At 37.9% G+C, this 115,343-nt stretch carries 125 protein-coding genes, 7 tRNA genes, 2 rRNA genes and 1 other RNA gene (2 of these 135 only partly in view); 112 read left to right on the top strand and 23 right to left on the bottom strand.

Translation table 4 applies throughout. From position 1 onward, the window contains the following. On the top strand, positions 1–268 hold the final stretch of the coding sequence (locus tag MHM_RS02540) for a M17 family metallopeptidase (RefSeq protein WP_015511883.1). Its footprint begins 1,079 nt before the window's first position; only the last 268 of its 1,347 coding nucleotides appear in the window; the start codon falls outside the window, past its left edge; it ends in the stop codon at positions 266–268. A gap of 129 nt (positions 269–397) precedes the next feature. Here MHM_RS02540 and rrf read toward each other — a convergent pair. From rrf to MHM_RS02510, 6 genes are all read right to left on the bottom strand, one after another. Continuing rightward, positions 398–507 (bottom strand): 5S ribosomal RNA (rrf, locus tag MHM_RS02535). Between the two features lie 53 nt (positions 508–560). Further along, positions 561–3,490 (bottom strand): 23S ribosomal RNA (locus MHM_RS02530). A 205-nt stretch (positions 3,491–3,695) separates the two neighbouring features. Then, on the bottom strand, positions 3,696–4,658 hold the full coding sequence (gene ruvB, locus MHM_RS02525) for a Holliday junction branch migration DNA helicase RuvB (RefSeq protein WP_015511882.1): 963 nt from the start codon (positions 4,656–4,658) through the stop codon (positions 3,696–3,698). Beyond that, entirely contained in the window at positions 4,659–5,300 is a 642-nt protein-coding gene (gene ruvA / locus MHM_RS02520) for a Holliday junction branch migration protein RuvA (protein ID WP_043902163.1), read from the bottom strand. Between the two features lie 1,090 nt (positions 5,301–6,390). After that, positions 6,391–6,993 carry a hypothetical protein gene (locus tag MHM_RS02515; RefSeq protein WP_043902162.1) on the bottom strand — a complete coding sequence of 201 codons (603 nt, stop codon included), beginning with the start codon at positions 6,991–6,993 and terminating at the stop codon, positions 6,391–6,393. A gap of 211 nt (positions 6,994–7,204) precedes the next feature. Further along, positions 7,205–7,825, bottom strand: a complete 621-nt coding sequence (locus MHM_RS02510; protein WP_015511878.1) for a hypothetical protein — start codon at positions 7,823–7,825, stop codon at positions 7,205–7,207. Positions 7,826–7,971: 146 nt separating this feature from the next. Between MHM_RS02510 and MHM_RS02505 the strand changes: the two genes are divergently transcribed. Then, positions 7,972–9,276 carry a hypothetical protein gene (locus tag MHM_RS02505; protein ID WP_043902212.1) on the top strand — a complete coding sequence of 435 codons (1,305 nt, stop codon included), beginning with the start codon at positions 7,972–7,974 and terminating at the stop codon, positions 9,274–9,276. A gap of 304 nt (positions 9,277–9,580) precedes the next feature. Continuing rightward, entirely contained in the window at positions 9,581–10,903 is a 1,323-nt protein-coding gene (locus tag MHM_RS02500) for a hypothetical protein (protein ID WP_187286227.1), read from the top strand. Here MHM_RS02500 and MHM_RS02495 read toward each other — a convergent pair. Genes MHM_RS02495 through MHM_RS02485 form a run of 3 tightly spaced genes read right to left on the bottom strand, consistent with a single transcriptional unit; the run spans position 10,900 to position 12,530 of the window. Next, complete coding sequence (locus MHM_RS02495) at positions 10,900–11,175, bottom strand: hypothetical protein (RefSeq protein WP_015511875.1); 276 nt, start codon at positions 11,173–11,175, stop codon at positions 10,900–10,902. The two genes, MHM_RS02500 and MHM_RS02495, sit on opposite strands and share 4 nt — an antisense overlap. Then, positions 11,175–11,573: a hypothetical protein gene (locus MHM_RS02490; protein ID WP_015511874.1), complete on the bottom strand. Its 399-nt coding sequence runs from the start codon at positions 11,571–11,573 to the stop codon at positions 11,175–11,177. The genes MHM_RS02495 and MHM_RS02490 overlap by 1 nt, the downstream gene beginning before the upstream one ends. Before the next feature lie 57 nt (positions 11,574–11,630). After that, positions 11,631–12,530 (bottom strand): DUF6856 family protein, encoded by a 900-nt coding sequence (locus MHM_RS02485; protein WP_015511873.1) that lies wholly within the window; start codon positions 12,528–12,530, stop codon positions 11,631–11,633. Positions 12,531–12,546: 16 nt separating this feature from the next. Here MHM_RS02485 and MHM_RS02480 point away from each other — a divergent pair, with 16 nt between their 5' ends. After that, the gene (locus MHM_RS02480) at positions 12,547–13,023 is read left to right on the top strand and encodes an inorganic diphosphatase (RefSeq protein ID WP_015511872.1); all 477 of its coding nucleotides are present in this window, start codon (positions 12,547–12,549) and stop codon (positions 13,021–13,023) included. 13 nt (positions 13,024–13,036) lie between these two features. Here MHM_RS02480 and MHM_RS02475 read toward each other — a convergent pair. Further along, positions 13,037–13,113, bottom strand: a tRNA-Arg gene (locus tag MHM_RS02475). 5 nt (positions 13,114–13,118) lie between these two features. Between MHM_RS02475 and MHM_RS02470 the strand changes: the two genes are divergently transcribed. The 9 genes from MHM_RS02470 (at position 13,119) to MHM_RS02430 (ending at position 21,031) form a co-directional block, all read left to right on the top strand. Continuing rightward, positions 13,119–13,880 carry a hypothetical protein gene (locus MHM_RS02470; protein WP_015511871.1) on the top strand — a complete coding sequence of 254 codons (762 nt, stop codon included), beginning with the start codon at positions 13,119–13,121 and terminating at the stop codon, positions 13,878–13,880. A 1-nt stretch (position 13,881) separates the two neighbouring features. Continuing rightward, positions 13,882–14,208 (top strand): thioredoxin family protein, encoded by a 327-nt coding sequence (locus tag MHM_RS02465; protein ID WP_015511870.1) that lies wholly within the window; start codon positions 13,882–13,884, stop codon positions 14,206–14,208. 132 nt (positions 14,209–14,340) lie between these two features. After that, entirely contained in the window at positions 14,341–15,255 is a 915-nt protein-coding gene (locus tag MHM_RS02460; protein ID WP_146222393.1) for a glutamyl-tRNA amidotransferase, read from the top strand. Positions 15,256–15,265: 10 nt separating this feature from the next. Next, positions 15,266–16,552, top strand: coding sequence for a glycine--tRNA ligase (locus MHM_RS02455; protein ID WP_043902161.1), 1,287 nt, complete (start codon positions 15,266–15,268; stop codon positions 16,550–16,552). After that, positions 16,536–18,440, top strand: a complete 1,905-nt coding sequence (locus MHM_RS02845) for a CHC2 zinc finger domain-containing protein (protein ID WP_342661855.1) — start codon at positions 16,536–16,538, stop codon at positions 18,438–18,440. The genes MHM_RS02455 and MHM_RS02845 overlap by 17 nt, the downstream gene beginning before the upstream one ends. A 30-nt stretch (positions 18,441–18,470) precedes the next feature. Continuing rightward, entirely contained in the window at positions 18,471–19,109 is a 639-nt protein-coding gene (locus MHM_RS02445; RefSeq protein ID WP_015511866.1) for a hypothetical protein, read from the top strand. Positions 19,110–19,158: 49 nt separating this feature from the next. Next, the gene (locus tag MHM_RS02440; protein ID WP_187286226.1) at positions 19,159–19,770 is read left to right on the top strand and encodes a hypothetical protein; all 612 of its coding nucleotides are present in this window, start codon (positions 19,159–19,161) and stop codon (positions 19,768–19,770) included. Between the two features lie 15 nt (positions 19,771–19,785). Further along, positions 19,786–20,403, top strand: coding sequence for a hypothetical protein (locus MHM_RS02435; RefSeq protein WP_015511864.1), 618 nt, complete (start codon positions 19,786–19,788; stop codon positions 20,401–20,403). A 7-nt stretch (positions 20,404–20,410) separates the two neighbouring features. Then, complete coding sequence (locus tag MHM_RS02430) at positions 20,411–21,031, top strand: hypothetical protein (protein WP_015511863.1); 621 nt, start codon at positions 20,411–20,413, stop codon at positions 21,029–21,031. 99 nt (positions 21,032–21,130) lie between these two features. On the opposite strand, the gene MHM_RS02425 is transcribed toward MHM_RS02430, so the two are convergent. Continuing rightward, positions 21,131–21,328 (bottom strand): hypothetical protein, encoded by a 198-nt coding sequence (locus MHM_RS02425; RefSeq protein ID WP_043902158.1) that lies wholly within the window; start codon positions 21,326–21,328, stop codon positions 21,131–21,133. 34 nt (positions 21,329–21,362) lie between these two features. Between MHM_RS02425 and MHM_RS02420 the strand changes: the two genes are divergently transcribed. The 8 genes from MHM_RS02420 to MHM_RS02385 all read left to right on the top strand — a co-directional run bounded on the left by MHM_RS02420 (position 21,363) and on the right by MHM_RS02385 (position 26,587). Continuing rightward, the gene (locus MHM_RS02420) at positions 21,363–21,719 is read left to right on the top strand and encodes a hypothetical protein (protein WP_043902157.1); all 357 of its coding nucleotides are present in this window, start codon (positions 21,363–21,365) and stop codon (positions 21,717–21,719) included. A 47-nt stretch (positions 21,720–21,766) separates the two neighbouring features. Beyond that, positions 21,767–22,405, top strand: coding sequence for a hypothetical protein (locus MHM_RS02415; RefSeq protein WP_015511860.1), 639 nt, complete (start codon positions 21,767–21,769; stop codon positions 22,403–22,405). A gap of 247 nt (positions 22,406–22,652) precedes the next feature. Beyond that, on the top strand, positions 22,653–23,330 hold the full coding sequence (locus MHM_RS02410) for a hypothetical protein (protein WP_015511859.1): 678 nt from the start codon (positions 22,653–22,655) through the stop codon (positions 23,328–23,330). Beyond that, positions 23,331–23,978 (top strand): hypothetical protein, encoded by a 648-nt coding sequence (locus MHM_RS02405; protein WP_015511858.1) that lies wholly within the window; start codon positions 23,331–23,333, stop codon positions 23,976–23,978. Positions 23,979–23,992: 14 nt separating this feature from the next. Beyond that, positions 23,993–24,595, top strand: a complete 603-nt coding sequence (locus MHM_RS02400) for a hypothetical protein (protein WP_015511857.1) — start codon at positions 23,993–23,995, stop codon at positions 24,593–24,595. A gap of 26 nt (positions 24,596–24,621) precedes the next feature. After that, entirely contained in the window at positions 24,622–25,269 is a 648-nt protein-coding gene (locus MHM_RS02395) for a hypothetical protein (protein WP_015511856.1), read from the top strand. 10 nt (positions 25,270–25,279) lie between these two features. After that, positions 25,280–25,882, top strand: coding sequence for a hypothetical protein (locus MHM_RS02390; RefSeq protein ID WP_015511855.1), 603 nt, complete (start codon positions 25,280–25,282; stop codon positions 25,880–25,882). Between the two features lie 33 nt (positions 25,883–25,915). Further along, positions 25,916–26,587: a hypothetical protein gene (locus tag MHM_RS02385; RefSeq protein WP_015511854.1), complete on the top strand. Its 672-nt coding sequence runs from the start codon at positions 25,916–25,918 to the stop codon at positions 26,585–26,587. Between the two features lie 241 nt (positions 26,588–26,828). On the opposite strand, the gene MHM_RS03020 is transcribed toward MHM_RS02385, so the two are convergent. Then, a complete protein-coding gene (locus tag MHM_RS03020) occupies positions 26,829–26,996 on the bottom strand; it encodes a hypothetical protein (protein WP_187286225.1) in 168 nt (55 codons plus the stop codon). A gap of 19 nt (positions 26,997–27,015) precedes the next feature. Between MHM_RS03020 and MHM_RS02380 the strand changes: the two genes are divergently transcribed. From MHM_RS02380 to MHM_RS02350, 7 genes are all read left to right on the top strand, one after another. After that, positions 27,016–27,651, top strand: a complete 636-nt coding sequence (locus MHM_RS02380; RefSeq protein ID WP_015511852.1) for a hypothetical protein — start codon at positions 27,016–27,018, stop codon at positions 27,649–27,651. A 119-nt stretch (positions 27,652–27,770) separates the two neighbouring features. Then, entirely contained in the window at positions 27,771–28,640 is an 870-nt protein-coding gene (locus tag MHM_RS02375; RefSeq protein WP_015511850.1) for a hypothetical protein, read from the top strand. A 112-nt stretch (positions 28,641–28,752) separates the two neighbouring features. Continuing rightward, entirely contained in the window at positions 28,753–28,980 is a 228-nt protein-coding gene (locus MHM_RS02370; protein ID WP_015511849.1) for a hypothetical protein, read from the top strand. Positions 28,981–29,068: 88 nt separating this feature from the next. Beyond that, positions 29,069–31,474, top strand: a complete 2,406-nt coding sequence (locus tag MHM_RS02365) for a preprotein translocase subunit SecA (protein WP_015511848.1) — start codon at positions 29,069–29,071, stop codon at positions 31,472–31,474. 40 nt (positions 31,475–31,514) lie between these two features. Beyond that, positions 31,515–32,141: an RNA polymerase sigma factor gene (locus MHM_RS02360; RefSeq protein WP_015511847.1), complete on the top strand. Its 627-nt coding sequence runs from the start codon at positions 31,515–31,517 to the stop codon at positions 32,139–32,141. A 72-nt stretch (positions 32,142–32,213) separates the two neighbouring features. Continuing rightward, entirely contained in the window at positions 32,214–33,941 is a 1,728-nt protein-coding gene (locus MHM_RS02355) for an MIP family Ig-specific serine endopeptidase (protein ID WP_015511846.1), read from the top strand. Between the two features lie 127 nt (positions 33,942–34,068). After that, positions 34,069–34,776, top strand: a complete 708-nt coding sequence (locus MHM_RS02350; RefSeq protein WP_146222391.1) for a hypothetical protein — start codon at positions 34,069–34,071, stop codon at positions 34,774–34,776. 87 nt (positions 34,777–34,863) lie between these two features. Here MHM_RS02350 and MHM_RS02925 read toward each other — a convergent pair whose 3' ends face one another. Continuing rightward, on the bottom strand, positions 34,864–35,172 hold the full coding sequence (locus MHM_RS02925) for a hypothetical protein (protein WP_146222390.1): 309 nt from the start codon (positions 35,170–35,172) through the stop codon (positions 34,864–34,866). A gap of 34 nt (positions 35,173–35,206) precedes the next feature. Between MHM_RS02925 and MHM_RS02920 the strand changes: the two genes are divergently transcribed. The 3 genes from MHM_RS02920 to MHM_RS02335 all read left to right on the top strand — a co-directional run bounded on the left by MHM_RS02920 (position 35,207) and on the right by MHM_RS02335 (position 37,347). Further along, positions 35,207–35,746 carry a hypothetical protein gene (locus MHM_RS02920; RefSeq protein ID WP_146222389.1) on the top strand — a complete coding sequence of 180 codons (540 nt, stop codon included), beginning with the start codon at positions 35,207–35,209 and terminating at the stop codon, positions 35,744–35,746. 72 nt (positions 35,747–35,818) lie between these two features. Then, positions 35,819–36,721: a hypothetical protein gene (locus tag MHM_RS02340; RefSeq protein WP_146222388.1), complete on the top strand. Its 903-nt coding sequence runs from the start codon at positions 35,819–35,821 to the stop codon at positions 36,719–36,721. A gap of 44 nt (positions 36,722–36,765) precedes the next feature. After that, positions 36,766–37,347: a hypothetical protein gene (locus tag MHM_RS02335; RefSeq protein WP_015511841.1), complete on the top strand. Its 582-nt coding sequence runs from the start codon at positions 36,766–36,768 to the stop codon at positions 37,345–37,347. Here MHM_RS02335 and MHM_RS02330 read toward each other — a convergent pair. Next, positions 37,340–37,699 (bottom strand): hypothetical protein, encoded by a 360-nt coding sequence (locus MHM_RS02330; protein WP_043902152.1) that lies wholly within the window; start codon positions 37,697–37,699, stop codon positions 37,340–37,342. The genes MHM_RS02335 and MHM_RS02330 overlap by 8 nt on opposite strands. A 19-nt stretch (positions 37,700–37,718) precedes the next feature. On the opposite strand from MHM_RS02330, the gene MHM_RS02325 reads away from it, so the two are divergent. The 42 genes from MHM_RS02325 to MHM_RS02125 all read left to right on the top strand — a co-directional run bounded on the left by MHM_RS02325 (position 37,719) and on the right by MHM_RS02125 (position 64,689). Next, entirely contained in the window at positions 37,719–38,441 is a 723-nt protein-coding gene (locus MHM_RS02325; protein ID WP_043902151.1) for a hypothetical protein, read from the top strand. A gap of 68 nt (positions 38,442–38,509) precedes the next feature. Continuing rightward, positions 38,510–39,403: a hypothetical protein gene (locus tag MHM_RS02320; protein WP_015511839.1), complete on the top strand. Its 894-nt coding sequence runs from the start codon at positions 38,510–38,512 to the stop codon at positions 39,401–39,403. 377 nt (positions 39,404–39,780) lie between these two features. After that, positions 39,781–40,386, top strand: coding sequence for a hypothetical protein (locus tag MHM_RS02315; RefSeq protein ID WP_043902150.1), 606 nt, complete (start codon positions 39,781–39,783; stop codon positions 40,384–40,386). Positions 40,387–40,395: 9 nt separating this feature from the next. Then, positions 40,396–40,539 (top strand): hypothetical protein, encoded by a 144-nt coding sequence (locus MHM_RS03015; RefSeq protein ID WP_015511836.1) that lies wholly within the window; start codon positions 40,396–40,398, stop codon positions 40,537–40,539. Positions 40,540–40,576: 37 nt separating this feature from the next. After that, positions 40,577–41,341 carry a hypothetical protein gene (locus MHM_RS02310; protein WP_015511835.1) on the top strand — a complete coding sequence of 255 codons (765 nt, stop codon included), beginning with the start codon at positions 40,577–40,579 and terminating at the stop codon, positions 41,339–41,341. A gap of 13 nt (positions 41,342–41,354) precedes the next feature. Continuing rightward, the gene (locus MHM_RS02305; RefSeq protein WP_015511834.1) at positions 41,355–41,960 is read left to right on the top strand and encodes a hypothetical protein; all 606 of its coding nucleotides are present in this window, start codon (positions 41,355–41,357) and stop codon (positions 41,958–41,960) included. Positions 41,961–42,022: 62 nt separating this feature from the next. Beyond that, positions 42,023–42,652 carry a hypothetical protein gene (locus MHM_RS02300; RefSeq protein ID WP_015511833.1) on the top strand — a complete coding sequence of 210 codons (630 nt, stop codon included), beginning with the start codon at positions 42,023–42,025 and terminating at the stop codon, positions 42,650–42,652. Between the two features lie 40 nt (positions 42,653–42,692). After that, the gene (locus MHM_RS02295) at positions 42,693–42,872 is read left to right on the top strand and encodes a hypothetical protein (protein ID WP_015511832.1); all 180 of its coding nucleotides are present in this window, start codon (positions 42,693–42,695) and stop codon (positions 42,870–42,872) included. Then, the gene (locus MHM_RS02290; RefSeq protein WP_187286224.1) at positions 42,808–43,317 is read left to right on the top strand and encodes a hypothetical protein; all 510 of its coding nucleotides are present in this window, start codon (positions 42,808–42,810) and stop codon (positions 43,315–43,317) included. Before MHM_RS02295 ends, MHM_RS02290 begins: the two co-directional genes overlap by 65 nt. Before the next feature lie 57 nt (positions 43,318–43,374). Continuing rightward, positions 43,375–43,827, top strand: coding sequence for a hypothetical protein (locus tag MHM_RS02915; RefSeq protein WP_015511830.1), 453 nt, complete (start codon positions 43,375–43,377; stop codon positions 43,825–43,827). Between the two features lie 255 nt (positions 43,828–44,082). Beyond that, on the top strand, positions 44,083–44,322 hold the full coding sequence (locus MHM_RS02275) for a hypothetical protein (RefSeq protein ID WP_015511829.1): 240 nt from the start codon (positions 44,083–44,085) through the stop codon (positions 44,320–44,322). Between the two features lie 269 nt (positions 44,323–44,591). Then, positions 44,592–45,152, top strand: coding sequence for a hypothetical protein (locus tag MHM_RS02270; RefSeq protein ID WP_146222386.1), 561 nt, complete (start codon positions 44,592–44,594; stop codon positions 45,150–45,152). A gap of 188 nt (positions 45,153–45,340) precedes the next feature. Further along, the gene (locus MHM_RS02265) at positions 45,341–46,117 is read left to right on the top strand and encodes a hypothetical protein (RefSeq protein WP_015511827.1); all 777 of its coding nucleotides are present in this window, start codon (positions 45,341–45,343) and stop codon (positions 46,115–46,117) included. 17 nt (positions 46,118–46,134) lie between these two features. Beyond that, positions 46,135–46,794, top strand: a complete 660-nt coding sequence (locus MHM_RS02260; RefSeq protein WP_015511826.1) for a hypothetical protein — start codon at positions 46,135–46,137, stop codon at positions 46,792–46,794. Between the two features lie 31 nt (positions 46,795–46,825). Continuing rightward, a complete protein-coding gene (locus tag MHM_RS02255) occupies positions 46,826–47,491 on the top strand; it encodes a hypothetical protein (RefSeq protein WP_015511825.1) in 666 nt (221 codons plus the stop codon). A gap of 26 nt (positions 47,492–47,517) precedes the next feature. Continuing rightward, positions 47,518–48,207, top strand: a complete 690-nt coding sequence (locus MHM_RS02250) for a hypothetical protein (RefSeq protein WP_015511824.1) — start codon at positions 47,518–47,520, stop codon at positions 48,205–48,207. 148 nt (positions 48,208–48,355) lie between these two features. Next, positions 48,356–48,862, top strand: coding sequence for a hypothetical protein (locus tag MHM_RS02245; protein WP_015511822.1), 507 nt, complete (start codon positions 48,356–48,358; stop codon positions 48,860–48,862). A gap of 6 nt (positions 48,863–48,868) precedes the next feature. Continuing rightward, complete coding sequence (locus MHM_RS02240) at positions 48,869–49,471, top strand: hypothetical protein (protein WP_015511821.1); 603 nt, start codon at positions 48,869–48,871, stop codon at positions 49,469–49,471. A 9-nt stretch (positions 49,472–49,480) separates the two neighbouring features. After that, positions 49,481–50,110 (top strand): hypothetical protein, encoded by a 630-nt coding sequence (locus tag MHM_RS02235; protein WP_015511820.1) that lies wholly within the window; start codon positions 49,481–49,483, stop codon positions 50,108–50,110. Positions 50,111–50,118: 8 nt separating this feature from the next. Continuing rightward, positions 50,119–50,763, top strand: coding sequence for a hypothetical protein (locus MHM_RS02230; protein WP_015511819.1), 645 nt, complete (start codon positions 50,119–50,121; stop codon positions 50,761–50,763). Positions 50,764–51,214: 451 nt separating this feature from the next. Continuing rightward, positions 51,215–51,754 (top strand): hypothetical protein, encoded by a 540-nt coding sequence (locus tag MHM_RS02225; protein ID WP_015511816.1) that lies wholly within the window; start codon positions 51,215–51,217, stop codon positions 51,752–51,754. Between the two features lie 2 nt (positions 51,755–51,756). Continuing rightward, entirely contained in the window at positions 51,757–52,401 is a 645-nt protein-coding gene (locus tag MHM_RS02220) for a hypothetical protein (RefSeq protein ID WP_015511815.1), read from the top strand. Further along, positions 52,402–53,076 (top strand): hypothetical protein, encoded by a 675-nt coding sequence (locus tag MHM_RS02215; RefSeq protein WP_015511814.1) that lies wholly within the window; start codon positions 52,402–52,404, stop codon positions 53,074–53,076. A gap of 11 nt (positions 53,077–53,087) precedes the next feature. Then, complete coding sequence (locus MHM_RS02210) at positions 53,088–53,753, top strand: hypothetical protein (protein WP_015511813.1); 666 nt, start codon at positions 53,088–53,090, stop codon at positions 53,751–53,753. 166 nt (positions 53,754–53,919) lie between these two features. Next, positions 53,920–54,519, top strand: coding sequence for a hypothetical protein (locus tag MHM_RS02205; RefSeq protein WP_015511812.1), 600 nt, complete (start codon positions 53,920–53,922; stop codon positions 54,517–54,519). 8 nt (positions 54,520–54,527) lie between these two features. After that, positions 54,528–54,722 (top strand): hypothetical protein, encoded by a 195-nt coding sequence (locus MHM_RS02200; protein ID WP_015511811.1) that lies wholly within the window; start codon positions 54,528–54,530, stop codon positions 54,720–54,722. Between the two features lie 33 nt (positions 54,723–54,755). Next, on the top strand, positions 54,756–55,109 hold the full coding sequence (locus tag MHM_RS02195) for a hypothetical protein (RefSeq protein WP_015511810.1): 354 nt from the start codon (positions 54,756–54,758) through the stop codon (positions 55,107–55,109). Between the two features lie 119 nt (positions 55,110–55,228). Continuing rightward, complete coding sequence (locus tag MHM_RS02190; RefSeq protein ID WP_146222385.1) at positions 55,229–55,849, top strand: hypothetical protein; 621 nt, start codon at positions 55,229–55,231, stop codon at positions 55,847–55,849. A 7-nt stretch (positions 55,850–55,856) separates the two neighbouring features. Continuing rightward, entirely contained in the window at positions 55,857–56,525 is a 669-nt protein-coding gene (locus MHM_RS02185; RefSeq protein ID WP_015511808.1) for a hypothetical protein, read from the top strand. Between the two features lie 17 nt (positions 56,526–56,542). Then, the gene (locus tag MHM_RS02180; RefSeq protein WP_015511807.1) at positions 56,543–57,151 is read left to right on the top strand and encodes a hypothetical protein; all 609 of its coding nucleotides are present in this window, start codon (positions 56,543–56,545) and stop codon (positions 57,149–57,151) included. A gap of 2 nt (positions 57,152–57,153) precedes the next feature. After that, the gene (locus MHM_RS03010; protein ID WP_015511806.1) at positions 57,154–57,333 is read left to right on the top strand and encodes a hypothetical protein; all 180 of its coding nucleotides are present in this window, start codon (positions 57,154–57,156) and stop codon (positions 57,331–57,333) included. After that, positions 57,275–57,802 carry a hypothetical protein gene (locus MHM_RS02175; RefSeq protein ID WP_015511805.1) on the top strand — a complete coding sequence of 176 codons (528 nt, stop codon included), beginning with the start codon at positions 57,275–57,277 and terminating at the stop codon, positions 57,800–57,802. Before MHM_RS03010 ends, MHM_RS02175 begins: the two co-directional genes overlap by 59 nt. Before the next feature lie 10 nt (positions 57,803–57,812). Then, complete coding sequence (locus tag MHM_RS02170) at positions 57,813–58,010, top strand: hypothetical protein (protein ID WP_015511804.1); 198 nt, start codon at positions 57,813–57,815, stop codon at positions 58,008–58,010. 107 nt (positions 58,011–58,117) lie between these two features. Further along, on the top strand, positions 58,118–58,444 hold the full coding sequence (locus MHM_RS02165) for a hypothetical protein (protein WP_015511803.1): 327 nt from the start codon (positions 58,118–58,120) through the stop codon (positions 58,442–58,444). 471 nt (positions 58,445–58,915) lie between these two features. Next, positions 58,916–59,578, top strand: coding sequence for a hypothetical protein (locus tag MHM_RS02160; RefSeq protein ID WP_015511801.1), 663 nt, complete (start codon positions 58,916–58,918; stop codon positions 59,576–59,578). 70 nt (positions 59,579–59,648) lie between these two features. Next, positions 59,649–60,242, top strand: a complete 594-nt coding sequence (locus MHM_RS02155; protein ID WP_146222384.1) for a hypothetical protein — start codon at positions 59,649–59,651, stop codon at positions 60,240–60,242. A gap of 26 nt (positions 60,243–60,268) precedes the next feature. Then, entirely contained in the window at positions 60,269–60,601 is a 333-nt protein-coding gene (locus tag MHM_RS02150) for a hypothetical protein (RefSeq protein ID WP_015511799.1), read from the top strand. Positions 60,602–60,938: 337 nt separating this feature from the next. Next, entirely contained in the window at positions 60,939–61,514 is a 576-nt protein-coding gene (locus tag MHM_RS02145) for a hypothetical protein (protein WP_146222383.1), read from the top strand. Between the two features lie 130 nt (positions 61,515–61,644). Further along, positions 61,645–62,139 carry a hypothetical protein gene (locus MHM_RS02140; RefSeq protein ID WP_015511797.1) on the top strand — a complete coding sequence of 165 codons (495 nt, stop codon included), beginning with the start codon at positions 61,645–61,647 and terminating at the stop codon, positions 62,137–62,139. 47 nt (positions 62,140–62,186) lie between these two features. Then, positions 62,187–62,822, top strand: a complete 636-nt coding sequence (locus tag MHM_RS02135; RefSeq protein WP_015511796.1) for a hypothetical protein — start codon at positions 62,187–62,189, stop codon at positions 62,820–62,822. 96 nt (positions 62,823–62,918) lie between these two features. Next, positions 62,919–63,566 carry a hypothetical protein gene (locus MHM_RS02130; protein ID WP_187286223.1) on the top strand — a complete coding sequence of 216 codons (648 nt, stop codon included), beginning with the start codon at positions 62,919–62,921 and terminating at the stop codon, positions 63,564–63,566. Positions 63,567–63,798: 232 nt separating this feature from the next. Continuing rightward, the gene (locus tag MHM_RS02125) at positions 63,799–64,689 is read left to right on the top strand and encodes a hypothetical protein (protein WP_015511793.1); all 891 of its coding nucleotides are present in this window, start codon (positions 63,799–63,801) and stop codon (positions 64,687–64,689) included. A gap of 61 nt (positions 64,690–64,750) precedes the next feature. Here the strand turns inward: MHM_RS02125 and MHM_RS02120 are convergent, their stop codons facing one another. Further along, entirely contained in the window at positions 64,751–66,061 is a 1,311-nt protein-coding gene (locus tag MHM_RS02120) for a lysylphosphatidylglycerol synthase domain-containing protein (RefSeq protein ID WP_015511792.1), read from the bottom strand. 166 nt (positions 66,062–66,227) lie between these two features. Here MHM_RS02120 and MHM_RS02115 point away from each other — a divergent pair, with 166 nt between their 5' ends. From MHM_RS02115 to MHM_RS02060, 12 genes are all read left to right on the top strand, one after another. Beyond that, the gene (locus tag MHM_RS02115; protein ID WP_015511791.1) at positions 66,228–66,446 is read left to right on the top strand and encodes a large ribosomal subunit protein bL35; all 219 of its coding nucleotides are present in this window, start codon (positions 66,228–66,230) and stop codon (positions 66,444–66,446) included. Positions 66,447–66,449: 3 nt separating this feature from the next. Then, complete coding sequence (rplT, locus tag MHM_RS02110; RefSeq protein WP_015511790.1) at positions 66,450–66,815, top strand: 50S ribosomal protein L20; 366 nt, start codon at positions 66,450–66,452, stop codon at positions 66,813–66,815. A 73-nt stretch (positions 66,816–66,888) separates the two neighbouring features. After that, entirely contained in the window at positions 66,889–67,434 is a 546-nt protein-coding gene (locus tag MHM_RS02105) for a dUTPase (RefSeq protein ID WP_015511789.1), read from the top strand. 8 nt (positions 67,435–67,442) lie between these two features. Further along, positions 67,443–67,991, top strand: coding sequence for a translation elongation factor P (locus tag MHM_RS02100; protein WP_015511788.1), 549 nt, complete (start codon positions 67,443–67,445; stop codon positions 67,989–67,991). Continuing rightward, on the top strand, positions 67,945–68,637 hold the full coding sequence (locus MHM_RS02095; protein ID WP_015511787.1) for a hypothetical protein: 693 nt from the start codon (positions 67,945–67,947) through the stop codon (positions 68,635–68,637). Before MHM_RS02100 ends, MHM_RS02095 begins: the two co-directional genes overlap by 47 nt. Positions 68,638–68,688: 51 nt before the next feature. Then, positions 68,689–68,776: transfer RNA gene (locus MHM_RS02090), tRNA-Tyr, on the top strand. 5 nt (positions 68,777–68,781) lie between these two features. Beyond that, positions 68,782–68,856 (top strand) — tRNA-Gln (locus MHM_RS02085). Between the two features lie 2 nt (positions 68,857–68,858). After that, a tRNA-Lys gene (locus tag MHM_RS02080) sits at positions 68,859–68,933 on the top strand. 53 nt (positions 68,934–68,986) lie between these two features. Further along, a tRNA-Lys gene (locus MHM_RS02075) sits at positions 68,987–69,062 on the top strand. A gap of 80 nt (positions 69,063–69,142) precedes the next feature. Continuing rightward, positions 69,143–69,229, top strand: a tRNA-Leu gene (locus tag MHM_RS02070). A 48-nt stretch (positions 69,230–69,277) separates the two neighbouring features. Beyond that, a tRNA-Gly gene (locus tag MHM_RS02065) sits at positions 69,278–69,351 on the top strand. After that, entirely contained in the window at positions 69,330–70,223 is an 894-nt protein-coding gene (locus MHM_RS02060) for a hypothetical protein (protein WP_015511786.1), read from the top strand. Before MHM_RS02065 ends, MHM_RS02060 begins: the two co-directional genes overlap by 22 nt. A gap of 34 nt (positions 70,224–70,257) precedes the next feature. On the opposite strand, the gene ffs is transcribed toward MHM_RS02060, so the two are convergent. After that, positions 70,258–70,342: signal recognition particle sRNA small type (gene ffs, locus MHM_RS02870), an RNA gene on the bottom strand. Between the two features lie 120 nt (positions 70,343–70,462). Here ffs and MHM_RS02055 point away from each other — a divergent pair. Together MHM_RS02055 and MHM_RS02050 are read left to right on the top strand one after the other, a co-directional pair. Further along, positions 70,463–76,648 (top strand): ABC transporter permease, encoded by a 6,186-nt coding sequence (locus tag MHM_RS02055; protein WP_015511785.1) that lies wholly within the window; start codon positions 70,463–70,465, stop codon positions 76,646–76,648. A 386-nt stretch (positions 76,649–77,034) separates the two neighbouring features. Next, a complete protein-coding gene (locus MHM_RS02050; protein ID WP_015511784.1) occupies positions 77,035–78,159 on the top strand; it encodes a hypothetical protein in 1,125 nt (374 codons plus the stop codon). Positions 78,160–78,504: 345 nt separating this feature from the next. Here the strand turns inward: MHM_RS02050 and MHM_RS02045 are convergent, their stop codons facing one another. Continuing rightward, positions 78,505–79,887 carry a hypothetical protein gene (locus tag MHM_RS02045; RefSeq protein ID WP_187286222.1) on the bottom strand — a complete coding sequence of 461 codons (1,383 nt, stop codon included), beginning with the start codon at positions 79,885–79,887 and terminating at the stop codon, positions 78,505–78,507. 272 nt (positions 79,888–80,159) lie between these two features. Between MHM_RS02045 and MHM_RS02040 the strand changes: the two genes are divergently transcribed. Continuing rightward, positions 80,160–81,077: a hypothetical protein gene (locus MHM_RS02040; RefSeq protein WP_015511782.1), complete on the top strand. Its 918-nt coding sequence runs from the start codon at positions 80,160–80,162 to the stop codon at positions 81,075–81,077. A 154-nt stretch (positions 81,078–81,231) separates the two neighbouring features. Here the strand turns inward: MHM_RS02040 and MHM_RS02035 are convergent, their stop codons facing one another. Beyond that, positions 81,232–83,328 (bottom strand): lyase family protein, encoded by a 2,097-nt coding sequence (locus MHM_RS02035; RefSeq protein ID WP_015511781.1) that lies wholly within the window; start codon positions 83,326–83,328, stop codon positions 81,232–81,234. A 97-nt stretch (positions 83,329–83,425) separates the two neighbouring features. Between MHM_RS02035 and dnaK the strand changes: the two genes are divergently transcribed. The 10 genes from dnaK to MHM_RS01980 all read left to right on the top strand — a co-directional run bounded on the left by dnaK (position 83,426) and on the right by MHM_RS01980 (position 102,088). After that, positions 83,426–85,279 (top strand): molecular chaperone DnaK, encoded by a 1,854-nt coding sequence (gene dnaK, locus MHM_RS02030; RefSeq protein WP_015511780.1) that lies wholly within the window; start codon positions 83,426–83,428, stop codon positions 85,277–85,279. Positions 85,280–85,591: 312 nt separating this feature from the next. Beyond that, complete coding sequence (locus MHM_RS02025) at positions 85,592–86,053, top strand: hypothetical protein (protein ID WP_015511779.1); 462 nt, start codon at positions 85,592–85,594, stop codon at positions 86,051–86,053. 4 nt (positions 86,054–86,057) lie between these two features. Next, positions 86,058–87,947, top strand: coding sequence for a hypothetical protein (locus MHM_RS02020; protein WP_015511778.1), 1,890 nt, complete (start codon positions 86,058–86,060; stop codon positions 87,945–87,947). After that, positions 87,947–88,642: a hypothetical protein gene (locus tag MHM_RS02015; protein ID WP_015511777.1), complete on the top strand. Its 696-nt coding sequence runs from the start codon at positions 87,947–87,949 to the stop codon at positions 88,640–88,642. Before MHM_RS02020 ends, MHM_RS02015 begins: the two co-directional genes overlap by 1 nt. Before the next feature lie 166 nt (positions 88,643–88,808). After that, the gene (eno, locus tag MHM_RS02010) at positions 88,809–90,449 is read left to right on the top strand and encodes a phosphopyruvate hydratase (RefSeq protein WP_015511776.1); all 1,641 of its coding nucleotides are present in this window, start codon (positions 88,809–88,811) and stop codon (positions 90,447–90,449) included. A 79-nt stretch (positions 90,450–90,528) separates the two neighbouring features. Further along, positions 90,529–91,509, top strand: coding sequence for an ATP-dependent 6-phosphofructokinase (locus tag MHM_RS02005; protein ID WP_015511775.1), 981 nt, complete (start codon positions 90,529–90,531; stop codon positions 91,507–91,509). A 3-nt stretch (positions 91,510–91,512) separates the two neighbouring features. After that, entirely contained in the window at positions 91,513–93,099 is a 1,587-nt protein-coding gene (pyk, locus tag MHM_RS02000; RefSeq protein WP_015511774.1) for a pyruvate kinase, read from the top strand. Next, positions 93,100–101,076, top strand: coding sequence for a DNA-directed RNA polymerase subunit beta' (rpoC, locus tag MHM_RS02895; RefSeq protein WP_015511773.1), 7,977 nt, complete (start codon positions 93,100–93,102; stop codon positions 101,074–101,076). It begins immediately after the preceding gene. A 5-nt stretch (positions 101,077–101,081) separates the two neighbouring features. Next, complete coding sequence (locus tag MHM_RS01985) at positions 101,082–101,441, top strand: hypothetical protein (RefSeq protein WP_015511772.1); 360 nt, start codon at positions 101,082–101,084, stop codon at positions 101,439–101,441. A gap of 179 nt (positions 101,442–101,620) precedes the next feature. Then, positions 101,621–102,088, top strand: a complete 468-nt coding sequence (locus MHM_RS01980; protein ID WP_245529194.1) for a hypothetical protein — start codon at positions 101,621–101,623, stop codon at positions 102,086–102,088. A 191-nt stretch (positions 102,089–102,279) separates the two neighbouring features. Here MHM_RS01980 and MHM_RS01975 read toward each other — a convergent pair whose 3' ends face one another. From MHM_RS01975 to MHM_RS01955, 5 genes are all read right to left on the bottom strand, one after another. Further along, a complete protein-coding gene (locus MHM_RS01975; protein ID WP_146222381.1) occupies positions 102,280–102,555 on the bottom strand; it encodes a hypothetical protein in 276 nt (91 codons plus the stop codon). Positions 102,556–102,584: 29 nt separating this feature from the next. Then, positions 102,585–102,815, bottom strand: a complete 231-nt coding sequence (locus MHM_RS01970) for a hypothetical protein (RefSeq protein WP_187286221.1) — start codon at positions 102,813–102,815, stop codon at positions 102,585–102,587. A 66-nt stretch (positions 102,816–102,881) separates the two neighbouring features. Then, positions 102,882–103,484, bottom strand: coding sequence for a hypothetical protein (locus MHM_RS01965; RefSeq protein ID WP_015511768.1), 603 nt, complete (start codon positions 103,482–103,484; stop codon positions 102,882–102,884). Positions 103,485–103,570: 86 nt separating this feature from the next. Next, positions 103,571–103,816: a hypothetical protein gene (locus MHM_RS01960; RefSeq protein WP_146222380.1), complete on the bottom strand. Its 246-nt coding sequence runs from the start codon at positions 103,814–103,816 to the stop codon at positions 103,571–103,573. A gap of 67 nt (positions 103,817–103,883) precedes the next feature. Then, on the bottom strand, positions 103,884–104,402 hold the full coding sequence (locus MHM_RS01955; protein WP_245529193.1) for a hypothetical protein: 519 nt from the start codon (positions 104,400–104,402) through the stop codon (positions 103,884–103,886). Between the two features lie 690 nt (positions 104,403–105,092). On the opposite strand from MHM_RS01955, the gene MHM_RS01950 reads away from it, so the two are divergent. The 14 genes from MHM_RS01950 to MHM_RS01900 form a co-directional block, all read left to right on the top strand. Further along, entirely contained in the window at positions 105,093–105,869 is a 777-nt protein-coding gene (locus tag MHM_RS01950) for a hypothetical protein (RefSeq protein WP_043902136.1), read from the top strand. Beyond that, complete coding sequence (locus MHM_RS03090; protein WP_281086568.1) at positions 105,870–105,995, top strand: hypothetical protein; 126 nt, start codon at positions 105,870–105,872, stop codon at positions 105,993–105,995. After that, positions 105,961–106,950: a hypothetical protein gene (locus MHM_RS01945; RefSeq protein WP_015511764.1), complete on the top strand. Its 990-nt coding sequence runs from the start codon at positions 105,961–105,963 to the stop codon at positions 106,948–106,950. The genes MHM_RS03090 and MHM_RS01945 overlap by 35 nt, the downstream gene beginning before the upstream one ends. Positions 106,951–107,216: 266 nt before the next feature. Beyond that, positions 107,217–107,357 carry a hypothetical protein gene (locus MHM_RS03005; protein WP_187286220.1) on the top strand — a complete coding sequence of 47 codons (141 nt, stop codon included), beginning with the start codon at positions 107,217–107,219 and terminating at the stop codon, positions 107,355–107,357. Continuing rightward, positions 107,357–108,289, top strand: coding sequence for a hypothetical protein (locus MHM_RS01935; protein ID WP_043902135.1), 933 nt, complete (start codon positions 107,357–107,359; stop codon positions 108,287–108,289). Before MHM_RS03005 ends, MHM_RS01935 begins: the two co-directional genes overlap by 1 nt. Before the next feature lie 438 nt (positions 108,290–108,727). Then, complete coding sequence (locus MHM_RS01930; protein ID WP_043902134.1) at positions 108,728–109,339, top strand: hypothetical protein; 612 nt, start codon at positions 108,728–108,730, stop codon at positions 109,337–109,339. Between the two features lie 230 nt (positions 109,340–109,569). Continuing rightward, complete coding sequence (locus MHM_RS01925) at positions 109,570–110,397, top strand: hypothetical protein (protein WP_015511758.1); 828 nt, start codon at positions 109,570–109,572, stop codon at positions 110,395–110,397. Positions 110,398–110,445: 48 nt separating this feature from the next. Continuing rightward, positions 110,446–111,531 carry a hypothetical protein gene (locus MHM_RS01920; protein ID WP_015511757.1) on the top strand — a complete coding sequence of 362 codons (1,086 nt, stop codon included), beginning with the start codon at positions 110,446–110,448 and terminating at the stop codon, positions 111,529–111,531. A gap of 86 nt (positions 111,532–111,617) precedes the next feature. Then, on the top strand, positions 111,618–111,758 hold the full coding sequence (locus MHM_RS03000) for a hypothetical protein (RefSeq protein ID WP_187286219.1): 141 nt from the start codon (positions 111,618–111,620) through the stop codon (positions 111,756–111,758). Then, positions 111,751–112,698: a hypothetical protein gene (locus tag MHM_RS01915; RefSeq protein ID WP_043902133.1), complete on the top strand. Its 948-nt coding sequence runs from the start codon at positions 111,751–111,753 to the stop codon at positions 112,696–112,698. Before MHM_RS03000 ends, MHM_RS01915 begins: the two co-directional genes overlap by 8 nt. Before the next feature lie 3 nt (positions 112,699–112,701). Further along, positions 112,702–112,839: a hypothetical protein gene (locus MHM_RS02995; RefSeq protein ID WP_015511755.1), complete on the top strand. Its 138-nt coding sequence runs from the start codon at positions 112,702–112,704 to the stop codon at positions 112,837–112,839. A gap of 56 nt (positions 112,840–112,895) precedes the next feature. Further along, on the top strand, positions 112,896–113,765 hold the full coding sequence (locus MHM_RS01910; protein WP_015511754.1) for a hypothetical protein: 870 nt from the start codon (positions 112,896–112,898) through the stop codon (positions 113,763–113,765). Positions 113,766–113,768: 3 nt separating this feature from the next. Then, positions 113,769–114,836 carry a hypothetical protein gene (locus MHM_RS01905; RefSeq protein ID WP_015511753.1) on the top strand — a complete coding sequence of 356 codons (1,068 nt, stop codon included), beginning with the start codon at positions 113,769–113,771 and terminating at the stop codon, positions 114,834–114,836. A 3-nt stretch (positions 114,837–114,839) separates the two neighbouring features. After that, positions 114,840–115,343, top strand: partial view of a hypothetical protein gene (locus tag MHM_RS01900; RefSeq protein ID WP_015511752.1) — the 5' portion only. Its footprint extends 555 nt past the window's final position; the window shows 504 of its 1,059 coding nt (coding positions 1–504); the start codon lies at positions 114,840–114,842; its stop codon lies beyond the right edge, outside the window.

Below are 115,343 nucleotides of genomic sequence, written 5' to 3'. Positions count from 1 at the left end.
AGGAGACTATATTTGACGATTACCGTTAGACAAAATTTATCTAAAGGAAATGAAAAGTCAAATAGCAGACTTAAAAAATGCAGCTACTACAGGAGCAGCGGGGGCTTCTAGAGCCGCAACCTTCTTAGCTGAATTTCGAGAAAAAAAAGATTACATTCACCTCGATATTGCCAATGTGTCTAACACAGAAGATAAAGCCAAAGTAGCATTAGCCCCTCTATTGAAGACTTTGTATTTTTATACCAAAGACTTTATGACTAAAAAATAAAGAAATTGTACAAATTGTAGGGTTAAACAGTTAGAGGGCCGCCGGGCCCTCTAAAGTTAAGAAAACCTTATTTAGTTATTTAAAAATCTGATAAGTGTATTTTTAAGCACGAGTTTATCTTATAAATTAGTGCAGTCAACTTAAAAAAGCTCTCTTGTAGAGGCTTAATTAAGCCTATAGTGCTTGACTGTTATGTTCGGAATGGGAATAAGTATTTCCACTATAGTATCCTGACTGCACAGAAGTAGTAAATTCTTAGAAATAACAATAAATTTAGTTAGATAAAAAAAGTCCTTTTAAATCTTTCACATAATTAGTACTACTTAGCTGAATGCATTACTGCACTTACACTTGTAGCCTATCAAGGTGGTGATCTTCCACCATGTTTATCTTTGAGTTTTTAATTCAAAGGGGGAAATTTTTTTGAGGCTAGTTTCACACTTAGATGCTTTCAGCGTTTATCTAATCCACTCTTATCTATTCAGCAATGCTTCTGGCGAAACAACTGATACAACAGCGGAGTGTTCATTCCGGTCCTCTCGTACTAGGAATGAATCCCCTCAAATTTCCTTCAGCCACTACAGATAGGGACCAACCTGTCTCACGACGGTTTGAACCCAACTCACGTATCTTTTTAATCGGCGAACAGCCGAACCCTTGGGAGCTGCTTCACCCCCAGGATAAGATGAGTCGACATCGAGGTAGCAAACAATCTCGTCGATATGAACTCTTGGAGATTATTACCCTGTTATCCCTAGAGTAGCTTTTATCCGTTGAGCGATAGCCCTTCCATTCAGAACTACCGGATCACTATAGCCTAATTTCTTACTTGGTCGACTTGTCTGTCTCTCAATCAAGCACACATATAGTATTACCCTTTGCACGCGATTTCCATTCGCGATAAGTGTACCTTTGCGCGCCTCCGTTACTATTTAGGAGGCAACCGCCCCAGTCAAACTGCCCACCTAACACTGTCCATACACCAGATATATGGTGTTATGTAAGTAAAAATTGATTGAAATTGTGGTATTCCACTGTCGACTCCAACAACACTAGCGCATCATCTTCCTAGTCTCCCACATATTCTCTAATATCAATAAACTTTCACAATATCAAGTTACAGTAAAGCTTCATAGGGTCTTTCCGTCCCATAGCGGCAAGAGAGTGTCTTCACTCTCACCAGGATTTCACCGAGCCTACAGTCGAGACAGTCAAGAGCTGGTTACACCATTCAAGCGGGACAGAATTTACCTGACAAGGAATTTCGCTACCTTAGGACCGTTATAGTTACGGCCGCCGTTCACCAGGGCTTAAGTTAAAAGCTGCCATCTTTCGACTTGACCTCCTTCTTTGACCTTCTGGCACCGGGCAGGTGTCGCCACATATACTTCATATTTTCATTTTGCATATAGCTGTGTTTTTGTTAAACAGTCCGCCCTCATTCTTTACTGTGACCCGCAGTTTCCCGCGGGTACTCTTTCTCCCTAAGTTACAGAGTTAATTTGCAGAGTTCCTTAACTGTAGTTAGCTCGCTAGCCTTAGGATATTCTCCTTGATCACGTGTGTTCGTTTTCGGTACGAATAACCTGGACATAAAATTTAGAACTTTTTCTGGAAAATACGATTGACAGTAACTTCCTTTACCATCACTGGTAAAAGTCGTACTTGAATCTAACAAATGCTCTAGAGTGATTTTCAACCCTAGATTGCTTGAATTCTTGAAAGGAAATCCAATAATCCTCTTACCTCAACCCCTTTTGTCAGTCCATCAAATGTCCAAGATAGTACAGGAATATTAACCTGTTATCCATTAATTACGTCTTTCGACCTCACCTTAGGATCGACTAACCCGAGGAGGACGAACCTAGCCCCGGAAACCTTAATCAATCGGCTAGAAAGATTCTCACTTTCATTCGTTACTCACGCCGGAATTCTCACTTGTATGAAGTCCATTTGTACTCTCGCTCAAACTTCATGCCTCATACAACATTTGTCTACCACCCAAATTTAGAAAATTTGAATCCAAAAATTCGGTATTAAGCTTAGCCCCGTTATACTTGCGGCGCCAAAAAACTAGACTAGTGAGCTATTACGCACTCTTTAAATGATGGCTGCTTCTAAGCCAACATCCTAGTTGTTTCTGAATTTTGACTTCCTTTTCCACTTAGCTTAATTTAGGGACCTTATTTGTTGGTCTGGGCTCTTTCCCTCACGACTATAAAGCTTATCCCAAATAGTCTCACTGCCAGTATAAAGTTAATGGAATTCAGAGTTTAATTCTATTTGGTACATCGCGAGATGCCCTTATAGATTTAGTGCTTTACCTCCACTAATTATTTGCACTGACGCTAGTCCTAAAACTATATCGACAAAAACCAGCTATCAGGGAACTCGATTGGAATTTCACCTCTAACCACAAGTCATCCGCTATCATTTCAACGACAGTCGGTTCAGTCCTTCATCTGATGTTATTCAAATTTCAACCTGCTCATGGCTAGCTCGTCCCCTTTCGGGTCTATTGCAACCTACTAAAACGCCCTATTAAGACTCGCTTTCGCTTCAGCTCCACTATATGTTTAACTTTGCAACTTGCAATAACTCTCCGGCTCATACTTCAAAACGCACGCCATTACACATGAATGTGCTCTGACACTTTGTAGGCTAGTAATTTCATGTTCTATTTCACTCCCATATCTGGGTTCTTTTCATCTTTCCTTCACAGTACTTGTTCACTATCGGTAAATGATTAGTATTTAGACTTACCCGATGGTCCGGGTGGATTCAGACAGGGTTCACATGTCCCGCCCTACTCAGGATACTTCTAGGTTTTCTCTTCATTTCGTATACGGGGCTTTCACCCTTTATAGCATCACTTTCCAGTAAATTTCTACTATGTCGAGAAATACCACAATAAAGTCCTACAACCCCAATAAGACAAGTCCTATTGGTTTAGTCTCTTCCCCTTCCGCTCACCACTACTGAGGGAATCGCTTCGCTTTCTTTTCCTTTGGCTACTGAGATGTTTCACTTCGCCAAGTTCGCCTTATTACACTATGAATTTATGTAATAATAGTAGCAAGATTAGTTGCTACTGTATTTCTACATTCGGAGATTAACGGATCAAGGTCTCTTATCGACTACCCGATACTTTTCGCAGATTTACACGTCCTTCATCGCCTATCATTTCCAAGAAATCCTTTACTAGCCCTTAGTAATTTAAATTTCGAATCTTTCTTTATCTAACTTAACTTACTCGGTTTTTTTATTGTTTATTTCCTAAGAATTTTCAAAAACCTGCACCTTCTCACTTTATGATAAAAATCTTCAAAGCGAAAAAGTATTAAATAATTGTTTCTTAAAAGGGGCCCACAGCCCCATTCTCTTAACAATTTGCAATTAAAAATTTTATAATTTTAGATTTTTGTCTTTACAAGTTTTTGAAATTTTGTTTTTGAAATTCAGAAAGCAATTCTACTCCCTTTTCTGTCAGTATTCTTCCCCTAAAAGTTTTTGATACGTACCCCTTAAAAATCAGAAAAGGTTCAATTTTTTTCATTAATGTAGATTCATCTAAGTTAGTGCCCTGGACAATAGATTTAATTCCAGCTATATAAGAATGACTTTTTTCTAAAAACCTTAAATATTTCAAATCTAATTCAGTTAAGCCTTGAAAAGTAAAGCCACACTCTTTAATTACTTCTTGTAGAGAGCATCCCTTATTGATCGTTTTGTAGTCAAGAACCCTCCGTAGTATTCTTTTAGCATTTCTAGGTATACCTCTTGAGTTGGATACTATGACTTCTATTTCTTTTTTGTTTAGGAAGAGAGTCCATTTTTTGCATAATTGATTAATTAAGGTTTTTATTTCTGCATCAGTATAACAATCTACGAAAAAAATATATCCAAATCTCTCCTCTAATGCCTTAGGCAAAGCCCCCAAATTAGTAGTTGCAGCAATCAATGTAAACTTAGGGAGATTCACTCTAATAGCTTTAGAATTACAACTCTTTCCGACTAGCAAATCTAGTACATTATCTTCCATCGCAGAATACAGCATTTCTATATACTCTACTTTCAGGCTGTGAATTTCATCAATGAAGAGTACATCAAAATCCTTAAGGGAGCTCATAACCCCTATTAGATCAGGCAAAATTTGAATATTTGTGGCAGGCACTATCTTGATATTTACCTTTAATTCATTAGCAATTATCTGAGCTAATGAAGTTTTTCCCACTCCGGGAGGACCGTAAAACAAAGTATGCTCCAGAGGTTTATTTAGCTTTTTAGCAACCTCTACTCCAACTTGAATACTTTTGACTATTTCAGGCTTTCCCACAAACTCCTTCAGCGAGCTAGGTCGTAATTTCAGTAATTCGAAATTAAATGTCATTTACTGTAAATTGCGGAATTGAGAAATGGTTTGTAAACATTTATTAATTACTGCATTATTATCTGGAAAAGTTAAATTCTCTGCCCTTAAGTCATCTAGAGCTTTTTTGATTGAATCTCACTCATAGCCTATGTCTATTAGGGAATTAATTACCTCATTTTCATTTCACGAACATACTTTGACTTCATTTTGAGAATTTCTGGATTGCAATGCTTGATTTAATGAGATGAACACATTGCGAATATTTTTAGATTGCGCAACCTCTAATAGTAAGGAGTTAGCTAAGGTCCAATTTAAACCCTTAAGTTTGGAGAGAGATAGATTATCTTTTCTAGAAATAAAAGTTGATAGCTGATATAAGTCATTGGAAAGAATGGTTTGAGCGGTTTTGCATCCAATTCCCTTAAGAGTAATAAGAAAATGAAAAATTTCAATCTCTTCTTTTGTTAAGAAGCCATATAGGTTAGTGTTTATTTGATTTTTCAGCTCTAATCTAAATTCTTGAAAAATGTAAATTACAGTTTCTTCCCCTTCAGCTAGAGAAGAAGCATTTATGAAATTAATTCTGTAAGCTACATTAGATGCTTCTGCAATAACATAACTAGGATGTATTTCTATGACCTTGCACTTTAGGTAATACACCTCATTTTGTAAATGTTTAATACTTTAGGAAAGAGCATAAAAATTAGCTCCCCCTATCTCCGGTGAGCAAAATCTAAAAATGTCAAAAGATTAATCTCCTATCCTCCCCCCTCTAAGGGTGAGTAGGGAGATTAAAAAATCTATTTTTCGGGTTTTATGAGATAAAAATTATGCAATTCATTAATTTCACTATTTATATGAAGAAAAAGGTTTTAAAAAACTTAATTTTTAGGACTGATTTTACATGATATCCTTTACAGCGCAAGGTATATTCTATGCCTTCATAATATTTAAGTTTTTGATTATTAAAAATCTATAAAAATACTTTTATTCATCATCCCCTCACGCCTAACGCTCCTAAATCATGAATAAAACTACTGTTTCAAATAGAAATGAGCCAACCTCCAAGATTCTTTATCTTTAATAGTTAATATTTTCGGACCATTATTCAACGTTGATATATCTTTTTCTCAACAGTTTTTATTACAGATTTAGACTTTCTTTCTCTAGGGAATGATTAAACTTTCGTTCTTTTCGAATAAATAGAGTCCTCTCCCTAGAGGAGAATTATCACAATATCCCAAGACTTCCGACCTTTGTGTAAATATTGCTCATTGTGAAGTTAATTCATCTCCCAAACATCGCCTCATTCACTGCGCCTCATTATTTTGAGCTCAATTTCGATCCTTAAATTTCCATTTTTTTGAAATAAGCTAGAATAAGCCTCTGTTGCAGCGCTATTCCTTTCAAATGTTTCCGCAGTTCAACATACTTTTGGAATATTCTCCTTCCCAAAAATTATCTCGGATTAATTACTCTTATTAATCTCCGGGCAGTTAATTATTGAAATTGCTAAACTAGAGTCAAACCGCCCCTTCTCCCGTCCCGAACTTACCGCGAGGGGGAATTCCTATGGCGCAACTGCCACCTATTAAACCAGTACATCTAAATATGGCCTTTAAAGTCTAGTCCATTTATCGCTTCAATTAAATGAATCTTTGGTAATTTTCTCTAGGGATAAGTGGCATATTAACTATTATTGATTATTCCGCTCCCCCCCTGGGGGGGGGGCAAAAAAATTACATTCTATTTAATTGATGTAAAAACTGAACTGCTTTCAATTTTCTGGATTTTCACTGATTACCTGCTGTTCTAATCGTTCTTGGAATTCATTTAATCAACAATTTTTTTGGCAACTCCAAATCTTTTGAACACTTTTTCCTTCTTTTCTCAAAAATAGTTCATCCGCATCTTTTTTCAATCTGATATACTCTATCCCTTGACAATCATCATCATTTGGAGTAGATTTTCATACAGAGTTATCTTCATCCGGTTCATTTTGTTGCCTACAATAAACTACAGCATTTTCTAAGTGTAAGCCTTTTCAATTATTTTTTAATTCTCAAGCCGCATTCAATAAAGCACTAATTGTCCTTTTATCTTGCGTTTCTGAAGTACTAGTCCAGCACACTCGTTCTACTGTATCACTGCCAAAGGAAATTTCCACTAGCGACGTTAACGGACTATGCGCACACTCTTTCATTCCTCTAGAAATACCTTGCCTTAAATCGCTCGTCATATGTTTTTCTTCGGTATTTATAGCGGCTTTTCTTGAATCATTCTTTCCCAAATGAGCAGCTACAGGCACTCCTATAGAAGAGCAAATTCCAGCGATACTAGCTCCTCCCAGCACAATTTTTAAGGGTATTGTCATCGACTACTGTTGCAACAAAGAAATCATTACTAAGGTAATTAGTATTGTTTTTAGAGTAAAAACATATTTTGTGTCAGAAAAAAGCAGAAAATTTATGTAATAGGCAGGCTAAGTCATCCTCTAAACCACACTTAATATAGTCTTAAAAAATCACCAAACTTATTTTTTAAATTATGAGCACCAGCTCTTTTTAAGATTTAATTTTTTGATGATAAAAGGACACAGCTTTTCAATTATTTCTATTTTCCCTTTCTTCTTTTAGTATTACCTTGTTTTCTAATTTTTCCTCAGCCTTTCAACAATTTTTATCGCAAATTTGAAGCATTCAACTTCTAGCATCTCCAACATCCGGAACATTTCCTACACGTTTAATAAATTTAGTGTCCTCTAGCTTTGAATTTGAACACAATCCTAGATAATTAACGGACCCTTCCGTATCAAATAAGAGTCATGGTTCTACTGAGTTATCATCACAAATTTTGCCTCAATCACTTGACACCACCTCATTTAAATTGCTTTCTACACCCATGAGCCAATTTCACTGCTTTTTAAATAAAGCTGTATATTTATCCTCCTCTTGAATAGAAACTACTGCTCCATTGCCTAAAGATCAGCAGATCTTATTATGAACATTATTGTCAAAATTTATTTTTTCTCAATTCCCCGCAGCCATGTTATCGCATTTTTGTAAACTTGTCTGTTTTGTCATCACATAAGCTCCTCTTCCATTAATAGCAATCGGTACACTTACAGCGCATATTCCTCCAGCAACCCCCAAGCAACTTATTACAGTTTTGCCAGAAACAAACATGCTAGGTTAATGCATATTTTTTGGCTAGTTAAGTGGTAAATTTTCACAAATCTGGCGAGTTTAACATACTAATTTGAGCAAATAAAGCCTAATCTTTATAATTAAAAAAATTTAAGTTACTGTAATTTTCAATTATCTATAAATTGTTGGGAGCTAGACTCCTACATTTAATACTAGCTCCCTCTCTATTAGGCACTATTTCAGCACCAGTTATTCAAAATACTTCTCAACTGTCTCAGACTTCCCAAAAAGTCCACCATTATTTCTTTAGATTACCGCTTCTTAGCATCCAAGAAAATGCCAAAAAAGACGAAAAATTGATTAATGAAGACAAAAATCGATTAGATTCATACTACAAAAAGTATCACTCACTACCTAGCCACTTAAACAGAATAGATAAATGAGGCTTCTCTGGAATGGAAGGTTCAGGCAATCCTAATTTTTTCATTCATATTCAAAATCCCAAATTTGTAGAAAATAGAGACTGAGAGTGGTTGAAGACCGTAAAACTTAATCAGCTAACTATTGATCGAACTTTTGAGAAAAAAATGCAGGACACTGAATTGACCCCCGCAAATCTCTTTAAAACATTATTGGAAACCAAAAATTGACTTCCGGAATACTTTAAATTAGCGAGAAATCCCCAAAATCAAGATGCAATAGATCTCTACTTTAAAGACACCAAACTTTCTGCAGAAGAGATTCGAAGGTTAGTGTATTTCCCCTCTGACCAAATAGGAGATAAAAAATGGTTCGTTTGATTTGATAAAGATTTGCTACAGTTGAAATTAAATTTTGGATTCCAAATTTGATTTTTCAATCAACCTTTCTTAAAGAAAGAGCCATTTATACAAGATCTTTACAATTCCGCTAGAAATAGAAAACATAAGTGAGAGCTAAGAAAAAGAATTAAATCCCTCTACAAACAGTTAACAGATGAAGAAAAAGAATTATTTGAATTTTTCTATCATGAGATGTGAATACAGCGAAGCGATAATCGACTCGGCTCCCTTAGACTAAAGCCAGAAGAGATAACCTCAGAAGATATCAACAAGTTATATAAGTTACTTAAGGAAAAAGCTAAAAACACCGATATATTTAAAGGACATTTAGTTCAAATAATTCAGGGGGGCGATAAAAGGGGTTTTGAGTCTTTTTTTCCATCATACGTGACTTATGCTACCGGACCCGATGCCCTATATGAGGTAGAAGAATCTAAAGGGTACAACAAGAATACCAAAGTTACGGTCACTCCAGATAAGTCTATAGATAAAGACTGAGATGCAGCCAAGTTGTTAGATATCTTAAAAAATCACAGTGTTAAAAACTTCACCTTAAGAACTACTGACAATAGCAAGAAAATGTGACCTTCTATCATCTTAGACTCCAATTCAGTTGATTATTTTTCTATCATTCGAGAGAGTTATATTTCTGCAGAAAACACAATTTAGAGACTATTAGTTAGCTGCCCTAGTTACTAACTAAGAGATGGAGGGCTGACTACCCTGCCTTCTCCTCTGTCTCTTTTTACTAGGTATGACTACCTATCAATATAGGCTCCCAGGAATAGTCACCTCTCTCTTCCTTTTAGTTTCCACAGCCTCAATTTATAACATACTTCTTTTTTTAGGACTGTCCTACACTAAATCCACTTTATTCGGAGCAATATGTTTGTACTTATTCTCGCAGTTTATTTCTTCCAATTGGTTGAGGTTAGCCAGACGTTATTTTCTAAAAAAAAGCTACTCTGTGCGAATGGCCATAACCTTAGCCAATAAAAAAATCAACACTTATTCTTTCGAATTGGGACTTATCCTATTAATTCCGGGGGCTTTCTTCGTGTTCCTACTGCCAGCTTCTCTAAGAGAAACAGGAATTGTAGTCATCCTGGGAGCATTTATCATGCTGGCCCTCTGGCTCTTAGTTTCCAATTTTTATTTTCCTTCTTTTATTTCTTCAATAGCTTCTGATAGAAAATTTCTTCTTTCAAGAAAAGCATTGGCCACTCAACAAAGCACAGAATTGGAACTTGATACTGAAAAACCTAGACCAGGGGCTCTACAAACCATTTTTGGTGTAGCCAGCAAAGCTCCAGTTAATCTTTATTCCACCTCGACCCCTTTTTTATTTATATTGGGAGGATTAGGACTTGTACTCTGACTCTCTCATTTTGAATTGACTTTTCCACGTTTTTTTAAGGGAAATAAATTACTGACTATAAATGAGAATTCCAAGAATTTAATTGAAAACAATTTAAAAGGTTTAAATGGTCAATTTAGAGAACTAAAGAATATTCCACAACAAATTGCAGCTAAAAGCCCTAATACAGTAAATCTGCTCTACTACCTATTTCCTGAAACCGCTAATTTGGAAAGCATTATTTCAACTCTAACTAATGGCAAAGACCAAAAGAAAAATCAAGATTCTACGCACTTGCACTGAACTTTACAATCCACTGATGCTTTTTCAATTATGCCGGCACTCAAATCTCTCCTCAAGTTAATCTTTTGATCAACTCTCCCCCTCTCGTGTTACTGCGCTCTTAGATTCAATCTTGCAAGCGCCCTTTCTCTCTCCCTGTCTTCTTTGATGATGATAGGGCTAAACTTCCTTTTTATGTTGTCTTCTAATCTTTCAACCTCTAACTTATTTCCAGAAATTATCTTGGTTTCTTTCTTGATGCTTTTAGCCTTTTGGATTCAAACAATAGTTAGGGGAAGATTATTTCACTATCCACCAAATAACCATGAGAAGAAAGACTCATTTTTCAAGTCACAAGGATATGATCTGAAATGCCAATTCCACACCGAAGGAACACCGACCTTATACCTTCTAGCATTCTGCATTGGACTTACACTCTCAGTAAGTCAAGCTGAGATAATTTATGCAATTCTACTACTACTAATTTTTAACTGCACTACCCACTTCCTATTTATACCACTTCATTGCAGATTGTGAGCAAAACTTAGATATCTTATCTATACCAGGGCATTTAAAATTGCATATTTCTTTATTAATCGGAGACAGCACATGCAGTGAAGACCTGAAGAGGAAAATGTGTTAGGAATAAATATCTAATTAGATTTTTCAGGAAATATAGTGATTCTGTTGGAGTGCTCTTCCGGAACAGCTCATAACTCTGGATGAACCTTTAAACAAGTTTCTACTGAACCTTCACAGCTAGGAACAGTTGCCTGAACATTTCTAGCAGAGCCCCTAAAATACCTATTAAATAAATCTAGTATCAAATTGAATACCCCAGTAACAGTTAAGACTCCTGTCGCAATTCCCATCATGGAAGCAGCGCCGGCATTCACACTTTTCTTTGCTTCTAGCGTTAGCTTTCTCATTATTTCAATCAAGGCAATGCAAAGGTAATCCCACTCTTGTAGTAATAGGGAGAAAATCTAATAGATGGTCTAAAAGCCTCTGAAGCATAGGCATAAAAATCTCTCCTGTGGTCTAGCCCTGAAAGACTAGAGTAGTAATTTCTTCCTCCCACAATACCCCCTTCATATGATGCTTGAATCGCAGCATTTTTCCTATTAAAAACGAGATTGTAGAGTTCTTCTCCCAGGGCAATAAGCCCAGGAATAGTAGCCAGTGTTAAAAGGGACATATTGTGTATTTTCGAGTTATAACACGCTAGCTTTTTACTAGAAGGAGAAGAAGAGGCATAACAGCCTCTTCTGCTAGTAGAAGCTCCCCCTAGGTATTCATGTTTCTCGGAGAGAGTCAGTTTTCTCATAATCTCGAATGTTTCAATATACTAATACATTTCTCTATTAAAAAAAGCATAAATTTGTTACCGCACTCACTCAAGTTCATTGTCGAATATGTAACTCAAATGTCGGAATAAGTCAAATCTAAGTATTACATCTTGAGCAGTATTTCCAGCTGTAGCATCTCAGTGAGAAATTGCACTCCCTGCACCTTTTTTATCCTCCTCTAATTCCGTTATCTTATCACTACCATATACGAAGGGAATTCCATTCTTGTAGATTATGACTGTAGGAATTCCTGACGCTTTTTCCCCAAAATAATACATTAAAAGTGACTGCAATTTTCTAAACTCAACAGCTGATTTGTCATATCTAATATAGTCATCTTTGATATATCCCTGACTTACTAGAGTTCTATCCCATTTACTTCAGGGTATTCTGGCCAGATCATCATTATTTCTGTAGTCCATCGAAGGTATCTCATCACTGAAAAATATGAATTTTAAATCTTTTAAATTTCCCTTGGTTCGTGCTTTAGCTAGGGAATAAGTCTCAAAAAGTATTCCATTGTGGTAGAAATTTTTATTAGCACCTATTCAGGTTTTAGGCGATTCATTTTCACTGTATAGAAAGTTATTACAGTTAGGACATGCTTCTGAACCAAAATAGAGTACGTAATTTCCATTATTATAATTAGTTGTTCCCTTGATTAGCTGAGAATTAGAAACTCTAACTTCCGGAAATTGAGTAAATTCTGAGGTATCACTGGTGTAATTATTGCTAGAGTCAGTTGAGACTTGAACAGCCCCTGACTCACTTGAATATTTTCTAGGTTCAGGATTAAATTCTCTGATTAAGAAATGCTCATACTTATCTCCAGCGATCATCACAGGAATGGTAATTGCACTAGCACTAATAGAGCATGATGAGACTACCGCTATAGCTTTAAACTTAGATAAGAGTAGATTGAGTAAAATGCCCATATTTTAGCTAAACTTTATTAACAATATATATGAATGTTTTATCGAAATCTCAAAAAACTCCAATGTTAAATATGAATTTACCAATTCTAAATTAAAGTTAGACAGGGTTCTGTTTGGTGCAGAAGTCTATCCTCAAAATTATGGTTTCATCACAGATACAATCGGAGAGGATGGAGATCCCTTAGATGTAGTACTCATTTCTAATATTTCACTCCACCCAGGAGTCTATGCAGATGGAAGAATTTTAGGAGCATTAGAAATGATAGATTCAGGAGAAAATGATCTTAAAGTTATTGCGATTCTCAACAAAGACCCTAGACTATCTCACATTACTAAGCTAGAGGAAATTCCAAATCATTGGCTTATAGAACTCAAGCAATTTTTCCTAAACTATAAAAAGTTAGAAAACAAGGAAGTTAAATTAGGGGAATTTATTTCTTTATCTAAGACACTAGAGATAGTAGAAGAGTCTAAACAGAGATATAAGGTTTAAATTTGAAATATACTGGCACACCTAGTAGGACTTGAACCTACACTCTTTTGATCCGAAGTCAAATGCTTTGTCCAATTAAGCTATAGGTGTAATTAGTGACTAAAGCACCTAAGAAAGTTTTACTTCCTGATACTTTTTCCTTTGTACAGGAAAGCGTAGATGAATTTTTCGGAAAGATTCATAATGAATTTAATCTTTCCCTAAAAGATGCAATCAAAGAGTTTACAGAATTTCATGTAAGTCAGTGCAATTTTCTAGGATTTCAGAATGAAACTAAAGACCTCTCCCTTTACTACCACTTTAATTACGCACCGGAAAAAGATCTAGCAACTCTAGAAAAGGTTTATTTTGTTTCTCCAGAAGCAAAACATATCTTGATGTACAATTATCTACTTGAAGTGGAAGCTTATCTCAATAGTCGCTCCAAATCGCATGGTCGAAAACTCTCAAAATCTAAATCCGAGTCTACTAAACTATTTGAATTTGAAGAAAAATTTAAGGGACTCACTTTCTTCGCAGATTACAATAACCTAGAAATATTTGAAGCGAAAAAATTACTTTTAAATTATTCCTATCTTAGAGATAAAAATAAACAATTACTATTACTTAAAAATTTGAATAAAAACTATGAAAATAATATGCTGACAGAGGCAATTATTAAGTTTGATCTCACCTTTCTAGAGAGGTCATCTTTTTTCTGCAATGAGCGGTACTCAGGATTCAAGAAAATACTTCCCCCAAATCTAATGATCGATTTACCAATCTCTTTTGACTACGATCTTGTAGACGTACCAGATACTCTTCGAAAAGAACAGTTAATAGACTTAAATTCTCTAAAGATGAATATCTCCCAGTAAAGTGATTCCCCTAAAAGATGAAAAAGAACTTCAAGAACTTATTCAGCAGGGAAAGTCAGTTTTAATTGATTTTTATGCTGATTGATGTCCTCCCTGTAGACAGTTAATGCCTATACTAGAGAAAATTTCCCTAGCCGAAAAATATTCCAGGGAGATTCGATTTTACAAGGTAAATATAAATGAGTTTCCTGAATTAGCCCGAGAGTATGAGATAACTTCCATTCCCACACTGATATTTCTGTCAGGATCCGAGAAACCGATGGAAAAACATGTAGGTTTATTTGAACATGATAACCTTGTTCTTCTAATCGAGAAGTACTTCTTCTAGGCCTTGGGCCTTTCTTCTGGCCTCGACGGCAAGGATATCCTATTTTATGCCGGCATTACACTCTGCCTATTTATATTTCTCTTATTTTTAAAAAAGGTTTTTTATAGGGTATGGTTGCAAAAAAACTATCTAATGTTTCCAAGTTTAGATATAAACACAATATCAAGTATCGCAATGATCATAGCTACAAATACTGCAGTGATTTTTGCAATCATTTTTTTAACTCACAACCTACTAGGTATAATTTTTCAAATTTATCCTGGAAGTCGATTGTTAATTGAAACAATACTAATTAAGATAGGCGGGAGCCTTTATGGCCCCACTATAGGAATGCTTATAGGTCTACTTACAGATTTATTAACAGTGATTCTGACTTCTTCAGTATTTAACTATGGATATTTATTCGCTGCAGTCTTTAATGGATTTCTAGGAGGATTTATATTCATAGTGCTCAGAGATAAGAAAACTCAGGAATGATTCTCTAGAATGCTGAACAATATTTCAGTAGTAGGTCTAATGTCCATAGCTGCTACAGCCTTTTACTTCTTTCATCAGGCAACATTCGCAAATGGTCAACACAGCAATGGAATTTCTCTTAATATTTTTTCTCAGTCAATCTCTTTTCCTAGTTGGTTTTTCCCTGCATTTCTCTCTACTATACTTGCTCTCCTATTATTCTCTCTTATCTCCACTAATTTAGTATCTTTATGCTCTAGAACTCCTAAAATTGTAAAAACAGCTCAACGTTTCAATTCTCTTACTAGATTAACTGCAGTTAACTTTATCGCATATGTACTAGTAGATATCATTACACTCCCACTATTTGATATCATGATCTCTACTTTACCTTATGAACAGTTCTTTATTATGCGAAATCTATTTTTAATTCCCTCAGTAGCTTTTTCATCCTTAATTATCTGGAAAATATTCAAATTAGATAGAAAATTGAATTTCTCTGCCACTCAACAGAGTCGTCTGTCAGCACTTCCCTGCTTGACCAAACCTGCAGCTTTGATATTCAGCTGCAATAGTCACTTAAATTATTAGGTAATAGAAAATCTCTAGGATTGAGAAGTATCTTATTGAAAAGGGGTTTATATTTCCAACTAATTCGATTTATGGAGGTCAAGAAGCTTCCTGAGATTATGGTCATATTGGAGTACTCTTAAAGGAGAATCTTAAGCAAGCATGAATATCTTTTTTTGTTTCAAGTAGAGAGAATGCAAGATTATATGAGGGAACTCTCTTAACTTCTAGACAGATTTGAGAAGCTTCCGGACATTTATCTCATTTTGAGAAAAAGTTAGTTGAGTGTAAAAAATGTAATCATAGATATGAACTGGAGGATAATGAGGACTTAAAAGCATGTCGGAATTGCAATGCAAGGGATTTAACTGAACCTCAAAGCTTTCAGTTACTTTTTAAGACTGATAAATATTATCTAAGACCTGAAACTGCTCAGACAATTTTTGTGAATACTAAGCTTATTTCGCTAAAGTCTCAGTTAAGCTTACCCTTTGGAATAGCTCAAATAGGGAAAGCTTTCAGAAATGAAGTTTCTCCAGGAAGGGGAGTATTTAGGACTAAAGAATTTGAACAGTTAGAGTTTGAAGAATTTGTATTACCAGAAAAGTCTAATGCTACTCTAGAGCATCAAAAGAAACAGGTAAATTCCTTTTTAGTAGATGTTTTAGGTTTTTCAACTTCATCAATTCAATTTCAGGAAGTTACAGGTAGCGAATTGCCCCATTATTCCCTGAGAAATGCGGATCTTTACTACAATTTTGAGTTCGGTCGAGAGGAATTGTGGGGAATTGCAAATAGGGGAGATTTTGACTTAGACTCACATCAGAAATGTTCAGGTGTAAAATTACATTTTCAAACCCAAGAGAATGCTGAGTTAGTGTTACCTCATGTAGTAGAGCATTCAGTTGGATTAAACAGACTACTTTTGGCGTTAATTACAGAAAAGTTAACTAAGAAAGAGGGCAGAGAATGAGCAGTACTTTCTCTTCCAATAAACCTCTCTCCATATAAATTCGCTATTCTTCCTCTGGCAAAAATGCAACATGGAGAGGCCCTCAATTTGTTTAACTGACTTAAGAAGAGTAGCTGTTCAATTGCACTATCTACTAAAGGTTCTATAGGTAAAAGGTACAGAGAGCAAGATGAAATCGGCACCGCCTTTTGTCTGACTATAGATTACCAGAGTGGAAATTGAGCAGATGATGAGTTTTCATTCACATTAAGGGAGAGAGATACAGGACAACAGCTGAGGTTGAAGAGGGAAAATCTAAAAAAATATATCTGAGATTGTCTAGCTATTCATCCAGAATTTAGATAGAAAAAAATATAAGGTTAGGGAGATAATAGGGAGTTATCTCTCCCTCGAAAAGAGGGGGAGTAACTTCTGGGCACTTTGTCCCTTTCATGATGATAGCAGAGCCTCTCTCTCTGTCTCTGAGGAGAAAAATATATTTAAGTGTTTCTCTTGCGGCGCCTCAGGAGATGCTATTTCCTTTATTATGAGAAGGGAAAAATTGGATTTTCCACGGGCAGTGTTGAGAGCCCATGAGATTTTGAAGTGGCCTACTGAAGATTTACACTTTTTGAAGAAAAGCTCTCCAGAGGAAGAGCTGAGACAACAGCTGCATCGATTTAATCAGTTTATGTTAGAATTTTACAGCAATTCTTTATACTCCCCCAGAGGGAGCGCAGCACTGAGATATTTAAAAGTTGAGCGAAATTTAACAGATGAGATAATCAAGAAATTTCAATTGGGTTATGCCCCTTCTGCTTCAGAGGTAGTAGAGACTCTAAAGAATGTGCAGAAAGTTTCCCCTGAATTTAAGTTTGCGACCCCCGATTTTTTAGTCCAGACAGGTCAGTTTTATCTTTTAGGAGATAAGTTAGTGCATAGTTTTAGAGATAGGATTATCTTTCCAATTTTTAATTCAGAGGGTCAGGCAATTAGTTTTAGCGCTAGAGCCATAGGAGGGTCAGATCATCTTCCCAGGTATTTGCACTCCAGAGAAACTCTTTTATTTAAGAAGAGTGAATGTTTATATAATGTTCAGGTTTTAAAAAGTGCGGCAGCGGATTCCTTTGTTTATATATTTGAGGGTTTTTTTGAGGTATATACTGCCAATATTTTGGCTCCAGGAGGAATTTATCTAGCGCTATTAGGAAGCGAGCTTAATGATGATGCATTAAACATTTTGTCTGATTTCCCCTCTAAGAAAATAGTTTTAGCACTAGATAATGACGAAATAGGAATTGCAGCCACATTTAAGCTTCTCCCGAAAGTGCTCAAATTTGGATTTCAGCTTTATGCATTGCCCCCACTTTCCGGTAAAGATTTGTCAGAAACTTACAGACTAAACAGTTCAGTGAAATTGCCAGCACCAATCCCCCTAAAAAATTGAATAGATGTGAATTGGTCTAAATTATTTCCAGGAGCGCACAATGAGAAGAAGTTATTTAATATAAATCAATTAGCATTGTCTCTATTGAGTAATTTTTTCTACACTAGGAGCGCAGGAGCTCAACTACTCTTAAAATCTGGGATAACCCCTCAGAATGCTTTAAGTGCACTAACTCAAATGTTTGAGCTTTATGGGCTAATCCAACTTTCTGAAGGGGAAAAAAAGATACTAGATGGTTTTAAGGCTAGATATTTTGAGGCTGTGAATATGCAATTACTCGTTTCTAATCAAGAAACATATTTGCTATATGAAGAACAGATAGAGAGTGAAAAAATTGAAGCAACACTAGTTGATGAACTGACTATTGTGATTGCAAAATTAGAAGCAGTGTCTAGAGTTTATTCAGCAGCTATATTCTTGCAAACTAGAGAGAGTCAGTGATATTCTTCACTTATTCAGAAATATGAGCTTAAACTGCAGTTATTACTGAACTCTGCGGAAAAAGAGCTATTGTCAAGCTTGGAGGAGAGAATCGCCCAATTAACTACTTCACTCACCCCAATGGGAGAGAGTCTCTCAGTGGAGAAACCTTCCACTGAGTTACTGAACTTTCTAGAAGATTACTACTCTTCAGTACATCAACTTATTAATAAATACGAAAAATTTATTAAGTCAGGACCTAAGTTAGCTTTAAAGGAGAGAATAGTTATCTTAGATGAGATAACTCAAGACAGAGAAGAGCTACATAGTCAGTCAGCTAGAATTTTTAAAGAAGTATTAAGTTGAGAGAGATCCTGTAAAAGTTAAATTAAAGGTAAAAAGATACACTAGCTAGCTTTGCTTCTTTTATTGAAGTTATGTTTGGGGCTTGTGTTTGCTGCAGGAGTTAGCTCCGCAGTAGCAGTACCTGTAGTGATGAATTATAGGGGCAAAGGCCCTAATACCACTTACACTGAGTCTAGGGGGGGGCAGTCAACTTACACCTTGGAATTAAGTCAATGTAGAGAATCAGGCACAACAAGTTCGGATAGCTTAGATTTGGGAGCAACTGGCCACCATTCTGTGTGTTGAAGAGTGGAGTCGGGAGAGTCAACCCAAATCAGCGAGCAGGAGAAATATACTCAACTATTTAAAGATATTTGGAATAAAAAAGATGAGGAGTGAAATAATAAAAGTTACGGAGAGTGGACTGATAATTGTACCTCTTCCAATCCTCAGTGGACAGTATTCAGCTCTGGAAGTGATGGAGAACAAACAGCAGAGGAACAATACTTAGGATTATGTAATAGTAGTAAGGGATCCAAGGAGACTCCCTTTATTAAGAAGGAGGTAAAGCAGGGAAAAACCTCTCTCTGGAGTTGCAGTACAGATTGTTGAAAGGCAGATAGTACACAGGGAGGGCAAACAGGCACAACCCAACTTCAAGATGCAGCAGAAGATAAGTGAAAGGAGGTTAAATTTTATAAACAGAGTTAAACATTAGGGAAGATTGCATTTTTCTCCTAAATTTTTATGAGGAGGGGCATTGGGCGTGACGGGCGCAAGTGTTGTTACAGGTGTTCCTATAATTTCTAAATTTGCTAGAAATTCGACGCAGTCTAGACAATCCCTAATAACTGAAGGAACAAATGAAGCTCTTCCAGTTAGACTAGTAGGATGTAACCTAGAATCATCACCAGGGGGAAGAAAAATTAACTATGGAAATTCAAAAACCAAAGATGTTTGTTGGAGAGCTCAAGATGTAGTGGAAAAGCAGCAGGAAGCGAATGAATTATTGAGATTGGGTTGAAATAATGTAGGAACTTGAGCCAAATTAGGTTTAGAGGGTTGAAAGGCTTATTGTAGACCTAAAAGTGAGGGAGGAGAGGAATCCAATCTTTGAATTTCTAAGCCCAGTGACGAGGCATGCGATGGATTGGAAATTATGTGATTAGAAAGTAGCAAGTCAGGAGTTTTTTTGAATAAGCATCGGGAAGGAGGGGTAGTAAGAGTGAGATTATGTCAGCGGGATTGCTGAGTAGGAAATTATCTCAATTCAGGGGGAGAGTTAAATCAGTGAGCTAGTGAAAATTCCAACAATTGAAGAGAGGTAGAGTTTTATGATACTCCTTTATTAAATAGAACAGTCAGTATGTAAATTTAGGTAGGAAATTTGATTTTTCTTAAGTGGTTTTTAGGAATTGTGGCGCTTGCAGGAGTAAGTTCGGCAGTTGGTATTCCTGCAGTTTTAGGAGCTCAGAGCAAAGGGGGAGCTTCAGGAAGAGGTTACTCTACTACAGAACCTCAATTAACTAAATGTGATTCAAGTTCTATCTCTAGTGGAAGGGAATTAAGTTTTGGGGGAGTCACAGATGGAGATTTCTGTTGAACTATAGAGGGAGAAAGTGAAACAGGGACAGTAAATAATAATGAAGGAGAGTATACTTCTTTCTTTAAAGAAGAATGAAGTAAGACTCATCCTCAGTGAAAAGATAGGGGAGAGAATGAAAAGTGAACTCTCAAATGCGAGAAGAATGAGAAAAAATGAAGTATAGGCAGCAGCACCTCTACAGAGGGAGAGTCGAGATTAGGATTATGTGCAGACGGTAGTGAAATATCACAAACTTCCTTTATAAAGAGAGAAGAGAAGAGCGGAGTAACAACTCTTTCGCTATGCATAAGTGACTGTTGAACTGAAACAACTTCTGAAACAGGAGTCTCCCAAGAGCTAAAAACTCCTTGGGAGGAAAAGTGGAAAAAAGTGAAATTTTATAGCAAAAAGGTTTCTTAAATATTAGGTGATTATCTCCCTAAAAACTATATTGGGCTGTATTAGCTTATTTGGAGGAATATTGTCAGTAGCAGTGCCTGTAAGTATGAATGTACGCCGTGATTTTCAGGAAGATTCAAGCATAGGGCGAGACAATTCAGAGCTGAGTGCTGCAGGAGAGCTAAGTGCAATAGATACAGCAGAATCGGACAGGCTGTCATTTGATCAACTGTGGGAGAAATTAGAGACTCAGTATAAAATTAGCCAGGCAGTTGAAAATGGAGAGGTAGTTCCACTTGCCTGAAAGGAAGAATTGAGAAGTATCTTGATTTCTGATTCAGATTGAGTTATTGAAGAACAAAGCTGAAGAGAGTGTAAGTCAATCGAGGTGGATAAGGGAATTTTCTGCGGCTATCTAAAGTTAAATTTCAAAAATGAAGAATATAAATTGAAGCTTGAACTTAAAAATAGAGAGTGAAGTGTAACAGTAGTTAAGAGGGTAGATAATTCAGTCAGTTACTATAGGAAAAGCGCTTCGCAGTGAATTGATAAAGCGCCCGAAGTGGTAGATTTTGATAATTTAACTACTTTCTTGAATCAGAGGGATGAGAGGTGAGACGAATTGAGTGAAGCTTCAATCGTAAAATAGTAGATAGGTAAATGCTGTTTTCTGTAAGAGCTTGTCTAGCTGGCATTGGTTTAATAGGTAGTATTTGTTCTATTGCGGTACCGGTAACCTTAACTCTTACTAGAAAAGATGAAGAGCGTTCAAGGGGGGGGGGCTGTCAGATAATGCTGAGTCTCAGCTAGTTTCTGTCGAAGTCTGCAATCCTAGTCCCTCCGATTCCGGTACTGCCGTAATTCCATTTGGGGAGGTAGGAGATCGTAAGATTTGTTGATCCAACAATTCCAATTCTGAAGTTTCAGCTCATCACGAGAAAATCAATCAGTTTTTTAAGTCAGCTTGAGAAAAGAAGAATGTGTGAACAGGAGATAATTTAGGAGGTGCCAGATTGTACTGTAAATTAAAGGACTTTGACTCCGATGGAAGTGAAGAACAAGATAGTTGATTTACACTGCAGAAAGGTGGGGAAGAGCAATGCGATGGAACAGATTATGTTTATGTATCTCTAGAAGATAAGGGTAGTGAGGGAGCATTCATTAAGCGAAAACAGTTAAAAGATCAGCATCAGTATAGTTTTTGGATGTGCACTAAAGACTGTTGAAGCGGAAAGTTTAAACCAGAATCTAGCAAGATGATTATTCAAGAAGAGAAGAATAAGTGAGAGGAAGTGAAGTTTTATAGGAGAGAAGCTTCTAGTCAGTCAAGTAGCTAGGTTTTAGTTTTAACTTACTAGACCGCTTGGCGGTTTAGTTAGAAAAGATGATATCTCTACTTAAGTTGTGTTTGGCATTAGTTGCCTTGGCTAGTGTTAGTTCTGCAGTAGCAATACCAGCAACATTACATGTACAGGGAAATATGGAAAAAACATCGACTGGGGGGGGGCAGCCAACTTCACAATTACAGTTAACTAAGTGTACTTCTGGAGGCACTAATCAGGGAAATTCTGTAGATTTTGGCACATCAACTGCTCAAAATGTATGTTGATCAGCTGATTCGAGCTCTCAAATAGGTGCAACTTATGACTCAGACTACTCCTCTTTATTGTCCAGTAATTGGGGAAAGCAACCAAAGGATTGAAACGAAAACAGCGCTTGAAAAAAGGTCTGCACTTCAGGAACTAACAATTGAGAATTATGAATTTCAAGTGAGAGTGAGACAGAAACACCTAAAGACATTTATTTAGGAAAATGCGGCGCACAAGGTTGGGAGAATACTTCATTTTTAAAGGTAAGTCAGGATAGTTCAAAGACAAAAGTTTCAGTATGCGAGAAAGAATGTTGAGAATCTCCGCAAACTTCTAGTACAGTTAGTCAGACCAAAATACAATTACAGCAAGAAAAAGTTAGTAAGTTTACAGAGCTCAAATTTTACAGCGGAAATGTTCAGCAATCAGCTTAACTAGGTAGTTGGAGTAAAGTAGCTGAGCTTTCAGCTACTTCCGAAATATGTGATAGGATTGTGTAGTGTCACAGACAGAGTTGGAGCAGTTAAAGCGTCAGTACTCTTAAATGTGAAGAGTTTCACTTTAGAGAAAAGGGATATTACTAGTTAAGTAGGGGAGAAAGCTAACACACTTCTAGACTAGCGAAATTTGAATTTGGGTAATCAGGTTTCTCTGTTAGTAGGTATAGAAGCTTAGAAAGTTTTGCCTGTACTGTCTAGGTTCCTGCTAGGATTTTTCAGTACTGTTGGAGTAACAGGTGCAGTGGTAACTCTCCTATCTCTGAATTTGAATAGCGTACAAGAGAAAACGGCGAGAGAATCAACTCAAAGCACGCAGGTTGTGGAAAACGGCAAACAGAGCCCTACGTCTTTCTCCAGCATAGTTTCGATAGAGGAATGCAATTTAGAGCATGTGAAGGGTGCAAATGCAATTGAGTTTAATGGAGGAGATGCAACTAAACTATGTTGAAGTAGCCAGGGAGTAACCCTGACAGCCGATCAAAAGGAGAATGTGAATAAAGTTTTGAGCTCCGCTTGGAATGAAAAAATCTCACTATTTGATGTAGGAATTGCAGAGAGCAAAACTTATTGTAGGCAGAAAGAGGAAATTACAGATGGCGAGGAAGATGTTTCCGGCGATAATATTTGACCCTCTCAATCAGATACAGAATGTGTAGGAAAAGAATATATAGGCTTTGGACGGGATAGTAGAGAAGTTTTTGTCTTAAGGGATAAAGCTAAAGCTGATTGGAGGGAAAAATTTTGGTTGTGTAGTCAAGCTTGTTGAAAAACTGAGGATTGAAAGGCTAATGGACAGCTCAAAGAATGGTCTCAAGAAGAATTGCAAAACTGAAAGCCTCTTCAATTTTTTAGGGGATAATTGAATTATTCATTTCTAGCTAGATGTTCTCTAGGTTGTGTTAGCTTAACAGGAGGATGTTGTGCGGTTGCAGCTCCAATTGCTATGAGTGTTGGACAAGTAGGTGAAAAAGTTACAACCTCTACTGATAGTTCAGTAACATTAGCGGGATCAGATGGCGAAAAAGTGACTGAGGATGGAATTGAAGCAGAGATTTTGAGCTATGATGAAGTTTGGCAGAAGATAGACAGTCAGTATAAAGCTAAGCTAGGAAGTGAGGCGTCGACTGCAGGTTGAACTAAAAAACTGCAGCAGATTTTGGAAGTAAGTGATACTTCAACTAAAACTTGGCAGATAGAAGAACAGAGCTGAGATAGTTGCGTTGGAGAAGAAGAACAATCCTCTGATTTTTATGGTTATTTAGAAATAAAAAAGGATGAGAAAAGTTATAAATTGCAGTTAAACTCTACAACCACTGAGAGAGAGCTTAAGTTACAAATTGTTAAACAAGCAGAAAATGTAATACAGTACTATAAGGAAGATAATTGAACAGCTGCAGAGAATACTAAGTGAGACAATTTGACAATTTGCAAGGCCGTAGATAAACGTCAATACTGGACTCCTATTGCTCAGCTTTCTCTTTTAGAGAAAAATAGATTAAGTAGCTAATTAGGTAGAGAAAATTGTTTGCTGTAAGGACTCTCTTAGGTTGTACTGGACTAACTGGAGGTATCTGCGCTGTTAGTGTTCCATTGGCTTTAAGTGCAGGCAATTCTTATACTGTGATAAAACAGGTAACTTTGGATAAGTGTAGAGTGCCGGCTGGACTTCCCAACTCACAAATAAATTACGGAACAGATGTGGAGGGATCAGTATGTTGAACTACAGTAGCTTCAGATGGCTTCACTGATAATAACATTAGCGATAGTTATACTGACTTATTTAGGGAAAAGTGAGCTAATATAAGCGATAGTATTAGAGAACTTAGATACGATGAGAAGGGGAGTAGTGAGTGAACAGATCAGTGTATTGGTGAGGGAGTAGCCAATTCCTGAGTTTTATTTAGCGAGACAACTAGTGTTAAATACCTAGGTCGCTGCGGAACTACACTAGCGGAGAGTACTGAATTTGTCAAATTAAAAACAGAAGCTGGGGGAGTTAAATGATGAATTTGCGGCGCTAACTGTTGAGCAAGTGGGGAGACTTCAGAGAATACGAAAATATTCAAAACCGAGAATAGCAATAACTGGAAGGAAGTAGCTTTTTATAAAAGTATTAAGTCTTAATATTAGATAGTCATACTTAGGAGATAGTGACTGTTACTTCTAGGGTTGTGTTAGGAACAGTTACTAGTGTTGCTGGAGTAAGTTCTGCAGTAGGAGTACCATTGGCCTTGAGCGCTGGAAGTGCCAGAGAATTTGGATTGCAGGGGGGGGATGTTTCGAAAGTCTCGGTAGATATTAGTAAGTGTAAGAATTCGGAGGCAAAATCTGATGCATCTGTAGAATTTGGGAGCTCCACAGCAAACCACTTTTGCTGAAGGACACAAAATAATGATCAATTCTCCACCTCAGACGAATATACTCAATTTTTTAAGGAGCAATGAAGTGTTAGTGATCAAAATTGGGGAGACAGTTCAAATCAGGGAAGGTGAAATAAACAATGTTTAAATGGCAATACTTCTAACCCTTGAGTAATATTAGTGGAGTCTTCAGGCAACAATTACGGCGCGCACCATCTAGGTTTATGTGGGGAATCTCAGATAGAAAGTACTAAGTTTGTGAAAAAGAAACAAGTAGGAGTCGGCGCTTCTAATACATGAGAATTGTGAGCTTGTAGCAATCACTGTTGAACAATTAAGGAGAGTACTCTAGATAGTTCACCGAAGGTTTTAAGTAGAGAGAAAGAGAATAATTGATCCAAGATTGAGTTTTATTCGAAGTCAGTGACCAGTAAATAAATAATCTTTAGTGAAGGCCGCTGCATGAAAGACCATTTTAGGAACAATCGGAACGGGCGGTGCTTGCTCTGCCGTAGGTGTACCAATATCGATGAGTAGCATTAGTGCCCTACCATTGAAGTCGGGGGAATTAAATGAAGTTCAAATTTCCAAGTGTAACGCTAATAACGTCGAAACCGATCAAGCAATAGATTTTGGTAGCGCACCGGAAGAAAAAATATGTTGAGCTGCAACTCCGTCAGAGGGAGGTGAGTTTTCTCCTACTGCAGAAAGTGAACTTACAGCTTTCCTTAGGGATCAATGAAGAAATAAGGGCAATTCTTGACATTCCGTTACTTTCAATGATTGGACACAGCAATGTACTGACTCAACTTCCGGATGAGTCATTTTAGTCGCAGAAGACAATTCTAAGTATCTAGGGCTGTGTAAGGGAAATGATAGTGAATCCCTCTGAGTTAAACAGTCCACTCCAAGAGACAAAAGTAGCTTGAAACTAGAGTTCTGTTCAGGAGAGTGTTTCGCAACCTCTGAAGGTGAAAATGTAGGAACTAAAAAGTATACTTCTGCGGTTGGCAGTTGGAAAGAAGTGAAGTTTTTTAAACAACAAAAATAAATCGCTTAATGTTGAAGAAAATTTAGGGTGTAAATGCCTTTTTTCTCCAAACCAACTGTGGGAGCGGCTTGCGCACTTGGAAGTTGCGGAGCTATTGGGACACCTGTAGCATTGTACCTTCAACGGCACAAACAACCTTCAGCTTCTACTGAAACTCTGGTAGGCAGTGTCCCCGAAAATATAGTTGGCGCACCTAGAGCAGTTAAGCCTATAATTTTTACCCAGTGCAGCTCCTCAAATATTGATCAAACTTCAGCTATCCAGCTTGGAACTTCAGGCCTTTCAAGCGTCTGTTGAAAATCGGAGAGAGAGGATTCAGTTAACTCTAATAAGTCAGAATTAGCACAATTACTGAGCGACATTTGAAAAGATCCTAACCAAGAATGAGCAGAACAGAGATATGGAAATTGAACTAATAACTGTAGTTCTTATAACCCTAAATGAACTATATTTAGTTCAGGAGATGATGCAGAAAAGAGTTCAGAAGAGGAGTATCTAGGATTATGTAGGGAAAATAAAGAGGTTAAAGAGCTTCCCTTTCTAAAGAAAAAAGTTGAAAGTCATAAAACTATTCTCTATATTTGTAGTTCAGATTGTTGAAAGGAAGATCAAACAGGAGGAGATAGAGGTCAAATAGCACTTCAGGAGGAACAAGAAGGTAGATGAAAGGTAATTAATTTTTTTAGGGAAAGTTCCCAAAATTAGAATAGTATTCCACTTTAGAAAAAGCATTTAACTTAAAGTATTAGTCTCCCCCACTAGGGGGGGGAGATAAGTAAAAAGTGTCTAGATAGTTGCGGTTTTAGTGAAATTCGCACTTTCTCCCAGATTGTGACTTGGAGGATTAACTTTGACTCCAATTAAAAGCACCATTCCTATAATTCTCTTATCCGGGGGGGGCAATAACAGGAATAATCGGAATTGAGCTAACTCAATCCCAGCCAATTTATAGTGCCCTTAAGACTGTTGGAGCTAAAATTGGAGGATTTGCTAGTGTTCTAAAAGGTGCAGAAGCTCCCTCTAGTAGTACATCCTTTTGTGATACCTTTTCCCTGTTATGTTCCATACCAACTGCACTTTCCGAAGCTTTTACCTTTGTTTCCTCCCATATCACCTCAGCCGTTCAATCAATAATGCAATTTATTCAAAATATGACTAAAGATCACTATTCTCAGTCAATTCAGTTTATAGAGGGACTTAAAAAAACAGTATTTAAACAGCAGGAGATTTCAGAATTGCTAAAAGATTTTCACCTTAAATTACCTAGATTGATTTCCTTCTTTATGAACGCTGAAAATAGAACTCAATTTCAAGCTATGTTTTTAGGCGAATCGCTACTTAAAACAAAGGAAACATTTAAGATTCTGTCAGGTCAAGCGACAGGGGTTAATAATATTTTTAGGGTACAAGAAGGGCTATTGACTCATATTATGAATAAATTCTTAACAGCGCCAGAAGAGACTATGAAGAAGGTGGATAGACTTTCTAAATTGATAGGGTCTATTTCCAATAAACATAGACAGGGAGCTTCCTCTGCGGGAGCTACAACTCAAAATCAGTCAGTTGCGGAACCCTATCTTCTAAGTAGGGAAAGAATAGATAGATTCTTCCAGTCTAGGAGTGATAGCTCTCAAGATGTATATGAAGACATTCTCCTAGTGGAAATAGGCTTAAATCAATTGGGAGTTCCTATTCCATCTAGAGGCACTTCCATAGTTAATTCAATAATTGCAGGAGCACTAGACTCTTTTTTAAAAGCCCAAAATTAAAACAATAGAAAAAGGTAAAGTAAGTCAATAGAATATGTCTCTAGCTACTGTTAATGCTAGGTTGTTAACTAATAGCCTATTTATGTCCCAACCAGCACTACTACTTCCCGCAGCAGTCCTTGCAGGGGGGGGGCGCTGTAACAGGCCTTGTACTCTCTGAACTTACGCAAGGTTATCCTATTATCTCCAAAATTTCTGCATGGGGACCTCAACTGCAATCATTTTTTACTTTCTTGAGGGGCGGCAATAGTGCTAATCCAGTAAATGCATGAGCTTGACTGTCTGCAGTACCTCAGTTTTTTAAGAGTCTATACGATTCTACTAGCGATTCATTAACCAAAGCCGGTACTTCAGTTTTACCACTTTTACAGTGAATTAAAGAAACTCACACGAGTTTTAATTGAGAAGATGTAACTAACTTTAAAGCTGCATTCTCAGATGTAGAAGAGTTGAAGTCTCTGCTATCCAATTTGTACTCTAAATCTCCACAGTTTATTGAATTTCTGTCCGATGATTCCAAGAGTAAAAAACTAAAAGACCTATTTGATGATGAAAAGTTAACCAAGACTAAAGAAGCGTTGAAAATTTTGTCAGGGACCTCTTCAGGTTCATTTAGAGTGGAACCAGGAGTGGCTGTAAGATTAGCTAATGAACTTATAAAAGCACCGGAAAAGGTTAGTGAAAAGATTGATAGATTTGTGGAGTTACTCGATAAAGCTTCGCAGACAAAATCCACAAAGCCTTCCTCCACTGATGGGGGAGGACAATCATCTGCGAGCGGGATTTACACCCTGACAAAGGAAAAACTGTCTGATTTCTTAGATGAGAGGGGAGATGCAGCTCAGGCAGGTTGAGAGGGAGGATTTCTACTGGAAGTAGGCGTAAAACAACAGGGATATGATTTAGGTTCAGTACCTTCTAAAGCTGCAGAAACAATTTTTAGTGTACTTTCCTGGTGATTTAATAATTCTTCTGCATCTCACCAATAACAGAGACTAGGTAGGTTTTAAGAATAAAGAATAACTAAAAGAGCTTTAATCAAGATGCTCACACTCTTGACTCCTCCGGCGGGAGCAATTGCGGGACTAGGTATCTATCATAGTGTCTCTGGTGGAAATTCAGCTGCAGAACAAAAATGCTGTTGTTGCTGTAAAGAGTGCAAGGAGACTTGTAGCTGCAGCGAGGGTAAAGCTTGCTGCTGCACCTCTTCAGACTCTACCTGTACCTGCACTGAACAATGTTGTAAGTCGCAAGATGGTAAATGTTGTTGTTGCTGTAAGGAAAAAAAATAAATTAGCTCACTACTTCTCTAGTGAATTAAATAGTTAATAGTTCTCTACTTCTCTCCCCTCGCGGGGGAGAGTGAGGAGAAATTAAAGTTAAAAATTTAAATCGGTTCTTTCTGTAGCCTTTTTAAGTGAATTTAAAGACCCTTTTAAGTCCCTCTGAGTCTATACTTGCGAGACTCAATTCTACCCTTTCTCAGATAGAGGAATTTACTGAAGAAATGAGAGCACTTGCAGATGATGAACTAAAACTTAAAACCAGATATTTTTTACGTAGATTGGAACTAGGAGAGGATCTCTCAGAATTAGTACCGGAAGCGCTGGCAGTAGTTAGAGAAGCTGCATTTAGAACACACAATCTCTTTGCATTTAGTACTCAATTACTGGGAGCATTAGTAATATATGAGGGAAATTTTGCAGAAATGAAAACCGGTGAAGGTAAAACTCTAGTAATTGTATTAGCAGCCTATATACTTGCGCTCGAAAAAAAAGGACTTCATGTGGTTACAGTAAATGAGTATCTTGTAAAGAGAGATGCTGAATTTTGCAGAAAAACACTTAATTTTTTAGGACTCTCCGTAGGCTTTAATAGTGCAAAACTTAGTAAATATCATAAACGAGAAATGTTCAAGTGTGATGTCACATATACTACTAATGCAGAATTAGTATTCGATTACCTAAGAGATAATATGGCTAAAAATTCCAATGAGATAGTACTTTCTTCACTGAGTTATGCAATCATAGATGAGGGAGACTCTGTCTTGATTGATGAAGCCGGAACCCCACTTATTATTTCTAGAAGTTCTACGAATGAACCTGAACTTTATTTTGTAGTGGATCAGGCAGTTAAAAACTTAGATCAGTTGGACTACAAGATAGACTGAGAGACTAAGACAGTAATACTAAATGGAAGAGGAGTGAGAAAGTTAGAGAGACTCCTGGAGTTGGAGTCCCTCTACTCTCTAGGAAATTCAATTCTGATTAATAGAGTGCATAATGCATTACAGGCTAATTTCATACTCCAAAATGGGAGAGAATACATCATTCAGGATGATCGTATTAAGTTAATTGATCAGTGAACAGGAAGAATATTGGAAGGTCGAAGTTATAGTTATGGACTTCAACAGGCTATACAGGCTAAAGAATATTTAACTATTGAAAATGAAAGCAGAATTACAGCTAAGATAACCTATCAAACTTTCTTTAGAAAATATAAGAAAATTGCAGCCCTTTCCGGTACAGGCTTTTCAGAGTCTAAGGAACTTTCAGAGACTTACAACATGATAGTAGTGCAGATACCTACATATAGACCTACACGGAGAATAGACTTACCAGACATGATATTCAAGAATAAGGAGTTAAAGGTAAAGGCAATTATTTCAGAGATCAAATATAACTATTTGAGGGGACAACCCCTACTAGTAGGAACTAGCTCCGTTGATGAGTCTGAATACATTTACTCTCTACTAGTGAAGGAAAATATACCCTGTGAGATCTTAAATGCTAGAAATCACTATAAGGAGGCAGAGATAATTGCAAGAGCAGGTCAGAAGTATGCAATCACAATCGCAACTAATATTGCAGGAAGAGGAGTAGATATTAAGATTGCGCCCGATGTAGTTGAACTAGGAGGACTTTATGTCATTGCATGTGAAAAAAATGAATCTAGAAGGGTAGATGATCAACTAAGGGGGAGATCAGGAAGGCAGGGAGATCCAGGTAAATCAGTCTTTTTCCTTTCCCTAGAAGATACAATCTTCAAGAGATTTGGTGCTGATAAATTTGAAAAGCTCTCTAAAAAAATGAAGGAAGAACACTTTGAGAGTCCCTTTCTCTCTAGAACAATAGCTTCACTCCAGAAGAGAATACAGTATGCTTCTTTTGATAGTAGAAAAAATCTCATTGAATATAGTGAGATTCTCTCTATTCAACAAGATATTATCTACAATCAGCGAAAATTCATCTTATTTAGCGATAATAATGAAAGGGTATTTGAAGCACTGCTAGAGAAACAACTTAAAGGTTGAGTAACAGACTATCTGGGAAAGCTGGATCCCAGAGAGAATAGACCTGGAGAGTTAGCCTATCTCATAAATAATTACTTTTTTGAAAAAGAGGTATTTTTAGAGACAGACTTTAAGGGTAGAAAGTTAGAAGATATAGAAAAATTTTTAAAAGATAGTTTTTTCTATTTCTGGACACTTAAAAAACTTAAGTTAGAAAATTTAGAGTTGAATAGTATACTCAAGGAACTTATGATTACCCAAATAGACTTGTATTGAGAGCAACATTTGGATGATGCAGATAAAACTAGAAGCACTATAGCATTACAGTCAATGGAGCATAAATCTCCACTGAATATATTTATCGAAAAGATGGAGGAGATTTTTGTAGATTTACAGAAAAATTGTAGGAATTCAATAATTAGGGAAGTTTTTTGCGTTCATTCCAGAGACGGTGCGTTAGAACTTATAGATTTTGTTAAAGCTGAGAGAAAAAAGTGAGAACCTTCTGAGAGTACAATGCTTAAAAGTTAAGACAATAAGGAGGTAATTTTGAACATATAATGAATACACAATGTCAGAAGGGTCACTTTCTATTCAGGAGATTAGGGAGTATGTTAAGCAGTTTCAACTCTATGCTGATAGAGAAGCATTTAATAAACTGCTGGATATTTATTATCTTGATGCATGTAGATATGCTTCTAAATTTTTAAGTCATCAACTGTATTCTGATTCCATTAGGTGAAGTTATGAGGAAGTTTCAAGTTATGTTTTTATAGCTTTTTGAAAAGCTGTAAAAAACTATAGGTGAAATGATATTCGTTCAGTTTCTTTTAAAAACTATCTATATCAGTTAATTAAGTATGAAACTATGCATGAATTAAAAAGAGTGTTTGCATGTAAAGAAGTACAGGATTTAGATAAAAAATGATATAAGGAGACCGAAGAGGCTAAATTAGAGAGGGATGATTCTTCAGTCTTGGAAAGAATAGTATTACGTGGAAGAGTCTCTACTATATATGAGTTTTTACTTCCGAAGGGTAGAGACTATGCTCTCATCTGAGAGTTAAAATCCCAGGGTGTGAAAAATTTAGAAATTCGGGAGAGACTTCAGTTAAGTGATTCTACATTTAAGAGTAAGTGACAGTATATAAAAAAATTGATCTTAAAGGCTTATCCTTCGGTAGATAAAATATATTAGCTTGAATTTCTAAAAGTCTTAAGAGTACAATTTAGAAAAATTACTATTTTCTCCATGGTCTAAACTTAAGTTATGCCTGTGACTCCACTAGTACTTAATGGTATTAAGCTTACGCTTGCACTAGGAGTAGGTTTAGGAGGTCACCAGATATATGGTCAACTTACACCTGTAGCATTTGCCGATGATGGCTCTTACTACTTTAATAGCAAGTGACTACTACCTAATAGTAGATCAGATGCATTAAAGCGGAATAAAGCCTTTTATTCAGAGTCTCCCTTAAAGTCTACAGATGGAATTGACCAAATTTCTTGACATCAGTCATACTGGAGGGATGATCAACCTGGAGGGAGGTATCTAGACTTTAGTGATCAGGTACCGTTTAGAGAAAAATTAAATACTATAGGGAATTTGACTACAGCTGAGAAGGCAGATATATATAAGAGAATTAAGGATCACACACTAAAGCTTTCAATGCCTTGTCAGTCTGGAACTGGATGATTACTGGACTTTGAGATACCGGAAGATACCTGGAATTATCCCACAAAATGATTCATAGCTACAAATTTACATGTAATTAACAAATTTAGATTTAGGGAGAATCCATATAAGGTGGAGTTGCCTATCACTGATGAAACAGTAGCTTTAAATGTACCTAGATACTACAACAATATTACAGCTGATAGATTAAATAGCTGTGAAGCTTCGATAGTAAATAACACTGCTCAATTAATTCTGTATACAGAGGAAGATTCAGCTGATGCTCATAGATTTGGAGGAGGTTACGGAAATAGATATAACACTCAGTATTGGTATAACGGCTCTTATCCAAGATGGTGACAATCCCACGTTTTGACGTATGAACCTTGGTCAAGAACATTCTCTAGAGTGTATACCACAACCATTGATAGGCCTAAGTTAGTGTATTCTGCAGTTAACTTCCTGGGCGATAGATACACAGTATCAGGACATACTACAAATAGGGAAAACTACTTTAAGGATTTTGGGGTAATGGAAGTAGAGTTCGCTAATGCTGATGAGGCTAGAGTGATGACCAACGGGGTTTATGACAAGTACTATAGGGATATAGTACATAAGACAAAGGGGGTTTATGTAACTGAAGAGAAAAAGTTACCAGTTAATTTCTTCGCAGAGGAGTTGATGAGCCGGTACAATGCGGAGGAGTTGACACGCACCGAAAAAAGATACTTTATCGGCGGGTATCCCGGTTCACCTTCAGAGAATCTTTCTTTCCTAATGAATCAAAAGTTTAAGACTGATGATTACAATTACTTCCCTTACTACCATCAGTATGCTAATCTAAGACCTACTGAAAGCAGATTGACTTATTTCAGGGACTGACCTTATTTAAAAACACCTACTGAATACAACCTTAGAAATAAAAATGGTCAGGTATTGGTAGGTCATGCAAGTCTTGAAGCAATAGATAACACTTCTGATGCATCTAAGATTGCGTGGAATGGTAAGACCTTAAATGGTTGAGGTTATAACTACCTAATTAGTAACTCATTCTTAGGCAAGGGAGCTTCAGGAAGTATGGTGCTTGATCAAACAGGAGAATTGTTGGGATTGTACAGAATGTACAACGATGGACTTAACTATGGATTTGTAGAACCTTTGAGAGGTAGTTGGGTAGTAGATGATAAGGGGAGAATAGTACTTCCAGGATTTGATTTGCTAACAGGTCAGGGACATAATGTTTCTTCATATAGAACTCAGCTGGAAACCCACTTACCTCATGTGAGATCTTTCTTAAAATCTCAGGACTGAAAAGCTAGATAGGGAAAGAACGGGCCTTGTGCCCGGTTTTTCTCTAACTTAGTGTGAGTACTATTTGCATAATGTTTAAAAGTCTATGAGCTTAAATTCAGCGTTAATGTTAAAGAGTATAGCTCTAAAATCTCCCCTCATGACTACTTCATCGCTTCTGGTTGGGGGGGGGCTCTCAGCAGGGTTAGTTCAATTTGAGGTAGGCAACAGTGCTCTGATTTATACCAAATTATCTAGTTGAGTTGAGAAATTTTATAGTCTTGTAAGTTCAGCTGCAAGTAATTCTTCCTCTACCACTTCTGCTTCAGGAGATTGAACGCTTCAATTGTCTAGCTCTCTTAAATCAGGTTGAGGCTTAGTGTCAGAAACGATCTTACGAGAAGGAGGGAATGTGGGTAATCTACTTGTTCAAGCATATAGTGCAGTAATAGATAATTTTTCCTCATTACCCGAAATAATTAAAGAGATGTACTCCACAGTGAACCCTTATCTGAAAAGTTGAGAGAGTGTTAAGTCTAAATCAGGAGAAGTTTGAGGAAAGAAGCAAGAGCTAGGAAAGTTATTTTTGAAGTTATTTGAGCATAGAAATTTTATTGCGGAGCTCTCTAAAACACTAAAGATACTAAGTTCTAGTTCAAGTCAAACTGGAACTTTTTCCGAGGTAGTGGATAGTCTTTCAACCATTTTGGAGAAAAGTAGTACTCAATTAGAGAAAATATTTAAGGAGTTGGTTAAATCTGAAGTTAAGTCTAAACTGATTTTGAAAATAGCTGGGAATGGAATGACTGGATTGAAGAAGGTTGTTAAAGATTGAGATAGGTTATATAGTCCCCTCTTTAATGCTTAGGGAGTGTCCTTATTGTTAGCCCTTTCTGGTAGATTACTTTTATGCACTTTATCTAAAAATCCTGTATTAATAGCTCCTGCAGTTGCACTAATTGGGGGGGGGCGTCGTTACAGGAAGTGTGTGGGCTGTTAGTGCCAATAGTTCAGCTATAGGCGCTGGACTCCAAAAAGCATTTACTCCAATTGTTAGTTGATTTACACCTAACTCTGATCAATCCAGTGCAGCATCAACATTTAACTTATTTAGCTGAGTAAGTCCTGCTTGAAGTGCTGTAGCCAGTTGAATAACTTCAGCTACTAGTACACTAGTTAATTGAGTGACACAGGCGTTTCAGGTTCTTTCACAGTATCAGACTCACTGGGCTACCCTTCAACCTTGATTGAAAGGTTTAAACACTACAGTACTAAAAAGCGAGGAAATATGAGCTTTCTTGAGCAGCCTCCATCAAAAAGCACCGAATCTCTTTAATTTTTTTACAGACACTGAGAAACGCAATAAGTTTATTCAGTTATTTTCAGGAGATGAGGGCCAAAAGAATATGAAAGCTTTTAAGGTACTATCAGGGAGTGATAAACAGTTTGAAAGCTACTTTAAAGTTGAGGAGGGAGTGCTACTTAGACTTGTGAATAAATTTAGCCAAGAACCTGATAAGGTTTTTGATCGTATGAGTAGGTTAACTAAAGTTATTAGCGAGTTATCAACTAAATATAGTTCAGGGGGAGATTCAGTAGGGGGAAGTAGTGCCGCTCCTTCAACTCCCTATATTTTTGATGCTCAGAGACTAGATAAATTCTTTCAAGATAGGGGTAAGGGAGCTCAGTTAGCATACGAATTGGGAATGAAATTTGAGGTAGGGTTGCACAGTACAGCAATACCAGTTCCTCCAGGAGCTTCTACAGCTACCTCCATAGTAGCTAGCTTATTTGGAGCCCTACTGGGAAATTCAGAAACTTCTTCGGTTAAAAAGTAGGAAGAGAGTTTTTTAATGTTTTTACTACACTCTAAGTTACTTTTTTCTAGTGTATTTGCTAAACCTATGTTAGTGAGCCCCTTGGCGATCATCTCGGGGGGGGGCGCAATAGCTGGTGTTGCAACACTTGAATTTACACAGGGCTTTCCGATTTCCGGGAAAGTGAAAAGTTGGGGAACTTCAGTGTTTAATGTTTTAAAATCTAGTGGTAGTACATCAACTTCAGCTGCACCGATATCTTGAACTTTTCTCTACAGCTGAATACCCTCCACTTGGGCTAGTATTTCCTCCTTTTTTCAGACTTTAGGTGCTTTTTTTACTAGCTCAGTGCAGATCGCAACTGAAGCGCAAACACATATTCCAACACTGAAACAGGCCATTGAGGGATTAAATACCACTCTATTCGTTAAAGCTGAGCTTTCTAAGTTACTGGAAAATTGATATACCAAAATACCTAAGATTGTTTCATTTGCCTTTAATACTCAGGCGAGAACCAAATTCACTAATCTGTTTTCCGGCGCGAAAGCTAAGAATGCACTAGAAGCCTTTAAGGTGTTGTCAGGAAATAGTAAGGGACCTAACGAGGTGTTTAAGGTAGAAGATGGAGTATTAGCTCACCTGATGAATAGATTTGCTGAAGCTCCTGTAGAAGTGATTGACAAAATTGATAGATTAGTTAACTTAATTAGTAGTGCTAAAGAGAAGTATGCAAATCTGTACAATTCATCTTCACAATCTTCAGGAGAAGGTAGTTCAACCCAGACAGCTATGAATTCTCCCTATCTGTTTAATAAAGAGAGATTAGATCAATTTTTAAAGAAACGTAGAGATAGTGCTCAAGAGATTTACGAATTAGGAGTTAAAGCTGAAATAGGAATACATGCACTAGGCTTGCCTGTGCCTCCACAAGCATCTTTATTGACTAGTTTGAGCGCAGCTTTTCTAGATCATTTATTCTCCAATGGTAGTAGATAGAAGTAATTAGTAACAAGGAAATACAATAGATTTAAGTAGAGAAAGTGTTACTAGCTGGTAAGGCACTTTCTAGCGTGTTATTAACTAAACCTGTTTTGTTAGGCACTGCAGCTACCCTTTCAGGAGGAGCCGCTGCAGTCTCAATTATTAAGTTGGAGAGTGCTCATTCACCTATAAGCACGAATGTCTCTAAATTAGGTAGTACCCTCTCTCAACTATTAGAGAAGCTACAGAGTGAAGTTAGCACATCAGTTACAGCTTCAGAATCTATTGGAACCGAAGCTGCTGGGACTTCAGCTGGGCAAGTTTTAAGTTCTAATTTCCACTCTGTTCAGGAATCAGCCAAGTCAGTCTACGAGGAAGTAGGTAAATTAATTCAGAATAAGGAGGAATGGTCTAATTTATTGAATTCAAGTAGTCAAGTAGAGACTGAGGGAAAGAGTACAGAAAACTCAAGCAAGACTATACAATTCCTCTCAAAATTGAAGCAATTATATGAAAAGTTAAAAACTTCAGAGAGTGAAGCTGAAGATAGCGAGAGTAATCAATTGCAGCGTTGAACTAAGGCAATTGCTGAATGGTATAAAGAGCAGACAGGAACTAACCCTCCACAGCAGTCTAGTTAGGGAATAAGCTGAGGGGGGGGGGCGTTGTTTCAGGAATAGCAGCAGTAGAACTAGAGCATAGCTCAATTAGTAGAAATGTCAAGCTATGGAGCACAGCAGTTGCGAATGCATTCTCATCTCTAGGAACTTCAAGAGGTGAAGGTAGTACTCCTTTTCTAGAGAATTGATTTAGTGCATTATCTTCTTTTTTTAGTGAGCTACCCTCTCAACTGGGTAGTGCATTCCACACAGTAAATGACTCACTTGCTAGTGCATATACCTGAATAAGTTCTAATTTAAGTTGAGACCAATTTACTAGTTTTGCAGCTTGAAGTGATATTCAGGAGGTATTTAGTGAACTATGATCGAACAAAGAGAAGGTTAAACAGATAGTGGAGAAATTAGTAGAGCATAGTTCATTTTTATCTAGTATTTATGAAAGTGTCTCCCAACATAAGGAAGACTATATGCAGGCGCTTCAGTGAATTTCCTCTAAAGCTGGAGGATATAAGCAGTTACTGAAATATGCCCTCCAAGAAAGCAATTTACTTCTCACTCAGTTAGAGAAATTAAGGGAAAATTGAAGTACTATCTCGTCTAAGTTAGGAAATATGGTTAAAAAGTTAAATGAGAAGAAATCAGATATAGAGGAGATTTCCAAAGATTTAGAGTGAACCAACTTCACTTCAGAGGGAGAAGCTTGATCAAAACTAAAAACTAATTTAGGAGACTATCTAACCTCTCTAGTTGAAGAGTCAGATCAACTTGATAGTTGAATTACTACATTGAAGCAACAGAAAGATAAGTTAAAAAAATTAGTTAGTGATTCAGGGTCTTCCATTTCTACCTGATTAGAGAAAAAGTCGGAATTATCTCGAGCCCTAGATTTAGATAGTACAGGAGGGCTTAAATTCTCTGATGTAGTGAATAATTTAAAAGAGCTTAAAGATGATTCTTTTAAAAACTTAGAGAATGTGCAGCAGAAAATGGTAGCACAACCTCAGGCAGCAAAGATATTAATTAAATCAGCAGGTAAAGGTTGAACAGGATTCGTGAAGATAGTTAATAATTGGTCTAAATATGAAGCTTTACTAAACTCAACTTCTTCAAGATAAGTTGTTAGGCTTAAATCTGCTTAGATTAGGACTTCCTATATTCCTGCAGAATCCTTCACTTATAGGAGTTGCAGCAACTGTGGCCGGGGGGGGGCGCCATTACAGGTACAGTTTATGGAGTAGTCTCAAATTACAGTTCAATAAGCTCAGGCTTACACTCAGTTTTTAGTCCCATTGTTTCTGCATTTACCCCAAATAGTTCCTCAGCAGGGAGTCAAGGACAGCTCAACCTATTCGGATGATTTAATCCTGCACTTCAATCCATTAGAGGCTTCTTCTCCTCTGTTTTTAGTTACCTCTCCAGTTGGGTGACTAGTACTATCTCTTTTTTTGGAGAGTGAAATACTAGCTATAGTAAACTATCTACTTGAATTGAAGGTTTGAAAACTTCAGTATTCGTAAAGCAACAACTTATTGAATTATTTAGTGACTTTCACAGGAAGATACCTAAAGTTGCTAGTTTTTTTCTTGATTCTTCTTCTAGGGAGAGATTTCAAAAGTTATTTACAGGAGATAATGCTTCTAAAAATTTAGAAGCTTTTAAAGTGCTTTCAGGAAGTAAAGCTGAGATAGCTAAGTATTTTAAGGTAGATCAGGGAATTCTGACTCACCTAGTGAATAAGTTTGCGGAAGAGCCTACAAAAGTAATTGAGAAAATAGAGAGATTAACTAAATTGATAAGTTCAATTTCCGAGAAGTATAGTTCTAGTAGTTCTGGAGGGGAGAGTGTCGATAATGGAGCAGCACCTTCTGCACCGTATGAGTTCAATATTCAGAGATTAGATAAGTTTTTACAACAGAGATCAGAGGGAGCTCAGATAGTCTATGAATTAGGACTACAAGCTGAAGTAGGGCTAAATAGTGTAGGAGTTAAGCTACCTCAAGAGGCTTCTACAGTAACTTCACTATTTTCTAGTGTATTTGGAATGTTGTTAAATAGTAGTTCAAGCACTTCTACATAAAACAGGGAGATGAGCGTTCTAGCTCTAAATGTTAGGCTACTCTACTCTTGATTGCTCTCTAAACCTTTACTGGTAGGTAGTACTGCAGTATTAACTGGGGGGGGGCACTTACAGGTCTAGTAGTAGTTGAGCTGACACAGTCTTATCCTATTACTACTCAGCTGCAAAGTTGAGGAACTAAACTAGGAGAGTTATTAAAGCCTGGAGGCGGCTCAATTTCTGGCAATCCTATTGAATGGTCTAGCCTATTTAGTTGAACAACACCAGTTTGAACTTCTATCTCTGGGTTCTTTAGCAGTACTTTTGAGTTCTTATCTAATTGGGTTCAATTAACCTTTACTTTCTTCAGTAATGCTGAATCGAATTATCAGCAAATTATGAGTGTCATTGGAGGTTTACAAACTACCTTCTTTATTAAGTCTCAATTGGGAGAATTATTGAAAAATTTACATAAAAAAATACCTAATATAGTTAAATTTTTCACAGAAAGTTCTTCTAGAAATAAGTTTGTTAAGCTATTTACCGGTGAGAAAGCTTCTAAGTCTATGCAAGCTTTTGAGATTCTATCTGGAAAAGATAATCATGCTTTAAATAAGGTATTTAAGGTTGAGGAAGGAGTATTTGCTCACTTAGTGAACAAATTTGCTGAAAATCCTACTCAGGTATTGGATAAGATAGATAGGTTAGTGCAGTTGATTAGTAATTCAGAGGAGAAATATGCTCAAGGAGTGGCGGCTGAAAGCTCCTCTGCAAGTTCTGGTACTAGTAGCTCTCCCTATGTGTTAAATATTCCAAGATTGGATAGGTTTTTAAAAGCCAGAACAGAGACTGCCCAGAATATATATGAATTAGGTTTAAAAGCTGAAATTGGATTATCCTCTTTAGGTGTACCGGTATCGCCTACTACTTCTGCAGCTGTTTCAGTATTGACTACCTTCTTGGGATATTATTTGTCTGGTAGTAGTGTGAACCCCAAAAGTTAGGGTCAGCGGATGTTAGGAATGACGGTGGTTAAGTTAGGGCTGAAACCTTCATTTTTAACACTCTCAGCTTTATTGGCCGGGGGGGGGCGCTTGTTCAGCTGTAGTTCAACTGGGAATTGAACAGCGAGAAAAGATAGGAAATGCTTTAGGTAGTGCCTTTGGGAAGGTTGCCAACTTTCTGAAGTCAGGAATGTCTTCTAGTGGAACAGCAGTTGATTTTTGCACTACCTTCAGTTGATTATGTTCATTACCTACCCAAATATCAGGAGCTGCAAGTAGTACAGGAGCACAGGTTTGGTCTTACTTCCAGACAGTAGTTAATTTTTTAGGTAATATAGAGTCTCACTATAGTACAGCTACTCCCTATCTGCAGGGAATGAAGTCTACATTTTTTCAGGGAGAGGAACTTAAAGGAGCTCTTCAAGGTCTGGTTGAGGGTTTTCCTAAACTATTGAAGTATATTTACGATCCTTCAAAGAGGGAAGAGGTCACATCTTTCTTTAAGGGTGACGAGTATCAGAAAACGGTAGAAGGGTTAAAGTGACTCTCTGGAGCAGAAGGAAAGTCTCAAGGTGTATTTGAGGTAGAAAAAGGGTTGTTGGCTCATCTGATGAGAAGGGTGTTGTCAGATCCTGATAAATCTCTATCTAAAGCTAAAAGATTTATTCAGTTAATAGGAGAGCATAAATCTGAATCTGGGAGCAGTTCTTCAGCTTTACAGGGAAGCAGAAATAATTCAGTTCCTTACAGCTTAACTAAGGACAGATTAGATAAATTTTTACAGGAAAGAGATAGTACTGCTCAGCAGATATATGAGATACTTTTACTAGGAGAAATTGGAGCTAGTCGACAGGGAGTAAGTGTACCGAAAGAGGCTGCAGCAGTGACTTCAATAGTTGCTAGTTTGTTGAGTATATTAACTAGAGGTAGTTCAACAGCTAGAAGTGGAGAGTAAAATCTAGGTAAATTTGAAGTATTTTACTCCAATTGTGGGAGGGGTAGTGTGTACAGGAGGTAGTGCTTGCGCTATTGCAGTACCAGTTACCTTAACTGAAGGAGCAGGATCTACTGGACTAGTAATTAGTAAGTGTCAAGAGGAGGAAATTACCCGGTCAAGTGCAACAGTTGCTTTTGGAGATAAGAGTACTCGCAGAGTATGTTGAAAATTGAAGCAGGACTCTGATAGTGATGATGAAGAGGAATCAGAGTCTACTGAGGTTCAAAGTGATGAGAACAAACTTTCAGAGATACTCATGAGAGTGTGGGAGAGGCAGGACTCACTTGTTAGTCAAAATGAGTTAGATAGTAACTGGAAGGTTGAGTGTAATGATAAAAAATGGAAAACTGAGAGTAATAGCAATTTCAAATTCTTTGGCTACTGCAGTTCAAGCGGATCAGACCAGAATACTAATTATCCCTTTTTAGAGGTAACTGGAGATACTAATTCTTCAACTAAACTCAGTGTTTGCTTTAAGGGTCAGAATTGCTTTACAGATTCAACCAGTAGCGGCACTTCTACATTTAAAACCAAAGATGCTAATGAGTGGAAAGAGTTAGAATTTCAGAAAAAGTAGATTATCTCACTTTCAAGAGAGGAGAGATTTAAGTTTGCGGATTAGGGATAGATAGTTAGAAGATGTCTTTTTTACTGCAATTATGTTTGGGATTAGCCCTAGCAGCTGGATTGAGTAGTGCAATAGCAGTACCAGTAGTGTTGTCAACTCAGGGAAAAAATAGTGTAGCTGGCACATCGGGGGGGGGCGCTTCTTTAGCTTCAGTTGAGTTATCTAGTTGTAGTGTTGGGGCAGGAGCTACTGGTCAAGTTGTAGATTATGGAGATAAGAACTCTGGAAAAGTTTGCTGGAGAGTAGAAGAAGCTTCACAAAGCATAACAGGAGAGGAGTATACTTCACTTTTTAAAGCGGGATGAGAGAATCCTACATCTTCTAGAGATTGACCAGAGAATAGCGGCGCTAATTGGCTACAACAGTGTGATGGGTCTGAAACTTCATGAGCTATTGTTGTTTCAAGTTCTGATGGTTCGAAATATGCTGGAGTGTGTGATAGTTCTAAGGTAGATGCTACGAAATTTGTGAAAAAACAGAAAGTGTGAGAGAGTGGAACTAATGTAGATAAGGTAAAGTGATGAGCATGTAAAGGAGATTGTTGAGAAGAGGATTCCGGTGCGTTACAGGGGAGCATGGTATCACTAGAGAGGGAAAAAGCTGGAAACTGGAGAGAAGTAAAGTTTCAGCAGCAGAGTTAGGAGACTGTTTTATATATTTTGGAGTTATAGCTAAGATTCTATGGCGATAGCACTTAAAGCTTTTGCAGTGCCTGTAGGAGTGTTAGGAAGCTGCTGTGCAGCTGGTATTGCAATCCCACTAAGTGTTAGTAGTAGTGCTAGTAAGGGAGATTTAGTTGGGGGGGGGCCAGTCGATGGAGACAAAAGAGTTAACTCAAATTTCCCTAGATGTGTGCAGTAATAGTGACAGTAGTGCAAATGTTAACTTTGGAGATACGAACACTCAAACTGCATGCTGGAAAGCAGAGGGAGGAATAGAGAGTTTGCAAGAAACTGAAAAGACAGCGCTATTAGGGTTGTTCTCCAATAAGTGAAAGTCTACAGATACTTCTAGTTGAGGTACTGGTCAATCATATAAAGCTAAATGCGTTTCAAGCGGTTCAGGTTGAGTGTTAGTTAGCCCAGAAGGAAGTAAGGAATATCTAGGATTTTGTCCATCTTCCGCGAATAGTTCAGCCTCTCAACAGAGTTTTCTGGAGGTAGATAAACTTAGTGTAAAAAATGTAACTCTCAAATTGTGTTCGAAAAATTGCTGGACAGATAGCGTTTCGGCAGGATTGCAAAGTTTGCAAACTCCTAATGCTGGAAACTGGAAGGAAGTAAAGTTCTTCTCTATCTCCCAGTAATGTAGTAGGAATAATTCTTGATGTTTACATTTTGGTTGAGAAACAGTTTAAGTTAGGTTGAAATATCTATCTTACCTTATTGGAGGTGCGGTTTGTGCAGGAGGGAGTGCATGCGCTGTTGTAGTACCGGTTTCGCTGAATTCTAGTGGAAAGATTCCTAGGCCGTTGTTTTCTAAGTGTGCACAGGGTTCAAGTGGAGCGGAGAGTGTTACATTTGGTGATGCAGGAACTGAAAGAGTTTGCTGAAAGTTAAAAAGTGAAGATAGTGATCAGGAGGAGAGTGTAACTACATCAGATAATGCTTCAGAAAGTCCGTTAACTAGTCTATTACAGGAGATTTGAGGAAATAGGGAGGATTTATCTAGTAGGGCAGAGTTGAATGGAGCTTGAAAATCTAACTGCACTGAGGGGAAGTGAATGCTTTCTAGTACCTCTCAGGGAGGAAGTGTGGGGTTACTGCAGGGGAGAGACAGGAGAAGAGAGTTCGTTTCCATTTGTAGAGTTCACTAGTGGGGATTCTAGTTCTAAGCAGCTTCGAGTATGTTTTCAAGGCAAAAAGTGTTGGACAGATTCTAGTGGAGGGGTAAGTACCGCAACTTTGAGTAGTAAAGATGCAGGAGAGTGAAAAACACTAGAATTTCAGAAAAAATAGACAATTAGGGAATAGTGGTTGTTGTAGACTGTTGATAAAATTTGCTATCTAATAGAGAATGGATGCTCCTGTAAAATTATTTTCAAAATGTGAGTTAGGTAAAATATAGGAATATGAGTGGAATTTTTAAGCTTACTCTCTGTCTAGGGGGGGGCGTTGCCTTAACTTCTTGTGCGGCGGCAGCACCTTTTTTGGTAAATGCTACTAAGAGTTCGACTGTTCAAACTATAAGCTCCGAAGATAAGAAGGAAAATTTGAGACGTAATTGGAAGAATGTGGAGGTAAAGTGAAGACCTATTTGTGGAGTTTCACATCCTTCTCTCTGCCTATTCTCCTCTATTGGCAAGAGATAAAAGATGAGTAGTTCAGTAGAGGATTAAATACTTCTCTGCAGTTATATTTACCTGTAGAAGGATAATATAGAGGGAGATTCCCTCCTGTAGGGAGGGTTTAATTCCCTTAGGGGATTTAATGTTAAAGAGTTTAAAGTATATAAGTTTTAGGAAGCAGAATTGTGAATTGCAAAATAGGGATTAGGGTTTGGCCTTATCAGTTAAATCTCTAGTAGGGGTGGTGGGAGCAGCAGGAAGTTGTTGTGCTATTGCAGTCCCAGTCTCTCTTAGTGTTTCAACAGCAACTAGTTCAAAACCCTCTCAAGGGGGGGGGCGCAGAAACAACCTTGGTACTAGAAAAATGTAGTGCAACTGAAATTAAGGGTCAGGAAGTCTCTTTCGGCGCCTCTGAAGAGAAGGATCTCTGTTGAACTATAGAGTCAACTGTATCGGACAGAGGTACTCAGGGAGATGATAAGTATACTGCATTATTTAAGGAAAGGTGAAGTTCACCTACCACTAGTTGAGATAGAAATAATAGTTCTAGCGTTTGGAAAACTTCTTGTTTAATGGACTCAAGCTCTCCCAAGTGAGCAATAAGTGCTCAAGATTCCTCTAACGGTACGGAATATTTAGGTTATTGCGGAGTTAATGCTCAGCACACTCAGCTGTTTCTAAAAAAAGTTGATTCTAATTCTAGTGGAGGAAATTCTCAATTACAGCTGAGTTTGTGCACCGGCTCGTGTTTTAGTGAGTCCAGCTCAATTGGTACTCAAAGTAGTTTGAAAAATTGGTCTAATCCGACAGGCGCTTGAGCTTCAGTAAAATTTTGAAAAAAGTCAGCCAGTTAGAGAGTAATCTTGAACTGTACTTTCTTATCAGCCGTTCTACAGAAAAGGAGTCTTAAGTAATTAAGTGCCTGTGTATACTTTGTCGACATTTCGGGGGGGGCTTTAGGGAGGAGCAGGTATAGACTTTCTGTAGAGAGTAGAAAGATTCCCTCCTCCTAGGAGGGAGTTAGAGTCTAAATAGCTAGAGTTTGATTTTCTTTTTTAAATTATGTCTGGTTGCAGTAGCTTTGGCTGGTATAAGTGCTGCTGTAGCCGCACCTGTAGTATCTAGTGCTGCTCAATCTAGGAGTCGTACTACTTCTACTGGGTCAGCTTCTCAGAATCCTATAACTGTAGTTGAATGTAACCCTTCAACTTCAGGAGTGAGGTCTGCAATCTCTTTCGGTGCTGCAAATGTGAAGGAAGTGTGTTGAGAGGGAAGTTCTACCCAGGGGACTGTTTTAGTAGAGAAATGTTCAACTCAACAGGCTACTGCAGGCAGTAGTGCAATCAACTTTGGCGCCGGCAATTTAACTCGAGTGTGTTGAAATGTTGATAGTTCCACCCAGTTACAGTCAACAGAAGAGGGGAATATTACCCAGATTTTGCAAGCTTCCTGAAGTAGTCCTTCTTCTTGAGGGAATTTAGGTATTTCAGGAGTTAAAAGTTATTGTGACAGTTCTTCGAGCTCAGATGAAGGGGAAGAGAGTGATGATGATCAATCAGGCCAAGATGCAGGCTTAATTACGTTGTGGGCGGGAGGCTCACAGGGATGTAGTGGGTCAGAATATTTGAAACTAGGAAGCAGCAGTAATGCTTTTCTCAAGAAAAAAAGCGAGAGTGGCGACCAGTGAAAAGTATGGAGTTGTGGAAGAGAATGCTGGGAAGGCAGTCAAGCTTTTAGTGAAACTTCTCCAACCCAGAGTTTGAAGGAAAATGCAGATAAATGAAGGGAATTAAGCTTTCAGCAGCTATGAATTAATTAATTACATAGTTTTTAGAAATGTTTTTTCTACTCAAGTGATGTCTGGGTATAGCATTAATTGCAGGATTAAGCTCTGCTGTAGCAGTACCTGTGGTAGTGAATTCGAGGCAAGCTGTAGGTCCAACAACTAGTAGAGATGTTAATCACACTCAGTCAGTTTCAGTAAATATGTGTGGTGATACAGAAACTGCAAGCAATGCTCTTGAATTTGGAACAGGTTCACTAGGGGGAGTATGTTGAAATGCTGGAGATACTATTCAAGCATCATCGGATGGGCAAAACATCAGTAAGGCATTGCAGAGTGCCTGAGGTTCAGCTTCTTTTGCAGCTTTAGGATTAGAGGGAATGACAGATTATTGCGATAGTTCAGGAACAGAGGATTCAAAAGAAGAAGATGAAGATGGAGATAATCAGGGATATCTAACACTCTGGAAGGGAACTGGAAGTTCATGTAATGGTACTGAGTATCTAAGGTTAGGAAATAGCAGTAATACTTTCTTGAAAAAGAAAAAGGAAGCTTCAAATGCACAGTGGAAGACCTGACTATGTGTAGGCGATTGTTGAGAGGGTACGGGTTTTAACTCCGGTTCTTCAACAACTCAAGCTTCGGTGAAGGAAAAGCAGAATAGTTGGAGTGAACTGAAGTATTACAAACAGACAGAAGGGCTTAGCGTATAATGTTTTTCTAGCCGAGGTTTTAAACTAGAAGTTGCTCGTTTTATTCAAGCTGTGTCTGGCGTTGGTTGCAGTAGCAGGTATAAGTGCTGCTGTAGCTACACCAGTTGTTGCAAGTGCTACTAGCGCCGCTTCAGTAACTAGAGAAGTTGGGGAAGTAGCAGGGGTTGAACAAGTTGGTAGCACTCGAACTACCCCTAAAGTAGAAAAATGTGCTACTTCATCAACTAGTGGAGGTACAACCATTACATTTGGAAGTTCAAGTACCTCAACTGGAGTGTGTTGAACTAGTGAGGGAAGTGATAATCTATCAGCGGACTTGAGTGAAATTTTTTCCTCAACTTGAAATACTCCAGATAAGTGAGTGTACAGCGGAAGTACTGGACAGACTTACTGCAAGAATCGAGAAGATACTCCAAGTGAAGAGAAGGCAGACACAGAAAATAACGGCCTTATTACCTTATGGAAGGAAACAGATGGTAGTTGTAGCGGTACTGAATATCTAGAGTTGAAAGGCAGCAGTAGTCAGGCGACTACCTTTTTAAAGAAAGAGTTGTCAGCATCAGGCTCTGCTTCCTATAATGTTTGACTATGTACTGAAAACAATTGCTGAGATAGTTCTACTCCATTTAAGACAGCTCAGTCTCAACAGGTGGTTAAAGAGGTAGGTAGTGCTTGAAAGCCGGTTAGCTTTCAATAAAGACAATAGGAAGGAGCTAATACAAGTTGATTCCGGTTTTCAAGGGATGTCTAGGGTTATGTGCTCTAGCAGGTATTAGTTCCGCAGTTGCAGTACCGGTAACAATGTCTACTCAGAAAGGTTATTCAACTTCCGATTACGATTCTGGTAGTACGAGTGAAGTGCAGTTAGTATCAGATAGTACTTCTACAGTGGCAGCTTCTCAGAATCCTATAACTGTAGTTGAATGTAACACTTCAACTTCAGGAGTGAGGTCTGCAATCTCTTTCGGTGCTGTAAATGTGAAGGAAGTGTGCTGAGAGGGAAGTTCCACCTCCGGGGAAAAGGATAACTTGCAGGAATTTTTAGGAAAAGCTTGGTTAAGCGCTACCTCCTGAGCTAAATTAAATGAAAATAAGTGAGCTACATACTGTTATACTAGGGACTCAGAAAGTGATGATTCAGCTACGGAAAACAGAACGTTGTGAAAGGGCAATAGGGATGAGTGTAACGGCGTTGAATATGTAGCTCTTTCTCAGACGGAAAATAGTGCTTTTGTGAAAAAAGAGTTGAAAAGTGGGAGCAACAACACTCTTTTCTTCTGTGAGAGTAATTGTTGACAAGGCAATACCTTCAATTTAACTACAGCTCAATCTCAAAATGTAACTGAAAACACTGGGAGTTGGGCGGAATTGAAATTTTGAAATAGTAGTTCTGCAGTAACTCTGCAGAGTTAGAGTTTTAAATAGTGTTTTTGCTGAAATTATGTCTTATTTTAGCTGCGGTGGCAGGAGTGAGCTCTGCAGTAACAGTACCTGTAGTATTACACTTGCAGGGGAAAGCAGCTAGAGTGGATAGTAGTAGAGGGGGGGGCAATCAGTTGAGTTGAATGAGCTAAAAATGTGTACCTCTGTTGCTATTAAAGATAGCTTAGCTGCAGTCAATTACGGCGATGAAGGTGTTGCAAGTATATGTTGAGAACTAGCAGAGGGTAGTTCTCAGTCTGACATTACAGACCAGGGAGAAAAATTTAGTTCACTATTTAAAAGTGTTTGGAATAAACAAGATGAGGAGTGAAATAATAAGAGTTATGGAGAGTGAAAAGATGATTGTAGTTCTCCAACTCCTAATTGGACTGTGTTTAGTTCAGGAGAAGATGGAAATTTAGAAGCTGAGGAAGAGTATCTAGGATTATGTAGTGGTAACCAGGTAGAGAATACACCCTTTGTGAAGAGAAAGAAAGAGAGTGGTCAGTCCACGCATACTCTTTCAGTCTGTACAAGCAGTTGTTGAAATACCTCTGGAGTCTCTAGTCCTTCAAAACTAGAGTTACAGGAAGCTAATGAAAGTAATTGAAAGACAGTTAAGTTTTTTAAACAAAAGGTAAGTTAGTAAGTTATGCCCTTTCTAACTAGGTTTTTACTCTGTGCTTTAAGTTTGGCAGGAGTAAGTTCTGCCGTAGCGGTCCCAGTTTTGATAAATGTTAGAGGCGATAATGCTAGAGATAGTGAAGATAGTACTTTAATGAGAAATGTGTCTGTATCAAAATGTACTACTAGTGCCTCTGAATCTCCGCTTTTCTTTGGAGATCAACAGGTGACAGATATATGCTGAAATAGCTCAGAGACAGTGCAGCAGGAATCAGAATTAAGTTCTCTAATTAGTAGTGAATGAAGTAATAGAGAGTCTTGAAGTAACTACAGCAAGAATTCTTGAGCGAGTGAGTGCAAGACCCATTCTCCCGGATGGGTCATTTGAAGTACTGGAGCTCAAGAGGATGAAGAGCAGGAAGAGTTGTTAGGACTATGCAGCGGAACTGATAGTGTAGAAAGCACTATGTTTATAAAGAAGAAAGAGAAAAGCGGAACTACCACTATTTCAATATGCAATAGAGATTGCTGGGAAACCCCCTCCAGTCCGGTTGAGAATTCTAAACCTTGAGAACTACAGACAGCTAAAGATAGTAACTTTAAAGAATTAAAGTTCTATAGAAAGGGTTAAGCTGAGTATATGCTTTCTCCAATTAGGGTAGTCTGTAGTATGGTAGGCTTAACAGGAGGAGTTTGTGCTGTAGCTGTGCCTGTTTCCCTGAGTGTAGAAAAGGGAGTTACTGAATTTCCAGCTAAGTCTACTCCAGCTAGTCAAGTTTCAGCAGAAAGTACAGTTGGAGTAGCTCAATGTTCGTCGGATTTGTCTAATGAAGTGGTTGCTAGATCAAGAGATGTACTAAACAGTTGCTGAACTAGCGATTCCACTGTTAAGTCAGTAGAAATAGTCAACTCTCTAGTTTCAGTCGGTTTAAGCACTGATAATGTATGATCCGATTTGGAAAAGAGTAGTTGAATAGCTTACTGCAGGCAGAAAGATGAAGAGAGTCAAGAGGGAGATAGCTCCTCCCTTTGGGAGTTAAAGTCTAGTGACAGCTGTAGTGGTGCTGTATACTTAGGAAAGAGAAATAATAGTAGTTGAGTCTATCTTAAAAGGGAAGGGGGAACAACTAGTAAAGCTGAGCCAGTTTCAATTTGTGAGTCTAACTGTTGACAAACAGGGGGAGAGAAAGGAGATGGAAAGCTACAGCAGTGAGCTATAGAAGAGCAGGAAAATTGAGTTACATTACAATTTCAGAGAAAGAAAAACTAGAGGATTAGGTGGCAGTTCCTTTAAGAAGTATACTGGGAGGAGTAAGTTTACTAGGAGGGAGTTGTGCAGTTGCAACCCCTATAGCTATGAGTGTTACTGCAGGAGGAGTGTCTAGCTTACCAAAGATATCCCTAGTTAAGTGCGAAAATACTGATGCAGCTAATTTGGGAGAGGTAAGCTATGGAGAAGCTGAGCTGAGAAATGTATGTTGAAAGGAAGTAGATGCTGCAACCCAGGCATCTAGTGCAACCGGAAGTGAGTATACTACTTTATTTCAGAATCATTGGGGTCAGGGAACTCAAAATTGAGAGGTAGGTGCAGAACAGGAAAGGTGAACAGCTCAATGTATGATAGATGATTCACTTTCTAATAAGTGAGCAATAGTTGTAGGGACTGACACTTTAACTCAAATTAATAAATATCTAAGGTTGTGTAATAGCTCCAGTTACGATAAAACAGTTTATCTTAAGAAGGAAGATATGGTTTCAGGTTCTAATTCTACCCTAAAGTTTTCTATATGTACTAGTGACTGTTGAGAAGACCCTCAGGAAAGTTCAGGAGTTAAGATTTTAACCACTGAGAAAAGTGGTAGTTGAAAAGAAGTTAAATTTTACAATAGGGATCAGACTTCAGCACAAGAGCTAGCTTCTTAGAGGGGAAACAAGCAAATGATTTCAACGGAGATTCTAGAGTGTTGGAAATGGAATTGCATGAAGATAAAATTTTGCTTAAAGCTTAAAAAAGTTTAAGTGTTGAGGTTTAAGGTCAAGTTGTGCGGTTTTGAGGATGTAGTGAGTTATGGTACTCAAAAAGTGCTGTCTAATCGGGGGGGGGTGAACGGTACTACAGAGACTCTTGATGTAGGGAAGTTTAGTAGTAACTCCCCCTGTAGGGGGGAGGGAGGGAGATTACTGTTTCCCTAAGGACTTAGAGGGCTAGTATTTCTACACAGTAAGATAGGAGCTTAGATGAAGGGCTTTCTACTTTCTAGAACGATTTGAAGCTTGTGTGCCCTATTCGGTGCCGGCTGCGCCGTAGGAGTTCCACTATCTTTTGCTAGCACTGGGAATCAACTAGGCACTAGAGGTGTAGGTACTCAAGTCAGTGCTACTACAGGAGACTCCAGGGGGGGGGCAAACAGCATCAGCAGTATCTCTAACTAAGTGTGCAGGAAATGACCGTTATACCACCAAAATAGCATTTGGGGAACAGAACAAACAGTCTATTTGCTGAAAGTTGGAGAGCTCCTCTTCAGGCGGCACACTTCCAGGTAGTCAATCCGATGTGGCTTTAACTGCTTTGTTTCAGAAGATGTGAGAGAATGAAGTCACCAATTGAGAAACAAGTACTCCATCTACATACTGAAAATCTAATTGTACAAGTGGTCATTCACCTAAATGAGTAGTTGTTACCTCAGGTAATAGCCAGATATTGGGTTATTGCGATAATAATGCTCAAAAATCGTCGAGTAGTGAGGTAAGTTTCCTAGATATAGACAAAGATTCATCGAAGAGTAAAGTGCAAAAAGTTAGTTTTTGCGAGAAGGACTGTTTCAGCAGTCCAGGGAACAGTGGTATTGAAACACTGGAAACTAAGCAGGATAACAATTGAAGTGAGATAGGTTTTTACAGTAATTCCCAGTAGAGATGAAATTAACTATCCCTAAGGCGATAACCGCATGTGGTGTTTTAGGAGGAGGAGGTGCTATAGCACCGACTTTGATGTCTGCAGCTACTCAATCAGAAGAGAAGGAGTCATCGTCTACGGTTAGAGTTGGTCCTCAGTTAGCTTCGCAGGAAGGGTTAGAGTCAGCTCAATTAAAAATAGTTAAGTGTGCTGATCAGTCAAACTTAAGCGGTGCAGTTGTAGATTATGGGGATTCAAGTTCTAAAGATATTTGTTGAACAGTTGAGAGTTCCGGAGAGGAGATGAATGAGGAAGATAAGTATACTAACCTGTTTTTAAAAACATGAGGCTCTAGAAATGGTAACTGGAGTACTGCACAGTCAGATTGAAAATCTCTGTGCATGCAGGGTGAAGATAAGTGAGTATTTGCAAGTGTAGGGGAGGGAAAAGAATATCTAGGATTGTGCAGTAGTAGTGTTAGCTCATCTGATCAAGTTTGAATATCTATAGAGGGAAAGGATAGTAGCAAGTTAAGTATTCAGCATTGTAAGGGCGATTGTTGAAAACGTGAAGAAACAGGGAGCCCTAGACAATTGAAGGAGAAATCAGGAAACTGAAAAAATTTTCAATTTAGAACCCAAAATATCTTAGAAAGCGCTTCTTAAATGGTTGTAAATCCTAGGACTATAGTGGGAGTTGTAGGAACTGTAAGTGGATGCTGTGCAGTAGGTGTACCTTTAGGGTTAGGGGCTCAAAGCAGTGGAGAGGCAGCTAGTGTAGGAATGAAGGTTAGTGCTGAGAGTTCACAATTAGTTGGAGAGAGGAGTTCGAGTTTAGGTAGTAGCTTAAAGCTGCAAAAATGTAGTGGAAATGTAGAAACTGCTGCAACTTTTTCTTTCGGAGATACCACTGAAGCTGAGCTGTGTTGAAAGTGAAAGTCTGATGAGAGTTCCGAACGTTTGGATACTACAGTGGAAAATTCACTTTCTGAATTATTTAAGAGTATGTGAACTAGAGGCGGTCAGAATTGACATTCTACCTCTACTAGCAGCTCCTGAAAGGCTTTTTGTACAGGCAGCAATTGACCTCAATGAGTGCTACAGGTAGAAAGTTCAGCAGCCGGAAATGAGTATCTAGGTTACTGTGGAGGCAATCCTGCGAACTTCTTAGATATTGAAAAATCTACTGGAAGTGAATCAAATAGTGTAAGAAGCCTAAAGTTCTGTCTATCTAATTGTTGGAGTGATAGTAGTAGTCAAGCTTCAACCATTCCACCAACTTTCGGTACTAAAAATGAAGTAGGTTGAAGGGCGATTGTGTTTGTTAAAAATATGAAATAATTAGTTAAAGTTTGGAGTTAGCTATTAGACCTATTTTGTATCTTTCCTCTGCAGTAGGTGGGTGCTGTGCTATTGCAACCCCTATTTCCCTAGCGGTTGGAAGAGGAGTTGCTAGTTCAGTCTCTACAGCGGGAGAAAATACAGTTCAACTTTCGAGTGAACAGGGTCAGGTAGATAGAGATGTTGAAGTACCGCAAATAGTAAAGTGCGGAACTGAGAGCAGGAGTACTGAGGTGCAGTTTGGTGAAGCAGGAATAGCTAATGTATGTTGAAGAAGTGAGCTAGAAGAAGTACAAAATTCTAAATTTTCTGAATTGTTTAAGGCGGGCTGAACTAGTGATAGAAACTGGTCGAATTTAGAGCTGGAGAATGTAAAGGCTTACTGCAAGACTGAGAGTACTGGAAGTGAAGAGGATGGCAGCGCTGAGGGACTATGACCCATTAGTAGAGGTAATCCTGCATGTGCAGGAATTGAGTATCTAGAACAGAAGAATAATAACAGTTGAGCTTTCCTAAAGAGAGAGAGAAAAAGAAGTAATAACTATGAAGTGAGAGTCTGCACTTCTGACTGCTGAAGTAATAATGAACGGAATTCGAAACAGGAACTGCAGAATTGAGCTACAGAGAAATCTGAAGCCTTCAAGGAGGTCAAGTTTTACACTCAGTCGCAAGCTTAGTGAGGTAAGAGATATGTTCTAAAAAAATTAGCACAGGAAGAGAAGGGCAGTTAAAAGACACTAGATTTTGATAAACTGAGTTAAAAACATTGAAATATAGCATTTAGGTTAGGAGCGGTGGAGTGAGCATTTGAATTTAAAGTTTGAAATAGTATCTTAGGATAGTATGTTTTCTCTCCTGAGATTATGTTTAGGAATAGTAACTGTTGCAGGAATTAGCACTTCAGTTGCAGTGCCCGTGGTGTTGAATTCTCAGGGAAAGAATACTGTAACGACTAGAGTATCAACCGGGGGGGGGCGTTCAAGAGTAAGTGTTAAGTTAGAGAAATGCGATACTTCCTCTAGCTCTACAACGGAGGTAGATTTTGGTGCAGCTAGCGGGGGAGAAGTATGTTGAAAGATAGAGGGAGAGCCTCAGCTGTCTAGTAGTGAAACTAGTTTAACTAGTTTACTGCAGGATAACTGGAATATTACCTCCCAAGATTGAAATGAAGCTCAAGACTGAAAAAAAGAGTGTGATTCTAAGTGAGAGGTATGATCTACAGGAGAAAGTGAAAAGCAGCTGGGATTGTGTAATAGCAGTCAAGAATTAGCTGAAACACCCTTCGTAAAGAAGAAGCATGAATCTCCTAAAACCTCTATTTCAATATGCGCTTCCAACTGTTGAGAAGATAGTTCATCAACCAGCGGATCTAGAAAGCAGTTACAGTCAGAGCAGACTAGTAATTGAAAGCCAGTGAAATTTTTTAAGAAAGGGGGTGCATAATTTAGGAGATGGTGAATGCTTCATTGATACTTAAGGGAGCATTAGGGTTGTGTAGTACTGCGGGAGCGGTGCTTGCAGTGGCAGCACCGTTAGGGACTAATACTTCTGTGGAGACTGGATTAACCCAGGTAGATAGAGGGAATAGTGAAAATAAAGCTGCTATAAAAGCTCTTAAATTTTCAAAGTGTGGAGGAAGTAACTAGAATAGAACTGTAGTTTCATTTGGAGAGACTAGTGTGGAGGATATATGCTGAGAGAGTGAGTTAGCTGTTCAGTCTGAGGCAGAATTTAATTCGCTACTAAGTGAGGAATGAGGAAATGCTAGGGTTTGAGAGGAAGAGTATAGTTCCGGCGATTGGAAGTTAAGTTGCGAGAGTCACTCTCCTGGTTGAGATATCTGAAATACTAGTGCAGAAGGTGATGAGACTAAAGAATACTATTTAGGGCTGTGTAGAGGCGCCGAGTTAAAGGATACTCTATTTGTATTCAAAAAAGCAGAAAAGGGAAATACTACCATTTCAGTCTGCAGGGGGGGGATTGTTGAGAAAGTAGTAGAGCTGACACTCAGAGAGGGGGAATGCAGAAGATAAAGCTAGACTCCGCTCGGGAAGCTCAGTTTAAAAAAGTTAATTTTTATAGGAGGGATTTAAATTAAGGTAAGATTCAAAACTTAACAAGAGTATTGATAGGGCTAACTAGTTCTGTTGGAGTGAGTTCTGCTGTAGCCACTCCTATTGCATTGAGTGCAGGAAGGGCGCTTTCTAAGGTGAATACAGTTGTGGGCGATGAGCATAATCGGGGGGGGGCGTTAGACAGTGCTGAAAAACTCTCTGTAGAAACCTGTAGTTCTTCCCTCCCCCCTGAGGGGAGGATTGAATTTACACCCGGGAATTTAACTAATTCTTCGAAAGTGTGTTACACTACCGTAGGAATTCAGTTGGGATTAGAGGAGCAGAATGCATTCTCTACCCTATTGAAATCTGCTTTGAATAGTCAGCTCTCTTGAGCTAACTTAAGGGAGGGCAATCAACTAGTATATTGTTGAAGAAAGGATGAGTATGATAGTGAAGATGAGGGTAGTTTATGAGAATTTGGTCGAGGTGAGAGTTGTGAAGGTATAGAATACGTAAAGTTAGGACGGGAAAATAATGGCGCTTTTGCAGCGAGATTAAAGGACTCAAGTGAATTTAAGTTATGTGATAGAGATTGCTGGACAGGAAATAGTGTTCATGAGGGTTATAAACTGAAACAGTGAGCTAGAGAAAATAGTAATAATTGAAAGAATATAAGTTTTTATGATACTAGCAGATCTAAATTACATAGTTTTTAGGAGTTAAATGTTTCTAACACTGAGATCTCTGTTTGGTTGCGTTGGAGTGGTAAGTGGTGCGTGTGCAACTACTATTCCTATCGCAATGTATGCGGTAGGAGATAATACTGGAGGAATGATTCAAGCTTCTGCAAGTGGAGGTGGTACTCAAGTTTCCCAATTGCAGTTAACAAAATGTAGTGGAATAAATTCCGGTGGAGAGAATGTAATCTCTTTTGGTTCTAACACAAAGGGGCCACTCTGCTGAAAATTGAAGGAACCTAGTGAGAGTCAAACTGGAGAAATAGAGACAGTGAATACCTCCCTAACTGAATTGTTTAAGAAGGAGTGGTCAAAGACAGAAAGTAAGTTTTCCGGAGATACTAGTTGAAGGAGTATGTGTGTAGTTGGAGGTAGTGGACCTCAGTGAACTTTGTCTACTTCTGGAGGAGACAGTGAATCTGCAGGCACTGTGAAGTATATAGGAACATGTAATACTTCTACAACTCCTAGCGCTGCTGTAAGTTTTCTAGAGATAGATAGTTCCACTGAACAGGGTAAAAACCTAACACTGAAGCTGTGTTATCGAAATTGCTTTACTACCTCCTCAACAGGAGATAACCAGATTTCTACTTTCCAGAATAAGAATGATTCCAATTGAAGAGAGTTAAGCTTTGTATCACTATCATCAACTTAGCTATTTTCTGAATTTAATTGAACTTAGCTCCAGCTTTTAAGACTATAGTTAGTGTTGCTGGAGCGACAGGAGCGGTAAGCGCTGTGTCAGTGCCGCTTACTCTTACAAGAGGGAGTTCAACCGTTACTGATAAATTAAATATAGTGAGTTGCGATGGTTCAGTAGGAGACAATAATAGGGAATTAGTTTCATTTGGAGATAAAGATAGTCTCAGTGTATGTTGATCAGTGGAGAAGCCACAGGGAGAGGGAAGCGTTCAGCAAGTTGCTAGTGTAAATTCACAGGAGTTAAGTTCTCTATTTGCTCACAAGTGGAATAGAGGTACAGAGAGTTGGAAAAATGATAGTTCAACTCACTGGTTGCAGCAGTGCACTGACTCTGAATCAGGATGAGTTATTCTGACTACTGAGGGAAGTGCAGAATATCTAGGGTTGTGTAATTCAGCTAATCAAGAAGGTATTCCTTTTATTAAAAAGGAGGGTCAAGTTGGAGAGGATTCGAGTGTAGTAAAGCTATATGTATGCAGTACTAACTGTTGAGCAAAGGAAGAATTGTCTAACAGTACTAAGGTATTTAAGGCGGAGAAAGCAGGCAGTTGGAATAGTGTGTCTTTTTATAGAAATTAGAGATGGCTTTACTTTTAAATCTGTGTTTAGTGCTATTTGGTCTTGCGGGAGTAAGTGCTGCAGTAGGATTACCCCTAACACTAACTTCTAGGGGAAGACAGACTACTTCGACAGCCAGTAGTAGTGCAGGGGGGGGGCACCTCTACGGTTTCAGTAGAGCTGTCGGAGTGTCAGTCAGGTAGTTCAGGAAGCACTTCGACAGTGCAGTTTGGAGCTCAATCAAGTAGTAAGGTGTGTTGAAAAGTTCAGGAAGAGGGAGAAAGTTTAACTAATAAGGAGGACTATACTAAATTATTCAAGGGGGTTTGAGGTTCTGCTACTCAAGAGTGATCAGATGATACATTTGAAAACTGAAAAACCAGGTGCACAAACGGTACTTCTCAATGGGAGATTTGAAGTTCCGGCAATCAGTCAGACGGCGAGAATGAAAAGGATGAATACCTAGGACTGTGTGGAAGTTCTACCCAATCAGAGAATGTGCTCTTTGTAAAAAAACAGGAGAAGAACAGTAATCGTACTATCTTAGTCTGTAGGGGAGTGGACAATTGTTGGCAGCTAGAGTCAGGAAGTGAAGATAGCACCTCTCAGAAAAAGTTAGAATCCGATAAAGCTAACAGTTGAAAAACTGTAACTTTTCAGCAGGGTAATTAGTTTAAGTTAGATGTTTCTCTCTCCTAAACTGTTGCTTGCACTTGTAACGGCAGTGATATTCGGTTCTGCTGTAGGGTTACCGATGTCGTTTAGTGCTCAGAAGGGATTAGGAAAGCCCGGCACAGCTCAAACGGGGGGGGCGGAACTGACTCTGGACTTAAATTACAGAAGTGTTCGACTAGTGACAATTCCTACTCTACTACTGTAGATTATGGAGACTCAAGCGCTAAAGATGTTTGCTGAAGTGTAGAACAAGCAAGTACAGGTTCAGGAAACATTACTAAAGATAGTGAGTATTCGGAGCTATTTAAAAAAATGTGGTCTAATAAGACAAGCAGTTGGTCCTCAACCAGTGATAGCACCTGGAGAAATCAGTGTACAAATGGAAGTGGATATCAATTTATAATTTCAAACACTGGAGGTTCAGGAGGTAATAATCCAGAGTACATTGGAACTTGCAGTACCTCATCAAGTGCTGATAATCAAGCCTGAGTTTCCATAGAGAATAAGACTTCCGGTACTTTTCAACTTAAGGTTTGTCAAGGCTCTCCCTGTTGAACTTCATCAACTTCATCAAATATCCATAGTCTAAGTAGTACCTCTGGTAACTGAAGTTTAGTAAGTTTTAAAAAGAAAAATTAGAGGTGCTTAAAACAGCACTCACTTCCTTAGTTTCAAGTCCTATAGCGCTAGGCTCTGTAGTCACTCTCTCGGGGGGGGGCGCTCGCAACCTCTATCTCAGTACCCTTAAGTCAGAAGATACCGAATGGAGGAACTACAGGGATTTCAAGGTGGGCTTATCCCTGTTCAGGTTCTTCAGGATATAAGTTGATAAAGATATACGGTCCCTATACGAAGTACTATTACTGGAAGCAAGGAACAGGAAATCAGATTCAATTGTTTAATGACAGGCAGTGTAGTAGTAACTCTAGTAAATAGGATTGAAAACTTAAAAAGAGCGCGTTAGAGAATGAGTATATAGGGACTTATTTCCGATCCCGGGAATAGTTCACTTTTATACTAGAGCTGTAAGTTTAAGCTCAACAATTTTCAGTGCCTAGATAAGGGTTATCTTTAAGCAGTCACTTAAACTACAAAAGCTTTTAGAGCTCAGTGAAGTTGTTAACTCAAGCACTGGTCGGTGCCTTTAGTCTAGCGGGAGGATGTTGCGCTGTTGGAGTGCCTGTGGCGCTGAGTATCTCTAAAAAGTCAACTAGGAGAAATATAGAGCTAGTGAAATGTTCAACGGAAGTGGAAGGAATTCAGCGAACATCAGTTTCATTTGGAGATACCAGTCACCATTCTCTGTGTTATAGTTTGTCATCTTCTGACGATGAGGAGGGGGGAGAAGCTGAGGATGGTGAGCCCAGCTCTGGAAGCCTCTCTTCAGAGTTAGTTGATTTACTGAGAGAGACTTGGAATGGTTGAACAGGAAGTTGACCCTCAGGGGAGTATTCTAATTGAAAAGTGAGTTGCGGAACAGGCACTTCCGGTTGAAGACTTAGTTCCCTTGATGCAAGGAAAAGAGTACTAGGAAATTGTAAGCTCGAGTCTGGAATGAGTGCTACTGAAAGAGATAGTTCAACTAACTTTTTAGAGATAAGGAGTGGGGAGAGTGGAAAGCACAATACTCAACTTAAGGTATGTTCACAGGGACAAGAGTGTTGGAGCGATAGTTTTGATGGACAAAATGTTAGGGAATTTAAAACACCTGTGAATAATTTTTGAAACTCAATTAATTTCTATGAGAATAGTGATGGACAAATTAAGAAGTAATATTTTGAAAGGCATTTAGAAAGTGTAGTGTAATTGCTTTTTGGCTTTTCCCTATAAGCTTTTTAGTTTATTGAGTTTAGTGGGCGGTTCTTGTGCTGTAAGTGTACCTATTTCACTTAGTGCAAGTGGAGGTTCAAGGGAGATGCAAAAAGTAAGTATTAAAAGATGTTTAACTTCAGAGGATATAGCTGAAATCCGGTTGCCTGAGGACTCAAATACAACTCAGTCAGCTTGTTGAAAAATTATACAGGAGGAAGAGGAATCAGGAGAGGATAATAGTAGTAGTATTTTCGACACTTCTAAGGATGCTCTCTTAAATAAAGTATTAGAGACTATCTGAAATAGGGGAATTGAGTACTGAAATAGTGGGAATGATGGGATGTGAAAGAGTGAGTGTTCAGACTCAACTAAAGGTTGAAAGATAACTGTTGGGGAGAAAGAAACAGTAAAAGGCTATTGTGACGATAGATTTACCTCAAGTGTTGATTCTGATGAGTCCTCAAATCTTATGTTCTTAGAACACTCTAGCGATTCGAATCAGAATTTAAGAGTATGTGTAAGTGGTAACAATTGCTGGACAGGAAGTTACAATCCCCAGAGTCTAAATACATTTAGCACAAAGGCCAGTGATGAGTGATATGAGCTGAAGTTCTATCAAAGTTAGGGAATTGACTAGTTGATAGATAGGTAATGATTAGTGCTAAAACACTACTGTACATAGCTGGCGCTGCAGGAGGATGCTGCGCAATTGGAGTGCCGGCAACCTGAAGTACTGTAGGAAAAAATCGTATCAAATTGACTAAATGTGAAGATAGTAGTAGTCAAAGTCCAATCTCGCTAGATAAGGTATTACAGGGAGCTTTTTGCTGAAAACTTGATACAGCATCACAGGAGGAAGCAGGGGAGGAGAGTGAGACAGTTCAGACTTCAAGTAGTCAGCATGATACACTATTAACTAATTTGTTTAGCTCTATTTTTAGTAATGGAGCAGTAAGCGCTAATAACTGAAGCGAGAAGCGCTAATCCGGTTCTTTTAAGTGAAAATGGGAGAAACCTGCAGGAAATAGTGAAGCAACTAGTACAACCCAAAATTGGATAATCGGTTACTGCGATAATACCTCTGGAGCTTCGATCACAGAGTCAAACGTACCGTTTGTAGATATTTCTCAGGAACAAACTTCGATAAAGTCACTATCTGTTTGCGCAGCAGGTAAGGAGTGCTGGTCAGACTCCTATGATAGCGCCAAGTTATCTACATTTCAATCCAAGGTATCAGGGAAGTGAAAAGAGGTTAAGTTTTATAGTCCAACAAGCACTGAAACACTTTAAGTAGAGAGAATAGTTGACTGGCTTTTCCAAGGTGCTGTCGGGGCTGGCAGGAGCAACAAGTGTAAGTTGTGCTGTTAGTGTGCCTATCTCACTGAGTAGCTCTTCCCTTTCAGGAGATAGAGGAGAACTAAAGATAGGCAAATGCGAGAATGAGAATTATTCAGAGAAAATTTTCGTAGGAGAGGAGTTAAATAGCGAGCTTTGCTGAAGACTTAGTGCGCCCGAAGAGGGGGATGATTTATCAGAGAAAATGTCTTACATTTCAGGAGAATCTCAGTTAAATAAGTTTTTCAGTGAGATTTGAAAAGCGGGTTCAGGAGATGTAAATGTTGAAGGGTGAAAAAATGAGTGTATTGAAAGTGGAAAAGGTTGAAGAGTGAAAGATTCAAAGATTGTAGGATATTGCGGGAGTTCCGATTTGTCTACCCAAAATACTACTTTTGTAGATATTTCCAAGGGTGAGACTGCAATGAATTTCAGTATCTGCCTAAAAGGTAAGGATTGCTGAGCTGATGATTTTAATGCAGAGAGTATTTCTGAATTTAAGACTAAAGATGCAGTTAAGTGGAAAGATATTAGCTTTTTTAAGAAGGTAAGGGAAAATTAGTTTAAAGGCACTACTATACCTTTCTGGTGCAGCTGGAGGGTGTTGTACAGTTGCAATTCCAATAACTCTAGCTTCCACAGGCAGCAACTCTAGAAGCATATCTACTAGAGTTGAACAGTGTGTAGGTAATATGGGATCAGCCACTACTTCTCTGGACTCACTTTCAGCTAATTCTCACTGTTGAAAGCTGGAAAAGACAGCAGATAGTGAAGATGAGCAGGATAGTGAAGCTACTTCTATCGACTCTACTAAACTTCCAATATTAGGAGAGTTGTTTACTCAGGCGCTAAACACTCAGCAAGCAGGCGGGAATTTAACACCAATTGGGAATTGAGTTACTGAATGTCAGCAAGGGAAATTTCAGTGAAAGTTGAATTCAGCTAGTGGAGGAGGGACAAGTGCATCAATTCTAGGGTATTGCGGTCAAGAAGGGGAAAATAGCGCAGAGAACACAATTTATGTAGAGATTAAACAGTCCAGCGACACAACAGCTAAGACTCTTGATGTTTGTCTAAAGGGTAAAGATTGTTGAACTGATAATTATTCAGCAGGTACCCTCTCTACTTTCTCTTGCAAGGATAGTGATCAGTGAAATACAGTAAAGTTTTATGCAAAAGCTAGCTAGGGAGATTTTTACCCTCTCTGCAATTAGATAGATTAGTATAGCTGCAGGTGGCTTGAGTTTTAAGCATTCTATTGAGCTTTTTCGGTGCGTTAGGAGCAGGCTGTGCTATAGCGGTGCCGGCCATAACTTATGGGAGTTCAAGAAATGCAGGTAAGGTAAATTTTTCACTAGAGAAATGCGATACTTCAAATACTGAAACTAATGACAGTGTGCTATTTGGAAGTAAGGGTGCACAAAAGAGCTGCTGAAGAGTAGACAAGATCAACGAATCAGACCCAGAAGGAGACGATGAAACTGAGCCAATAAACATTGATACTACAGCTTCAGAGATAACAAAGTTGTTAGAGGAATTGTGAACTAAAACCGAACAGTCTAATTATGGAAATTGAAGCAGCGAATGTAGCAAGGGAAATCTTCATTGAAAATTAGGTACAACTTCAGGAAACTCAAATAATTCACGAATTTGAGGCTATTGTGGTGATAGCTCAAAATTAGATAGTATCGGCGATTCAACTATCAATTTTGTAGAGTTAAAACGTAATAGCACCGATAGTGTTGAACTTTCAGTATGCGCGAGCGGCAAAGAATGTTGAACAGATGATATTACATCCGAAACACCTGTTATTTTTAAGAACAAGAGCGCAACTCACTGGAAAGATATTAAATTCTTCAGCTTAAAGTAGGGGAAGAATGTATGGAAGTATCAAATTTAGTACAGGAAGTAGCTTTTTGGAAAGCTAGTTAAAGAGATTTAGGTAATAACTGTGTTTGGAGCCAGAATGTGACTAGCTCTTGTCACAACAGTGATATTTGGTTCTGCTGTAGGACTTCCCCTATCATTTGGTTCTAAAAGTAGAGTTTCAGCTTCTCGAAGCGCCCCCCCCAATACAACTAGCATTCAGGTGAATAAATGTGCTGCATCCGACTCTAGTGGATGAAAGGTTGTTCAATTTGGAGACAATAATGCTAAAGAGCCTTGTTGGTCTATAAGTTCAGATCAAGGAGGCAGTACCTCTCAAGTGGGGACTGAGGAGACTCATTTCTCTAATCTATTTTCTGAAAAATGAAACAGCTCAGATAGTAAATGAGCTACATCCTCGGCTCAGGGTCAAAATCAGTGGAGAACTATGTGCACTACAGGAGGTAGCAATCAATTTGTATTGCCTTCATCCTCTTCAGGAAGTCAGTCAGAGAACATAGAATATATAGGATTGTGTACCGGTACTTCAGGAACTTCACAGTGAATCTCCATTGAGAAACAACAACAGGGAAGCAGCGGTAAGAATTTAACTATTAAGGCATGCTCAGGAGATACATGTTGAACACCAGCATCAACTCAGGGATCAGAAAGTAGCGTCACAATTAAAAACTTTCAGTCTCCTTCCTCTAACGGATGACAGCAGGTGACATTTAAGGCAAGAAGCTAAACTCCCTTAAGTTAGTGTAGACTCAGGAAGTACTTTTAAAACTTATCTTTAGAGAGTAGATATCTAGGGAAGCTTCCCCCAATGAGGGGGAAATGCCCTCCTATTAGGGTTACACTATTAACCTAATAATCTTTAATTTTTAGGATGATTCTTCCAGGAGTGATAGCTTCTAAATTTTTGATTCAGGGATTACTTACTAAGCCCTATCTTTTAGGGTCTGCAGCCACTCTTATTGGGGGGGGGCGCTCTCTCTGCTTTGATTATCTCAGAGTCAACGAATGGAGCCCAGTTAACTAAAAAGTTAGGTCAATTTGGAACTCAACTCAGTTCACTCTTTACACCCTCTAGCAGTTCTACTCAAATACAGGCAGGAAACTCCAATTTCCTGATTACATTTTTTGGAAGCACTATTCCCTCTGCAGCAACTCAGCTGTGGAACTTAATTAAACAGGGAGTAGAAACTTTAAAAAGCTCAATTACTGAATTAATCAAGTTCTTTAGTTCACTGGGAGTAACTTTTAACTCCCTTAATGAGACCAAACAGTACCTAGATGGACTCCAACACTCTCTAGGAGACTGGTCAGATGCATCAGAGTTCTTTAGTGAAATACATACGAAGATTCCTAAACTAGTGAGCTTCTTTAGCGATTCAGCTAAAAGTGAATCCTTCAAGAAATTGTTTCAAGGCGGCGAACTAGAAAAAACTAAAAAGACCCTGAAAATCTTAAGTGGTGCTGATCAATCAGTTAAGTCAGCTTTAAAGGCTGAGCGAGGGCTAGCAGTGTTACTTGCGAGCGAATTTGCTAAGAACCCTGAAAAAGTTAGTAAGAAGATAGAGAGATTAGTGAAATTAGTAGATAAGGTGCTGAAACCTAGTCAGAACAACGAACAGGGAGGAGAACAATCCTCCCAATCTACTGCTCCCTATGAATTAACTAGGGAGAAATTAAAGAGCTTTTTAGTAGAGAGAGAAGATCGGGGTCAAGATGGTTACGAGTTAGGACTTATTCTAGAAATAGGTGCTAAAACCCAGGGAGTTACACTTCCTAGCACTACTGCTAATATCTTTGCATTACTAGGTAATTTACTAGGTTCTTCTACAGCTACTCAGACAGGTAAATAGTTAGAAAGATTTAGTAGTCCCCGATCAGGGGACTACTTTTTTAAAAGGCTACTCCTAGTATTTAAACAGGTACTGCTAAAAAGTTATTAACAGAGTATAGAGCATTCGATATAGGGGAAACAGTAGTCTTAAGGTAAATTTTCTTTACACTTTCCTTCAGTACTTTATAGAAGGAGTAACCAGATAGGAATATAGAACTTAAAAGTAAGGGTTGATATTTTTGAAATCATCTCCACAGGAAGATAATTTCCTGAGTACCGTTTTCGCTTGAACTTCCCTCTGTTTGAGTTTGACTAGAACTAGTTAGGGGATTATTAGTAAGTGAATGCATCTTTTCTATGGTAAATTGAATAGAACCTTCAGAGCCTGGAGTAGGTACAAAGTTATTAGAGGTAGTGGAGATATTAATAATATCGAAGTGAGTTAAAAAGTGATTATCTCCTTTTATTGCATTAGCTAGTAATGCAAACAGGGAATAATTAAGTACATTTTGAATAGTAAATACAGTTACAGTACGTAATGTAGTCAAATCAAAGAATATTCTCTTAAATTCTCTCTTAAAACTTTTATTTTCTAGATATTTTCTCTTTAACTCCTCTATAGTTAGTAGGACCGTTAAGTTAAAAAACTTACTAAATTTGTATTTCACTAGAGCTATTAGATAGTGTATTCTCTTACAATAGCTAATAGTGAATACAAATAGAGAGGAGATAGCATCTACTATTAGTCCTACTACTATCATTCAGTAGTATTTAAGTTCTGAAGCAGTGGAGGTTCAACTATTTTGAATGTGCAAGCTTATAAACGAGGGTCAGGTAATAACTCCTTGCGCAATAAATCAGCTTATTGTTAGGGCAGAGACTATAGCCGAACCTTGCCGCAGCGGCACTCCCTGTTTTTTGAGTCACCAGATCACATAAGGTTCTGAGCCTATAGAAAAAGGAGTAATAGAACGAATAAAGAATGTAATTGAGTGGAGTTTTATCCACTCTATTACTGAGATCTTTTTATTAGTGTTAGTTCTTATTCGTCCTGCAAAGGTAAGCTTAGCAAGTATTAAATCATTTATCAGGAAGAAGGAGAGTCCAAATATAAGTACACTGATAAAGGTAGTACTAGTTACATAATCTTTCTGAAATATAGCTTTGAAAGAAGATCATTTGATTGGTTGAAAGAGATAAAAGTTTAAAAAGATAGTGAGTAAGAAGAGAATAGCTCAAATGTTTATAAAGTATTTTTTATTGAAGTTATAAAATCTCCTTCCCGTCTGAACTATTCAATGTTTTTTATCTCTAGAGCCTGTTTTATATATTTGTACCGGCTCTCTTATATAGTTCTCCCCCCTAACTAGGGAGAGATTAGAGTAGTACAAGAGGGAGAGTCTCTTTGTTAGGGAAAATCCTCGCGCAGGAGGACTTTCCCGTTAATTGTACCTACAAAGTCATGCTTGCTTAGAGTTTAGTGTACAAGATAGGCTTTAAAAGCCTCTCTTAGGATTTAAAATGCTAGTTAGTGTATAAAATTTAAGGTTTTTAGTATTGAAAAGAGTTAAGAAGATTAAGCACAAAACTAAGAAAGCTCTCTCAAAGAGAGTAGTAGTGCTAGGATCAGGAAAGATAAAGCGAAAACACTCTCACAGAAGTCACTGCGCTTCAGCTAAGAGTACTAAGCAGAAAAAGCAACTAAGAAAGAGTACTCTATTTAATAAAGCTCAGGAGAAGATTACTGCTCATCTACTCCAAGGTAAGAGAAGTTAGAGGGTGCGAGCCACAAATAGTGTTGCTACTAGAAAACGTAGAAAGAAGGTATTAAATAGGGCTGAAGGCTACTGAGGTCATCGTCATAAAGGATATAAGGTAGCTAGACAGTCAGTATTTAAGGCTGATCAGTATGCTTACAGAGATAGAAAGAATAGAAAGAGAGACTTTAGGAGGTTATGAATTATTAGACTGAATGCAGCCTTCAGAGAGTTAGATTTGTCTTATTCTAAGGCAATAAATTGCCTTAAAAAGTCTAATATAAACCTAAATAGAAAAGTATTATCAGAATTAGCAATTCATCATCCCTCACAGTTTAAGACAGTAGTATTATCTGCTGTAAAACTTCAGGAGTCTAAATCAAACTAGACTAGAGGAACAGACAGCTCTAAGAGGAGTTATCTTAACTCCTCTAAAATAAACTTTTAAACCCAATTAATTTATGAGACTAGGTTCTCTAATTAAATTACAGGCTCAGCTAGACTCAACAGTTTTGAGTCTACAGAATATTAAACTAGAGGATCATTCAATTCTGCTTTCTCGAAAAGTAGCACTCATAGTTGAATTCTATGAATTTTTAAATGAGACTAAACTCTTCAAATACTGAACTAATAATCCAGTAAATGTAGAAAGATTAAGAGAGGAGTATATAGATATGCTACACTTCACTCTATCTCTTTCTATCATATACAAGAAAGAAGAAATAGTCTCTAACTATGAACTAGGAGTCTCTCCTAGTGAGGGGAGAGCTAATATGTTTGTAGAGGCTCAGTCTAGTCAGAGGGTCAGAACAGAACTATTGAACATTTTTGCTGACTGAATGAGGGGAATACACAAAGCTATAGAGGCTGAGTGCTTTGAAGAATGACTTGGTTGAGTTAAGACAATAAGTCACTGATTAGCACTTACGTGAGAGGAAATATATTCCCTCTATCTCGTTAAGTGAGAGACTAATTTTGCACGACTAGGGGTCAAACCTACAATTTAAACCTTAATTTGTCTAGCGACAAAATGATTGAAGCTAGAGAGTTGAGAGCAGGTCAAACTATAGTCTGAAACGGTGCGCCTCATCTAGTCCTAGATCACTCCTTCAATAAGACTGCCATGAGAGGAGGAATAGTCAAGTGTAAACTCAAGAATTTATATACTAAATCAATCTTTGTAGAGGAATTATCCAACTGAAGATTGGAAAAGGCTCAATTAAATAAGCAGGAAGTAGTATTTACATACAGAGAGGGAGAGTTTCTTAAGTTCTGTGATACTCAAACATATGAGGAGTACTCACTCCCTCTCTCAGAATATTCCTGAGCCTCTCCCTATTTAGTAGAGGGAATGACTCTTCAGTTAGTGTGATTTGAAGATCATCTTATTAATTTTGTACTTCCCGAAAAGGTCAAACTCTCTATAGTTTCTCTATCTCCTGTAAATGATGAAGTTCAAAAGGCTAGTTTCAATACAGGTCATGAGTGTTTAGTACCTATGTTTTTAAAGCAGGGAGATGAGGTATATATCTCTACTCAGGATGGAAAGTACAGCTCAAAGTAAAAGTTATCTCTCTCTAGGGATACTCCTCTCTCCGATATTTCTCCCCTTTTTGGGGTGCTTCTCTATATATTCTTGGAGGCATAGAAGAGGTTATAAAGGCCCTGAAGAGTATACAGCTAGATATTCTTTCTTTAAGAGAGTGTACTGAATAATCTCTCAGTATAGTAGACAGGAGAATCACCTCAGAATGGGAGACTATTTAACTCCAAAGCATAATCTAATAGTGTTTTATAGTCCTACACTTAAACTTGAATTACTCTCAATTAGTTTTTTACTCTCTGCAGCATATAAATCTAACTTTCAGAAGGGGAGAAGCTTTAAGTTTTGCATTCTCACCAATTCTAGACCTAGGTGATTATTTCTACTCTCTTCCCTAGAGATACTCTATAAGATTCCCTCCACTAGGTACTTAAAGGAATCCATTTATCCTTTAGTATGTTTTACAGACTCTATAGATAAACTTCGAAAGTTCACCTTAGAGTCTTATAAAACAGTTATCTTCTTTAGGGTGGAGAGTAGTTACACTTGATGAAAAGGTACGAAGAGAGAATTTCAGGCTATAGGGAGTTTAAATACCAGGGAAAGATTAGGGAATAGTGCTCAAATTGAGTTGAAATTAGATAAGATAGTAGAATTACTTAGTTAGTGCAGTGAGGCTTCTAAAATTAGTTAGAGATTCCCTGTATATTGGGGGAAAGGGTAGGTAGCGAAGTGGTTAAACGCATCTGACTGTAGATCAGATACCTTTTTAGGTTACGGGGGTTCGAATCCCTCCTTGCCCACCAGTTGTTGGGCTGTAGCCAAGCGGCAAGGCAATGGACTTTGACTCCATGATGCGATGGTTCGAATCCCTCCAGCCCAGCCAATGATTCACTAGCTCAGCGGAAGAGCATTTGGCTTTTAACCAAAGGGTCCTGGGTTCGAATCCCAGGTGAATCACCACTTAAGAACTTACGAATTTAACATTTTTTTACTGCTTTTAAACTTATCTAAGAGACTCACTAGCTCAGCGGCCAGAGCATTTGGCTCTTAACCAAAGGGTCCTGGGTTCGAATCCCAGGTGGGTCACCACTTTTAAAATTAAGCTATAATTTATTCTTTTATCTAGAATGTATTTTTTAAAAAGTTAATTTAGAATCTTTATAGGTATTGCTGGGGTGGCGAAATTGGTAGACGCCCGGGATTTAAGTCCCCGTGCAAGGAATTGCGTGTGAGTTCGAGTCTCTCTCCCAGCACCAGAGATTGTTTTTTTATTAACATAACCTTAGACAGCGAGATGACTGTGTGCAGCCATAGTTTAGTGATAAAATATTTGCCTTCCAAGCAAAGGATGAGGGTTTGATTCCCTCTGGCTGCTCCACTGTAGGAATGAGAGCTATATTTAATTGAGATACATTTAGGGGATATCTCCAAGAGGAGATATCTGATTTTGAATACAACTTCTTAAAGAGAGTATTTTCCCAGGCTGCATTAAGTTTTGGGGGATTTGGTGCTGCAGTATGTGCAATTTCAGCAATTAGTGGAGTAGGACCGTTTAAAAGTGTGATGGAAAATAGTGGATTTAAAGGAGCTTGCCTAATAGCTGCATTGATTTCAGGAGCTGCATTGATGTTGTATTATCTACCGAGATATCACAGTAATCCTATGGATGTAACTCCTAAATTTGTGAGGAGAGCTTATATTACATTAATGGTCACATACGGTACTATATTTATTGCTTTATTTAAGGGATTAGAGTTAATTGGAGTAACTTCAGGAGATTCAGGTTTTGCTAATGTAGGACTGGGCGGCGCTTTATTTGGTGCTACATTATTGGTGTATGCAATTCCAGCTGCAATAGGAGTTTTGATGCAACGTCACAGTACTGCTTTGAAATTATCTAGATTTGTGAAGAACTGCTATCTTGCATATCTAGGGTTGTTCCTTGTAGGGCTAGTTGTTACATTAGCTACATTTACATTAGGCGGAAGTGGAAGTTCTTCACTAAGTGGTCTTTGAGAAGCTAAGAAGATGTTAATGATGCTGCTGTACGGGGCTATTGTATTTGTTTCCCCTATACTCTCTATATACAGAATGAAGATGGTTACGAGATATGTAGATGAAAAAGATCCAGTTGCTATTAAGAAGTGAGAGCTCTTCTTTGTGTTTGAAATATTAGTTCAATTGATGCAAATGGCTATCTATATAGTGAGAATGGCATTCAGTTGTGTTACCTGTACAGCTAGACGTTAGAGGGTTAAGTTTTCCCTCAGTAATTTGATCGTATAAAGGACTGTAGCTCAATACCCAATTCTTAAAGCTGCTCTATTTCTAGCCTGACTTGGTTCGCACTGAAGCATTAGCTACAGCAGATGAAATTTTAAGAAACAAATTAACGGTTAGCTTGTAAGAGGAGAGGAACTCTCCTTCCCATATGGGAAGGAGAGTCCTTCAGGGGGAGTAGTACTATCTACTCAATTGGTTAGTTAGAGGTGCTTCTAATTTCTAAAACAGTTGTAAATCATGTACGCAATAATTTATTCTCTACCTCTGTTATTACTTTCTTTGCAGGTTGTTCAGCTTTTATTCAAATTTCGTCCGATAATATTCGGGAGATCGTAGATGCCTCAGTTAAACCGTATACCAAAATGCCTCGTCAAGATATGTTTATAAAAACAGGAAAGAAAGATATTTATTCAGGAGGATCCAGTTTTACAGTACCGGTAAAGGTGGAGGTCGAAGACTCTGACGCAAAAGAGTCAGAGTCTTCGACCATTACAACAACATCTACTCAAACTCCTAAGAAGACAAAGTTGAGATATGCTACTCCAATGGGATTCTTTGTCTCTTTTGATAATCAGCTAGGGAAGGACCGACTTAAAAAAGTCGGTCAAGAAGCAGCTGATTATGGAAAAGATTACTGTATTCCTAAAAAAGGGATTAAGTCTATATATACCAATTATTGATTTCGTCCCAAGGTCCGATTTAAAGGACCTTGGGACGCTGAAACGGAAGGTAAGGAAAAGATCATTCCTAAAGATAATGATACGTATCGGTCCGAATGTTCTGATTATACGGAAATTCGTAAAATGTTAGATCAGAATTTTATTGCGGGGTTTATGTATGATTACATAAATCAATGGCATAAAGATGAAACCCAAAAAACCAAAGGACTAGTGACTTTCATGGGAGCGGACGATGCTAAATTCATCGTCCGCTCCCATGAAAGTCACTCTCAATCAGATGGAGTTAGAGTATCTCGTTCGAGTGAGACGAATGAGATTCTAACTGCGAAAGACCGGTCCGGAAGTTGGAGTACTAAAGGGTTTACTAAATATTCATGAATTGAGCCGATATGGTGGTCGATAAGACGGGAGGTTGCCGGGGAAAAGTGGGAAAAGTGCGGGAGACATGAAACGAATGGGGCAGTGAGACGGTGCCTGCTAAGGGACTTCATCAAAGTGGGGCAGCTGGTTGGAATAAATACCCGTGGAGATGGATTTAGCGAGCTGACGGGGAGAAAATATGAAGAATACACCGGACGAGAATACATCAATAAATATCGGGAACGCAAAAAAGCCCGACTAAAAGTCGAGCTTGAGGAATGGCTTCTGAATTCAAGGCACCTTGATATCCGTAAACTGTTGCAAGATTACAGGGACAGTTTAGGACAATCAAACACCCAAATTTCCCAAGTGTCCCAGGTTTCGAGTTCTACTGTACAGACAAACAACAATGACCTTTGAGAGCCTATTACAAATGCACCGTGAATCAAAGAGATACTGAAACGTAAAGTACAACAAGATGTAGATGGAGAGAAAGTTAAAGAGCTTTATAAAAAGTACAGACAACTACAGGAAAATCAACTACTAAGGAGAAAGGTAGATCCGAATGAACGCAAGAAGTTGAAATTTAATATTCACAATTCCGTTCAGGTATCAAATACTACAACTCCTTCTTCTCAAGGACAGGGAAGTTCTAGTGCAGGACACTCTTTCAAAGTTATCTCTATAGAATCTGAACAAGATAGGGGAAATGTAAATCCCCTAGTAATACTAAGGGGAAATCCCCTATTTGAAGCTAGAGAAGATCAGGAACAAATGTTGAATGATTTTATAAATGCATATGACCTTCCTTTCTATGCACCCTGAATGGTACCGATGCTCCGTATGATTTCTAGAGCTAAATTCCCTATTCAGGAAGCTGACGCCTCAGCCTCCTCAGCAACACCAGCAGCAGGATCGACTCCTGCTGCTGCAGAAGAAAAGAAAGATGAGAAAAAAGAAGAACAAAAGCAATCTATTGTTAGGGAAACTCTACAGTGATGAGTAGACTACCTACAGTATCCCTGAAGAGATAGATGGAATATCCCAGCAATAAAAGCTAAACAATTTGATCCTGAAATGTATGACAAACTCCAACTTTGATTGAATGACATTCATGACAGAAACTGAAATAGAGTAGGGTCAAGAATCATATTTAGCTTTGAAGCAGACAATAGGTTCTACCCTCTAAGTAAACAGTTATCTACAAGCATATACATACCTATAGGAGATGTAAAACTAGTAGGTTATATAGAACAACCGACTTCATTCTTTACAGTTATTTCTCCGGAGTATGCAAAAATCCACAATCTAGAACCTATTTCAGACCAAAAATATAAGGAGTTCAGAAAGTTAGTAAATAATCTCTGACTCTCTCAGGAAGACTGAGAAAAAGCATATGATGACTTTACAAAGAATGACTCTAATAAAAAACACTATGTAGAAATTGGAAATAGAAAGATGATCATTGTAGGTATAGGTCAAACACCTGACCTAGTATTTCCTATGCAATCTTGATTAACTGTACAACCTGATAAATATAGAGAAGCACTAGTCTATGTAGATAAATACGGATTCAACGATCTAAAAGATAGAGGGACAGTTAAATTTCAGGAACAATACATCACTATTAGAGTACCGGAAGAGGTTAAGGAAAAGGGAAGAGATGCAGAACTTGCATATATGAATGGGTTGAAAACCTACTTAGACGGTAAGTTAGGAGAAGATAAAAACTATTATCTCCTAACTAAACTAGGTGAAGAAGAGGGAAGTGATCAGATATATAGTGTTAGAAGCTCTTATGTTCCTACTTTCCAATCTAGAATAGGTGCTGTATCCTATGTACTTACCTCAGCAGTGTATGCAGTAGTACTTCTACTACTTCTAATACTTATAAAGAAATATGCTCAGAGCAATATGTATCTCTTTGGTAACTTTATCGCTAATGGTGTTGTTAAAGCTGATATACTGATAAACATTTGTTTGTTTGCATTTATTCCCCTAGTAGCTGCAACTACTATAGGCTATCTATTATCTCTAGGACTTCAATCTACTTTCTACTCAATTATTTCTTCCTATTGGTACTTAGGAGTGAAGTTTAGCACACTAGGAGCTACAAATGCTCTCTACTTCATCTTTAAGGTACTCGCATTTGTAGTCCCTATGGCTTACTTCTGTTCGCTTTGAACACTCAAAGACAATGTGAGCGTACTCCTAAAGACTACCCTCTCTATGAAGGTGAACTATCTAACTATTTTGTTCTACAAGATTATGTACAAAATCACTACAATGTGAAAATTCCGTTCAGTACTTATCTTTAATACCTTAAATCAATCAGGGATACTCTCTATGTGTTCAGTTGTAGGATTTATATTCCTGAACTTCTTTTTGCACAACCACGGTAAGTTTGCAAAAGTAGGAAGAGCTGAACAGATAAGTAAAGAGCATGAATATGAATTTGACCTAGAAAGTCCTACGAAAGAATCAGGAGAATATAACTTAGCTACATATGCTGATTTAGGTAGAACTTTTGATGATAGTACTTCTCAAGCAGCAACTAATGGAGGAGGGACTAACGGAGGTTCTTCTACAGCTCAGCTACCGAAGGGAATATTTGCAGTCAATAAGGGAACTATTACAGATAGATACTATCAGTCATTTGAACGTGAAAATAAGATACTTGACTCAGTACTTGGTCAATATACTGGAAACTTCGAAGGTTGATGAGGAGATGGAAAAGCAGGTAAATGTGCTCAACAAACCGGAAAACCTGAAGGAGTTGATGAAAAGAGTTCAGGCTCAAAAGTTTGAGCCTGTTTAGGTTCAATAGGAGTACTTGAGAAAGATAACTCATCCTGATCTGTATATAAACCTAGTCAGACCAGACGGAAAAAGAGAGAGACTTCGGAAGAAGCGAAAACATATGAGCACTATCACACTAAAGAACCAATATTCAAATTCTGATCAGAGCATCCTAAATTTAAGGATCAGTCAAGCTCTAGTGGAGGAGGTTCAGGAGGATCTACCCCCTCTACTCTAGGTAAGAGTTACTCTGTGGCTTCAAAGAATTACTTTTTGCCTTCTCTTTCTACACTATTGAAGATGCACGATAATTACTGAATAATCTCCTCTAGAGACTATGACATTATAGGTAATGCACTAGACTTCTTTAAGACTAAGACTATTCTCAGAATACTACTAGATCTGAATATTGAATATAAGTCTGATGTAGGAAGATTTAGCTACAATGTCTGAGATTTAACTTCTAAAAACCTAGAGAGAGCTCAACCTATACTTCAGAAGATGGATGAACAAAATTACGATCAGTTCATCCAAGATATTGTTAGGAGCAAATACGGTCCGTTCTTTGTAGCTCGATTTATGACAGAACATGATGCTGCAAAAGGGAAGCAAAAGGAGGAGCTAAAGAAATTACTTGAGCGACAGGGAGGAGCTTATCAGGGAAAGAAAACCTTTATGCTTGAGGGTGAAAAAATTGGAAGGGAAGAGCAAGAAACAAATAAGAGAAATGGTTCGAGCGATGGTAAGACTGCAGAACCATCAACAAAGTTGAAGTCTAACGGTAATGGAGATGGTAAAAACGGAGATGACAAATTTAAGGATGGACTATACTACCTCGATGGGTCTAAGGTAATGATGGTAAATAGTTCATCAGAGAATGAGAAGGAGCTGATTTTGGTGTACCATCCTGAGTTCCTGTACTTAATGCTTACTGTACTAGCTGATTTTGCATCCCAAAAAGGGAAATATACACTTCCAATGAAGTACACCTTTGGAAATATAGTACATACTGAAGAAGAACAGTCAGATACAACCTCTCAGACAAGTGATGATTCTCAACCTCCAAAGCACTACTACTCAACTATTGCAGGACCTCAGCAAGCAAGTTCACGTAGAAGACGTTCAACTGATCAAACTGTATCCTTTGATCCTTCGAAAACTCCTAAGGGAGACCAAACATATACCTGGACAGCTGGTCCACTACAACGGGGTTCTTCTAGCCTGGCCAATGAAATAAAAATAATAGGACTAAAGGAGGATGCAAGAGGAGCTTTCTACAAACTATATAAAGATGGAAAACTTATAAATAGTCAACTATATAAAACTGAAAATATTCAACAGGTATCAGAGCAAAGTAGTAAGGAGTATCCAATAATTATCAATAAATATGCAGCCAAATATTATGGATTAAAAATAGGAGATACTATACAGTACACTCCTAATAATCACCTAACAAGATTTACATGCAAATTACTAAATGGAAATAGTTCTACTTCAAATGGTGAAACTCAGAATGGTGCTTCAGTATGTCAGAAGAACGGCGCTGGATATAAGAATACCCAGATAAAGGCTCATACTCTAAAGGTTGTAGATATATTTGACTCTTACTATAAGGATGCATTCTTTATGGCTCAAAAGGATGTAAATGAAATAATAGGACTAAATCCAGATACAGGCTTTAATGGTATTTTCACTCCTAAGAGAGAAGGGAAAATACCAGCTCAGATCAGTACAGCACTCTCTTCCTACTCAGTGTCAGGTATATATACTAACGTACAACAGAATATGGGTAACTATGCTTTCAGAAAATTAATGAAGTCTATACCTCCCTTCAAAACTGCTAAGGAAAAGAGTCATACTGATACTAAAGCAAAGAGAAACTATCACGTTTACTCAGAGGAGATAGGTAAAGGTGCTATAAACTATAGCACTTATACCAGCTCCAGCTCCAGCTCCAGCTCCAGCTCCAGCGGCTCTCCAACTGCTGCAGAGGATGAAAAAGCAGAGGATGAAGCTCAGAAGTTTATCTCTAATCAATTCTTGAATGCATTCCGGGAATATGTAGATCCTATGGCTTCCGTGTTGAAAACTATAGCTAACCACAGTATTGCGGGAGATGTAGTATTTAAAAATCTAGGAGATCTAACTAATAATGTGTCTTATCTCTTTATATTTATTGTTTTCCCTATACTATTAGTAAGTCTTATTACTATAGTTCACCTACTGGTAAAAGATCTAGAAACAGTATTTGTAACTATGAAGTTACTAGGATTTGGAAATAAAGAGAATAGTGCTCCTCTAATTGTCTATCTATTTACTCTTCTATTTGTATCTACATTTATAGGTTCTCTAGTAGTACCTTATGTGTTAGATAAATATGTAAATACTCTATTTACTAGTCAATCTATACTATTGCCTCTCTCTCTAGATGGAGGATTGATGACTGCAGTATTCTCTGTCTTTGCAGTCATCTATCTCTTCTCTATGTTTAGATCTTTTGTGAAAGTTAAGGGAATTAATCTACCTATGTCAGTCAAGCTTCTGGTAGGTTAGACTATTTAATTAATTAGAGAGACTTAGAAGGGAGAGAAATTCCTCTCCCTTTGGAGTTATTTAGGGTTTAACTAGAGGCTTTTAGAGTGTAAAGACTGTTTTTGTGTCCCTTGGATTGTAGTTAGGAGATTAAAAAGGCTTTATATATATGAGAAAAAGTACTGTAGAATCGGATTCGGTACTTTTAGATAGTGAATAAAAAAAAGGGGACCGGGAGGCCCCCCCCCTTCTTTTTCTGCTTAAGTTTTAAGAATCGTTAGATTGTAAAAAAGTTAACTTGATGTTTCAGAACCCTACCTATATCGAGCTAAAACCTTATTTATATATAGGAAAAAAATTCATCGGAATTAGTAGGTATTGAATTAATTTATTCTAGGATTACTTATATGAGATCGATTTTTTCCTCCCCAAAAATAGATCAGAATTTGGATAAACATTATTACGGTGCTTGAAGAGTATTGGCTGAAGGGTGAGGTGATGACCTTTACCTAGTTGATGGTGATGATAAGTTTCACAAAATCGAGGCTAAGGGTCATACGACTGATGTGAAAAGTTTATGAGCAGGTCGGAGATTGACGGAAGGTGACAACTACTGGTTTGGTCCGAGACTATTCCCTTTCGACGACAAGTCGTCGTCGAAAGGGAATAGTCTGGACACCTTTAAAGCAACCTTAGCTCTGGTTAAACAACAGTCGCGGGAGGAGCTGATACAACTTAGTGCGCATCTCCAGAACATGGGTGATGATTCCATGTGCGAAATTCTTGATGTGGTTTGAAGCTGCCAGGAGTTTAAAAAGAAATTAGTAGAGGAGAACCGTTCACTTAGCGAGGCTTTAACTTGGCAGTTAGCGCGGGGATATGATGCTCTGGAAGGAGTTGAGCCCTCTCAAACGTTAACTGAAATACTTCCCAAATTGACTCCTTTACTGTCGGAAACTGTAAAGATAAAAAAGTTAAGTGTGTTTCAAAAACCTGTAGCCAGTTATGGACAACGATGATTGACTGATGCTTTGACGGCGGGAGACGCGTCTCAGAGACGCGTAGACAATCCTGTGGTTTATCTCCTGGATCGTCTTAAAAATGGGGAGTTAGGATATAAGTGTGAGCAAGCACACAAACTCAAAAGGGAACTGGAAAGCTACATGGGTGAATGTAGAGAGAGTCGAGGGCTAGGTGGCTCGGGGAAGATCACTCATGTAATGAAGAGTACCTATAATGGAAGTTCGGCGGGAGGGGAGTATCGAAATCCTTCCAACGATTCAGAAGGTAAGTATTCTTGAGCAAATCAACCAAAGATCAAAAGAAAAATTTTAAATGAGCTTACGAGGGATTTTAAGAACTCAATCTATTCAAATGGTTACATTGATGAAGATTGTAACTCTTTGAAAAACTATATTGTCTTCGTCCCCTTTGATGGACCTGCGTCGAAGTTCTGTCATGAACTGAACAAGCTTTTCTTTGGAAATGTAGTTAGTGAGAAACTTTTAATTCCCTCTTCCCGACCACTTTAATCTTTTTGAAATTTCAAGATGATAAATAGTTACTCAATAGTAGATATACAGTTTAGGAGCAAATGGAGACTCTTCAACCTAAGTTATAAAGACATTTAAGTGATTAGTCGGAGAAATGATTGCAGGATAAATATATTTGTACATAAAAAAAGAACCAGACCTTTTATTCGTATTATTCTTGATATTCAGAATTTTTTTGTCTAACTCAACTTATAAATTGCTCATAAACTCTCACCCTTAATAAGACTCTCTTAAGGTAAAGTAATTTTCTCTCTCCCCCACACGGGGGAAAAAAACGATTAAGTTAAAACTACAAATTAATTGATCTTTACACTCTTAGAACCTTTAATCTCCATTGGCATGACACTTTGCCCAGAAAGCTTTTCCCTTAATTCAACGCGGAAAACTAAACATGTTAAAACGGTACGTTCGTAAATATCCGCGGGCATTGCTTATCTCGTAGCGACAATATCGTTTCTCACTAACTATATCTCCAAAGAAAAGTTTGTTTAGTTCATGGCAGAACATCGACTCAGGTCCACTAACTTTAAAGATGAACAAACCGCTCTTCAAAGAGTTACAATCTTCATCAATGTAACCATTTGAATAGATTGAGTTCTCAAAATCTTTTTTAAGCTCATTTAAAACTTCTCCTTTGATTTCTGGTTGACTTCATCAAGCATGCTTATCTCCTGAATCGCCTGAAGGATTTCGATACTTCCCTCCCGCCGAACCTTGATCATAGGTACTTTTCATTACATGAGTGATCCTCCCCGAGCCATCTAGCCCTCGACTCTCTCTACACTCACCCATGTAGTTCTCCAGTTCCCTTTTGAGTTTGTGTGCTCGCTCACATTTATAGCCTAACTCTCCATTCTTAAGACGATCCAGAAGATAAACCACAGGATTGTCTACGCGTCTCTGAGACGCGTCTCCCGCCGTCAAAGCATCAGTCAATCATCGTTGTCCATAACTGGCTACAGGTTTTTGAAACATACTTAACCTTTTTATCTTTACAGTTTCCGACAGTAAAGGAGTCAATTTGGGAAGTATTTCAGTTAACGTTTGAGAGGGTTCAACTCCTTTCAGAGCATCATACCCCCGCGCTAACTGCCAAGTTAAAGCCTTGCTAAGTGAACTGTTCTCCTCCACTAACTTATCTTTAAACCCCTGGCAGCTTCAAACCACATCAAGAATTTCGCACATGGAATCATCTTCCATGTTCTGGAGATGCCCACTAAGTTGTATCAGCTCCTCCCGCGACTGTTGTTTAACCAGAGCTAAGGTTGCTTTAAAGGTGTCCAGACTATTCCCTTTCGACGACGACTTGTCGTCGAAAGGGAATAGTCTCGGACCAAACCAGTAGTTGTCACCTTCCGTCAATCTCCGACCTGCTCATAAACTTTTCACATCAGTCGTATGACCCTTAGCCTCGATTTTGTGAAACTTATCATCACCATCAACTAGGTAAAGGTCATCACCTCACCCTTCAGCCAATACTCTTCAAGCACCGTAATAATGTTTATCCAAATTCTGATCTATTTTTGGGGAGGAAGAGGTTTGAGTTGTCTCAGGTCGCCCTGTCACCTGTCGGGTGCTGGCGACCTGAGACAACTCAGAGAACTCTCGCTTATACCTGATGATCGACTCGTCCTGATTAGTGAGCTCGTCTAAATAGCCCTCAGGACCAACGAAAATCCCTGTAATAGTAGACGAAAGGCCTCCCACCGCAGTGCCCAAAAGGGGGAGGCCTTTGCTAAGTAACAAAATGAGTTAGCTTATCTTTCTTGATTAGAAGAATGAAAGAACATGCTCCGATAAACGTTTTTATTCTCACCCATCTCTGGAATCCCCTTCGCTAACTTATTCCATCAGCCAAATGTTATAATTTAATTAAGGAGGTTTTTCTGTATTTATGCTATGATCTATTTATTACATGTCCCCTTTACCTAGCCCAATCCATCAAATACAACTTAGTTAACGAATAAAAAAAGAGGGGCATGCCCCTCTTTTTTTGGAATCCTTTCGACGACAAGTCGTCGTCGAAAGGGAATAGTCTGGATACCTTTAAAGCAACCTTAGCTCTGGTTAAGCAACAGTCGCGGGGCGAGCTGACACAACTTAGTGCGCATCTCCAGAACATGGATGATAATTCCATGTGCGAAATTCTTGATGTGGTTTGAAGCTGCCAGGAGTTTAAAAAGAAATTAGTAGAGGAGAACCGTTCACTTAGCAAGGCTTTAACTTGGCAGTTAGCGCGGGGATATGATGCTCTGAAAAGAGTTGAGCCCTCTCAAACGTTAACTGAAATACTTCCCAAATTGACTCCTTTACTGTCGGAAACTGTAAAGATAAAAAAGTTAAGTGTGTTTCAAAAACCTGTAGCCAGTTATGGACAACGATGATTGACTGATGCTTTGACGGCGGGAGACGCGTCTCAGAGACGCGTAGACAATCCTGTGGTTTATCTCCTGGATCGTCTTAAAAATGGGGAGTTAGGATATAAGTGTGAGCAAGCACACAAACTCAAAAGGGAACTGGAAAGCTACATGGGTGAATGTAGAGAGAGTCGAGGGCTAGGTGGCTCGGGGAAGATCACTCATGTAATGAAGAGTACCTATGATGAAGGTTCGGCGGGAGGGAAGTATCGAAATCCTTCAGGCGATTCAGGAGATAAGCATGCTTGAGGAAGTCAACCAGAAATCAAGGGAGAAGTTTTAAGTGGGCTTAAGAAAGATTTTAAGAACTCAATCTATTCAAGTGGTTACATTGATGAAGATTGTAACTCTTTGAAGACCGGTTTATTAATCTGGAGAGTTGTTGGACCTGCGTCGATGTTCTGCCATGAACTAAACAAACTTTTCTTTGGAGATATAGTTAGTGAGAAACTTTACACCCCGACTTTTTGGTCATCTTAATTTTTCCATTGAAATATAGATGAGTATTCATAAAGCAAATGTTCAGGGAAGGATAGTGAGAATCTTGTTTCAACTCCTAGGTAAAAACTAACCCGAACCCTCTAGAATAAGAGGATTTTTTCAATCCCTCGCAAGAGGGATTGAAGTGTTCTAACTAGATAAAGTCTTTGTTAAGTTCTCCTAATGCTTGAAAGTTTCTATATTTATGTTCACTATCAAGCCCATAACCTATTACTCATACATTCTCTTGGATGATTAGTCCATATCAGTTAACTAATTTAGATGCACTCTTATCTTTAAAGTTTTTGAAATTAAACTCAGTTAATTTATATTCCTCCTTACTTCCTAGATAATTAGGAGAGAATAGTGAAGGAGAGTAGTACTCTTCTGTATATAGAGGATCAATCTTTTGATCCACTATTTTTACAAATAAAGCAGCACTCTTTATTTCCTTCACATTTTCGATTTTTGAGAGAATCTTATATATTGTCTTAAGAGTAACCTTACTATCAACAATATCTTCTAGTATTAGTACCCTAGAATATTTAGAAGCTAACTCTAGTATTGTCTTAAATTCAGGAGTTCCAGAAATCTCTCTTTCTACATATTCCTCTATCTCTGCATCTGCAACTTCCTCTTTTGTTCTATTTTTAGTTAACTGCTCATAATATCCTGATACTGAAAAGTGAATAGATCTATATAGAAGGGGAAAATTTAATAGAGGTAAGATAGTTCCTGCAAGTGTAGTTGCGCCCTCTAATAGAGAGATAACTAACACTGCAGAACTATCGTACTTCTCTTCTACTAACTCTCTTCTAGAGTAGTTATCTTTCTCTTTTCAGTATTTAGCTCCTGTATAGTATCAGTTAATACGTTGAGCTAAAAAATATGTAGCATGTTCTATTTCTTCCTTACTAAAGATAATTCCCTTATAATACTTTTCTTCTATTTCTTTTTTAAAAATATGTTGAAAGACCTTAGGGAGATAGCTTAAGTGACGCTCTAGATTAAAGCACTTAGCTATCTCCTCTGGAGGTAATAAATTATTAGATTTAACAGCTTCTTCTAGAGAGACATATTCACCCCTTCTGACTTGTTTTACTAATTCTGACATCTTTTGATGAGCATCACTTCTAGTTAGTGTAGGGGAAGAGTTTAAGAGTGCAAGCATTACACTCTGGGAACATACAGCTCCCCTAGTTAGTGAAATGTTATCTAAAAGCTTTTCCCTATTGATTTCTAAATCTTTTAGATAACTATTTAAGTTGGAGACTACATTAAATAAAAGAGTAGGCGCATCTTCTAAACTCATACGTTCATTAGATGAATGACTAATATCTCGCTCATCTCAAAGTGGAATATTCAGTTGAGAGAGCTCGGCAATTTTAGTTAATCATCGCGAAAGACCTGCAATATTTTCCAATCTTACTGGATTAGACTTGTGTGGCATAGAGGAAGAACCTATTTGCCCATGACTTAATTTCTCAGATATTTCTCCTATTTCTTCCCTCGATAGGGTCCGTAGATTGAATGCTAGTGCATTTAATAATTGACCTATCAGAGAAAGAGAAAATAGGTAGGAGAAATATCTGCCCCTAGGTAAAGCTTGGGTAGAACTGTATACACTAAACAATTTGAGTCTCTGAGCTAGTTTTTCCTGAATTTCAGGAGAGATGTGAGCATAAGTTCCAGTAGATCCTTTAAGAGTAATAACTTCTACCTGTCTTCTTGAGTGATACAGTAGTTCAATCGCCTTCTCTAATTCTTGGTAGGTGATTGCAAACTTTAATCCAAATGAACTAAGTTCTGCATGACGTCCATGCGTTCTCCCTACCTGCAGAGTATCCATATACTTGTAAGCTAACTCATATAAAGTCTTTTTAAGTTCCTCTAACTCTTTAAGTAGGAGTAAATTAGCCTCTCTCAGTGCGAGAGAGGTAGCACTGTCTATTATGTCAGAGCTAGTGAGCCCATAGTGGATTCACCTAGATACTGGAAGGTGTTTAGTTTTATCTTCTAGTACTTGTAGAAAAGCTACAAAATCATGCTTAGTTTTAGACTCACTCACTTCAACTTCCTGAGGAGAAATAGAGGGAAGTTGAAGTTCAAATTCTAGAAGCTCTTCTTCCCTTATGGAGAGACTCTCAGAGAGAGCAAATAATACCTCTTTTTCTAGAAGTAATCATCTCTTGTATTTAGACTCTTCAGAGAAGAGTTTCTCTAGTTGAGGTACTCTGTATCTAGCTATCACTATCTAGCTAGACTAGTTGTAGGTTTTATAAAACCTAAATTTTAGTATGACAAAACATTTTAGCACTTGACAAAAAATATGCTAAAATAACCTTTGTATGTCAGTTAAAAAAGAAGTGATTCTAGGTATTGACCTAGGTACTACTAACTCTTGTGTAGCAGTAATAGAGGGAGGTAAATCTAAGGTGCTAGAAACCCCAGAAGGAAAGAGAACTATTCCTTCTATAGTAGCCTTCAAAGGAGAACAAATAATAGTAGGAGAAAGCGCTAAACGACAGATGGTTACAAATAAAAACACGATCTATTCTATTAAGAGGCTGATAGGTACTGACCAAAAGGTAACTGCTCAGGGGAAAGAATATACACCTGAAGAAATATCTGCATATATTCTTTCCTACATCAAAGAGTATTCTGAAAAGAAATTAGGTCATGATGTTCAGAAAGCAGTTATTACAGTACCAGCCTACTTTAATGATGGACAGAGACAATCTACAAAGAATGCAGGAAAAATAGCAGGACTTGAAGTAGTAAGAATAGTAAATGAACCTACTGCAGCTGCACTAGCTTATGGTCTTGATAAGAAAGATGGAGATCAGAAGATATTAGTTTATGACTTAGGAGGAGGAACATTTGATGTATCTATCTTAGAAATTGCTGAGGGAACATTTAAGGTGCTTTCTACCTCTGGAGATAATAAGCTAGGAGGAGATGATTGAGACCAACGAATTATTAACTGATTACTTGAAACTATTAAAAAAGAACATGGAGCTGATCTCTCAAAGGATAATCTTGTGTTACAAAGATTAAAAGAAGCAGCAGAAAAAGCAAAAATAGAACTTTCTTCAGTGCAACAAACTCAAATTATGTTGCCCTTCCTAACTATGATTGGAGGAGAGCCTCTAAATGTAGACTTAACTCTTTCTAGAGCTCAATTTGAATTACTAACAAAAGATTTACTAGATAGAACAGTAAGACCTGTAGAAGATGCTGTCAAAGAATCTCAACTGAAATTAAGTGATATAGATCAAATACTTCTAGTAGGAGGCTCTACTAGGATGCCAGCAGTGCAAGCACTTGTAGAAAAATTAACTGGAAAGAAACCTAATCTTTCAATAAATCCTGATGAGGTAGTAGCATTGGGAGCAGCTGTTCAAGCAGGAGTACTAGCAGGAGATGTAAAAGATGTACTCTTGCTGGATGTAACTCCCCTAACCTTAAGTATTGAAACACTAGGGGGAGTAGCTACTCCCCTAATACAACGGAATACTACTATACCTACAGAAAAGAAGCAGATTTTCTCTACAGCAATAGATAATCAACCAAGTGTAGATATTCATGTAGTACAGGGAGAGCGACCTATGGCTGCAGATAACACTACTTTAGGTACTTTTGCACTGACTGGTATTAAGATGGCACCTAAAGGCGTACCGAAAATAGAAGTTTCCTTCTCTATAGACGCTAATGGTATCTTAACTGTAAGGGCAGAAGATAAAGATACAGGTAAGAGTAACAATATAGTAATTAAAAATGCATCAGGACTCTCAGAAGAAGAGATAAATAGAAAGATTAAGGAAGCTGAAGAAAATCTAGAAAAAGATAAAAAGGTAAGGGAAGAAGTTGAAACAGTAAATCAGGCTGAATCTTGAATTTCTATGCTGGAAAAACAAATGGAAGACAAAAAAGAAGATGTTCCAGCTTCTCTAAAAGATGAGGCTAAAAAACTAATAGATGAAATGAGAGGATATATTAGAGATAAAAAAATAGAAGAGTTGAAGTCTAAGATGAATGAGATGCAGTCAATTAGTTCTAAGATGATGCAGGAAATTTATAAGAGAGAAGAAGAGAAGAAAAAGGGAGCTGCAGGAGGAGATACTAAGACTGAGAGTGCTGAAACTTCAGAAGTACAGGAAGTAGAGGTAGAACCAGTACAGGAAGCAGAAGGTTCTAAGTAAATTCTTGAATTTAATAGTTTTTTACTAGGGAGGCTTTAATTAGGGGCACTAGCCCCTAATTCTCCTTTTTAATTACATAGATAGTTTGATCCTTTTAGAACTTATTTCTAGAGATTATGAATTAGTTTTAGGCCTTTCCGGCACCCCCCCCCAGGGAACAAAATCTACACTTTAAGCGCTTAAAATTCAGTTTGTATCCCTAAAATAAAGCGTTTTCCAGCTTTTTCTCCGGAGGAACAGGCAAAATTAGAAGAGAAAAAAGACTGTAGAGAGAGAAGTAAAACTCCGCTAGAGGGAAAAAAGATAGAAGAGATGATTCTAAAGATCATCTCTCTAGATCCTAGACCTATTCCGTACAATGTTTTAAAATCCAAATTTTTTAGACAACTTAGACTTCACTATCCTGATAAGGGAGTACCGGATGAGCTCTTTTACGGAACTTTAACAGAATTGAAGGAAAAATATCTAGTAGGTTCTAATGCGTACGATAAATGGTTTATAGACTATCCAGACTTTAAACCTAATGGGATTACCGGCGCTGGATTTCTAGATATAGATAAAACCACCGGAAATGGTTTTATCACTGTTAAAGAAAAGAGAACAGATTTTAAGAAGTCTTCCCATTTTGTACATAAAAAAAACTTAAATGGTGCTAAAAAGGGAAATTATGTTAAATTCGTTGAATTAGAGACTTCATTCAAGAAGAAAAGAGCTAATGATTATGCACTTATAGATGCATCTATCCTAGAGATACTGGAAGAGCCTAAAGGGTAAGTTTATGGAAAAAGAAAAAATGGCAATAGAAAATAGACCTCCTCTGTTGTTTAAAACACCTAATGAAAAACCTACACTAGAAGAGCTATCTAAGTCTAAGATAGCTCATGATCTAGGAATAGCTGCAGAACTACCTAAGCAAACTAAGAGAATCTTTGCGCTTTATCAGCTATTCTCCTATTATTTCTTTAGATCTGAGACAAAAGCTTATATATCTTTAAAAATTATTGAGATAGCAGACAGACTTAAGGAGAGATATAGAGAGAATATGAAACTAATCAATGAATATGTATCCTCTTCTAGACTGGAAAATTCAGATAGTTTCAGAAAGTATGTAGGTTTTGTAAATCACAAGGATCTCAAAGAGTTTAGGGAGGGAGAAGAGCAGATTAACTTTTTTAAACAACTGCTTTACTATTATGACCAGAGAAAAGCTGGAAAAATACAGTTATCTGCAGCTGTAATCAAACTGAATATAGCTGCATTAAAAAAGATTGAAGAAGAAGCATTTGAATGTTGGTTAAGACTATTAGATGTAAACTATGAACTTCGAAATACAATGATTGGAAATGAAAATAAAAGGGCTATATATCAGTTAAGTCAAAAGTATGTAGACTTACATACTATTATTGAACAGGCAAGAGAAGCCTCCCTAGATGATTTAGAGGTAATTAGGGAAGAAGCTGTAAAAGAATACTACGATATTATGAGATACTTTCAATTACCTTCTAATAAACTCCTGAACTTTAGACTATTTCTGCAGAAGAAACTTGAATCTAGAATGTATGAAGCTCAGTTTTTGAAGCTTCAGTCAGGGAATGCACTCAACTATGAAATGCTTTCATTAGATAATAACTGCAAAGAGTTTAAGAGACAATATCTCTTAAGCTTAAGGGAGATAACAGCAGTAGTTAATCACTACAAGGAGGTAATTATTAGATATCAAACCTTCTTTAGTAGTGAACTAGATAAGTTAGTAGCATTTCTACAGGAAAGCTACCTAAATTTAATTAACTCTATATTTAAGCAACTGAATGAATGTAAAAGTTTTCTGGATGGAAAGTCTAATAAACTTTCCCCAGAAGAGATAGAGGTAGTAATTGCATTTGAAAAAGAGAAACTTTCTAGGGAGATAAAAGCCCTACAAGCTAAATACTCTTCTCTACTAGTACCTTTAGTAGACTCTTTTGATAATGAGCTAGAAAGTATAGAAAGTACTCACTGTTTCAATGTAGAGTATGCAGCAAAAAAATACTCTACATTGCAGAAACTAAAGAATAGTACTGTAGAAGCTTTTGTAGATAGATTTAAAGCTGAAAAGGAGAGAATAGAAAAATTAGCACTGGAAAAGCGGAGAATCTTGGAGAATATGGATGAAAAAATCTCAGAAGATGTAAGGTTAACAGTAGATCAGCTTCGAGAGGAATGTGGAGTACTCTGCGCTGATCTACTGAGGGAAAATCAATATTTCTGGGCTAGATTTAATGCTGAATTTAACTCAGTGTCTAGAAAGTATTTTGTAAGACTGTATTATGAGTATTCACCTTATATCTGCAGTTGAAAAGATGGAGAAGAAGGGTGAATGCATGAATACCTTAAACTTAAAATTAATTCAGAATATTTAAAGAAGATAGGTTCTACTGTTAGTGAGTTTTCTCCTGAAGGTAAATTTCATGAGAAGTGTTCTAGGTGAATAGCTAGTTATGCTAATTTCTTTAGAAATGTATGTATTAAGAGAGATAGAGTAGAGTTAGATTCTCTCCTAAAGTTAAATACTGTTCCTAGGGTAGATTACTCTAAGGTACAGGAAAAACTGAATAAGAGTTTAGCAGGGCTAGAAGAATATCATACTAAATGTTTAAATCTAGTGAATTCTTATTTGAATAGACAGTAGTGAAGTCAGTTATCATAAGTAGAGCACCTATTAATTGGGACTGCACTCTTTTGATTAATGCATTAGCTTTTGACTTTAATGAAAAAAGTAAGAGGGAGTATAAAGCACTATTAAGAGAAGTAGAACCGTGAATTCCTGAAGATAATAATCTGGAACGAGAATGTGCTGTTGAGGTAATAGGGAGAAATTTACATATCATTGCGATGGAAACTATAGTAAGCCACTATACTGCTAGCTATCATGAAAGTGATATTCAGGAAAGTATGGAAGCTTTAAGAGAAACTGTAAAGGAGTTAAATAAAGAGGGAGAAAATGCTCAATATGATGAGGAATTGTTGCGGGAAAAGGCTAAGGGAGTGATTTTGCACAATCTAGTTTATGATGATTTGGCGAAGATGTGAAATATAGTGGTAACTGAATCTCACCTAGTATTTTTTCTAAAGGTAGTGTGTGCAGGAAAATTTGGAAAAGATGCAAGCAAGTACCTAAATGATCCTAAGGAATTTGAAAAAATAAGACGGAAGATAATAGCTTCTGAGGTAGGTAAGAGACTGAGAAAGACTTTTAAATTTAAGATAACAGTGCCTAAGTATAGAAAATATGAAAAGTATATAATGCAGACTTTTGCTCAGCAGGATCCCTTCCCAAAACCGAGAGTACCTAAGATTCCACATAAGGGGAAGGTATATAATTAATTAGCACCTAAAAGGGTTTAATAGCTTTTTAGACTAGAAGATTAGTACTTTTAGTCCTTTAACTCGAGAAGTTTCTCGGGGGGGGGCTCTGTCAACTTGTGTTTTTAGATTTAGTCTAAAGTTTTCAGCTAAAAGGGGAGTCATCCGGTTAGAGAAGTAGGTTAAGATGGGTTTTCGAATAGAAAACCTATTTGCCTATGAATTAATTGACTCTAGAGGTAATCCTACTGTTGCCTGCATTGCTAAGGTATCTAAGGGAGGTGTGGTCGGCAAGAAGACTGCAACTGCTAAGGTTATGGTGCCTTCAGGAGCCTCCACAGGGTCCAAGGAAGCACTTGAATTGAGAGATGAAGACCCTGCTAGATTTATGGGAAAGGGAGTGAAAAAGTCAGTGCACTATATCAACTATGTTTTAGGTCCTTCGTTGATAGAAAATAATGTAAATCCTTCAAATCAAGCTGAGTTAGACCAATTCTTAATTGACCTTGATGGAACTGACAATAAATCCAGATATGGCGCTAATACAATATTGGCTGTTTCACTAGCTGTTGCTAAAGCTGTTTCAAAACTTAAAAATATTCCTTTTTATCAGTATATTGCAGAGCTGGCCGGCTCACCTAAGGTAAGTAGATTTGTACTTCCTCTACCTATGGTGAATGTAATTAATGGAGGTGCGCATGCGGATAATACACTAGACTTTCAGGAGTTTATGTTTGTGCCGGTAGGCGCTTCATCTATGCATGAAGCTATAAGAATCTCTGCCGAATGTTTTCACTCTCTAGCTAAGTATCTAAAGAAGAAGGGAATGAGTACTGCTAAGGGAGATGAGGGGGGATTTGCACCTAATGTTAGTTCTACTGAGGAGGCATTAAATGCTATGATGCTCGCTATAGAAAAAGCTGGTTATGTTCCTGGGGTGATGCATGGACATGTGGCTATAGCATTGGACTGCGCAGCTAGTGAGTTGTATGACAAAAATGCTGAGGCTTATAGATTTAAGAAGGCAATAAAAGCTGGGTTACTCTCAGATGTAGCAGGTACTAAAAGTAGTGCTGAAATGATAGATTACTATGTGGAATTAGTTAATAAATACCCTATTATCTCTATAGAAGATCCTCTAGATGAAAATGACTTTGAAGGGTTTACACTACTTCAGAAGAGACTAGGGGATAAAGTTCAGATAGTTGGGGATGATCTTTACTGCACTAATCCGCAGTTGACCCAAATGGGTATAGATAAGGGTTTGAGTAATGCAATACTCATTAAGGTAAACCAGATAGGTACTCTTTCAGAAACATTGAAGACAATGCAATTAGCTAAAGGTGCTGGTTGGTCCTGTATAGTTTCCCATAGATCAGGAGAAACGGAAGATACTACTATAGCTGATATTGCAGTAGGGACTATGGCAGGTCAGATTAAAACAGGGTCATTTTCAAGATCAGAGAGAGTCGCAAAGTACAACAGATTAGCTGAAATTGAAATTGAATTAACTTCAGCTAATTCAACCTTTTATGGACTTTACAGCATGTTTAGCTTAGACTTCAATAATACAGAGTTATTTAAGGTTAAGAGATATCTAGTTAATGAAGCTACAGGAGAGGTTAAATCTGAGATAGTGAAAGATGCTGTGGTAAAAAATGTAACAGAGAGAAGGGTAACGGAATCTAGGGAAGAGGAAAAGAAGAAGAGACTGGGATTTGGTAGAAAAGATAGAAAGGAAAGCGAGGCAAAGGTTGAGTCTAAAAAGCCTGAGGCGACTCCAACTCCTACTGCAGAGAAGACAGAAGCTGAAGCAAGTGTTTCATAGTTTTTACTCCAAGATAGAGGGATAACTATCTTTATTTAGGTAGAGATAACTTTCTGAGCAATTTATTTGCTCAGTTAGTATGAGAAAAGTGGCAATACTTACTTCCGGGGGAGATGCTCCTGGAATGACTAGCGCAATATACAGCTTTAGTATATTAGCTAATAAATCTAAAGTAGAGGTAGTGTATATAGAAGATGGTTATCAGGGATTGATAGAGGGTAGAACGATTGAGTTAGAGCTCAGTGACTTAAGACGGAGAGTGTATGATGCTGGAACAATTATAGGTTCTAGCAGGTCTAGAGAGTTTAAGGAGTCTGAAGCTGCTAGAAAGAAGTGTGTTTCCTTTTTAAAAAAAAGGGGAGTTGAAGCACTAGTAGTGTTGGGCGGTAACGGTTCCTATGAAGGGGCGCTTTTTATCTCTAAATTAGGAATTCCCGTGATATTGTTGCCGGCAACGATTGATAATGATGTGTCATCCACTGAATATACTATTGGATTTCACTCCGCACTTGAAGAAATAGGGTTAGCAATTAAAAAAGTGTGAGATTCTGCACAATCTCATTCTCAATTAACCTTTATCGAGGTCATGGGTAGAGATTGTTCTGATTTAGCTGTATTATCTGCTTATGCTTCTCCACTAGTAGAGTTAGTAATTACTCAGGAGAAAATTCCTACAGTGAGTGAGCTAAAAAAGAGATTTCAGACTCTTAGGAAAGAAGGTAGAAAGGGGATGGTTGTAGTGATTGCTGAAAAGATATTAGGTCAGAAGAAGTTACCTGAAATGAGTCAATTGACTGTTGAACTGGAAAAACACCTAGGTTGTGCTGTTAGAGGATGTGTATTAGGTCATACTCAGAGGGGTGCTACTCCTACCTCTTGAGAACTATATATATCAGCCAGATTCGGCTCTGAAGCCTTTAAGTGTTTTGAAGAAAAAGAATATGATCTCGCACTAGGTTTTAACGGTGTTGATTTTTATAAAACTCCTATTTCCAAACTTAAGAAGAGAGCTAAAGGAGCTAGACTAGAGTTAATAGAACATAAGAACTCTCTAAGTTAGGATATGCCTAAATTAGCTCTGAAATGTACCAAAATAGTCTCTACTATAGGTCCTGCTATTACATTGAAATTGAAAACGGACTCTCCTAGGGTTAAGTCCAATCCTGACTACCTGGAGGTATTAAATCTATTTGACAACCTTTTCTGTAAGGGTTTAAACTGCGTTAGATTTAATTTTTCTCACTCTAATAATGAGGAGAGAGCATTTAGACTCTCCCTGCTAAGGGAAACTATAGTTGAATTTCACTCTAGATTCAATAGGATAAATGAGAGAGGAGAATCTCCTCAAAAGCTACATTTTGTATTTCCATTTGCAGAAATGTGCGATACTAAGGGACCTGAGATTAGAGTCTGGAATTTTGCTAATACTGAACAGGCTCAATTGTATAAGAGAGGTCAGGTAGTAAAAGTCTACTGTAGGGAAAAGAAACTGGGAGATTCTAGTGGTTTTTCAGTTACAGATGTTACAGGTACGTACAATATGGCTCTAGATTGCACTCCTGGAGAAAAAATACTAGTAGATGATGGGAAGCTATCTCTCTTAATACAGAATGTTCAGGTTGAGGAAGGTATAGTGGAAGCAATGATAGAAAATGATCATATACTGAAGTCTAATAAGAGGGTAAATTTACCTAATGCTGACTATTCCCTACCTTTTTTAAGTGAAAAAGATAAAAATGATATTCTCTTTTCAGTCAGGGAAGGTTTTGACTGTATAGCTCTTTCATTTGTAAATAGGGTAGAAGATATAAGAGAGGTAAAGCAGTTAATAGAAGCTGAAGTAGGGAAGGGCAGAAAGCCCCTAATACTCTCTAAGGTTGAAACTTCCCTCTGCCTGAAGAATATAGATTCAATTATTGCAGAGTCTGATGGAATTATGATAGCTAGGGGAGACTTAGCCCTGGAGAGTCCATACTATGATGTGCCCTACTGAACTAGGGAGATACTTAGAAAATCAGCTAAGGTAGGTAAACCTGTAATTGTAGCTACCCAAATGCTTGACTCTCTAGAACGTTCTGTAGTACCTACTAGAGCTGAAGTGTCTGATGTATATAGAGCTGCTGAATTAGCTACTGACTGTACAATGCTTTCAGGAGAGACTGCTCAAGGCGCTTTTCCATTAATTGCAGTCTCTACAATGGGTGAAATACTTAGAGCTAGTGAGGGAAGATCTAACTATGATAAGTTTTACTCTCTCTTCTTGAGGGAATGTAGAAGTCAGAGAGTACTTGAAATAGCTAGTAGATTACATCAACGTAAGGAAAATTTTGGAGATATTCTAGCTTGCTTCCTCTGAGAAACTGAACTATCTCCTGAAGAAGTAGATGCTCTTCCTAGAATGAGATTTCCCTTCCCACTTATAGTATTTTCTAAAAAGGGTAGCTATAGGGAGGCAATTGCTAGCTATGAAAGTAGGAGAAGTGCACTCTCCAGGGGACTATATAGAATCTCTGTACTTAATATGTCTGGAGAGAGTCTTGAAGAATGTGCTAGAACTTTCCTAGAACTATGTGGTTATACCTCTGGAGAGAAAGAGATGAAGTTGATTGCACTTTTTCAGTCTATGACAATGAAGGTAGTGCCTTTCTAGTTGGATTACTCCTTTAAAGATGTAAACTCACTAGTACGTAGGATAGATTTTTCTAAGTTCTCCTCGGGAGAACTTAGTCCTCCTAACCTAAGGGGGATTCAGATAGAATCATACAATCAATTCTTAAAGCAGGGAATAAAAGATTTAATATTTAGATATTTTCCACTCTCTTCAGCTTCGGGGAATACCCAACTATTCCTAGAAGAGGTATTAGTTAAATCACCGGAAGAGACTGAAGAAGACGCAATTGATAAATCTAAGAGCTATCAGTGCTCTCTATATTTGAAACTCAAGTTAGTTACAAGACATGATGGTAAAGCTGCTAAAACTACTCATTCCAAGATATTCTTTGGAAATCTCCCAGTATTCTCCTCTTCTGATAATTTCATCATTAACGGTACTGAAAAATTTGTAATTAGTCAGATAGTTAGATCTCCAGGATTATATGCTCTCTTTAAGTCTCACATTAGATTGTCTAATTCTAGAAAGCGTAGTCTAGAGGGAATAGTATGTGAGCTTTTACCTGTTAAGGGAGTATTAGTATTATTTCATCTATCTAATGAGAAAAACTCTGACGGTGCTATTAAGTTAGTTGCTAGAACTACCTCCGGAATGAATGCATTTACCTGTCCAGTTTCTATTTTCCTGAAAGCTTTTGGAGTACCTCATAGGGCTCTAGAAAATATCTTTTCTGAGCATACTGAACTAACTAGATCACTGAAACAAGAGATGTATAACCCTGAAGCTATAAAGGGAGATCAGTCATTCTTAGCAATCATGCAGGAGATTAGTCATACTAAGAATCTCCAAAAGCTAAGAGACTTCTCCAGAAGTTGGGTAAAACAGACAATTTATAGTCTTTGCATTGAATACTCAGAATTAGAAAAGAATGCTAATACCTCTAAGAAGAGGGAATTACTGGACAAAATCTACATAGAGTTAGCTGCAAAACATATAGTTTCAGAGTTAGCAATTAATCCTGAAGTAGCTAGAAGAGAGGTTTACTCTTATCAAGAATTACTCTTCTCCTACTTTTTAGATAAGTATTACTATTTACTTCATCCTGCAGGAAGATATAAATTGAATCACAAACTCTCTGTGTGGGAGCGAATGAAAAATAAGTATTTAGCCCAAGATGTGTTAGATAAGTCAGGAAAGCTAGCCTTTCCTGCTAAGACTTTCTTTGACTTTGATACATACTCTAAATTTAGGGAATTAGCAATGGAAGGGAAACTCCAAATTCAACATCAGTTTAAACCTATACTCACATTCGATGATGCAGGAAATAGATATCCTGAACATAGGAAAGAAATTATATATGAAAAGGTAGATATATATTCTGCAGGACTAGACTCTGAGATTATTACACTTGTGGGAACTCCCTATCTTCCTGACCAGACACCACTGTATCCTGCAGACTTCCTAGCTATTATCTCCTACATTATTCAGTTGAAGCATAAGATCGGAGAATATGATGATATAGACAACCTAGGTAATAAGAGACTGAAGTTAGTAGATGAGTTACTGGAAAACAAGATAATTCTTGCAATGGCTAGAATGCAGAAATTCTCTATAGATAAGATGAATAGCTTAGAGGCTAAACTGAATTACTATTCACTCCAAGATGGAGAGCTAGAAAACTACTTTTCTATTAGCTCTATACTGAATACAAAGCCTTTCCAGATTGTAATTAAGGAATTCTTTAATTCTCACCAGTTAGTGCAGTTTTTGGATCAACAGAATGTACTCTCTGAACTAACAAATAAGAGAAAAATTTCTGCAATGGGACCTGGAGGAATAAAGAGGGAGGATCCAAACCTTCATATTAGGGATGTACACTACTCATATTATGGTCGTATCTGTCCTATAGAAACTCCAGAGGGGATGAATATTGGACTAATTATGGCTTTAGCTGCACTCTCCAAGGTAGATAAGTATGGATTTATAAATACTCCCTACTTTAAAGTGAAAGGAGGTGTAATTACTAAGGAGATAGTCTGACTAAGTTCTATACAGGAGCGAGGGTTCTATATAGCTGCAGCTACTACAGAGAGAGATGAGAAGGGAAGGTTAAAGGGTCCTGTCACAGTGAGACGAGACTCTGATGTAGAGACAGTAGAACCAGAAGAGGTTCACTTTATAGATGTAGATTGTTCTCAAATGACCTCAATTTCTACCTGCTTAATTCCGTTTATGGAACACGATGATGCTAACAGAGTGTTAATGGGAGCTAATATGCAGCGTCAAGCAGTCCCATTAGTTTCTCCTAAGTCCCCTATAGTGGCTACAGGTGCGGAAAACAGAATAGCGAGAGACTCAGGAGTAGTAGTATTTGCGGAAGGAGATGGAGAGATCACCTACCGTGACAGTAGTATTTTAGAGGTAAAGTATAATTCTGCAAAGTTGGGAACTAAACAGTATAGACTGCAGAAATTCCACAAGTCTAATCAGAATACATGCAAGAATCAGACTCTAATCTTGAAAGACTCTAAGACAGTTAAGAAGGGAGAGATTCTAATAGATGGTCATGCAATGCAAAATGGAGAACTTTCACTGGGTCAAAATATTTTAGTGGCATTTACTACCTGATATGGTTACAACTATGAGGATGCAATAATTCTCTCCTCTAAACTTGTACAGGATAATGTATACACATCTTTTCATATTCAGGAATATACAGTAGAGTGTATGAGAACCAAGATAGGAGATGAGGAGATAACAAGATTCATTCCAGGCTGTCTACCTGAACAGAAAAAATACCTAGATGAAGACGGAATTATACTAGTAGGAGCTTATGTTAAGGAGGGAGATATTCTAGTAGGAAAAACATCTCCTAAAGCCCTGGGAGATATTACACCTGAGGAGAGATTGCTGCAGGCTATTTTTGCTGAAAAAGCTAGAAGTGTTAAAGACTCTTCACTGAGATTACCTTCAGGTACAGAGGGAACTGTAACTAGAGTACTCAGATACTCTAGACATAAAGGGGATAGACTCTCTGATGATGTACTAGAAACAGTAAAGATTTATGTAACTTCTAAGCGAAATATACAGGTAGGAGATAAGATGGTAGGACGACATGGAAATAAGGGAATTGTCTCTAAAATCGTACCGGTAGAAGATATGCCTTACCTGGAAGACGGTACTCCTATAGATATTCTTTTGAATCCCCTAGGAGTACCTTCTCGGATGAATATAGGTCAAATACTGGAGAGTTATCTAGCATTCTCAGCTAGAAGATTGGTATTCAAGAAGGTAATAGATGCTTATTTCTCTAGTGAATTAACAGAGTTAAGCTCTCTTTTCTCTAGACCTAAAGCTGAGTTAGCTGTACTTAATAAAGTGATGAAAGCTTACCTAACTAAGAAAAAGATAAAGACTGCTGAAGAGGCTCATAGGAAGTTAACCCAGTTAGATTTTTCTGTAATACTTTCACAGTCTGGATTAAAGTATGACGAGTTAGAAATTAAGGTATTAACTCCGATATTTGCAGGATGTAAGCACCTAGATTTGATAAAGATTATGTCTGATGCTGGAATAGATCATGAAGCTCATAATGGAAGATTTACACTATACGATGGTAAAACAGGAGAAAAGTTTAAAGATCCTATTTCAGTAGGAATTATCTATATGTTGAAGTTAGACCATATGGTTGATGACAAGATATATGCTAGATCTGTAGGACCTTATTCTAAGATAACCCAACAACCGTTGGGAGGTAAGTGTCAAAATGGAGGGCAACGTTTTGGAGAAATGGAGGTCTGAGCTATGGAAGCATACGGAGCTGCCTACAATTTGCGAGAACTCCTAACACTGAAGTCTGATGATATTCAGGCTAGAAATATGATCTACTACTCTGTAATTAAAGGTCAAGCTTTGCCCACTCCGGGAATCTCTGAGTCATTTAAGCTCTTGGTGAAGAAACTTCAGGCACTAGGACTTAAGGTAAATATCAGATATGGTGCGAAAAAAGAGTTAATAGGGTTTGATGAATATCTAACTAAGAGAGTGCAAAATAGTGAGTATCTACAGTCTCTCACCTGGAGCAACCAGGCAGTAAAAGATGAGAAGGACTTTCTGAAGGGGTATGATATGTTCTTTGAGGAAGAGGGAGAACCGGAAGACTTAAGCATTAACGGTGTGCAGATAAGTATTACCTCTCCAGAGTATCTACTCTCTCTGTCCAGGGGAGAGGTTAAATCTTCTGAAACAATAAACTATAAGACCTTTAAGCCTGAGAAGGGAGGACTCTTCTGTGAAGCCATCTTCGGCCCTGTGAAAGACTATGAGTGTTCATGTGGTAAGTATAAGAGAGTGAGATTTAGAGGCAAATATTGTGAGAAATGCGGCGTTTGCATTACTGAGTCGATAGTTAGACGAGAGTGAATGGGTCACATTTCACTTGCATGCCCTATAGCCCACATCTGAATGATTAAGGAGTTGCCGCTGCCTTCTAAAATCTCCCTAATGTTAGGAATTAAGTATAAGAGTATAGAAGAAATAGTTTACTTTGTTAGCTATGTAGTTATTGAAGTGTCAGATATAGGATTTAACCACCAGAATTTATTCCAAAAGTCTGAGATAGTTAATGTTTCGGATCAAGATAGTCCACTTCGATCACTTTACAAACTTAGAAGACTACTGAGACTTATATGTGAGGATATAGAGCGTAAAGAACCGGAAGGTAAGGAAGCTATGACCTATCAACAGGGAAGGGCTTACTATAAAGCACTAGCCTATTCAAATCTTCCATTTTCACTAGCTGATGTGTTTGAGTATATATACAAGTTCAGTGGAATAAAAATAAGTACTGGAGCAGAGGCTATATATGAATTACTGAAAAAAGTAGACCTAGATTCCCTGGAATATGCACTTCAAAAACAACTGAAGAAGGATAGTGCAGGAGATGAATTAAACTATGGGGATTCTAGGATTAAACGCACTCTCGCGAGATTAGAGGTAGTTAGGTGATTTAAGCAGTCAGGAAATAAACCTGAGTGAATGATACTTAGAAATCTACTAGTGTTGCCTCCTAATTTGAGGCCGATAGTGCAGTTAGATGCAGGAAGATTTACAACTAGTGACTTGAACTTGTTTTATAGACGAATAATTATTAGAAATGAGCGTTTAAAGAGAATACTTAGTCTAAATGTGACCTCAATAATTGCTAATAATGAGAAGAGAATGTTGCAGGAAGCTGTAGACTCTCTAATTGATAATGCAAGTAGAAAGAAACCGCTAGTAGCTAAGGATAAACACTTACTTAAATCTCTAACCGATCACTTAAAGGGTAAACAGGGATTATTTAGACAAAATCTGCTAGGTAAGAGAGTAGATTATTCTGGAAGATCTGTAGTAGTAGTAGGACCTGAATTAAAACTTCACCAGACAGGATTACCCATACTCATCGTCTTGAAGTTATTTAAGCCTTTCATTATTAGAGAGTTGATTAGAACTGTTACAGATGAGATAACAGGGGAGAGAACTCAATTAGCACCTAATATACGTATAGCTGAAGAAATGATAGAGAATCAATCAGATGTAATTTGACCTATAGTGCATAGGGTGATGAGGGAAAGACCTGTATTGCTTAATAGAGCTCCTACACTACACAGTCTTGGAATTCAAGCGTTTGAACCTGTGCTAGTAGATGGTAAGGCTATTTGTCTGCATCCTTTAGTAACTACTGCATTTAATGCTGACTTTGATGGTGACCAGATGGCGGTTCACCTTCCACTCTCAGATGAAGCAGTAAAAGAGGCTAGGGCAATGTTGTTAGCTCCCTGACATGTGTTAGCTCCAAAGAATGGTCAACCTATACTTATGCCTTCCCAAGATATGGTGCTAGGACTATACTATCTAACCAATACTAGAAAGGGAGTAAAGGGAGAGGGTAAACTATGTTCTAGTCAGGAAGAGGTAATTTACCTATATAGAACGGGAGGCTTAGACTTGAATGCCCATATTGCTATTCCTACAACAGCATATGCTAAGAAAAAGTGAATTAAGGAGGGAATGATTATCACTACTCCTGGAAAGGTAATATTTAACTCTATACTTCCTCCTGACTATAGATTCGTAAATGAGTCAGGAGGAAGTTTCTTAAGTGAGGAAGATATAGTTCCCTTTGGAGAGAAGGTAGATAGTAAGATTTCAGCAATAGAGGAGAAGTTGCCATTCAATAAGGGAGTGATTCAAACTATTATTGAAGAGGTGTTTGGAGCTTATCCTATAGAGGTTACTGCAACAATGTTAGACAATATTAAATCACTAGGATTTGAATACTCTACTAAATCTTGTGTAACTATTTCTCCATTTGATATTCCTAGATTTAAAGATTCATTTAAGTCTGATTTAATTGAAGCTGCAGAAGCTAAGGTTAGGGAACAACGAGAATTTTTTGAATTAGGAATGATTAATGATGATGAGAGATATCAGAATGTTATCTCTCTCTGAAATGAGGTAAAAGATAAGGTATCTGATAAGGTAAGAGACTGGTTTAGAAGTAAAGAGTTTAGGGATAATCCTATGGCTATTATGGAGCGATCAGGAGCTAGGGGAAGCTTATCTAATTTTGTACAACTTTCAGGAATGAGAGGATTAATGAATAGGTCTTACAATTATGGTCAAAATGTAGACTCTGAGATAGTTAGGGATACTATAGAAGTACCTATTAAACATTCATTTATAGAGGGATTAAATATGATTGAATACTTTAATTCTTCCTATGGTTCTAGAAAGAGTATGGCTGACACTGCTGTGAAGACTGCTAAATCAGGATATATGACTAGAAAATTAGTAGATGCTTCTCAAGAGGTAATAGTTAAGGAGCTAGACTGTGACACTAATAGATCATTAAGGGTAAGTGCTATTAAGCTTGAAGGTTCTGAGAAGGAAATTAAGACACTGGAGGAACGTATTAGAAATAGATGTGTCTATAGTGAGGTAGTTCATCCAGAAAGCGGTGCTGTATTATGCGCTAAGGGAGAATATATTACTAAGGAAAAGGCTAAAGCTATAGTTGAATCAGGAATAACTTCAGTTGAGGTGAGAAGCCCTTTTACCTGTTTTACTGAACAGGGAATTTGTCAGAAATGTTTTGGAATTAACTTGACTACAGGCGCACCGGTGGAGGTCGGTACTGCTATAGGAGTTATTGCTGCTCAGTCAGTAGGAGAACCTGCGACCCAGCTAACTATGAGAACTTTTCACTCAGGAGGAGTTGCGGGAGAACATAATATTACACAGGGGTTTGAACGAATTAAGCAGATATTTGATATAGTCTCTCCCCAGAAATTTCAGGAGGCAATTATTACTGAGATAAGCGGTACTGTTAAATCTGTAGATAAAAAAGGAGAACTTAATGTAGTAATAGTGAAAAATGAGAAGTGTACTCGAAAATATGAGATAGACTTTAGAAAACCACTATTGGTTTCAGAGGGAGATAATGTTAAATATGGAGATAGACTTTCAGAGGGAATAATAGATTTGAGAAAATATCTCTCTATTGCGGGATTAGATCAAGTTAGACAGTATATGGTGGAGGAAATATTGAAAGTTTACTGATTGCAGGGAATTGACTTGTCTGACAGATACATTGAGTTAATAGTGCGTCAGTTAACCTCTAAGTGGAAGATTATCGATGCCGGTGCCTCAGGATGAAGTGTAGGAGATATAGTAGATGATGAAAAATATAGGTGAAATGTGAAAAAGTTAATGTTAACTAAGAAGGCCCCTCCTGTTGCAGTGCCGGTACTCTTCGGACTTGAAGATGTACCTTCGAGGTCCGGTTCTTATTTGGCTGCAGCATCATTCCAGGATACTCGAAAGAACTTGATTGATGCTGCAGTGCAGTCTAGAACAGATGAGTTAAAGCACTTGAAGGAAAATATCATTGTAGGTAATTTGATTCCCTCTGGAACAGGCCATCTACTTGATTGAGTAGTGAGAGAGAGATTGATTGAAGGAGCATTTGTTTAGTCTAGATGGCAATAGGTCCGTTATCTACTTCCCTGTTAAAAGTACTATTGATAGGGAGCTCTGGTACTGGTATTGTCGCAGCCGTTTCAGGCGTCTGGGCCGGTTCAGGTGTTAAAATAGATCCCAATGCTGGTTTTCTCCAGTTGAAACGTGATAGTGGAGTTTTAATTGGAAGAGCCAAAACAGGTACTGGTGACTTAAAAGTCCCTCAGGGAGCTACTGCCTATCTCTTAGCCTACGGAGATCACTGTAAATGAGATAATACTACTTCCAAGAAACGTATTTTGGGTCCTGTTGGAGAGTATGAAGTTACTACAATGGAGCAATCAACTACTAATGGAAAGATAATTTGCTTCAAACTCTAATTTTGGGGATTGATGAAATAAAGTCTAGAAATCGATATATCGTAGTGTAAGCCCTCCCTAGTACTGTGCCGAGCTTGGTGACTGTCGGTGCCCTTGCAGTCACAAGCCTCGGGGTTCTTACCTCCTTGCTGACCGGTCAGCAAGGAGGTAGTAAAGCTCCCCCTAAATGACTAGATAAGATGAAAGGACAATCGGGAGTTTTGGTTACTTTTAACGATGAGGGTAGAGAACTTGAAAATGACAAAATCTGTAAGGGAGTTGAGAATGAATTGAGACAGAATGGAACTGATCAGGACCGGAAATTTGAAGATGATTTACTTTTAGGAAAAATTAGAGCTGGGGACTTTTGTAATAACGACGAGGAAGTTGAAAGAAATGATCAAGAAGGAGTAGGACAAGAAATTTACTTTGGAATCTATTTCAGAGATAGGAATAGTGCTGGACGTTGTGGTGATCTAATAAAACGAGACATGGTTGTTATCTATGTTAAAGAGAGTGATAAGAATAAATACACAAGTGCTGGCTTCCATGAGTGGAAAGACAGCGGGGGATGTGGAGTAGAAAAACCTGCACGAGAAGATTATTCCTTATTGGTTGGGAGACGAGAAGATCTAATGAATTTGTGGTTGCAAAGTGGGAAGAAATAGACCTATCTTAAATATGCATCAAAGATGGCCAACAAAAGGAACCGTAACTTACTACGTTTAAAAAAGCGGATTTAAAGAGCTAAAAAGGGGGTTTTTTAGCTCAAAAAGCTGTTAAAAAACTAGTTTTTAGGTAACTAGGTAATATTCCTTTTCTCCCCCAAATGGGGGAGAAAGAGAAGTAAAACTCTACTCTACAAGCTTAAGTTGTTTTCATCTACAGGGACTCCGGGTTCTTCCAGCTGAATTGTAGATAAGTCTACAGTTTGGGTGGAAGAACTGGAGCTAGAAGATGACGATGACGAACTTGTAGCAGAATCAGAGGAAGAACTGGAGCTAGCATCTGCTTGATTGCTATAGTGATCTTGAACTTTTAAGGCTAATATTCCTGTAGCAGAGCTAGCTCCAGCAAGGGCAGTAATTCCCAGTATCTTAGGAATCATTCACCTGGGAGAAAGAAAATACATCATCTATAGAAAGGTAGTTGAAATTTTAACTTTTAGTAGGAGAGTCCATCTTCATCTGGAGTTGGACCCATTTCTTCAAGTTTTATATCGCTTAAATCTACAGAGTTTTTACCATTATCAGTAGCTTTTCCCTCAGAAGGAGCTCCAGATGAGACTGCAGGGGCTTTTGGGGAGGAAGGGGAGATAACCTGTTTTGTCTCATACAGCTTTTGGGCTAGGTGTACTACTGCAGTTGCAGCACCGGCTAGGGCTTTTAAAAACAATAACTTCGGAAGAAGTCACTTAAGGGAGAGTTGAATCACCTAGCCTGTTGATGATTATTTGCAGTTTTAATTTAAAGTTTCCAGGGAAGTGAAGTAGGTAGCTGTAATTTCAAAGTGGTTGCAGAAAATCTCGGTAGAAAGAGGCTTCTCCCTTTTTATAAAGGAGTTGAGAGTCGAAGCGGCCGCCCCCCCCAAAAAAAAAATATTCTTCCCACTTTGCAACCACAAATTAATGAATTCCTCACGAGGACCCTTTAAAAATTTTTTACCTCCATTACTTCCGTTTAGGCTACAGCTACCTGCACCATTTCAGTTTTCTATCTGACCACCACTCCCCGTTAACCTTCCTGAATCTCTTTCTGAAACATAAGCGACGACCTCGTCGCGTTTTCCAAGGTCACAACCTCCCCTACTTGCTGAATTCTCAAAATAGACACCAAGGTAAATTTCATTGCCTTCTGTATCTTTCTTTTTTAGTGAGTTACCCCCACTTCCATTACAAAGTGTACTCTTCTCTCCATTTTTTAAAAATGAATTCCCACTTAGAAAATTATCAGCCTTTCCCCCTTCCTTTCCTAAAGCTTCTACGACCGAGTTACAAATACTTTCGTTGCTACCACCTTCATTCCCCCTTGTGTAAGTAACCAAAACTCCTGATTGTCCCTTCATCTTATCTAGTCATTTAGGGGGAGCTTTACTTCCTCCTTGCTGACCCTCCGCCGGTCCGGCCGTTGGTTTGCCGGATAGTTAATTTCCTAGCTTTCACTTAAATTATTCACTGGTAGCGAACCATATGAGAGCTCAGCAGCATCTAGGGTTTTAGTTCAGTAAGCTAAGATGTTTTCAACCCAATGTTTCCTACTGCGCTGTTGATGAAACAAGCCTCTGAAACTAAATAGCTTGCTAGGAAGGCTTCAGCCCCTCTTAACTCCCCCTTCAATAATGCGTGCTGCAGCGTTCCACAGTTCTGAGAGGGTGAAACTGCAATATAAAACAAGCACGAGGTAAAGCAACTTAAAAGAAAAAACTTGAATAGTATTTTCACGCTTATTTTTCAACACTATTAAATTAAACAATCTTAGTTGGCTTTTTAGAAAATGCAGAAAAAACAGGAGGTCAACTTTTCTTCCCCTTTTGCAACCACAAATTCATTAGATCTTCTCGTCTCCCAACCAAAAAGGAATTACTATCTCCAGCATTTCCTTCTACACCACACTCTCCTCCCTCATTCCAGTTACTGAAGCCAGCACCTGTGTATTTATTCCTACTACTATTTTCAACATAGATAACAACCCGGTCACGATCTTTTAGGGCGCCACAACTTCCTGCGCTTCTTCCACCTTCAAAATAGATTCCAAAGTAAACTTCCTTTTTATCCCTATCTTGATTTTTCCAATCATCCTTCTTATCTTCTCCACAAAGTTCTCCACCCTTAAACTCCTCTAAAAATGAACTATTTTCAAAATTTAAGCTCTGATCACTCTCACTCTCCTCTAACTCTTTCTTAACTCCACTACAGATGTTGTCATTATTATTTTCCCTATCTTCAGTGCTAAAAGTAACCAAAACTCCCGATTGTCCTTTCATCTTATCTAGTCATTTAGGGGGAGCTTTACTTCCTCCTTGCTGACCGGTCAGCAAGGTTGAATTTCAGCCTTTTAAGGTTGGTTATTTTCTCCTTTGGATTAATATAAATCTTCCTTAAAACGGCCTAGCTTAATGCCTCTCTAGTTGACTTGTTATATGTATTCATTACACTCTTAATTGAAAAGGAGCTGTTTAGTAACCAAAGTACTTTCAGTCGGTTTAGTCGACATCCTTTTCGTATTTATAGAAAAAATTTGGAAGATTGATCCCCCTCTTTTAAGCTGAGAAAAACAAGACACTTACAATACCTAACTAGATAGGGTTAGCTTTTTTCTTTGTCCCTAGCGGACAAAGTAGAGCCCACATGTAGTGTGCGTACTCCCTAAACCCTCAGCTTTCTGAAAGTCTCAAAAACTAGGGCTATTGCAGCACTATTACTTCTAGGAGCCCCTACTAGTACAGCACTATCAACTTTAGATATAAATAGTTTTTCACTAGATCATCTTTTTAACACTTCGGGGGGGGGGGGCATTCTCCAGTTTAAAGGAATCAAATATAGAGGTAGAAACCCAAAGTCTTAACCTAGATGAGAAAGCTAAAGAGTTAAAGGTAAGAGAAAGTCAACAACATTCAGCTATCCAACTAGACAACTTTAAGGAAGAGTCGATTGATCTAACTAATCAAGAGAAGGTGAATGAAGCAGACCAAGGCAATACTATTAAGACTATTTATACTGAGAATACTAAAGAGGGAAATACACTAAACCTAGAACAAGAGAGTCAAGTAGAGGTATTAAAAATTACAGAACAGAGTAAAAAGTGAATAGAAGATTACCAGTCCGCTAAGTCTAAATTGGAGTCTTTTGTCAGCTCAGCTGCAGGAAGTGCTAGAAGATCTAAGAGAAGTACTTCCTCTAGTGTAGTAGCTAGTCTCACTCAAAAGGAAAGAGAAGCTATTTGAGAGATGTACAAACTTTTTGAAGAGATAGAACGAGAGCGTAAAAAGTTAATTCCTAAATTTAATGAAATAGATAATTCTTTAACTATTACTGAAGCTACTAAAGATCGCCCTACTCAGTCTACATTACAGTCTGCTTTAGCTAAGATTCAGTGAACCACCCAATCTAAAGTGAAGTGGGAGAATCCAGCTCCCAGAGCCAAGTTAGGACGTTCAGCTTCAACTCCCACCCACCTTTCCTGAGAGCTCTGAACTAATAACCCCTTTAAATCTTTTATGGAAGAAACCGACTATAAGCAGTTAAAACGGAAGATTAAGGATTTAGAAGCACAACATCACCAACAGAAGAGAAACGGTATGGTCCGCAGGGGAATATATCAGACAGCATATAATCCTACTGCTCAAGATAGATTAATAGCTCAGAGGTTAGAAACGGCAAGGGAGGAGGTAACTTCTAGGGTAGCTCTCCAATTATTAAATTGAATGGGTCAAAATAAAAGTTATAGATAAGTGTTTTCCAGGAGAACTAAGCTGTTAGGTGTAGCTACAGCACTTCTAGGAGCTCCCTCAGGAGCTTCTCTATCTATCCTAGATTTAGGTAGTGTTTGAATCCCTACGGGGGGGGGCACCGACTAGCTTACAGAATTTAGACTATGGGTCACCACAATCTGAGTTAGGGTTAGAAGAGGAAGCTAAAGAGTTAAAGCTTACTACTCAGAGAGAGGTAGTTGCGACTGAATTAATTAATACTGAATCCTCTATAGATTTAACTAGTAAGGAGGAAATTAGAGACTCTAATGCAGGAACTACTATAAACACTACTTTTTCAGAAATCAATAGGGAAACTCAAACTTTAACTCTTGAGAGAGAAAGCAAGTCTAAGGTGGATAGTACTAGAGCTGTATCTAGCAAACATCTATCTAATTATTTGAAAGGTAAATCTAAGATGGACAGTTATCTTCAAGCTCAACAAATTAAATCAGCTAAGAGAAAGAGAAGGGCAGTACAAATTACAGAGTCTGCTCCTAACCTAACTAGAGTAGAGAGGGAAGCATTTCTAGAAATGTTAAAGCTCTATCAAAAACTAGAGGAAGATAAAGACACGTTTGTTCCTAGACTTCAGAAAATTGAAGGAGTAGAAGCTAAGCCTTCTACTCCTACTAAGAGATATCCTAGAAGTACTGAAATAGAGCAGAAATTAAGAGAGATAGACTGAACTACTAGGGATGAAGTTAAATATACTTTGGAACGCTCTAGATCATATGGGAGAAGTGCAAGATCATCCTCTGAATCTAGGTGAGATAACTGAGAGAATAATCCCTATCAGTTGTTCTTAGATAATAAATCAGTCTATGATGGAGTAGTTCAAAATGTTAAGCAAGCTGAGAAGGCTAGAGATGATTATTTAGCAGCTCATAGACTAACTGGATTATTGTCTATCTTCGGAGGCTCCACCACCGTTAACTCTGCCTACTCAGCTAAAGCAGTATACGATAGGAGAATTACAGCCGCTAAATCAGATATAGCACTGAAAGTAGCAGCTAAGCTACTTTCCTGAATGAATCAAACTCCAGTCTCTCTGAATAGTTAGGTATCTAGATTTATTAAGATGGAAGAAAAGATAATTAGGTTAGGATTATGTGTATCTGAGAGAGGGGAACTAAAGAGGCTCTTTATTCTATTATTATTGAGGAATTAAGAAAAGAATTAAATATAGCCTGTATGATGCCTCACCTGAGTATCGAAAAATTCCTACCTCCTGATAAGTTAGCCGAGTGAAAGAGAGCTCAAAAAGCCAGGAGGGATAAGATACTTAGACTTCTCAAACCTCTTAACTAGGAGGATTTAGATTTTCTCTTGTCCCTTGCGGGCAAGAGATTGGGGGCTCTAACTATACTCCTCGGATTAACCAGTTCTGGAGTTTCTCTCTCTTCTCTGGATCTAGGGAGACTTTCACTAGACAATCTTTTTACCTCTTCGGGGGGGGCTCTAAGCTAGTGGATAAACACTATGAGTTTGAATCGAAAGAGTTAGCATTTAAAAAGCCTAGCAAGGAGGTAAAACTCACTAAAGCTAATGAAATTGAAAATCCAGAAATTAGGGATCTTCAAACTAGTGCAATAAATTTATCTAGTCAGGAAAAAATAGGTTCTGCTCAAGAAGGAGTTACTATTTCCAATATTTATACTGAAGCTGATACTGAAAATTCAGCTATTCAATTAGATGTAGAGAGTCAAGCTGAAGTTAAAAAATTTACTGAGCGGAGTCGCAGTTGGATATCTAATTATCTATCAGCTAAAGCTAAGGTAGATGCATGAACTAGAGCCAAGAAGGGTAAGACTCGTAGAAACAGAAGGAGCGTTTCCTCCTCTTCTGTTACAGCTTTAACTCAAGGAGAGCGCACAGCTATCTGAGAACTCTATAAACTCTTTGAAGAGTTAGAGAAAGCTAGAGAAAAGTTAGTACCTAAATTTCAGCAGATAGCGAAAACCGAATCAACTTTTTCCACCCTGAAAAATGATAGACCTCAACAATCTAATGTAGAGACTAAGCTGAAAGCTATTAACTGAACTAATCAGAGAGAAATTAAGTATGAAAACCCTAGACCTAGACAGAGATTAGGGAGAGCTGCAACTCCCCAGATTAGTTGGACGGATTGAAAAGAGTGAACGCATAATCCCTACAGTCTCTTTCTAGAAAATCAGCAGGATTACAATTCCTTAATCTCTAAAATTCAGCAGATTAAGTCAAATTTGCAAGTTCAACAGCGAAGAGGATTTTTCACTTCAGGAGCTAGATCATATGTTTATCCTCCTAGTTCAGTTAGGGAAGAGCAGCGAAAGTTGGAGGAAGCCAAATCAGACTTTTCAGCCAATGTAGCTTTTAAATTACTAGACTGAATGGGTCAATCTCTGCAACTTGCTCAGTAGGAGAACTAAGCTTTTAGGAGGAGCAGCGCTCCTGTTAGGAGCTCCCTCTAGTACTGCATTATCTACTCTAGATTTAGGGAAACTTTCACTAGATCATCTTTTTAACACTTCGGGGGGGGCTCTAACTTAAAGTCAGGAGAGTATGAATTTAAAGAAAGAGCACTACAGTTAGAAACATTAGCTAAAGAGTTAAAGGTAGGAACAGATTGGGAACCTAAAAAGGCAGAGTTAAAAGGTACTGAGGCAGAGACAATAGATTTAACTAAACAGGAGAGGGTAAATGAATCAAACCAGGGAGTAACTATCAGTACTATTAGAGCAGAAACTATTAAGGAGGGTGAAACACTTAGCTTAGCTGCGGATAGTCAACTTAAAACTAAATCATTTACTGAAAAGAGTAAGCTTTATTTAGCTGATTTTGAATCAGCTAAGTCTAAATTGGCTAATTCACTAGGATTAGGAAGGTCTAGGAGACAAAAGTGAGCTGCAAGGGGAGCTGATACCTCTTCACTAACTACTGGAGAACGTAAAGCGCTATTAGAAATGCTTAAGCTTTTTGAGGGCCTAGAGAAAGAGAGGGAAACTTTTTCGCCTAGGTTGCAAAAGTTAACGGGAGCTTCAGCTACATTGTTTTCTTCCATTCAGAGACCTAAGAGAGCTGAAATAGAATCTAGCTTGCAGCAACTACAGTGAACTACTGCAGCTAAAGTTAAATATCAGAATGCACCGGAAAGAGCACGTTTTGGGAGAAACACTCCAGTTAAACAGGCTCCTACTTGAACTATTTGGGAGAACAATCCCTTTCACTATTATCTAGACAGTCAGCAAATTTACAATGCATTGATTCAAAAGGTGCAGAAGGCTCAACAAAATGTAAAAGTTACCCAGCGATCAGGAGTATTCAGTAGAGGATATCAGTCTTATGTTTGACCTTCTCAGGAAACTCAAAAGTATCAACAGGAGGTAGCTAAGGCTGAAGAAGAGATTACCTCTAAGGTGGCTCTAAAATTACTAGACTGAATGGGTCAATCCCTTCAACTTGCTCAGTAGGAGGACTAAGCTTTTAGGAGGAGCAGCGCTCCTGCTAGGAGCGCCCTCTAGTACTGCATTATCTACTCTAGATGTAGATAGCTTTATAACAACCTTTACGGGGGGGGGCGACAACTAGTCTCAAAAGGGAAGATTATGAATTTAAAAGTAAACTCCTGGAAGTCGAAGAGGGAGTTAAAGTACTAGGAGTATCTAGTCAGAATAAAATTGAAGCTCCACAATTAGGAGAAATGAAAGAGGCAATAGATTTATCTGCTCAGTCTACTGTAGGTAATGAGAAATTAGGTCAAGATATTAAGACTACATTTTCTGAAATTGAGAAGGAAGATAAGACTTCTAAACTAAATTCAGAAAGTGAGTCTAAATTTAGAGAGGTTTATAAAAAAGCTGAAAAGCACTTAAAGGACTATTTAAAGGGTAAAGCCAAAATGGAGGCTTATGTATCCTTAACTCAGAGCCAGGGGACACGTAGGAAGAAGAGAAGTGTCAGTTCAACTAATTATTCCCCTTTAACTAGAGAAGAACGTACAGCATTATCAGAAATGTATAAATTTTTTGAAGAATTAGAACTGAAACAGAAAGAGTTTTTACCTAAACTCTATGGAATAGAAGGTAGGGAAGCACCTACAGTGGTAGTTTCACCTAAACCTAGGAGTTCGGAATTAAGCTCTCACTTAAATCAGATAGGTTGGGTCTCTCAAGCTCAGGTGAGATATACTACTGAACGACCAGGAGGATATGGAAAGAAAAATACTCCTAATCACTGGGTAAATTGAGAGAAAAATCCCTACAAACCTTTTTTAAGTCAAGTCTCGGAGTATACAGAGTTAGTTAATCAGGTAAAACAAGCTGAACAGAATAGGAATTCCTACATTTCAGGTCAGAGATGAAAGGGAGTATTGGCTTTGCTTGCAGGACCAGGATCAGTTAGGTCTACTTATGCAGGAGCTAATTCTTACAATAATTACCTCCAATTAGCTCAAGAGGAATTTAGCAATAAAGTAGCACTGAAATTTTTAGAGTGAATGAATCAACTCCAGAGAGATAGCAAGTCCTAAGTTAGATAGTTAGAAATCTCCTAGACTCCCCTGGTCAGGGGGGGGGGAGTGGATGTAAGGACTTATCTTAAAACTACTGTTTTAAGTTTGAATAGCAGAGTTAGGTTAGTTTTGCCTGCGGGAATTTTACTTGCAGGAGCTGGAAGTTCTCTTAGTTCAGTAACTAATTTTTCTACTCCTAGCCTATTTTTCGGGGGGGGGGGGGCGGTTAACTTCTTATGTTTAAATGGTGAAGCAGGAATAGTAACCCAAGAGCTAGAACTGGAAACAGAAAAGCCTAGTAACTTAAGCAGTAAAGAGTACCGCAATAGAGATAATTTTTCCCTAGCATCAGCACCTCAAGTTTTAGAGCTGCAGCATCAGGTAGAGACCCAGAAGTCTCAATCAAGTGTAGTAAATATTTTTAGAGAGGCTAAAAAAGAGGTTAAGGTTAGGGACATAGAGAGGCAGAGTATAAGTCAGGCGAGAACTACTAGTGCTGGAGTGACGGCTAAAGACTATCAGGGATTTAAAAGTGGAGTAGACAAGGTGAGAGGATTTAGGGCAGGAACGTCTAATATTCAGAAATTAAGTATTGAAGAGAAAAAAATAATTAGTGATTTTTTCAGTAAGTTTGAACACCTAGATAGGGAGTCTCAGAAGTATTTTGAAGAGTTAGAGAAAGTTCAGGGAGAGAGTAGAGAGGCTCAAGAGTTAACCAAAAAGCTGCAGCTTTCCACCTATGTAGAATCCCTTCAAAAGATAGGATTTTTTAATCAAGATTTGAATCTTTTTGAGAAACAGACTTCCTTTAAACCTAATAAGATGAATAGTCACTATCATTATTCAGCTAATAGGGCTCCAGATAAAAATAAAGCTAAGTCCACCTGAGGTAGTTGAATGGAGCAGCATCCCTACTATTCTTTCTTCGAGGAAGAAGGTAAGTGATTGGGGGCTGTAGATAAGATTTCTGATGCCTGAAAATCCTACTACAGCTATATGAATAATAGTAGTAGAACAGCTATTTCATTTTTTAGTATGGGCAGCTTCGGTGCAGGAGATAAGGGGAAATTAGAGAAAGCAATAGATGATGCTAAGGCTGAATTGGAGTTACAGATAGGTACTAAGTTAATGAATATTATGAAACGGAGCTAGTTTCTGATAAGATAGAAAAAAAGAATGTAGCATTTGTTTTTACCTAACTTACTAGCTAAACTAGCTAAAAGAGACTAAGTCTTCCCTTGGCCCTTGCGGGCAAGAGGCTAGGAGTGTTAGCTATAGGTTTAGGATTAGCTAGCTCAGGAGCTTCGCTATCTAACTTAGAGCTAGGGAGATTATCTCTACCTGATACTTTTTTGAGTTTGGGGGGGGGGCTTGAATAATTTAGGAAACTCAGATTATGAGTTGATTCAGGAGGGACTAAAAGTTGGAGAAGCAACCACCAGTTTGAAGTTGCACCAAAATAGGGAGTTAAAACAAACTGAGTTAGAGAATGTGGAGATTCAAAAGATAGACTTAGAGTCTCAATCTAGAGTAAATGAAAGCGACCAGGGAGCTACAATTGGGAGCATATATTCAGAAAACAAAAAAGAGGGAGAGGTGCTAGCTTTAGATCATGAAAGTATGGAGAGCACTAGAGAATTTCAGACCAAGAGTAGTATTTACCTAGCTGACTATTTATCTGCTAAAGAAAAATTGTCAGCTTTCGCTAGTAGAAAAGGAGGAGCTCCAAGAAGGTCTAGGCGAGCCGCGTCTCCCTCAACTTCTTCTCTGAAGTTAACTAAGAAAGAACGTACAGCTGTATGAGAGCTATATAAGCTTTTTGAACAGATAGAGTCTAAAAAAAAGGAGTTGACTCCTAAACTTCAACAGATAGATGAGCAAGTAGTAATTACTGAGTCTACTAGAAGTAGGCCTTCTAGGTCAGCATTAGAACCTAGTTTAGCTAAAATGAAGTGAACTACCCAGGAAAATATTACATATCAGAATGATCCTCCTCGCGGGAGGATTGGAGCCAGATCAGCTTCTAATACTTCTGGATATTGAAATGTTTGAACTAATAATCCCTTTCAGTCTTTTGTTTCAGAGTCGAGTTATCAGGCTTTGATTGCAGAAATTAAAAGGCTAGAGCAAGCGGATAAACAACAGGGGAGACAGGGTATTATGCAGCGGGGAATGTATAACACGATTTATCATCCTACTGAACAAGCTAGATTGATAAAGTCGAAGCTGCAGGAAGCTAGAGAGGCTGTAGCCAATACAGTGGCTCTGAAGTTTTTAGAGTGAATGGAACAAGCAGATTGAATCGGCCTTAGACCTTAGAGATTGTTCTCTAAAAGGACCAGATTAGGTGCAGCAGCTTTACTCTTAGGAGCCCCTTCAGGAGCTTCGCTATCTAACTTAGATTTAGGTAGTAGCTGAATTCCTACGGGGGGGGGGCGCCGACTAGTCTATCTCATGTAAGTTATGAGAGAGAGGAAAGTCAATTAGGATTAGAAGGGTCAGTTAAAGAGTTAAAAGTGAGTAAACAGAGAGAAATAGTTGCATCAAAATTACAAGAAATTAAACAGGATATAGATTTATCTAAAGAGGGAGTAATAGATGATAATCAGTCAGGGATGACTGTAAAAAATACATTTTCTGAAATTAATAGAGAGGAGAAGGCACTAGAGATTCAGCTAGAGGGAAAGTCTAAAGTTGAGGAAGCATTACAACAATCAAAGAAGTATATAGGTAATTATTGATCCGGTAAACAAAAATTAGAGGCTTATGCTTCAAAACAGTCAACTTCTTCTAGCAGGAGAAGAAAGCGTAGTGTCGAACAAAACACCTCTACAATACTTTCAAAAGATGAGAGAGCAGCTTTGTTAGAAATTTACAAGATTGTTGAAAAACTATATAAAAGTAGGGGAGCTTTAAATCCTAAATTGCAAACTATTGCAGGAGAAGATGCTATTTCACTAACTTTACAGTCCATACCCGAAAGTAAAGAGTTTGAAAAACAGTTAAGGCAAATAGATTGAACTACTCAAACTGAGGTTAAATATACTACAGTTCGGCCCGTAGGATTAGGAAAGAAAGCAAAACCAGATGAATGGGCCGATTGAACTAAGAATCCCTACAGTAAGTTTTTAGAAAGCAAAGATAAGTTTGATGAATTAGTGAACAAACTTAAAACTGCTGATTCAGGATTGAAAACTTATTTGAGCAGAAATAGACTAAATGGATTAGCAGCATTGCTTAGGGGCCCTCAGGCAGTCAGAACAGCTTACTCCGGAAGAGCTCAGTATGATAAACAATTGGGAGCCGCTCGCTCCGATTTCGCAAACATGGTGGGACTTAAATTACTTATCTGAATGGGTCAACACGGGAAACAGTCGCTTTCTTAAGGGTTGTTTTCTAAAAAGACTAGATTAGTCGCAGCAGCTTTACTCTTAGGAACCCTTTCAGGAGCTTCTCTATCTAACTTAGATTTAGGTAGTGTTCGAATCCCTTCGGGGGGGGGGGCGCCAACTAGTCTATCTCACATAAGTTATGAGAGAGGCGAAAGTCAATTAGGTTTAGAGGAACCAGTTAAAGAATTAAAAGTAAGTAAACAGAGAGAAATAGTTGCATCAAAATTACAAGAAATTAAACAGGATATAGATTTAGCTCAAGGGGGAGTAATAGATGATAAACAGTCAGGGATGACTGTGAAAGATACATTTTCTGAAATTGTGAAAGAGGATAAAACACTGAAGTTAGATAAAACCAGTGAAGCTAAATTTGCAGCTGCCAGGGGTAAGGCTCAAAAACATTTAGATAATTTTCGTTCCGGAAAAACTAAGCTGGATGCTTACGTGTTGCAAAGTTCAGCTCAATCGCCTAGAAGGAGAAAGAGAAGTGCGCCTTCTCAAAATGCCCATTCTCCCTTAACTCATGAAGAGCGTAAAGCTTTCTTTGAGATGTACAAAATTGTGGAAGAATTAGAAAAAGAACAGGAGAATTTACTACCTCAGCTAGCTTCAATAACTGGAACCCCAGCTACTGCAATACCCCTCAAATCTAAACCTAAAAGTTCAGAATTGCAGTCTAAACTTACCCAAATTAACTGGAATAATTCAGGAGAGGTTAGATATTCTACAGAACGGAAAGGAGGTTACGGAAAGCCCGACACTCCTAATTCTTGATTAGACTGAAATTCTAATCCCTTTAAGTCATTTTTCAGCGAAGCTCAAGAATATACGGAATTGATAGATAAGCTTAAAAAATTTGAGAAAGATAGAGACTCCTATATTTCCGGAAGAAGACTTTGAGGATTAATTGCTACAGGCATAGGACCCGGAACAGTTCACTCTACCTACTCAGGATTGGGTAAATATGAGGGAAATTTAAGTGCAGTTAAGGAGGAATTCTCCAATAAGGTAGCGCTTAAATTCCTGGAGTGAATGGGTCAAAAATTAAGTATTTCTACCCCTTAATTAATGAATAGGAGAGCAAAGTTATTGGGAGGAGTTTCCATTTTACTAGGAGCCCCCTCAGGAGCTTCTCTATCTAACTTAGATTTAGGGAAATTCTCTCTAGATCATCTTTTCAATCCTCGGGGGGGGGCTACAACCTCTGTCTTAGATAGCGATAATTACACATCCAAGACCCAAGAATTAGAGCTTAAGGAGGAAACTAAGCAACTACAAATCTCTAGGAGCAAAGATGTTAAAGAATTATCTCTAAGTGAACTGAAATCCTCAACAGTAGATTTATCTAAGCAGGAGAAAGTAAGTGAACAGGATCAAAGTACTTCAATTAGTTCGATTTATGCAGAAAATATTAGGGAGGGAAAAACTTTAGCGCTAGATAGGGAAAGTAGGGAAAAAACCAAACAATTTCAAGAAAAGAGCAGTAAGTGAATAGAGAATTACAATTCAGCTAGAAGAAAATTAGGATTAACTACTTCTAGAAGAAGTCGTAGAAGTGCTAGTCCCTCTAAT

Origin of the sequence: Candidatus Mycoplasma haematominutum 'Birmingham 1' (assembly GCF_000319365.1) — a bacterium.
GTDB lineage: Bacteria > Bacillota_I > Bacilli_A > Mycoplasmatales > Mycoplasmoidaceae > Eperythrozoon_A > Eperythrozoon_A haematominutum.
The sequence above is the reverse complement of the archived record's forward strand: the minus strand, read 5'-3'. Positions and strand labels throughout refer to the sequence as shown.